Annotated in this window: 103 protein-coding genes, 2 tRNA genes and 3 rRNA genes (2 of these 108 only partly in view); 68 read left to right on the forward strand and 40 right to left on the reverse strand. The window is 59.2% G+C overall.

The annotated features are described in order from the left end of the window. The 11 genes from I6L47_RS14625 to I6L47_RS14675 all read left to right on the forward strand — a co-directional run. Positions 1 to 2224, forward strand: a 23S ribosomal RNA gene (locus I6L47_RS14625); it begins 666 nt to the left of the window's first position. A 120-nt stretch (positions 2225 to 2344) separates the two neighbouring features. Next, a 5S ribosomal RNA gene (gene rrf, locus I6L47_RS14630) occupies positions 2345 to 2459 on the forward strand. Between the two features lie 46 nt (positions 2460 to 2505). Continuing rightward, positions 2506 to 2581, forward strand: a tRNA-Thr gene (locus tag I6L47_RS14635). A gap of 27 nt (positions 2582 to 2608) precedes the next feature. After that, positions 2609 to 2723: ribosomal RNA gene (rrf, locus tag I6L47_RS14640) — 5S ribosomal RNA — on the forward strand. A 165-nt stretch (positions 2724 to 2888) separates the two neighbouring features. Continuing rightward, the gene (gene ebgR / locus I6L47_RS14645) at positions 2889 to 3854 is read left to right on the forward strand and encodes a transcriptional regulator EbgR (RefSeq protein ID WP_216947689.1); all 966 of its coding nucleotides are present in this window, start codon (positions 2889 to 2891) and stop codon (positions 3852 to 3854) included. Positions 3855 to 4175: 321 nt separating this feature from the next. Continuing rightward, the gene (ebgA, locus tag I6L47_RS14650) at positions 4176 to 7250 is read left to right on the forward strand and encodes a beta-galactosidase subunit alpha (RefSeq protein ID WP_216947690.1); all 3075 of its coding nucleotides are present in this window, start codon (positions 4176 to 4178) and stop codon (positions 7248 to 7250) included. Further along, complete coding sequence (locus I6L47_RS14655) at positions 7247 to 7702, forward strand: beta-galactosidase subunit beta (protein ID WP_149153830.1); 456 nt, start codon at positions 7247 to 7249, stop codon at positions 7700 to 7702. Before ebgA ends, I6L47_RS14655 begins: the two co-directional genes overlap by 4 nt. 103 nt (positions 7703 to 7805) lie before the next feature. Further along, positions 7806 to 9251 (forward strand): amino acid permease, encoded by a 1446-nt coding sequence (locus tag I6L47_RS14660; RefSeq protein ID WP_216947691.1) that lies wholly within the window; start codon positions 7806 to 7808, stop codon positions 9249 to 9251. A gap of 76 nt (positions 9252 to 9327) precedes the next feature. After that, on the forward strand, positions 9328 to 9666 hold the full coding sequence (locus I6L47_RS14665) for a tRNA-binding protein (protein ID WP_005342042.1): 339 nt from the start codon (positions 9328 to 9330) through the stop codon (positions 9664 to 9666). 166 nt (positions 9667 to 9832) lie between these two features. After that, on the forward strand, positions 9833 to 11278 hold the full coding sequence (locus I6L47_RS14670; protein WP_216947692.1) for an amino acid permease: 1446 nt from the start codon (positions 9833 to 9835) through the stop codon (positions 11276 to 11278). Between the two features lie 293 nt (positions 11279 to 11571). Next, a complete protein-coding gene (locus I6L47_RS14675) occupies positions 11572 to 12522 on the forward strand; it encodes a bile acid:sodium symporter family protein (RefSeq protein ID WP_216947693.1) in 951 nt (316 codons plus the stop codon). Positions 12523 to 12601: 79 nt separating this feature from the next. Here the strand turns inward: I6L47_RS14675 and ovoA are convergent, their stop codons facing one another. Next, a complete protein-coding gene (ovoA, locus tag I6L47_RS14680; RefSeq protein ID WP_216947694.1) occupies positions 12602 to 14752 on the reverse strand; it encodes a 5-histidylcysteine sulfoxide synthase in 2151 nt (716 codons plus the stop codon). Positions 14753 to 15146: 394 nt separating this feature from the next. On the opposite strand from ovoA, the gene I6L47_RS14685 reads away from it, so the two are divergent. Continuing rightward, positions 15147 to 15869, forward strand: a complete 723-nt coding sequence (locus tag I6L47_RS14685) for a head GIN domain-containing protein (RefSeq protein WP_115522876.1) — start codon at positions 15147 to 15149, stop codon at positions 15867 to 15869. 49 nt (positions 15870 to 15918) lie between these two features. On the opposite strand, the gene fghA is transcribed toward I6L47_RS14685, so the two are convergent. After that, complete coding sequence (fghA, locus tag I6L47_RS14690) at positions 15919 to 16755, reverse strand: S-formylglutathione hydrolase (RefSeq protein ID WP_216947695.1); 837 nt, start codon at positions 16753 to 16755, stop codon at positions 15919 to 15921. A 48-nt stretch (positions 16756 to 16803) separates the two neighbouring features. Continuing rightward, positions 16804 to 17931 (reverse strand): S-(hydroxymethyl)glutathione dehydrogenase/class III alcohol dehydrogenase, encoded by a 1128-nt coding sequence (locus tag I6L47_RS14695; protein WP_216947696.1) that lies wholly within the window; start codon positions 17929 to 17931, stop codon positions 16804 to 16806. Between the two features lie 120 nt (positions 17932 to 18051). Here I6L47_RS14695 and I6L47_RS14700 point away from each other — a divergent pair, with 120 nt between their 5' ends. Next, positions 18052 to 18957 carry a LysR substrate-binding domain-containing protein gene (locus tag I6L47_RS14700; protein WP_216947697.1) on the forward strand — a complete coding sequence of 302 codons (906 nt, stop codon included), beginning with the start codon at positions 18052 to 18054 and terminating at the stop codon, positions 18955 to 18957. A gap of 119 nt (positions 18958 to 19076) precedes the next feature. On the opposite strand, the gene I6L47_RS14705 is transcribed toward I6L47_RS14700, so the two are convergent. After that, a complete protein-coding gene (locus I6L47_RS14705) occupies positions 19077 to 19940 on the reverse strand; it encodes a YicC/YloC family endoribonuclease (RefSeq protein ID WP_005342032.1) in 864 nt (287 codons plus the stop codon). Positions 19941 to 20087: 147 nt separating this feature from the next. On the opposite strand from I6L47_RS14705, the gene rph reads away from it, so the two are divergent. From rph to I6L47_RS14750, 9 genes are all read left to right on the forward strand, one after another. Then, positions 20088 to 20804, forward strand: a complete 717-nt coding sequence (gene rph, locus I6L47_RS14710) for a ribonuclease PH (RefSeq protein WP_005339589.1) — start codon at positions 20088 to 20090, stop codon at positions 20802 to 20804. 75 nt (positions 20805 to 20879) lie between these two features. Then, entirely contained in the window at positions 20880 to 21533 is a 654-nt protein-coding gene (gene pyrE, locus I6L47_RS14715; RefSeq protein ID WP_010676102.1) for an orotate phosphoribosyltransferase, read from the forward strand. Between the two features lie 178 nt (positions 21534 to 21711). Continuing rightward, entirely contained in the window at positions 21712 to 24141 is a 2430-nt protein-coding gene (locus tag I6L47_RS14720) for a heavy metal translocating P-type ATPase (protein ID WP_216947698.1), read from the forward strand. Then, on the forward strand, positions 24142 to 24531 hold the full coding sequence (gene cueR, locus I6L47_RS14725) for a Cu(I)-responsive transcriptional regulator (protein ID WP_005356117.1): 390 nt from the start codon (positions 24142 to 24144) through the stop codon (positions 24529 to 24531). 127 nt (positions 24532 to 24658) lie between these two features. Continuing rightward, the gene (locus tag I6L47_RS14730) at positions 24659 to 25813 is read left to right on the forward strand and encodes a GGDEF domain-containing protein (protein ID WP_005339596.1); all 1155 of its coding nucleotides are present in this window, start codon (positions 24659 to 24661) and stop codon (positions 25811 to 25813) included. A 30-nt stretch (positions 25814 to 25843) separates the two neighbouring features. Beyond that, positions 25844 to 26107, forward strand: a complete 264-nt coding sequence (locus I6L47_RS14735) for a YihD family protein (RefSeq protein WP_005339598.1) — start codon at positions 25844 to 25846, stop codon at positions 26105 to 26107. Positions 26108 to 26262: 155 nt separating this feature from the next. Continuing rightward, positions 26263 to 27714 carry a cytochrome c oxidase accessory protein CcoG gene (ccoG, locus tag I6L47_RS14740; RefSeq protein ID WP_005357450.1) on the forward strand — a complete coding sequence of 484 codons (1452 nt, stop codon included), beginning with the start codon at positions 26263 to 26265 and terminating at the stop codon, positions 27712 to 27714. Positions 27715 to 27818: 104 nt separating this feature from the next. Then, the gene (locus tag I6L47_RS14745) at positions 27819 to 28808 is read left to right on the forward strand and encodes a serine/threonine protein kinase (RefSeq protein ID WP_216949364.1); all 990 of its coding nucleotides are present in this window, start codon (positions 27819 to 27821) and stop codon (positions 28806 to 28808) included. A gap of 137 nt (positions 28809 to 28945) precedes the next feature. Beyond that, a complete protein-coding gene (locus tag I6L47_RS14750) occupies positions 28946 to 29554 on the forward strand; it encodes a thiol:disulfide interchange protein DsbA/DsbL (RefSeq protein ID WP_216947699.1) in 609 nt (202 codons plus the stop codon). Positions 29555 to 29626: 72 nt separating this feature from the next. Here I6L47_RS14750 and pncB read toward each other — a convergent pair whose 3' ends face one another. Together pncB and I6L47_RS14760 are read right to left on the reverse strand one after the other, a co-directional pair. After that, on the reverse strand, positions 29627 to 30805 hold the full coding sequence (gene pncB / locus I6L47_RS14755; protein WP_005342020.1) for a nicotinate phosphoribosyltransferase: 1179 nt from the start codon (positions 30803 to 30805) through the stop codon (positions 29627 to 29629). A 101-nt stretch (positions 30806 to 30906) separates the two neighbouring features. Further along, entirely contained in the window at positions 30907 to 31542 is a 636-nt protein-coding gene (locus tag I6L47_RS14760) for a nicotinamidase (RefSeq protein ID WP_042055347.1), read from the reverse strand. A 74-nt stretch (positions 31543 to 31616) separates the two neighbouring features. Here I6L47_RS14760 and I6L47_RS14765 point away from each other — a divergent pair, with 74 nt between their 5' ends. Both I6L47_RS14765 and I6L47_RS14770 read left to right on the forward strand, forming a co-directional pair. Further along, on the forward strand, positions 31617 to 32267 hold the full coding sequence (locus I6L47_RS14765) for a DNA mismatch repair protein MutT (protein WP_005339607.1): 651 nt from the start codon (positions 31617 to 31619) through the stop codon (positions 32265 to 32267). After that, positions 32264 to 32770 carry a DUF523 domain-containing protein gene (locus I6L47_RS14770; protein WP_216947700.1) on the forward strand — a complete coding sequence of 169 codons (507 nt, stop codon included), beginning with the start codon at positions 32264 to 32266 and terminating at the stop codon, positions 32768 to 32770. The genes I6L47_RS14765 and I6L47_RS14770 overlap by 4 nt, the downstream gene beginning before the upstream one ends. Here the strand turns inward: I6L47_RS14770 and I6L47_RS14775 are convergent. The 3 genes from I6L47_RS14775 to I6L47_RS14785 all read right to left on the reverse strand — a co-directional run bounded on the left by I6L47_RS14775 (position 32695) and on the right by I6L47_RS14785 (position 36207). Then, positions 32695 to 33660: an acyltransferase gene (locus I6L47_RS14775; RefSeq protein WP_216947701.1), complete on the reverse strand. Its 966-nt coding sequence runs from the start codon at positions 33658 to 33660 to the stop codon at positions 32695 to 32697. The genes I6L47_RS14770 and I6L47_RS14775 overlap by 76 nt on opposite strands. Before the next feature lie 6 nt (positions 33661 to 33666). Then, positions 33667 to 34566: an acyltransferase gene (locus tag I6L47_RS14780; protein WP_043823224.1), complete on the reverse strand. Its 900-nt coding sequence runs from the start codon at positions 34564 to 34566 to the stop codon at positions 33667 to 33669. A gap of 126 nt (positions 34567 to 34692) precedes the next feature. Beyond that, entirely contained in the window at positions 34693 to 36207 is a 1515-nt protein-coding gene (locus I6L47_RS14785) for a YifB family Mg chelatase-like AAA ATPase (RefSeq protein ID WP_216947702.1), read from the reverse strand. 384 nt (positions 36208 to 36591) lie between these two features. On the opposite strand from I6L47_RS14785, the gene ilvG reads away from it, so the two are divergent. The 8 genes from ilvG to I6L47_RS14825 all read left to right on the forward strand — a co-directional run bounded on the left by ilvG (position 36592) and on the right by I6L47_RS14825 (position 45196). After that, on the forward strand, positions 36592 to 38238 hold the full coding sequence (gene ilvG, locus I6L47_RS14790) for an acetolactate synthase 2 catalytic subunit (protein ID WP_216947703.1): 1647 nt from the start codon (positions 36592 to 36594) through the stop codon (positions 38236 to 38238). Then, entirely contained in the window at positions 38235 to 38513 is a 279-nt protein-coding gene (gene ilvM, locus I6L47_RS14795; RefSeq protein ID WP_201992665.1) for an acetolactate synthase 2 small subunit, read from the forward strand. The genes ilvG and ilvM overlap by 4 nt, the downstream gene beginning before the upstream one ends. A 12-nt stretch (positions 38514 to 38525) precedes the next feature. Next, positions 38526 to 39470: a branched-chain amino acid transaminase gene (locus I6L47_RS14800; RefSeq protein WP_216947704.1), complete on the forward strand. Its 945-nt coding sequence runs from the start codon at positions 38526 to 38528 to the stop codon at positions 39468 to 39470. Between the two features lie 143 nt (positions 39471 to 39613). Next, entirely contained in the window at positions 39614 to 41455 is a 1842-nt protein-coding gene (gene ilvD / locus I6L47_RS14805) for a dihydroxy-acid dehydratase (RefSeq protein WP_216947705.1), read from the forward strand. Between the two features lie 3 nt (positions 41456 to 41458). After that, positions 41459 to 42979 carry a threonine ammonia-lyase, biosynthetic gene (gene ilvA / locus I6L47_RS14810; protein WP_011707857.1) on the forward strand — a complete coding sequence of 507 codons (1521 nt, stop codon included), beginning with the start codon at positions 41459 to 41461 and terminating at the stop codon, positions 42977 to 42979. Between the two features lie 175 nt (positions 42980 to 43154). Further along, positions 43155 to 43784: a hypothetical protein gene (locus I6L47_RS14815; RefSeq protein ID WP_216947706.1), complete on the forward strand. Its 630-nt coding sequence runs from the start codon at positions 43155 to 43157 to the stop codon at positions 43782 to 43784. A 134-nt stretch (positions 43785 to 43918) separates the two neighbouring features. Next, on the forward strand, positions 43919 to 44494 hold the full coding sequence (locus tag I6L47_RS14820; RefSeq protein WP_216947707.1) for a hypothetical protein: 576 nt from the start codon (positions 43919 to 43921) through the stop codon (positions 44492 to 44494). Positions 44495 to 44668: 174 nt separating this feature from the next. Continuing rightward, positions 44669 to 45196: an McrC family protein gene (locus tag I6L47_RS14825; protein WP_254204752.1), complete on the forward strand. Its 528-nt coding sequence runs from the start codon at positions 44669 to 44671 to the stop codon at positions 45194 to 45196. On the opposite strand, the gene I6L47_RS14830 is transcribed toward I6L47_RS14825, so the two are convergent. Beyond that, positions 45193 to 46185 (reverse strand): YafY family protein, encoded by a 993-nt coding sequence (locus I6L47_RS14830; RefSeq protein WP_216947708.1) that lies wholly within the window; start codon positions 46183 to 46185, stop codon positions 45193 to 45195. The two genes, I6L47_RS14825 and I6L47_RS14830, sit on opposite strands and share 4 nt — an antisense overlap. 439 nt (positions 46186 to 46624) lie before the next feature. Between I6L47_RS14830 and I6L47_RS14835 the strand changes: the two genes are divergently transcribed. Both I6L47_RS14835 and I6L47_RS14840 read left to right on the forward strand, forming a co-directional pair. After that, positions 46625 to 47215 carry a hypothetical protein gene (locus I6L47_RS14835; protein WP_216947709.1) on the forward strand — a complete coding sequence of 197 codons (591 nt, stop codon included), beginning with the start codon at positions 46625 to 46627 and terminating at the stop codon, positions 47213 to 47215. After that, positions 47202 to 48110, forward strand: a complete 909-nt coding sequence (locus tag I6L47_RS14840; RefSeq protein ID WP_216947710.1) for a tetratricopeptide repeat protein — start codon at positions 47202 to 47204, stop codon at positions 48108 to 48110. Before I6L47_RS14835 ends, I6L47_RS14840 begins: the two co-directional genes overlap by 14 nt. A gap of 132 nt (positions 48111 to 48242) precedes the next feature. On the opposite strand, the gene I6L47_RS14845 is transcribed toward I6L47_RS14840, so the two are convergent. Then, positions 48243 to 48695: an HPP family protein gene (locus I6L47_RS14845; RefSeq protein WP_149153812.1), complete on the reverse strand. Its 453-nt coding sequence runs from the start codon at positions 48693 to 48695 to the stop codon at positions 48243 to 48245. A gap of 76 nt (positions 48696 to 48771) precedes the next feature. Here I6L47_RS14845 and I6L47_RS14850 point away from each other — a divergent pair, with 76 nt between their 5' ends. Continuing rightward, positions 48772 to 49338 (forward strand): TetR/AcrR family transcriptional regulator, encoded by a 567-nt coding sequence (locus I6L47_RS14850; RefSeq protein ID WP_040067639.1) that lies wholly within the window; start codon positions 48772 to 48774, stop codon positions 49336 to 49338. Between the two features lie 125 nt (positions 49339 to 49463). Continuing rightward, positions 49464 to 50570 carry a porin OmpA gene (gene ompA / locus I6L47_RS14855; RefSeq protein WP_216947711.1) on the forward strand — a complete coding sequence of 369 codons (1107 nt, stop codon included), beginning with the start codon at positions 49464 to 49466 and terminating at the stop codon, positions 50568 to 50570. 79 nt (positions 50571 to 50649) lie between these two features. Here ompA and I6L47_RS14860 read toward each other — a convergent pair whose 3' ends face one another. The 6 genes from I6L47_RS14860 to I6L47_RS14885 all read right to left on the reverse strand — a co-directional run bounded on the left by I6L47_RS14860 (position 50650) and on the right by I6L47_RS14885 (position 57165). Beyond that, positions 50650 to 51759: a YeeE/YedE thiosulfate transporter family protein gene (locus I6L47_RS14860; RefSeq protein WP_216947712.1), complete on the reverse strand. Its 1110-nt coding sequence runs from the start codon at positions 51757 to 51759 to the stop codon at positions 50650 to 50652. Between the two features lie 122 nt (positions 51760 to 51881). Next, positions 51882 to 53501, reverse strand: a complete 1620-nt coding sequence (locus tag I6L47_RS14865; RefSeq protein ID WP_216947713.1) for a methyl-accepting chemotaxis protein — start codon at positions 53499 to 53501, stop codon at positions 51882 to 51884. Positions 53502 to 53682: 181 nt separating this feature from the next. After that, positions 53683 to 54579 carry an EamA family transporter RarD gene (gene rarD / locus I6L47_RS14870; protein ID WP_042079771.1) on the reverse strand — a complete coding sequence of 299 codons (897 nt, stop codon included), beginning with the start codon at positions 54577 to 54579 and terminating at the stop codon, positions 53683 to 53685. A gap of 125 nt (positions 54580 to 54704) precedes the next feature. Further along, complete coding sequence (locus I6L47_RS14875; RefSeq protein ID WP_005341999.1) at positions 54705 to 54875, reverse strand: hypothetical protein; 171 nt, start codon at positions 54873 to 54875, stop codon at positions 54705 to 54707. A 126-nt stretch (positions 54876 to 55001) separates the two neighbouring features. After that, positions 55002 to 56498, reverse strand: a complete 1497-nt coding sequence (locus I6L47_RS14880) for an aldehyde dehydrogenase (protein WP_216947714.1) — start codon at positions 56496 to 56498, stop codon at positions 55002 to 55004. Between the two features lie 124 nt (positions 56499 to 56622). Beyond that, positions 56623 to 57165, reverse strand: a complete 543-nt coding sequence (locus I6L47_RS14885; RefSeq protein WP_005339643.1) for a cupin domain-containing protein — start codon at positions 57163 to 57165, stop codon at positions 56623 to 56625. Positions 57166 to 57351: 186 nt separating this feature from the next. On the opposite strand from I6L47_RS14885, the gene I6L47_RS14890 reads away from it, so the two are divergent. The 6 genes from I6L47_RS14890 to I6L47_RS14915 all read left to right on the forward strand — a co-directional run bounded on the left by I6L47_RS14890 (position 57352) and on the right by I6L47_RS14915 (position 63970). Next, a complete protein-coding gene (locus tag I6L47_RS14890; RefSeq protein ID WP_064338975.1) occupies positions 57352 to 58683 on the forward strand; it encodes an aspartate aminotransferase family protein in 1332 nt (443 codons plus the stop codon). Between the two features lie 80 nt (positions 58684 to 58763). Further along, positions 58764 to 60260 carry a CoA-acylating methylmalonate-semialdehyde dehydrogenase gene (locus I6L47_RS14895; RefSeq protein WP_216947715.1) on the forward strand — a complete coding sequence of 499 codons (1497 nt, stop codon included), beginning with the start codon at positions 58764 to 58766 and terminating at the stop codon, positions 60258 to 60260. Positions 60261 to 60343: 83 nt separating this feature from the next. Next, a complete protein-coding gene (locus tag I6L47_RS14900) occupies positions 60344 to 61072 on the forward strand; it encodes a glutamine amidotransferase (RefSeq protein ID WP_005357481.1) in 729 nt (242 codons plus the stop codon). A 183-nt stretch (positions 61073 to 61255) separates the two neighbouring features. Beyond that, on the forward strand, positions 61256 to 62227 hold the full coding sequence (locus I6L47_RS14905; protein WP_005356189.1) for a LysR substrate-binding domain-containing protein: 972 nt from the start codon (positions 61256 to 61258) through the stop codon (positions 62225 to 62227). Between the two features lie 106 nt (positions 62228 to 62333). Beyond that, the gene (locus I6L47_RS14910; protein ID WP_042079777.1) at positions 62334 to 63173 is read left to right on the forward strand and encodes a PfkB family carbohydrate kinase; all 840 of its coding nucleotides are present in this window, start codon (positions 62334 to 62336) and stop codon (positions 63171 to 63173) included. Positions 63174 to 63517: 344 nt separating this feature from the next. Then, a complete protein-coding gene (locus I6L47_RS14915; RefSeq protein ID WP_005339654.1) occupies positions 63518 to 63970 on the forward strand; it encodes an Rrf2 family transcriptional regulator in 453 nt (150 codons plus the stop codon). Positions 63971 to 64042: 72 nt separating this feature from the next. Here the strand turns inward: I6L47_RS14915 and I6L47_RS14920 are convergent, their stop codons facing one another. Continuing rightward, on the reverse strand, positions 64043 to 64564 hold the full coding sequence (locus I6L47_RS14920; protein ID WP_216947716.1) for a ferredoxin-type protein NapF: 522 nt from the start codon (positions 64562 to 64564) through the stop codon (positions 64043 to 64045). Between the two features lie 140 nt (positions 64565 to 64704). Between I6L47_RS14920 and I6L47_RS14925 the strand changes: the two genes are divergently transcribed. Next, on the forward strand, positions 64705 to 64920 hold the full coding sequence (locus tag I6L47_RS14925) for a hypothetical protein (protein WP_021231493.1): 216 nt from the start codon (positions 64705 to 64707) through the stop codon (positions 64918 to 64920). Further along, positions 64917 to 66257: a DNA recombination protein RmuC gene (gene rmuC / locus I6L47_RS14930; protein WP_216947717.1), complete on the forward strand. Its 1341-nt coding sequence runs from the start codon at positions 64917 to 64919 to the stop codon at positions 66255 to 66257. Before I6L47_RS14925 ends, rmuC begins: the two co-directional genes overlap by 4 nt. 150 nt (positions 66258 to 66407) lie before the next feature. Here the strand turns inward: rmuC and add are convergent, their stop codons facing one another. From add to glnA, 5 genes are all read right to left on the reverse strand, one after another. Continuing rightward, complete coding sequence (gene add / locus I6L47_RS14935; RefSeq protein WP_216947718.1) at positions 66408 to 67409, reverse strand: adenosine deaminase; 1002 nt, start codon at positions 67407 to 67409, stop codon at positions 66408 to 66410. Between the two features lie 141 nt (positions 67410 to 67550). Further along, entirely contained in the window at positions 67551 to 68969 is a 1419-nt protein-coding gene (glnG, locus tag I6L47_RS14940; protein WP_216947719.1) for a nitrogen regulation protein NR(I), read from the reverse strand. A 9-nt stretch (positions 68970 to 68978) separates the two neighbouring features. Continuing rightward, positions 68979 to 70034, reverse strand: coding sequence for a nitrogen regulation protein NR(II) (gene glnL / locus I6L47_RS14945; protein WP_005356202.1), 1056 nt, complete (start codon positions 70032 to 70034; stop codon positions 68979 to 68981). Positions 70035 to 70120: 86 nt separating this feature from the next. Then, entirely contained in the window at positions 70121 to 70699 is a 579-nt protein-coding gene (locus I6L47_RS14950; RefSeq protein ID WP_216947720.1) for a DUF4124 domain-containing protein, read from the reverse strand. Positions 70700 to 70814: 115 nt separating this feature from the next. Continuing rightward, positions 70815 to 72224: a glutamate--ammonia ligase gene (gene glnA, locus I6L47_RS14955; RefSeq protein WP_005339672.1), complete on the reverse strand. Its 1410-nt coding sequence runs from the start codon at positions 72222 to 72224 to the stop codon at positions 70815 to 70817. 351 nt (positions 72225 to 72575) lie between these two features. On the opposite strand from glnA, the gene typA reads away from it, so the two are divergent. Next, entirely contained in the window at positions 72576 to 74387 is a 1812-nt protein-coding gene (gene typA, locus I6L47_RS14960) for a translational GTPase TypA (protein ID WP_005339679.1), read from the forward strand. Positions 74388 to 74637: 250 nt separating this feature from the next. Here the strand turns inward: typA and I6L47_RS14965 are convergent, their stop codons facing one another. From I6L47_RS14965 to def, 5 genes are all read right to left on the reverse strand, one after another. Next, on the reverse strand, positions 74638 to 76080 hold the full coding sequence (locus I6L47_RS14965; protein ID WP_005341967.1) for a TrkH family potassium uptake protein: 1443 nt from the start codon (positions 76078 to 76080) through the stop codon (positions 74638 to 74640). A gap of 96 nt (positions 76081 to 76176) precedes the next feature. Further along, complete coding sequence (gene trkA, locus I6L47_RS14970) at positions 76177 to 77553, reverse strand: Trk system potassium transporter TrkA (protein WP_005339689.1); 1377 nt, start codon at positions 77551 to 77553, stop codon at positions 76177 to 76179. Between the two features lie 87 nt (positions 77554 to 77640). Continuing rightward, entirely contained in the window at positions 77641 to 78933 is a 1293-nt protein-coding gene (rsmB, locus tag I6L47_RS14975) for a 16S rRNA (cytosine(967)-C(5))-methyltransferase RsmB (protein ID WP_005356215.1), read from the reverse strand. A 60-nt stretch (positions 78934 to 78993) separates the two neighbouring features. Beyond that, positions 78994 to 79938, reverse strand: a complete 945-nt coding sequence (gene fmt / locus I6L47_RS14980) for a methionyl-tRNA formyltransferase (protein ID WP_005357507.1) — start codon at positions 79936 to 79938, stop codon at positions 78994 to 78996. A gap of 12 nt (positions 79939 to 79950) precedes the next feature. Further along, the gene (gene def, locus I6L47_RS14985; RefSeq protein WP_005357510.1) at positions 79951 to 80463 is read right to left on the reverse strand and encodes a peptide deformylase; all 513 of its coding nucleotides are present in this window, start codon (positions 80461 to 80463) and stop codon (positions 79951 to 79953) included. Between the two features lie 108 nt (positions 80464 to 80571). Between def and I6L47_RS14990 the strand changes: the two genes are divergently transcribed. The 9 genes from I6L47_RS14990 to I6L47_RS15030 all read left to right on the forward strand — a co-directional run bounded on the left by I6L47_RS14990 (position 80572) and on the right by I6L47_RS15030 (position 87336). Further along, a complete protein-coding gene (locus I6L47_RS14990; protein WP_005339696.1) occupies positions 80572 to 81663 on the forward strand; it encodes a LysM peptidoglycan-binding domain-containing protein in 1092 nt (363 codons plus the stop codon). A 1-nt stretch (position 81664) separates the two neighbouring features. Continuing rightward, positions 81665 to 82780 carry a DNA-processing protein DprA gene (gene dprA, locus I6L47_RS14995; protein ID WP_216947722.1) on the forward strand — a complete coding sequence of 372 codons (1116 nt, stop codon included), beginning with the start codon at positions 81665 to 81667 and terminating at the stop codon, positions 82778 to 82780. Further along, a complete protein-coding gene (locus I6L47_RS15000; RefSeq protein ID WP_005339699.1) occupies positions 82773 to 83246 on the forward strand; it encodes a DUF494 family protein in 474 nt (157 codons plus the stop codon). The genes dprA and I6L47_RS15000 overlap by 8 nt, the downstream gene beginning before the upstream one ends. Positions 83247 to 83301: 55 nt before the next feature. Further along, the gene (locus I6L47_RS15005) at positions 83302 to 83859 is read left to right on the forward strand and encodes a type I DNA topoisomerase (RefSeq protein WP_005339702.1); all 558 of its coding nucleotides are present in this window, start codon (positions 83302 to 83304) and stop codon (positions 83857 to 83859) included. Positions 83860 to 83933: 74 nt separating this feature from the next. After that, positions 83934 to 84437: a 5-(carboxyamino)imidazole ribonucleotide mutase gene (gene purE / locus I6L47_RS15010; RefSeq protein WP_005339704.1), complete on the forward strand. Its 504-nt coding sequence runs from the start codon at positions 83934 to 83936 to the stop codon at positions 84435 to 84437. A 135-nt stretch (positions 84438 to 84572) separates the two neighbouring features. Then, on the forward strand, positions 84573 to 85133 hold the full coding sequence (locus I6L47_RS15015; RefSeq protein WP_216947723.1) for a Sua5/YciO/YrdC/YwlC family protein: 561 nt from the start codon (positions 84573 to 84575) through the stop codon (positions 85131 to 85133). Positions 85134 to 85245: 112 nt separating this feature from the next. Further along, positions 85246 to 86154 carry an oxygen-dependent coproporphyrinogen oxidase gene (gene hemF / locus I6L47_RS15020; RefSeq protein WP_216947724.1) on the forward strand — a complete coding sequence of 303 codons (909 nt, stop codon included), beginning with the start codon at positions 85246 to 85248 and terminating at the stop codon, positions 86152 to 86154. Between the two features lie 103 nt (positions 86155 to 86257). Then, a complete protein-coding gene (gene aroE / locus I6L47_RS15025) occupies positions 86258 to 87079 on the forward strand; it encodes a shikimate dehydrogenase (protein ID WP_216947725.1) in 822 nt (273 codons plus the stop codon). Then, entirely contained in the window at positions 87076 to 87336 is a 261-nt protein-coding gene (locus I6L47_RS15030; protein WP_019445781.1) for a DUF1488 domain-containing protein, read from the forward strand. The genes aroE and I6L47_RS15030 overlap by 4 nt, the downstream gene beginning before the upstream one ends. Before the next feature lie 777 nt (positions 87337 to 88113). Here the strand turns inward: I6L47_RS15030 and yihA are convergent. Continuing rightward, positions 88114 to 88770: a ribosome biogenesis GTP-binding protein YihA/YsxC gene (gene yihA, locus I6L47_RS15035; RefSeq protein WP_026034975.1), complete on the reverse strand. Its 657-nt coding sequence runs from the start codon at positions 88768 to 88770 to the stop codon at positions 88114 to 88116. 142 nt (positions 88771 to 88912) lie between these two features. On the opposite strand from yihA, the gene I6L47_RS15040 reads away from it, so the two are divergent. The 4 genes from I6L47_RS15040 to hemN all read left to right on the forward strand — a co-directional run bounded on the left by I6L47_RS15040 (position 88913) and on the right by hemN (position 92811). Next, positions 88913 to 89530, forward strand: a complete 618-nt coding sequence (locus I6L47_RS15040; RefSeq protein WP_216947726.1) for a cytochrome c — start codon at positions 88913 to 88915, stop codon at positions 89528 to 89530. An 836-nt stretch (positions 89531 to 90366) separates the two neighbouring features. Next, on the forward strand, positions 90367 to 90954 hold the full coding sequence (gene yihI, locus I6L47_RS15045; protein WP_216947728.1) for a Der GTPase-activating protein YihI: 588 nt from the start codon (positions 90367 to 90369) through the stop codon (positions 90952 to 90954). 11 nt (positions 90955 to 90965) lie between these two features. Beyond that, on the forward strand, positions 90966 to 91406 hold the full coding sequence (locus I6L47_RS15050) for a DUF2489 domain-containing protein (RefSeq protein ID WP_216949365.1): 441 nt from the start codon (positions 90966 to 90968) through the stop codon (positions 91404 to 91406). 31 nt (positions 91407 to 91437) lie between these two features. After that, positions 91438 to 92811 carry an oxygen-independent coproporphyrinogen III oxidase gene (gene hemN / locus I6L47_RS15055; RefSeq protein ID WP_216947733.1) on the forward strand — a complete coding sequence of 458 codons (1374 nt, stop codon included), beginning with the start codon at positions 91438 to 91440 and terminating at the stop codon, positions 92809 to 92811. A 738-nt stretch (positions 92812 to 93549) separates the two neighbouring features. Here hemN and I6L47_RS15060 read toward each other — a convergent pair. The 3 genes from I6L47_RS15060 to I6L47_RS15070 all read right to left on the reverse strand — a co-directional run bounded on the left by I6L47_RS15060 (position 93550) and on the right by I6L47_RS15070 (position 94841). Beyond that, positions 93550 to 93918, reverse strand: a complete 369-nt coding sequence (locus I6L47_RS15060) for a CopG family transcriptional regulator (RefSeq protein WP_216947734.1) — start codon at positions 93916 to 93918, stop codon at positions 93550 to 93552. Position 93919: 1 nt separating this feature from the next. Next, positions 93920 to 94567, reverse strand: a complete 648-nt coding sequence (locus tag I6L47_RS15065) for an AAA family ATPase (RefSeq protein ID WP_216947735.1) — start codon at positions 94565 to 94567, stop codon at positions 93920 to 93922. Positions 94568 to 94664: 97 nt separating this feature from the next. Then, positions 94665 to 94841 carry a hypothetical protein gene (locus tag I6L47_RS15070; protein ID WP_005339717.1) on the reverse strand — a complete coding sequence of 59 codons (177 nt, stop codon included), beginning with the start codon at positions 94839 to 94841 and terminating at the stop codon, positions 94665 to 94667. 747 nt (positions 94842 to 95588) lie between these two features. Here I6L47_RS15070 and arcA point away from each other — a divergent pair. The 4 genes from arcA to I6L47_RS15090 all read left to right on the forward strand — a co-directional run bounded on the left by arcA (position 95589) and on the right by I6L47_RS15090 (position 100412). Next, a complete protein-coding gene (gene arcA, locus I6L47_RS15075) occupies positions 95589 to 96809 on the forward strand; it encodes an arginine deiminase (RefSeq protein WP_005339718.1) in 1221 nt (406 codons plus the stop codon). A 62-nt stretch (positions 96810 to 96871) separates the two neighbouring features. Then, positions 96872 to 97798 carry a carbamate kinase gene (gene arcC / locus I6L47_RS15080; RefSeq protein ID WP_005339719.1) on the forward strand — a complete coding sequence of 309 codons (927 nt, stop codon included), beginning with the start codon at positions 96872 to 96874 and terminating at the stop codon, positions 97796 to 97798. A 79-nt stretch (positions 97799 to 97877) separates the two neighbouring features. Continuing rightward, the gene (gene argF / locus I6L47_RS15085) at positions 97878 to 98882 is read left to right on the forward strand and encodes an ornithine carbamoyltransferase (RefSeq protein WP_005339721.1); all 1005 of its coding nucleotides are present in this window, start codon (positions 97878 to 97880) and stop codon (positions 98880 to 98882) included. A gap of 123 nt (positions 98883 to 99005) precedes the next feature. Continuing rightward, a complete protein-coding gene (locus tag I6L47_RS15090) occupies positions 99006 to 100412 on the forward strand; it encodes a YfcC family protein (RefSeq protein WP_005339725.1) in 1407 nt (468 codons plus the stop codon). A 132-nt stretch (positions 100413 to 100544) separates the two neighbouring features. On the opposite strand, the gene I6L47_RS15095 is transcribed toward I6L47_RS15090, so the two are convergent. The 5 genes from I6L47_RS15095 to I6L47_RS15115 all read right to left on the reverse strand — a co-directional run bounded on the left by I6L47_RS15095 (position 100545) and on the right by I6L47_RS15115 (position 103454). Next, positions 100545 to 101036, reverse strand: coding sequence for an arginine repressor (locus I6L47_RS15095; RefSeq protein WP_005339728.1), 492 nt, complete (start codon positions 101034 to 101036; stop codon positions 100545 to 100547). A gap of 200 nt (positions 101037 to 101236) precedes the next feature. After that, positions 101237 to 101701: an aspartate carbamoyltransferase regulatory subunit gene (gene pyrI / locus I6L47_RS15100; protein WP_216947736.1), complete on the reverse strand. Its 465-nt coding sequence runs from the start codon at positions 101699 to 101701 to the stop codon at positions 101237 to 101239. Positions 101702 to 101716: 15 nt separating this feature from the next. Then, positions 101717 to 102637, reverse strand: coding sequence for an aspartate carbamoyltransferase (gene pyrB, locus I6L47_RS15105; RefSeq protein ID WP_005339735.1), 921 nt, complete (start codon positions 102635 to 102637; stop codon positions 101717 to 101719). Then, positions 102618 to 102812, reverse strand: coding sequence for a hypothetical protein (locus tag I6L47_RS15110; RefSeq protein ID WP_133249581.1), 195 nt, complete (start codon positions 102810 to 102812; stop codon positions 102618 to 102620). Before I6L47_RS15110 ends, pyrB begins: the two co-directional genes overlap by 20 nt. Before the next feature lie 99 nt (positions 102813 to 102911). Next, positions 102912 to 103454, reverse strand: a complete 543-nt coding sequence (locus tag I6L47_RS15115) for a hypothetical protein (RefSeq protein WP_139741289.1) — start codon at positions 103452 to 103454, stop codon at positions 102912 to 102914. 201 nt (positions 103455 to 103655) lie between these two features. On the opposite strand from I6L47_RS15115, the gene I6L47_RS15120 reads away from it, so the two are divergent. After that, positions 103656 to 103732 (forward strand) — tRNA-Trp (locus I6L47_RS15120). A gap of 145 nt (positions 103733 to 103877) precedes the next feature. Here the strand turns inward: I6L47_RS15120 and I6L47_RS15125 are convergent. Further along, the gene (locus tag I6L47_RS15125) at positions 103878 to 104750 is read right to left on the reverse strand and encodes a LysR family transcriptional regulator (RefSeq protein ID WP_216947738.1); all 873 of its coding nucleotides are present in this window, start codon (positions 104748 to 104750) and stop codon (positions 103878 to 103880) included. Positions 104751 to 104850: 100 nt separating this feature from the next. Here I6L47_RS15125 and I6L47_RS15130 point away from each other — a divergent pair, with 100 nt between their 5' ends. Together I6L47_RS15130 and I6L47_RS15135 are read left to right on the forward strand one after the other, a co-directional pair. Further along, positions 104851 to 105348 carry a lactoylglutathione lyase family protein gene (locus I6L47_RS15130; protein ID WP_005357546.1) on the forward strand — a complete coding sequence of 166 codons (498 nt, stop codon included), beginning with the start codon at positions 104851 to 104853 and terminating at the stop codon, positions 105346 to 105348. Positions 105349 to 105555: 207 nt separating this feature from the next. Then, positions 105556 to 107448: a methyl-accepting chemotaxis protein gene (locus I6L47_RS15135; RefSeq protein ID WP_216947739.1), complete on the forward strand. Its 1893-nt coding sequence runs from the start codon at positions 105556 to 105558 to the stop codon at positions 107446 to 107448. Positions 107449 to 107513: 65 nt separating this feature from the next. Here the strand turns inward: I6L47_RS15135 and I6L47_RS15140 are convergent, their stop codons facing one another. Together I6L47_RS15140 and I6L47_RS15145 are read right to left on the reverse strand one after the other, a co-directional pair. After that, complete coding sequence (locus I6L47_RS15140) at positions 107514 to 108026, reverse strand: lipocalin family protein (protein ID WP_005341930.1); 513 nt, start codon at positions 108024 to 108026, stop codon at positions 107514 to 107516. Between the two features lie 17 nt (positions 108027 to 108043). After that, entirely contained in the window at positions 108044 to 108946 is a 903-nt protein-coding gene (locus I6L47_RS15145) for an AraC family transcriptional regulator (protein WP_005339751.1), read from the reverse strand. Positions 108947 to 109103: 157 nt separating this feature from the next. Between I6L47_RS15145 and yqhD the strand changes: the two genes are divergently transcribed. The 3 genes from yqhD to pntB form a co-directional block, all read left to right on the forward strand. Beyond that, complete coding sequence (gene yqhD, locus I6L47_RS15150; RefSeq protein ID WP_216947740.1) at positions 109104 to 110267, forward strand: alcohol dehydrogenase; 1164 nt, start codon at positions 109104 to 109106, stop codon at positions 110265 to 110267. A 507-nt stretch (positions 110268 to 110774) separates the two neighbouring features. After that, entirely contained in the window at positions 110775 to 112301 is a 1527-nt protein-coding gene (gene pntA, locus I6L47_RS15155; protein WP_040070064.1) for a Re/Si-specific NAD(P)(+) transhydrogenase subunit alpha, read from the forward strand. A gap of 11 nt (positions 112302 to 112312) precedes the next feature. Further along, positions 112313 to 113617 carry the 5' portion of a Re/Si-specific NAD(P)(+) transhydrogenase subunit beta gene (gene pntB / locus I6L47_RS15160; RefSeq protein WP_005339759.1) on the forward strand. It continues 180 nt past the right edge of the window, so the window shows 1305 of its 1485 coding nt (coding positions 1-1305); it begins with the start codon at positions 112313 to 112315; its stop codon lies beyond the right edge, outside the window.

Genomic DNA, 113617 nt, shown 5'->3' on the forward strand with positions numbered 1-113617 from the left:
CCGGGTGATCTAGCCATGGGCAGGTTGAAGGTTGAGTAACATCAACTGGAGGACCGAACCCACTAACGTTGCAAAGTTAGGGGATGACCTGTGGCTGGGGGTGAAAGGCCAATCAAACTCGGAGATAGCTGGTTCTCCCCGAAAGCTATTTAGGTAGCGCCTCGGACGAATACTACTGGGGGTAGAGCACTGTTTGGGCTAGGGGGTCATCCCGACTTACCAACCCCATGCAAACTCCGAATACCAGTAAGTAATATCCGGGAGACACACGGCGGGTGCTAACGTCCGTCGTGAAGAGGGAAACAACCCAGACCGCCGGCTAAGGTCCCAAAGTTCTGGTTAAGTGGGAAACGATGTGGGAAGGCTCAGACAGCTAGGATGTTGGCTTAGAAGCAGCCATCATTTAAAGAAAGCGTAATAGCTCACTAGTCGAGTCGGCCTGCGCGGAAGATGTAACGGGGCTCAAACCAGGCACCGAAGCCGCGGATTCACACTTATGTGTGAGTGGTAGGGGAGCGTTCTGTAAGTCTGCGAAGGTGTATCGAGAGGTATGCTGGAGATATCAGAAGTGCGAATGCTGACGTAAGTAACGATAAAGGGGGTGAAAAGCCTCCTCGCCGGAAGACCAAGGGTTCCTGTCCAACGTTAATCGGGGCAGGGTGAGTCGACCCCTAAGGCGAGGCCGAAAGGCGTAGTCGATGGGAAGCAGGTTAATATTCCTGCACGACTTGTAATTGCGATGGGGGGACGGAGAAGGCTAGGTGGGCCAGGCGACGGTTGTCCTGGTGAAAGTGCGTAGGTGGTGTTTCTAGGCAAATCCGGAGACACAACACTGAGACACGAGACGAACACACTACGGTGTGGAAGCCATTGATGCCCTGCTTCCAGGAAAAGCCTCTAAGCTTCAGATTACAAGTCATCGTACCCCAAACCGACACAGGTGGTCGGGTAGAGAATACCAAGGCGCTTGAGAGAACTCGGGTGAAGGAACTAGGCAAAATAGAACCGTAACTTCGGGAGAAGGTTCGCTCTTGACAGTGAAGTCCCTTGCGGATGGAGCAGTTGGGAGTCGCAGTGACCAGATGGCTGGGACTGTTTATCAAAAACACAGCACTCTGCAAACACGAAAGTGGACGTATAGGGTGTGACACCTGCCCGGTGCCGGAAGGTTAATTGATGGGGTTAGCGCAAGCGAAGCTCTTGATCGAAGCCCCGGTAAACGGCGGCCGTAACTATAACGGTCCTAAGGTAGCGAAATTCCTTGTCGGGTAAGTTCCGACCTGCACGAATGGTGTAACCATGGCCATGCTGTCTCCACCCGAGACTCAGTGAAATCGAATTCGCCGTGAAGATGCGGTGTACCCGCGGCTAGACGGAAAGACCCCGTGAACCTTTACTACAGCTTGGCACTGAACATTGAACCTACATGTGTAGGATAGGTGGGAGGCTTTGAAGGCGTGACGCCAGTTGCGCTGGAGCCGTCCTTGAAATACCACCCTTGTATGTTTGATGTTCTAACGCAGGGCCCTGAATCGGGCTCGCGGACAGTGCCTGGTGGGTAGTTTGACTGGGGCGGTCTCCTCCCAAAGAGTAACGGAGGAGCACGAAGGTTGGCTAATCCTGGTCGGACATCAGGAGGTTAGTGCAATGGCATAAGCCAGCTTAACTGCGAGACGGACAGGTCGAGCAGGTACGAAAGTAGGTCATAGTGATCCGGTGGTTCTGAATGGAAGGGCCATCGCTCAACGGATAAAAGGTACTCCGGGGATAACAGGCTGATACCGCCCAAGAGTTCATATCGACGGCGGTGTTTGGCACCTCGATGTCGGCTCATCACATCCTGGGGCTGAAGTCGGTCCCAAGGGTATGGCTGTTCGCCATTTAAAGTGGTACGCGAGCTGGGTTCAGAACGTCGTGAGACAGTTCGGTCCCTATCTGCCGTGGGCGTTGGATGATTGAAGGGAGTTGCTCCTAGTACGAGAGGACCGGAGTGAACGAACCTCTGGTGTTCGGGTTGTCACGCCAGTGGCACTGCCCGGTAGCTAAGTTCGGAATCGATAACCGCTGAAAGCATCTAAGCGGGAAGCGAGCCCTGAGATGAGTCATCCCTGACCCCTTGAGGGTCCTAAAGGGCCGTTGGAGACCACAACGTTGATAGGTGGGGTGTGTAAGCGCGGCGACGTGTTGAGCTAACCCATACTAATTACCCGTGAGGCTTAACCATACAACACCCAAGAAGTGTTCTAAGGCTTGTAGCAAATAGAACGAACTACTCAAATTCAGTGATAGTGACAAGCCAAGCGCAACATCACTACTCACGTCAGCTTTCTAGATTAAGAATTTGCCTGGCGGCCATAGCGCCGTGGAACCACCTGATCCCATGCCGAACTCAGAAGTGAAACGCGGTAGCGCCGATGGTAGTGTGGCATTCGCCATGCGAGAGTAGGACACTGCCAGGCACCCAATTTCAAGATTACGCCCAGCGTGGTCTTTACCGGTTAGTGTGCTGATATGGCTCAGTCGGTAGAGCGCATCCTTGGTAAGGATGAGGTCCCCAGTTCGATTCTGGGTATCAGCACCATTTTCAAGTTAGTTTTAAAAGCTTTTGCCTGACGGCAATAGCGCCGTGGAACCACCTGATCCCATGCCGAACTCAGAAGTGAAACGCGGTAGCGCCGATGGTAGTGTGGCATTCGCCATGCGAGAGTAGGACACTGTCAGGCACCTATTTAGAAGAGGCCTCCCATTCGGGAGGCCTTTTTGCATTTCTGTAATTCAAAAATCTGCCATGCCGCCGGCATTTTAGTAAAAGTGCTGGGCTATCAAGGGATTGCCCGTTACTCTTTAGCCGTTACCGATTAACACGTGATGCTGCCAGCGAGGTATTGATGGCTACGTTGAAGGAAATTGCACAGGAAGCGGGGGTTTCTCTCGCGACGGTATCCCGGGTACTGAACGAGGATCCCAGCCTGAGCGTCAAGGAAGAGACCAAGCAGCGGATCTTCGAGATCGCCGAACGGCTGGAGTACAAGACCAGCAGCGCCCGCAAGGGGGTACACAAGAGCAAGCTGCACTTTCTGGTGGTCTATGCCTATCCCCAGAGTACCGAGGTCAACGATCCTTACTATCTCGCCATCCGTTATGGTATCGAGACCCAGAGTGCCCGCCTCAATATTGAGCTGACCCATCTCTACAACTGCGGTGAAGGGCGTGAGCTGAGCCCTGTAGATGGCATTCTGGTGGTCGGTACCCTCACAGCCGAGCGTCTCGTCCAGCTAAGGGCTTGTTCCAGCCAGCTGGTGTTTGTCGACTGCCGTTCACAGGGAGAGTTCGACTCGGTCGATGTGGATCTCGCCCTGATCAGCCAGCAGGTAGTCGATTACTTCATCGCGCAGGGGCACCAGCGTATCGGTTATATCGGTGGCCAGGATGAGAATCCGGATCTGCGCGAACTGGCCTTCCGGGATTATGGCCAGCGGCTGGGGGTGGTGCAGGAGAGCGACCTCTATCGTGGAGATTTCTCCAGCGCTTCCGGCTACCAGTTGGCGAAGGAGATGCTGGCAGGGGATTGGCCCAAGGCGCTGTTCGTTGCCTCCGACTCCATCGCCATCGGTGTGCTGCGTGCCATTCATGAGAAGGGATTGGCGATTCCCCAGCAGATCGAGCTTATCAGCGTCAACGATATTCCGACCGCCAAGTTCACCTTCCCGCCACTCTCTACAGTGCGGATCCACTCCGAGTTGATGGGTACCCAGGGGGTCAATTTGCTGGTTGAGCGGCTGCGAGACGAGCGGGATATTCCACTCCGGGTGCTGGTACCGAGCAAGTTGACCCTGCGCGGCACCACTCGCTGATTTTAGTAAAACGCTCTGCTTTTTAGTCGCACCATCTTGCGGTGGTGCGACACCTCTCCCAAGCAAACCTCTTTTCCATATCATCCAGTAACTTCATATCATATTGTTTTATAGTTGATTTTATTGCTAATCAGCCAACTCTTATCAACATCCATGCCACTCATCCATATCTTGCCTTCCTTTATCTCCAGCTTCTGATCTCGCTCACAAAACCATCTGTTCATTGTGATCAGGTTAAAACTTTACCAATCCAAAGCTGATATTTAGTAAATGTTTATCTAGAGTTTACCCAGTTAACGTTGCCTTGTTCCGGGAGGACATGTGAATAACTGGGAAAACGTCCAATTCGTAGGTGAAAACAGGCTGGCCCCGCGTGCCTACTTCTTCTCTTATGCCGACCACGCGCTGGCGGCTACCATGCAGCGCGAGCTGAGCCGCCGTTTTCTGGGCCTTAGCGGTCAGTGGCAGTTCCATTACTTCGATCACCCCCTGCAGGTGCCGGAGGCCTTCTATCACAGCCCCATGAGCGAGTGGGGCCAGATCACCGTGCCCAACATGTGGCAGATGGAAGGACATGGCCAGTTGCGGTACACCGACGAAGGTTTTCCCTTCCCCATCGATGTGCCCTTCGTGCCGACCAACAACCCCACCGGCGCCTATCAGCGCAGCTTCACGCTGAGCCCGGCCTGGGACGGCGAGCAGGTGAGCATCAAGTTTGACGGGGTGGAGACCTACTTCGAGGTCTATGTGAACGGCCACTACGTCGGCTTCAGCAAGGGCAGTCGTCTCACCGCCGAGTTCGATATCAGCGCCTACGCCAAGGTTGGCGAGAACCTGCTGTCAGTACGGGTGATGCAGTGGGCTGACTCCACCTATATCGAAGATCAGGACATGTGGTGGATGGCGGGGATCTTCCGCGACGTCTATCTGGTGGGCAAACCGGCCGCCCATGTGCAGGACTTCTTCATCCGCACCGCGCTGGCCGATGACAATCAGAGCGCTACCCTGAGCTGTGATATCCAGCTCGAGAACCTGGGGGCGGCCGCCCGTGATCACCGTCTGGTCTGGTCCCTGCTGGATCAAGGCAGCGAGATCGCCAGCGGCTCCCTCGACCATCTCGCCATCGACGGCAAGTGTGATTGCCGCTTCACGCTGGATCTGGCCAATCCCCATCTGTGGAGCGCCGAAGATCCTTACCTCTACCAGCTGCAACTCTCCCTCTACAACGGTCGGGGTGAGCTGCTGGAAGTGATCCCGCAGCGGGTTGGGGTGCGTGAAATCAAGGTCAAGGATGGCCTCTTCTACGTCAACGGCCACTACCTCAAGCTGCACGGGGTGAACCGTCACGACAACGATCACCTCAAGAGTCGCGCAGTCGGCATGGACCGTGTTGAACGCGATATCGTGCTGATGAAGCAGCACAACCTCAACTCGGTACGCACCGCCCACTACCCGAACGACCCGCGCTTCTACGAGCTGTGCGACCAGTACGGTCTGTTCGTGATGGCGGAGACCGACGTGGAGACCCACGGTTTTGCCAACGTCGGCGATCTCAGCCGCATCACCGACGACCCCTTCTGGGAGCCGGTGTTCGTGGATCGCATCGAGCGCCACGTGCACGCCCAGAAGAACCACCCCTCCATCATCATCTGGTCGCTCGGCAACGAGTCCGGCTACGGCTGCAACATCAGAGCCATGTACCAGCGCTGCAAGGCGATCGACCCGACCCGGCTGGTGCACTACGAAGAGGATCGCGATGCCGAGGTGGTGGATGTGGTGAGCACCATGTATTCCCGCGTATCCCAGATGAACTGCTTCGGCGAGTTCCCGATGGCGAAGCCGCGCATTCTCTGCGAATACGCCCACGCCATGGGCAACGGCCCGGGTGGCCTCAGCGAATACCAGCAGGTGTTTGACCGCCATCCCCACATTCAGGGTCACTACATCTGGGAGTGGTGCGATCACGGCATTCTGGATCAGGACGAGCAGGGGCGTGCCGTTTACAAATACGGCGGCGACTACGGCGACTACCCCAACAACTACAACTTCTGCATGGATGGCCTCATCTATCCGGATCAGACCCCGGGGCCTGGCCTGCGCGAATACAAGCAGGTGATCTGCCCGGTCAAGGTGCGGGCGCTGGACCTGGCGAGCGGCAAGCTGGCGGTGGAAAACCGCTACTGGTTCTCCTCTCTCGACGACATCCGCCTGCTGGTCGAAGTGAAGGCAGAGGGTGAACTGCTGGCCAGCCAGCAAATCCGGTTGGAAGGGATTGCTCCCGGTGCCACCACAGAGCTGCAACTCGAACTGCCATCCCTCGATGGGCGGGAAACCTTCGTCCAGCTGCGGGTCATCAAGGCCACCGCCACCCGTTACAGCGCGGCGGAGCACCAGCTGGGCCAGTACCAGTTCCAGCTGAAAGAGTCGACTCGCCAGCTGCAGCCCTTTGCCAATCCCAACGCCACCCCGTTGCAGATTGCCGACGAACAGCTTGATCTGACCTTGAGCGGCAGCGGCTTCGCCCTGCGCTTCTCGCGCCTTGACGGCAAGCTGGTGAGCTGGCAGCAGGACGGTATCGAGCTCATCGAGCGCTCGCCGCGCCTCACCTTCTTCAAGCCGATGATCGACAACCACAAGCAGGAGTACGAGAGCCTGTGGCACCCGAACCACCTGCAGATCATGCAGGAGCACTTCCGCACTCTGAGCTGGCGTCAGCTGGGTGACGCGGTCGAGGTGACGGTGGAGAGCCTGATCGCGCCGCCGGTGTTCGACTTCGGCATGCGCTGCCGCTACGTCTACACCCTGAGCCCGAACGGTCAGCTGCATGTGGCGCTGTCCGGTCAGCCCTACGGCGGTTATGACGACATCATCCCCAAGATCGGCTTCGAGCTGGGCATTCGTCAGGATCTCGACCGGGTGCACTACTACGGCATGGGGCCGGGCGAAAACTATCAGGACAGCCGCCAGAGCAACTGGATCGACAGTTTCCAGAGCACAGTCGGCGAGATGTGGGAGCACTACCCGTTCCCGCAGGACAACGGCAACCGCCAGCAGGTGCGCTGGGCGACCCTGACCAACCGTCACGGCGCCGGTCTCTACGTGCGCCCCGATGCCCCCATCAACCTGAGCGTCTGGCCCTATAGCTGGGAGCATATCCACGCGGCGCAGCACATCAATGAGCTGGAACCGAGCGGTTATCTCACCCTCAATCTGGATCACAAGGTGCTGGGGCTCGGCTCCAACTCCTGGGGCTCCGAGGTGCTGGACTCCTGGCGGGTGCGCTTCGAGCCGTTCAGCTTCGGCCTGACTCTGCTGCCCATCGCCCGTGGCAACCTCAATCCGGCTGCGCTGGCCGGGTTCGATCTCACCATCAACGGCGGGAGGAACCTCGCATGATCACCCTGGACAACCTGACCCTGTTCAAAAACATCTACCGGGAGGGCAAAAAGTGGGGCCGCTGCGTGGAGGCCATCAACAACCTGCCGAACCTCAAGCCCGGCATCTGCCACTCCATCGGTGACTCCCTCACCTACCGCTTGCAGGAGGGGGCCAGCCCGGCCACCTCCCTGTTCGAGGGGCAGCGCCGCTACTTCGACGTCCACTACTACCTGGAAGGGGAAGAGACGGTGGAGTGGGCTGCCAAGCCGGATCTGCGGGTCGAGCAGGCCTATGACGACACCACCGACCGCGAGTGGCTGGCCGGCGAGGTGCGTGAGCGCCAGAAAGTCGGCAACGGTCAGGTGGTGATCTTCGAGAACGATGAAGCCTACCGGTTCGTCGGCGACGGGCCGGTGCGCAAAGTGATCATCAAGGTCACCGTCGAAGGCGGCTACTTCAAGAACAAATAACAAGCCGCTGGTTCTGCACTGATAAAAGCCGGAAGGGCGGGGCTCACCCTACAACCCATGCCTCGCCCTTTCGCGGCAATAACTACAGGTCTGGAGATGCACCATGTCTGATTCCAAACGCAATACGATAGGCAAGTTTGGTCTGCTGTCGCTCACCTTCGCGGCGGTATTCAGCTTCAACAACGTCATCAACAACAACATCGAGATCGGTCTGGCCTCGGCCCCGATGTTCTTTCTGGCCACCATTTTCTACTTCATTCCGTTTTGCCTGATCATTGCGGAATTTGTGTCACTGAACAAAAACTCCGAAGCGGGGGTTTACGCCTGGGTGAAGAGCTCCCTCGGCGGTCGCTGGGCCTTTATCTCCGCCTACACCTACTGGTTCGTGAACCTCTTCTTCTTCACCTCGCTGCTGCCGCGGGTTATCGCCTACGCCTCCTATGCCTTTCTCGGCTACGAGTACATTCTCACCCCGGTGGCGACCACGGCATTGAGCATGGTGCTGTTCGCCTTTGCCACCTACGTCTCCACCAACGGCGCCAAGATGCTCGGCCCCATCACCTCGGTGACCTCGTCCCTGATGCTGCTGCTGACCCTCTCCTACATTCTGCTGGCAGGTGCGGCACTGGTGGGCGGCGTGCAGCCGGCTGACCCCATCACGGTAGAGGCCATGATCCCCGATTTCAGCTGGGCGTTTCTGGGCATCACCACCTGGATCTTTATGGCAGCCGGTGGCGCCGAGTCGGTGGCGGTCTACGTCAATGACGTGAAGGGCGGCTCCAAATCCTTCGTCAAGGTGATCATCGTCGCCGGGATCTTTATCGGCGTGCTCTACTCCATCGCCTCGCTGTTGATCAACGTGTTCGTGCCGAGCGGTACCCTGAAATATACCGGCGGCTCGGTGCAGGTGTTTGAAGGGCTGGCGGCCTACTTCGGCCTGCCGGAGATCCTGATGAACCGCTTCGTCGGGCTGGTCTCCTTTACCGCCATGTTCGGCTCCCTGCTGATGTGGACGGCGACGCCGGTGAAGATCTTCTTCTCCGAGATCCCGGCCGGCATCTTCGGCAAGAAAACCGTCGAGCTGAACGAGAACGGCGTGCCCGCCCGCGCAGCCTGGATCCAGTACCTCATCGTGCTGCCGCTGATGGTGATCCCGACTCTGGGCTCCAACACTGCGCAGGATCTAATGAACACCGTCATCAACATGACCGCCGCCGCTTCCATGCTGCCGCCGCTGTTCATCATGCTGGCCTACCTCAATCTGCGTCTGAAGCTCGATCACCTGCCGCGGGATTTCAGGATGGGTTCGCGCACCACCGGCATCGCCGTGGTCTCGGTGCTGATCGCCATCTTCTCGGTGGGCTTCCTCGCCTCCACCTTCCCGACCGGCGCCGACATCATGACCATCATCTTCTACAACGTCGGCGGGATCGTGATCTTCCTTGGCTTCGCCTGGTGGAAATACAACAGATACGAGGCGTCCCTCAGTGCCGAAGCGCGTGCCAAAGAGGCCCAGCCGACGGCGCAGGTTGCCATGCAGACGCCATAGCCACTGCATTGAATCCCAATCAAACCGGGTGGCCGTTGGCCACCCGCAAACCGTTGAACCAGAAAAGGAAAAGAGAATGAGCGAGACGATCGAGTTTGCCGAATTCAAACGGGTCGAGATGAAGGTGGGCAAGGTGCTGGAGGTGGTGCGTCACCCCGGGGCCGACAAACTCTACATCGTCCAGATCGACGTGGGGGGCGAGCGGCCGCTGCAGACCGTCACCAGTCTGGTGCCTTACTACAGCGAAGAGGAGCTGATGGGCAGCGAGGTGGTGGTACTGACCAACCTCAAGCCCACCAAGATGCGCGGCGAGCGATCCGAGTGCATGTTGCTCTGCGCCGAGACCCCGGACGAGAGCCAGAGCGTGCTGTTGCAACCGCGGGTGCCGATGGCGCCGGGCACTCCGATCGTCTGAATGGTATTGCGAGCCGGTGCGGGAGACGGTACCGGTTCAGCAACGAGGCCGTGCACGCGGCCCGATCATAACAAGAGAGTAAAGCGCGGGGCCGACAGACCCTTGCCGAACACATCACTGAGTCACTGCGCTCCCCGCAGGGAGCGCAAGTCCACTGGAGGACACCATGTCTGAATCCGTACGCGGCACCATAGGCAAGTTTGCCCTGTTGTCGATGACCTTTGCCGCCGTGTTCAACGTGCGCAACATCGTCAACAACAACATCGAGCTGGGGCTCAGCTCCGCCCCGATCTTCCTGCTGGCGACCATCGTCTACTTCATCCCGTTCGTCTTCATCATCGCCGAGTTCGTCTCGGCCAATAAAAACTCCGAGTCGGGGATGTACGACTGGCTGAAAAAACCGCTCGGCACCCGGATGGCCTATCTGGGCTCGTTTCTCTACTGGTTCGTGAACCTGTTCTGGTTTGTCTCCCTGCTGCCCAACGTCATCGCCTACGCCTCCTACGCCATGCTGGGCTATGAGTACAGCTTCTCGCCCATGGTCACCTCGATCATCTCCATCGTGCTGTTTGCGGCGGCGACCCACATCTCCACCAAGGGGGCGAGCTGGCTTGGCAAGATTGCCGAAATAGTGGCCTACGGTGTGTTTGCCCTGTTCGCCATCTATGTGCTGGGCGCCCTGATGGCTTTGAGTGGCGATCATGTGCCGGCCCAGCCCATCACCCTGGAGGCGATGACTCCCACCGTCAACTGGGCGACCCTCGGCATCATGTGCTGGATCTTCCAGGCGGCGGGTGGTGCCGAGACCGCGGCGGCCTACCTCAATGACGTGAAGGGCGGTCAGAAGTCCTTCATCAAGGTGATCATCAGTGCGGGTATCGTTATCGGTGCCATGTATGCGGTCGGTTCCCTTTTGGTGAACGTGTTCGTGCCGCGCGAGAGCCTCACCTATGCCGGCGGCATGGTAGAGATCTTCACCGGTATGGCCCAGTACTTCGGGCTCTCCGAGGCGTTGGTGGGCCGCTTCGTCGGCGTGGTGCTGTTTATCGCCATGTTCGGCTCCATGATGATGTGGACCTCGGCGCCGGTGAAGATCCACTTCTCCGAGATCCCGCAGGGGGTTTACGGCGAGAAGACCACCCAGCTCAACGAGCACGGCGTGCCGGTGCGCGCCGCCTGGTGGCAGTTTGTCTTCGTGTTCGCGATGCTGGTGGTCAACGGCTTCGGTTCCGAGTCGGTGCAGCAGATGATGAACACTGCCATCAACCTCACCGCCGGTACCGCCATGCTGCCGCCGATCTTCATCATGGTGGCCTACTTCGTGTTCCGCTGGAAACATGACGACACACCCCGCGACTTCCGCATGGGGTCGCGCACCTTCGGGATGGGGGTGGTGTCTGTATTGATCGCCATCTTCGTGGTGAGCATGAGCGCCTCCGCCTTCCCGGCCGGGGTGGATCTGGTGCGCGCCTTCTTCATCAACGTCTTTATGACCGCGGTCTTCTCGGCACTGGCCTACTGGTGGATCTCCCGCTTCGAGAAGCGGCAGGCTCGCAAGCTTGCCGGCAATGCGAAGAAAACGGGCAACGGCAAGCTGGCCAGCCAGCGCTGATCGGCAGAGCGAAAAAGCGAGACGGGCGGCTTGGGTCGCCCGTTTTTTTATCCATTTCGCGCCGGTTTGGCGCTATCTGGCCGCGGGTCATCAACTTCCGCTATTCGACAAAGCAAAGGCGTTAAGCATTGATGAACAATTAACCGCTGCACAACGTTGCGCCTCTCCGTTATCGGGGTAAGCTGGAGGTTCGTTTTAGCGGGAGGTGCCAGACATCTCCCGCTCTGTTTCTTGTCCTCCCCAATCCTGACTGCCGCCATGGCAGCAGGATGCCCTTCTGATGGAGACCTTTCGTGCGTCTGGATCCCTTTACTGTTGTGCTGATTGCGGTGGTCACCCTGGCCTCCCTCTTTCCCTGCGAGGGGCAGGTGGCCGTCTGGTTCGGTCTGCTGACCAAGCTGACGGTGGCGCTCTTGTTCTTCATGCATGGCGCCAAGCTGTCGCGCCAGAACCTGCTGGCGGGCCTCGGTCACTGGCGGCTCCATCTGGTGGTGATGCTCAGCACTTTCGTGCTGTTTCCGCTGCTGGGGCTGCTGCTCACCCCGCTGGTGCCGGGCTGGCTGAGCCCGGCTATCTACCTCGGCTTCCTCTATCTCTGCGCCCTGCCTGCCACCGTGCAGTCAGCCATCGCCTTTACCTCCATGGCTGGCGGCAATGTGTCGGCGGCGGTGTGCAGCGCCTCGGCCTCCAGCATCCTCGGCATCTTCCTCTCGCCGGTGCTGGTGGGGATGATGATCCACGTGCAGGGGGAAGGGATCGACACCTGGCACTCCATCCAGTCCATCATGATGCAGCTGATGCTGCCTTTTGTGGTGGGCCACCTGTCGCGTCCGCTCATTGGCCGCTGGGTCGACAGCCACCGGCCGCTCATCGGCAAGCTGGATCAGAGCTCCATCCTGCTGGTGGTCTATGTCGCCTTCAGCGAGGCGGTGGTGCAGGGGATTTGGCATCAAGTAGGCTGGTACGATCTGGCCAGTATCGTGCTGCTGAGCTGCATCTTGCTGGCGCTGGTGCTCTGCTGGAACGTCTGGATCAGCCGTCGCCTCGGGTTCGACAAGGCGGACGAGATAACCATCGTCTTCTGCGGCTCCAAGAAGAGTCTGGCCAACGGGGTGCCGATGGCCAACGTCATGTTCCCGGCCGCCAGCGTCGGGGTGATGGTGCTGCCGCTGATGATCTTCCACCAGATCCAGCTGATGGTGTGCGCCGTGCTGGCCCGCCGCTACCACGAGCAGGGAGAGTGATACTCGCGCTGTTTTTATTGCCATAACAAGAGGGAGGCCCGTTGGCCTCCCTCTTTTCATCTGCATGCAGATCGGCGGATTAGCGTTTGCGCCAGACGGTCAGCTGCGCCACCGTGTGCTGGTATTTGCGGGCGGTCTCGCGGATGACGAAAGGCACATCCCGGGGCGGGCAGTGCTCCTCGAACTCCGCCGCCAGCAGCCGTTGCAGCGCCTGATAGGTGGTGAGCGCCTCGCCGTTTTCGCGAATGCCGCCGAGCCAGTTGGCGGGCGGGGTATATTCCGCCAGCCAGGTATAGGGGCTGGTGAGCACCAGCAGGCCACCGCTGCGCAGTCGGGGAGCTATGTCACGCAGGAAGCGGGCGGGCTCCCGCAGCCGGTCGATCAGGTTGGAGGCGAGCACCAGATCGTAGTGGTCATATTTGGGCTTGAGGTTGCAGGCATCCCCCTGACTGAAGTGGATGCGCTCAGCCTGACTCGCCCCCAGCCCGTGGCTCGACAGGCGTGCCTCGCAATACTCCACCAGTTCACCCTCCAGTGGAATGGCATAGCGGAAGCTGTCCTGGCTGGCGAGGGCCAGCGCCACATCGATGAAGCGGGCCGAGTAGTCGACCCCGTCCACATGCTGGAAGTGGCGAGCCAGTTCGAAGCTGGCGCGGCCGGTGGCACAGCCGATATCCAGCGCCCGCTGGTGGTTGCTGCACAGCTCGCCAGCAAGATCAGCAAGCGTTTTGGCGTAGTTGGCTACCCCGAAGTGGCTCGGACCGTACTGGAAGTCGAGGTACTGAGCGACGAGCGTGTCGGTTTCATAGGGATTCACGATAACGGGTTCCTGATAACGGGAGACCAGATAGCGGAAACCCGCATGCTGGAAGAAGTGACGCCGGAAGGCGTAACGGGATGATTTGAGCGCTTCGTTGCCCGTGCTGATCCAGCTGCCCCCCTTGATCAGGGTGTGCTTGCCATCAAAGGTGGGGGTAGAGAAGTCGTCGTAGAGCGGGTGGATTTTAAAGCCGTCGAAGCCATCGATGGCGGTGCTGGTCCACTGCCAGACATTGCCCACCAGATCGAAGAACTCCCCTTGCGGGCAGGCATCCACCGGGCAGGAGGAGGCAAAACGGGCCAGATTGATATTGCCGGGGGCCTGTGTCCAGTCCGGCTGATCGCCGGGTAGCTGCTCGCGCAGCAGCATCCACTCCGCCTCGCTCGGCAGCTGGATTGGCAGACCGGTGCGAGCTGCCTGCCAGCGACAGAAGGCAGCCGCTTCCAGCTGATTCACCTCGACCGGCCAGTCCCAGGGCATGGCGACTTGCTCGGTCATCAGCCGCAGCTGCAATTGTTCGGGCTCGGCGGGGTCACCCACCCAGAAGGTGGGCATTTGCGCCTTGGCGTACTGGCACCAGCCCCATCCCTCCTCATCCCACCACTGTTGCTGGCCGTAGCCGCCCGCCTGGACGAAGGCGAGGTACTCGGCATTGCTCACCAGCATGCGGCTGGCCTGAAACGGGGTCAGCTTTATATGGCGCTCGCCATATTCGTTGTCCCAGCCGTAGGTGGCGTCCTGCTTGCCAAGGCGCACCTTGCCGCCGGCCACTGGCAGCAGGCTGTTGGCGGGCACCTGGTCAATGCGGTGGCGGGCTTCGGTACAGGCGGGCCAATAAGGCTGCGGTCGCACCCAGGCGAGCGGCAACTGGCGGATCAACACGCTGGAGGTCTCGAGGTGGATGCGCTCGTGCTCTATCCCCATCAGGATCACCCAGGCCGGGCTTTGCCAGTCGATGGGCAGGGTGAGCGGCATCTGGCGAATGAAATCGCACACCAGCGAACGGACTTTGGCCCGATAGCTGCGCAGCTCGCTGACCTTGGGCCAGTCGTAGTGGGTCTCGTCCAGATCGTCCCAGCTCATCTCGTCCACCCCGATGGCGACCATGGCCTCGATGCGGGCATCCAGCCGCTGGTCGATCAGGCGTGCCGCCAGCAGCTTGTTGATAAAGAAGGCGGCGGTGTGGCCGTAGTAGAAGATGAGCGGGTGGCGCAGCGGGATCGCCTTGTTGAACCAGGCCCGCTCATCGGCCAGACAGTCGAACAGCGAGTCGTAGAGATCGAAGGTCTGGCAGAAGTAGGCGAGCAGCTCGCGCCGTTTCTGCTCGGGATCGCTGCCGGTCAGCAGCGGGGTGCGAGTCGGTTCCGGCAGACCGGTGGCGGTGGCATAGAGAGGGCTTGCTTGGGTCACGCTCTGGCTCCTTGTTGGCAGTGAAGACTGACAAGACAGTGGTAATGACATTACCGCAATGGAGAGCTTGGTACGCACGAAGTACCACTATTGGCTCAACAGACCGGCAGGGCAATTAAAAACTTCCACGGGCTGTCAGCATAGTGACCGGCAGGACGACCCGCCAGCCAGCTCTCCACCTGCCTGTTAGGGGGTGGTCAAATTCGCCAAATGGTGGTCTAAATGGATCTTTTTGTGCGTATCACATCTTACTGTTGATTTTATTTTTATTGAAAATCATATAGTTATGGTCTGGCATGGCCATTGCTAACTGTGGTTTCATACGGCCTCTATTTTTGTGGTTTCGAACAGGGCCAGTCAGGTGGCTTATCAATAAATAAAAAGGAGAACAGTTATGCGGTGGATGATTGGCGTCTTGGTGGCGTTGGTGATGGGAGGTTGCAACGTCTTTGCCGACACCGAGATCAAGGGGGAAGGTGTCCCGGTCGAGCGCCAGCAGGCGCTGGGCGAGCGGGTGACCCGAGTGCTGGCGGGAACTCCAGCTACCCTCCATCTGGTGGCAGGGGAGCAGCGCGGCATCCTCATCAAGGGGCAGGCAAATCTCTTGCCCTATCTGGAGCTGACCGAGCGCGGCAGCAAGCTGGAGATCGAGGTAAAGGAGGGTTACCAGCTGCGGCCTACCGAACCGCTGGAGATCACCATCACCCTGCCAGAGCTCAGTGAAATGGCGCTGGCAGGTACCGGCAACGGCGATCTGAGCGGTTTCAAGGGTGAGGCGCTGGAGCTGTCAGTGGCGGGAACAGGTGGTATCGTCGCCAGCCAGCTGGAGGTACAGCGATTGAAAGGCAATATCGCTGGTGCAGGCAGCCTGGATCTGGGGAGCGGCTCTGCCGCCAGCATCGAGCTGAACATTGCCGGTGCTGGCGATGTGCTGGGCAGCGAAATGCGTGGCAACGAGGTCGAGGTCAATATCGCCGGCAGCGGTGATGTGGAGGTGCGGGCCCAGCAGACGCTCAAGATCGGCATCGCAGGCACTGGCAACATCACCTACTGGGGTGACCCCGAGGTGGAGCAGCAGATCGTGGGCTCCGGCGGAGTGACCCGAGCGGGCAGCTGAAGCCAACCGATCACCACAACTGAAACAGGCCCGTTACGGGCCTGTTTGATCAGAGGTGGTTGGCGTGAAAGCGCAGGTGCGCCTCGATAAAGCTCGCCACGAAGTAGTAGCTGTGGTCATAGCCCTCGTGGCGGTTGAGCTCCAGTGGCCACTCCTTGCTGGCAGCAACTTCGGCCAGCGCCTCGATATGCAGCTGTTCGGCGAGGAAGGGATCATCCAGCCCCACATCTACCAAGGTCGGTAGCGGTGTAACCGGCTGGTGGCGCAGCAGCTGGCAGGCATCCCACTCCTGCCACAGCAGAGGATTGCTGCCGAGGTAGGCGCCGAGCGCCTTCTGACCCCAGGGGCAGCGGCTAGGGTGGCAGATCGGACTGAACGCCGAGACCGAGCGGTAGCGACCGGGCTCCCGCAGCGCGGCTATGAGCGCACCGTGACCGCCCATGGAGTGGCCACTGATGGCGCGGCGGGTCGAGACCGGGAAGTGGGTCTCTATCAAGTCAGGCAGTTCGCGGGTGATGTAGTCATACATCTGGTAGTGCGCCTGCCAGGGGCTCTGGCTGGCATTGACGTAAAAGCCCGCGCCCATGCCGAGGTCATAACCGGGATCGTCCGCTACGCCGTCACCGCGGGGGCTGGTGTCCGGCGCCACCAAGGCGATGCCGAGCTCGGCGGCGATGCGCTGGGCACCCGCCTTCTGCATGAAGTTCTCATCGGTGCAGGTGAGGCCGCTGAGCCAGTAGAGTACGGGCACCTTCTGGCCGGTGAGGGCCTGAGGCGGCAGATAGATGGCAAAATTCATCTCGCAGCCGAGCACGCTGGCGTGGTGGCGATAGCGCTTGTGCCAGCCGCCGAAGCTCTTGTTGCTGCTGATAATCTCCAGATTCATCGAAGGACTCCTGTACCCCGCCCACGATGGCGGGCGGGGCGATCATGCTCAGTAGTGGATGACGGTGCGGATGCTCTTGCCTTGGTGCATCAGATCGAACGCCTCGTTGATCTGCTCCAGCGCCATGGTGTGGGTGATGAAGTCATCGAGGCGGAACTCACCCTGCATATAGCGCTGTACATAGCTCGGCAGTTCGCTGCGACCGCGAACCCCGCCGAAGGCACTGCCGCGCCAGACCCGACCGGTGACCAGCTGGAACGGACGGGTGCTGATCTCCTGACCCGCTCCGGCCACGCCGATGATGACCGACTCGCCCCAACCCTTGTGGCAGCACTCCAGCGCCGCACGCATCACCTTGACGTTGCCGATGCACTCGAAGGAGAAGTCGACGCCGCCATCGGTCAGCTCGACGATCACCTCCTGAATCGGTTTGTCGTAATCGTTCGGGTTGATGCAGTCGGTGGCACCCAGCTTGCGGGCCAGTTCGAACTTGCTCTCGTTGATGTCGATGGCGATGATGCGACCGGCCTTGGCCAGACGAGCACCGATCACCGCCGAGAGGCCGATGCCCCCCAGACCGAAGATGGCGACGCTCTCACCCTCTTTCACCTTGGCGGTGTTCATCACGGCGCCGATGCCGGTGGTGACGCCGCAGCCGAGCAGGCAGACCTCTTCCAGCGGGGCGGCCGGATCCACCTTGGCGATGGAGATCTCCGGCAGTACCGTGTATTCGCTGAAGGTGGAGGTGCCCATGTAGTGATAGATGGGCTGGCCATCTTTCGAGAAGCGGGTGGTGCCGTCCGGCATCAGCCCCTTGCCCTGGGTGGCGCGGATCTTCTGGCAGAGGTTGGTCTTGCCGGACTTGCAGAATTTGCACTCGCCGCACTCGGGGGTGTAGAGCGGGATCACGTGATCCCCCACCTTGACGCTGGTGACCCCTTCGCCGACCGATTCGACGATGCCGCCCCCCTCGTGACCGAGAATGCAGGGGAAGACCCCTTCCGGATCCTCACCGGAGAGAGTGAAGGCATCGGTGTGGCAGACGCCGGTCGCGACGATGCGCACCCGCACCTCTCCCGCTTGTGGCGGCATGACCTCGATCTCTTCGATGGAGAGGGGCTGACCCGGGCCCCAGGCGATGGCGGCTTTACACTTGATGCTTTGAACCTGTGCCATGAATGACATCCTTCTTGTTGAGCAGGGTGAACAGAGATGAGTTCGGACGTTCAGTGTAGTTTCCCGCCGATTTGGTGATAATGAGGGCAAATCTCAAATCACTTTTACACACAGGTAATAATGTTCGGCTGGGAAGGGATCTGTGAATTTGTCAGCGTGGCGGAGCAGGGGGGCTTTACCCCGGCGGCGCGCAAGCTGGGGGTGTCGGTGGCGCAAGTGAGCCGTCAGGTGGCACAGCTGGAGGACAGGCTGCAGGCCAAGCTGCTGCTGCGCACCACCCGTCAGGTGCGGCTCACCGAGCTTGGCGAGATCTACTATCGCCACTGCCGTCAGCTGCTGGACAACCTCTACGAGGCGGAGCTGGCGGTGGGGCGTCATCAGGCGGTGCCGCAAGGGTCGCTGCGCATCACGGCCCCCGTCTCCTACGGCGAGAGCCGCATCGCCCCGCTGGTGAATGACTTTATGGTGCGCTTCCCCCAGCTGGAGGTGACCCTCAACCTCACCAACCAGCTGCTGGATCTGGTGCATGAAGGCTACGATCTGGCGCTGCGGCTCGGCCATCTCAAGGATTCGACGCTGGTGGCGCGCAAGCTGGCACAGCGGGTGCCCTATGTCTGCGCCTCACCGGCTTACACCGCCCGCCAGGGCATGCCCAACAGCCTCTCCGAGCTGACCCGCCACACCTGTCTGGTGGGCAATAGCGACGAGTGGCACTTCACCCTGGATGGCCGCCCCCACAGCGTGCGGGTGCGCGGATTGTTGCAGTGCAACAGTGGCCACGCCCTGCTGGATGCGGCTCTCAAGGGGATCGGCATCATCCAGCTGCCGGACTACTACGTGAGCGACCATCTGGCCCAGGGGGAGCTGATCGAGCTGCTGCCCGAACTGCGAGCGCCGGCGGAGGGGATCTGGGCCCTCTATCCCCACAACCGCCACCTCTCCCCCAAGGTGCGGCTGCTGGTGGACTATCTGGCCGAACGGCTGAGCGACCCTCACCAACCGGCGCTGGTGATGCCGATAGGCTAGGGGCTCCCCAGCCGTTGACTCACCGGCGGCGGGCGACAGGTGCGATGGCCTGAAAATAAAAGAGCCCTTGAGGAATCAAGGGCTCTTTTGCAGGCAACAACCGGATAGTCAGCGACTCATCACTCGATGTTCTGAATTTGCTCGCGCATCTGCTCGATGAGGACTTTCAGCTCGACGGCGGACTGGGTCACTTCGGCATTGATGGACTTGGAGCCCAAGGTGTTCGACTCGCGGTTGAACTCCTGCATCATAAAGTCGAGACGACGACCGCAGGCGCCACCCTTCTTCATGATCTTGTTGGTCTCGCTGATGTGCATCTCCAGACGATCCAGCTCTTCGGCCACGTCGATCTTCTGGGCCAGCAGTACGATCTCCTGCTCGATGCGGGCCGGATCCAGCTCAACCTTGGCTTCGGCCAGACGGTCGGTGAGCTTCTGGCGCTGCCACTCGATGATCTGCGGCAGGTGGACGCGCACCTTCTTCACTTCCACCTGAATACCGGCCAGACGCTGTTCGATCAGCGCCTTGAGGTTGGCCCCCTCGCTGGCGCGGGAGGCGAGGAAATCTTCCATGGTCTGGTCAAAACCGCCGAGCAGCTCGGTGGCGACCGCGTCCATGTCCTGTTCGGCGGCAGCCATGACACCCGGCCAACGCAGTACGTCGACCGGATTGAGTTGGCCCTGACCCGCCTCTTTCATTACCCAGCTGGCGCTGTCGATGATGAGCTTGGCCAGCTCTTCATTGATGTGCAGCTGGCTGGCTGCGGCCTGAGCAGCCTCGAAACGCAGGTTGCACTCCACCTTGCCGCGCTGCAGTTTGGCGCGGAAACGCTCACGCAGTACCGGTTCCAGGCTGCGCAGTTGCTCCGGCAGACGAATGTAGGTCTCCAGATAGCGCTGGTTTACCGAACGAATTTCCCAAACGGCTGTGCCCCAGTCGCCCTTGAATTCCTTGCGGGCGTAGGCGGTCATGCTGTGAATCATTGATTGTTCCGGGCTTGATGAAGTGTGCGGCCAGTATACTCAGCCCGGCCCTGTTCGTCAGCCGATGCCGTGGTTTTAGCGGCTGATATTTGGGGCAGGATCACTTATAATCCCCCGCCAATTTGAGCCAGCCCAGAGGTCCGTTCCATGTCACGTCCAAGCGATCGCAGTGCCGCGCAACTTCGCCCGGTTACCATTACCCGCAATTTCACCAAACATGCAGAAGGCTCAGTGCTGGTGGAGTTCGGTAACACTCGCGTGCTCTGCACCGCCAGCGTCGACACCAGCGTTCCGCGCTTCCTGAAAGGGAAGAACCAGGGCTGGGTGACTGCCGAATACGGCATGCTGCCGCGCTCCACCCACTCCCGGATGAACCGCGAAGCGGCCTCCGGCAAGCAGAGTGGCCGTACTCTGGAGATCTCCCGTCTTATCGCCCGCTCCCTGCGCGCGGCGGTAGACCTGACTGCGCTGGGCGAGCACTCCATCACAGTTGACTGTGATGTGCTGCAAGCCGATGGCGGCACTCGTACCGCCTCCATTACCGGTGCCTGCGTGGCGCTGGTGGATGCGCTGAACTGGATGGTCGAGAAGGGCATGATCAAGCAGAGCCCGCTCAAGCAGATGATCGCCGCCGTCTCCGTCGGCATGTATCAGGGCGAAGCCATCTGCGATCTGGAGTACATCGAAGACTCCGCCGCCGAGACCGACATGAACGTGGTGATGACCGAAGATGGTCGCATCATCGAGGTGCAGGGCACCGCGGAGGCCGAGCCCTTCACCCATGAAGAGCTGCTGGAGATGCTGGCGCTCGCCAAGGGCGGCATTGCCGACATCATTGCGCTGCAGAAGCAGTCGCTCTCCTGATTTTAAAAACGCGGCATTGACCGCGTTTTTTTATACCCCCACACAAGACAACGACAAGCCAAGCAAGGAGCCAGAATGAAAGCCTACCAGCGTCAATTTATCGAGTTCGCCCTGGAGAAGCAGGTCCTCAAATTCGGTGAATTTACCCTGAAATCCGGTCGTAAAAGCCCCTACTTCTTCAACGCCGGTCTGTTCAACAGCGGCCGCGATCTGGCCCGTCTCGGCCGCTTCTATGCCGCAGCCTTGATGGATGCCGGCATCGAGTTCGATGTGCTGTTTGGCCCGGCCTACAAGGGGATCCCCATCGCCTCCGCCACTGCCGTACAGCTGGTGGAGCAGCACGATGTGGACGTGCCCTGGTGCTTCAACCGCAAGGAGGCCAAGGATCACGGCGAGGGCGGCAATCTGGTGGGCAGCCCGCTCAAAGGTCGCATCATGCTGGTGGACGATGTCATCACCGCCGGTACCGCCATCCGCGAATCCATGGATCTGATCCAGGCCAACGGCGCCTCGCTGGCGGGCGTGCTGATCGCGCTGGACCGTCAGGAGAAGGGCAAGGGCGAACTCTCCGCCATTCAGGAAGTGGAGCGTGACTACGGCGCCCACATCATCGCCATCATCCAGATGAGCGACTTGATCCAGTATCTGGAGGAGAAGCAGGCCGAGCAGCCGGAGCTGGCGGCGCAATTGGCTGCCATGAAGGCTTACCGCGCCCAGTACGGTATCTGAGCTCCGCTCACACCGCGCAATAGCTGAATGCGGCGCCCGTTTGCTCTCTGGCAGCAAACGGGTGCCGTTTTTTCATCTGCAAAAAGTGGATCATGTGGCTTGAGCTTACCCTTACAGTAAAGGTTAGGGTTTGCCAGTCGGCGTTTTGTGGTGCCGACGGGTTCCGGGGAGGAACAACATGACCACTCATCTTCAATCACCCATTCATCTGCAGTTGCCGCTCAGCGGCATGAGCTGCGCCAACTGCGCAGGCCGCATCACGACCGCCCTCAACAAACTCGACGGGGTATCAGCCACCGTCAACTTCGCGCTGGAGCAGGCGGCCATCGAGCTGGCCAGCCCCGATCGCCTGCCTGCGGTGCTCGACAGCATCAAGAGTCAGGGTTACGACTACGGCAGCGAGACAATCCTGTTTCAGATTACCGGCATGACTTGTGCCGGTTGTTCTGCCCGCCTGAACAAGATGCTGGCGGCGCTGCCCGGCGTTATCTCGGCCGAGGTCAACTTCTCCATCGAACAGGCCCGGATCGTGCTGGTCCCCGGGATGCAAACCCCGGCAGCTTTGCGCGAGCAGATCGAAGCGCTCGGCTTTGGCGCCCAGTTGGCACAAGGCTCGGCCAGCGGCCGCCGCCAGCAGTTGCTGGAGCGGGAAGCGCAGGAGGTCGCCACTGCCCGTCAGGCGCAGACCCGGGTCATCGTCTCGGCTTTGCTGACCTTGCCGCTGCTGGTGGGGATGCTGGCCATGGCCGGACTGTTCCCTTGGCATCTGCCCGCCTGGCTGGAGCTGCTGCTCGCCACCCCGGTACAGTTCTGGATCGGAGCCCGTTTCTATCGCGGCGCCTGGCTCGCCATCAAGAACCGCGCAGCCAATATGGATGTGCTGGTGGCCACCGGTACCAGCGCCGCCTACTTCTACAGCCTCTATCTGTTGTTTACGCTGGGGATGGCCGCCAGCGGCAAGCTCTATTTCGAGGCGAGCGCCATCATCATCACCCTGATTTCTCTCGGCAAGTTGCTGGAGGCACGGGCCAGACGCAGCACCCAGTCCGCCATTCGCGAACTGATGGCGCTGCGACCGGAAACCGCCACCGTCTGGCGTGGCGAGAGCTGGCAGAGCGTCGCCATCGACGAGGTGCTGCGTGGCGATCGGCTGCGGGTGCTGGTGGGTGAGCGGGTGCCGGTGGACGGCAAAATCGTGAGCGGCGCCAGCGAACTGGACGAGTCGATCCTCACCGGCGAGAGCCTGCCGGTGCCGCGCAGTGCGGGCGACAAGGTGCTGGGCGGCGTCATCAACCGCTCCGGCGTGCTGGAAATTGAAGCCACTACCGTAGGGGAGGACTCCAGCCTCAGCAAGATCATCGCACTGGTGGAGAGTGCCCAGATGGGCAAGGCCCCGCTGCAACAGCTGGTGGACAAGGTCTCTGCCGTGTTTGTACCTGTGGTGATGGCCATAGCCCTGTTTACCCTGCTGGTGTGGTACGCCATCAGCAACGACTTCGGTCAGGCGCTGCTGGCAGCGGTGGCGGTGCTGGTTATCGCCTGCCCCTGTGCGCTGGGGCTGGCGACCCCGGCGGCCATCGTCACCGGTACCGGCGTCGCGGCGCGCCACGGCATTCTGATCAAGGATGTGGATACCCTGCAGAAGGCCCACGCCATCAAGGCGCTTATCTTCGACAAGACAGGCACTTTGACCCAAGGCAAGCCCGTGCTGGCGAGCTGGAGCGGCAATGACGAGCAACTGCGCCTCGCTGCCGCCCTGCAGCAGGCGAGCGAACACCCGCTGGCGCTGGCCATGCGCGAGGCAGTCGGCAGCGGGGTGGCACTGCCTCAGCCCGATGAGGTAGAGGTGCGGGTCGGTGCCGGTATAGTCGGTCAGGTGGAGGGTCACAGGGTCGCTATCGGTAATGGTTCCCTGCTGGCCCAGCTCGGCATTGAATTGCCGCAACAGGATGAACAAGCCGCCGATGGGGCGACCCGGGTTTGGGTGGCCATCGACGGCGTGGTGGCCGGCATCGGGGCGCTGGCCGATACCCTGCGCCCCGAGAGTCCGGAAGCCATCGCCAATCTGCGTCAGCGCGGCATTGCCAGCTGGTTGGTGAGCGGCGACGCGCCGGCCCCCGTGGCCCATATCGCTGCCAAGCTGGGACTGGACGGAGCCTTTGACTCCGTTCTGCCAGCGGGCAAGGTGGAGAAAGTGGAGGCGCTGCGGGCGCAAACCCGCGGGCTGGTGGCCATGGTGGGGGACGGGGTGAATGACGCCCCGGCACTGGCGGCGGCGGACGTCGGCATCGCCATGGGCTCCGGCTCCGATGTGGCGATGGAGACAGCTTCCATCACCCTGATGCGCTCCGACCCGCGGCTGGTGGCTGATGCCATCGATATCTCGGCGGCGACCTGGCGCACCATACAGCAGAATCTGTTCTGGGCCTTCGTGTTCAATATCATCGGTATTCCGCTGGCGGCGCTGGGCTACCTCAGCCCCGAGCTGGCGGGGGCGGCCATGGCCCTGAGCAGCATCACCGTTTTGAGCAATTCCCTGTTATTGAAACGCTGGCAGCCCAGGGCGGCGCACGGGCCAGCATCCAACCCGATCAGTAAGGAGGCATAAATGAACATCAGCAAGGTTGCCAAGGCCACTGGGCTGACCGCCAAGACCATCCGTTATTACGAGAGCATTGGCCTCATCACAGCCCCGGTACGCAGTGACAACGGTTATCGCAGTTACACCGAGGGGGCGTTGCGGGAGTTGCGTTTCGTCAAGCGGGCGCGGGAGACCGGCTTCAATCTGGAGGAGTGTCAGGAGCTGCTGGCGCTCTACCGTGACGAACACAGAACCAGTGCCCAGGTGAAGAAGCTGGCGCAGGAGAAGATCGTCGATCTGCGCGCCCGCATCGCCGGGCTGCAGGCCATGCTTACCTCCCTGGAAGGGCTGGTCTGCTGCTGCCACGGGGATGAAAATCCCGAGTGCCCGATCCTCGACGAATTGGAGAAAGGGTGAGCAAGGACTCACCTGCCAGCGCAGAAGAAATCGTTATTGATTGATTAACTTCTTAATAAGCGGCGCTTTATTGTTGCGGGTCAGGGGGTAATGGTAGACTGCTCGGCTCTTGTACAGGAGTACTCAGTTGACCCAGAGTGTGACACGCCAGGTTAAGCAGGCCATTATGGCCCAGCTCTATACCCATGCATCGTTCAGTCTCCCCTGTTTGGGCGTGTTGGCATTTGGCTGGAGTCTGCTGTTTCACGACTATCTACCCGCCATCGAAGCGCTCGGTTGGCTGGCAGGCACTTTTCTGTGGCTGCTGGGTCGGGGCTGGCACTTGCGCTGGCGCCGAGCCCGCCTGCACCAGACTCCGTTGCCGGTGCTGGAGCGGGAGCTCTTTATCGGAGCCACCATCACCTCAATCATCTGGGCCCTCGGGGTGCTGCTCTACATGGACAAGCTGCCCGATACCTACCGGGCCGCCATGATGATGCTCTCCAGCCTCATTCTTACCGGCAGCGCCATCATGCTGTTTGGCAGCCGCCGTACCCTCTATGGTTCCGCCCTGCCGCTGGGCATGGCGATGCTGTTCGAGCTGGGCAATGGCAACGAGCAGGAGCGGATCGTCTCCTGCATGCTGGCGGGTTATCTGTTTGTCTTTCTGCCGACCCTGCTGCGCCGGATGCGGCGGGATCAGATCGCCTCGCTCCACCACCGTTTCTCCAACGCCGAGCTGGTTGCCGAACTGAAGGCGGTCTCCGAGCATTTGCGTCTCACCTCCCGCCTCGACGGCCTGACCGGCATCGCCAACCGCGCCCATCTCGACGACTCTCTGGAGCGGGCTTGGCGGCGCTGCCATCGCGCCCGGGCGCCGTTGTCGCTGGTGCTGGTGGATGTGGATTACTTCAAGCAGTTCAACGATCTTTACGGCCATCAGCTGGGGGATGACTGCCTGCAACAGGTGGCGGGGCTGCTGGCCGAGGTGGAGCGGCGCGAGGACGATCTGGCGGCTCGTTACGGGGGCGAAGAGTTCGCCTTGCTGCTGCCCTGCACCGGCATGCAGGGGGCATTGCAGGTGGCGGACAATGTGCGGCAGGCGCTCAAGGAGCTGGCCATCCCGCACCAGAAGTCACTGGTCTCCGGTCGGGTCACATGTAGTTTTGGTGTTGCGACACTGATACCGGACAACAGCATGAAAATCGCCGATTTGATCCAAAAAGCGGATGCGGCACTCTATCAGGCCAAGCATAATGGGCGGGATCGAATCGAAGTAGCCTTGATGGGTAAGGTTGCCTGAATTTAACGTGACAGATTAAAGAGGTTGTCTATGCAATGTCATCGTATCGAAGAGCTGCTGGAGTTGTTGCAGCCTGCCTGGATCAAGGAACAGGATCTCAGCCTGGTGCAGTTTGTTGCCAAACTGGCCCAAGAAGCGGGATTTGAAGGGCCTCTGTCCGAGCTGACCGACGACATGCTGATCTATCACCTCAAGATGCGGGAATCCGACAAGCAGGCGATGATCCCCGGTCTGGCCAAGGATCATGTGCCCGATTTCAAAGAGGCACTGCTCAAGGCGCGCGGAATCAAGTGAATCTTTAGCGGAAGCGCATCACCTCGGGGTGATGCGCTTTTTTGTTGCCGAAAATTGAGATCCAACCCCAATATTAGATACATCTAATCCACACAATTAGCATGCTGTTTAAGATATAATCCGCTCCATAACAAATAAGGGAGCGATGTCTTGCAATGGCCGACCACGATAAAATCGATATCAAGGACGTCACCGACAAGGGCGTAACCGGGACCTTCAACCCCAATACGTTCAAAGCCAGCGACGACAGATTCAACCCGGGCAACCGCATCTATGTGCGGGCCCAGAAAGGGTATTGGCAGCGGATGCGCAAGGCCATGGGCTGGTTCTTTGTGGCGCTGTTCGTGCTGCTGCCCTGGCTGCGTTACGACGGGCGACAGGCGGTGCTGTTCGACCTCGGTCACCAGCAGTTCCATATCTTTGGCGCCACCATCTGGCCGCAGGATCTGACCCTGCTCGCTTGGCTCTTCATGATCGCCGCCTTCGGACTCTTCTTTATTACCACCTTCCTTGGCCGGGTCTGGTGTGGCTATCTCTGCCCGCAGACGGTCTGGACCTTCATGTTCATCTGGTTTGAAGAGAAGCTGGAAGGGCCCGCCAACAAGCGGCGCAAGCTGGACGAGGCGCCCTGGAGCGGCGAGAAGCTGGCCCGCAAGGGAGCCAAGCATCTGGCCTGGCTGGCGATCTCGCTGGTTACCGGCCTGACCTTCGTCGCCTACTTCCAGGATGTGACTGAACTGGTGCCGGACCTCTTCACCCTGCAGGCCAGCGGATGGGTGCTGTTCTGGGTGATCTTCTTCACCATCATTACCTACGGCAACGCTGGCTGGATGCGTGCCATCATGTGTATCCACATGTGCCCCTATGCCCGCTTCCAGTCCGCCATGTTCGACAAGGACACCTTCATCGTCGGCTATGACACCAAGCGTGGCGAGACCCGTGGCGCCCGCTCCCGCAAGGCGGATCCCAAGGCGATGGGGTTGGGTGACTGTATCGACTGCGATCTCTGCGTGCAGGTCTGTCCGACCGGTATCGATATCCGCGATGGCCTGCAGTATGAGTGCATCAACTGCGGTGCCTGCGTCGATGCCTGCGACCAGACCATGGAGCGGATGGGCTACCCGAAAGGGCTCATCAGCTACACCACAGAGCACAAGCTGGCCAACGACTCCACCCATGTGGCGCGGCCCAAGCTGATAGGTTACGGCTTGGTAATGGCAGTGATGCTGGGGGTATTTGTCTACAACGCCATGTCCATCATGCCGATGGGGCTCGATATCCTGCGGGATCGCAACCAGCTGTTCCGCGAAAACAGCGAGGGGCTTATCGAGAACACCTACACCCTCAAGATCCTCAACAAGACCCTGCAGTCCCAGACCTACCAGCTGGATGTTGAGGGCTTGCCCGAGTATCAGTGGTTCGGCCCCCGTGAAGTGACCCTGAAGGCGGGCGAGATCTACACCCTGCCGGTCAGTCTGGCGGTCGATCCCTACAACCTGAAACGGCCGGCGCTGGATATCCAGTTCGTGCTGAAACGGGAGGGGGCGGCGCCCGATGACAGCAAGGGCAACCTGCGCCAGGGCAGCAAGTTTATCAGCCGGTTGTAACTGCGTGTGGCTGCGGGCCGGGCGTGACACCAGTCCGGTCACCAGCGAGCACGGCAATGGCGGGCAGTGGTGATAGAATGGGGCGCAACGGCGCCCCTTTCTTTATGGTGGATGACATGCGTTTCAACTATTCCGACCTCAATCCCGACCTCATCATGGATGCGCTCGATCTCAGTGGCCTGCGGCTCGACTCCGGCCTTATCGAGCTCAACAGCTACGAAAACCGGGTCTACCAGTTTCAGGATGAGGATCGTCGCCGCTATGTGGTGAAGTTCTACCGTCCCGGCCGCTGGAGCCGGGCCCAGATCCTCGAGGAGCACAAGTTTGCCACCCGCCTTGCAGAGGCTGAGATCCCGGTTGCCGCGCCGCTCGCCTTCGCGGACGAGACCCTGCTGGAGCACGAGGGTTACCCCTTTGCCATCTGGCAGAGCGTCGGTGGCCGCCAGTTCGAGGTGGATAATCTCGACCAGCTTGAGTGGGTGGGGCGTTTCCTCGGCCGCATTCATCAGATCGGCGCCAGCAAGCCGTTCCACCATCGGGTACGGCTCGATGTGGAGAGCATGCTGCACGAACCACGTCAGCTGCTGGCGTCTGGCGAGTGGCTGCCAAGCGGGCTGGCGAAGCAATTCTTCGGGGTGCTCGACGAGCTGATCAAACATGTCAGCGACGCCATGACCCTGGATGTGGCGCAGATCTCCCTGCATGGCGACTGCCACCCGGGCAACATCCTCTGGCGCGATGGCCCCATGTTTGTCGACCTCGATGATTGCCGTACCGGCCCCGCGATTCAGGATCTCTGGATGATGCTCAGCGGCGAGCGCCACGAGCAGCAGATCCAGCTCGACACCCTGCTGGCGGGCTACGAGGAGTTTATGGAGTTCGACTCGCGGGAGCTGGCGCTGATCGAGCCGCTGCGGGCGATGCGCATCGTTCACTACATGGCGTGGCTGGCGCGGCGCTGGGAAGATCCCGCCTTCCCCCGTCACTTCCCCTGGTTCAATACCGATCATTACTGGCGTCAACAGATAGCGACACTGCACGATCAGCTGGAGGCACTCAAGGCGCCACCGTTGAGCCTGATGCCAAACTGGTGAAATAGAAGGGATCTTGCGCGGCAAGGGGGACTCGATCTCCGGCCCTGACCATTGACGTCAGCATGGCGAAACAATAGGCTTGGCACTGCTTCGGTTCGCCGGGCGTGCCTCACAGTGATCCCTTAACAGGAAACATCATGAAAAAAGTTCTATTTTTCCTTGCTGCCATGCTGATGATCCCCATGGTTCACGCCGCCCCCGAGTTCAAGGAAGGCGTCAACTACGATGTGGTCAAACAGACTGGCAGTGCCCAGCCGGAAGTGATGGAGTTTTTCTCCTACTACTGCCCGCACTGCGCTACCTTCGAACCGATCGTTGAACAGTTGAAGGCCGGGTTGCCAGAGGGTGTGCCCCTCAAGAAGAACCCGGTTGCTTTCCTCGGTCGCGAGATGGGCCCCGAGATGCAGCGTGCCTACGCTGTTGCCAGCCTGCTCAATGCCGAAGCCAAGCTGACTCCGACCATCTTCACCAAGATCCACACCCAGCGTCAGCCGCCGATGAGCCGTGACGATGTGAAGAAGATCTTCGTGGACAACGGCGTACCGGCTGAAGAGTTCGACGGTGCCGTCGACAGCTTCGCCGTCTCCGGCATGGTCTCCCAGTTCGATCGCAACACCGAGAGCTACAACATTCGTGGTGTACCGGCCTTCCTGGTGAACGGCAAGTACATGGTGAAGATTGAATCCATCACCTCTCAAGAGCAGTTCAACAAGCTGGTGCAGTTCCTGCTGGCCAAGAAAGACTGATACCCCTTGAGTCGATAAAAAAGCCCGCCGGTGCGAACCGGCGGGCTTTTTGTTTTCTGGTGATCGGGAAGATCAGACCCCGACGTGGAACGCCTGTTTGAGGTTGCGGATAAACTCCGCATCCCGACAGAGGGTCTTGCCCGGACTGTCGGAGATCTTGGCGACTGGGCCGCCATTGCACTCGATCAGCTTGAAGACGATGTTCATCGGGCTGACACCGGGCAGATCGCAGGTGAGCTTGGTGCCGATGCCGAAACTGGTGTTGATGCGGCCACGGAAGTGACGGAACAGCTGCACCGCCTTGTCGAGGTTGAGCCCGTCGGAGAAGACCAGAGTCTTGTCGGTGGGGTCGATGCCGAGGCGCTGATAGTGGCTAATCGCCTTCTCGCCCCACACTACGGGATCGCCGGAGTCGTGGCGCAAGCCCTGGTAGCTGCTGGCCAGCTCGAAGTCGAAGTCCCGCAGGAAGGCATCCATGGTGATGCAGTCGGTCAGGGCGATGCCAAGATGGTCGGTGAACTCGTCCAGCCAGCTGGTGAGGGCGGCGCGCTGGCTGTGTTCCAGCGGGAAGCCGAGCTGCTGGTGCGCCTGGAACCACTCATGGGCCTGGGTGCCGACCGCGGGCAGCTTGTACTTCTGGGCCAGCATGTAGTTGCTGGTGCCGCGAAACGCCGGCAGCCGCTCCTTGAGGCGACCCACTACCGCATCCTGTACCGCGTGAGAGAAGCGGCGGCGGGTGCCGAAGTCGATGAGGTTAAACTCGCTCATCTCGTCGCTGCTCAGCTCCTTCTCCAGCTTGTCGATCTTCTGATCGAGCCGCTCCAGCGCGTGGCTGACGCCGAACTGGGGGTAGCGGAAGCGGTTGCGCATCTCGCTGATGATGGCGAGCACCGGGATCTCCCACAGGATCACATCCTGCCAGGGGCCCTCGACCCGCACATTGATGCGGCCATCCTGCTCGAACACTTTGAGTAGCGAGGCGTCGAGCGGCTTGCGGCGCAGGTGGTCGAGGTAGTCAGGGGTGAAGAAGGGACGCTCGGCCAGAAAATCGAGCTCTGGCCTGGTCAGTCGCAGGGATCCGGCGAGGCGCAGTTGCTCCTCGATCTGCCCCATCATGGGCAGCAGATCCTCTTCATTGCGGCTGTGAAACTCGGCCACCACCTCGGCATCCGGATAGCGATGGAACACCGCCTGCTGCATATGCAGCTTGTAGGCGTCGGTGTCGAGCAGGCTGGTGAGGATTGGGGGCATATCAGGCTCCTCGCAGACTGGTGAGCACGATGGAGCTCCCCTGCCGCATATGTAACGTGCAGGCGTCGGTGTCGAGCAGGCTGGTAAGAATCGGTGGCATATCAGGCGTCCAGCAGGCGTTGTACATCGATCAGGGTCTGGGCCAGTTCGGCGCCAGCCTCGATCATCTGGGTGTGGGCGCTGGCAACCGTCTCGGGGGCGATGCCACGGCAGGCATCGAGATGGACGATCACCCGGAAACCGGCGCGACGCAGTTGCAGCACGCTGGTTTTGACACAGTAGTCGGTGGCGAGGCCGCCGACCAGTACGGTATCGACCTTGCGGGCTTGCAGGAATTCGATGAGTCCGGTGCTGCGCCGTTCTGCCAGGTCGTGGAAGCAGGTGCCGTAGGGATGGAGATCCGGTTCGACCCCCTTCCAGACGAAGAAGTCATAGTCGATGGGGGCGGGCAGGCCGTCGAGCAGTTCGAAGCCTTTGCTACCCGGTACGCAGTGCACCGGCCAAGTGAGGTCGGCGTTGGGCAGGTCCAGCGGCAACAGCATGCCTGCGGGGTCAGAAACGGCCCAGTCGGCATTGGCGGGGTGAGAGTCCTTGCTGCCGATCCGCAGCGTGGCGAGGGTGGCCTGAGCGTTGAGCGCAGCCACAATATCATCACCGCCCGCGACGGGCAGTTCGTTCGGGCAGAGGGGGGTAAAGCCCTTCTGCGCATCAATATCCAGGCTGGCGACGGTTCCCATGATTGGCTCCTGCACATACTATTCGTGTGATATTATCTACCAAACATTAATGGAAGGCGAGCAGGGCGATCGGCATGCTGAGAATGAGTCTGGATATGGTGGTGCTGCGGTTGCATGAGGAGCGGCTCGAGCTGCTGCTTGAGACCCGCGATCGCCCCCCCTTTGCCCACTGTTGGCAACTGCCTGCGCTGCGCATCGACGAGACCCGGGATCGGGATCTGGATGCCGCCCAGCGCCGTCTGCTGGCGGAGTGGGGGCTCGGTCACTGCTATAGCGAGCAGGTCTGCACCCTCGGCAATCTGGAGCGGGACCCCCGCGGCTGGTCCACGACCCTGGTCTATCTCTGTCTGGTGGATCCGGAAGTGGAAGCGATCCACGGCTGCTGGCATCCGCTCGCCAACCTGCCGGGGCTGAGCCTCGCCTTCGACCATGTCCAGCTTATCGCCAAGGGGCTGGAGCGGCTGCGGATCAAGAGCCGCTACAGCACCCTGCCGCTGCAACTGCTGGGGCCCGAGTTCACCCTATCCGAGGTGCAGCGCGCCTTCGAAATCATCCTGCAAACACCCATGAATACGGCGGCATTTCGCAAGCGGATCCATCGCGCCGACATTCTGGTGGATACCGGCCGCAAGCGCACCGGCAAACAGCGCCCCGCCATTCTCTATCGGCTGGAGAGCCCCTGCTGCGTGATGTTCGATCAGGTGATGCATGGAGCGGAAGCATGAGTGAGACCGGCGTGCACAAGGTGCTGGTGAGTGCCTGCTTGCTTGGTCAGCCGGTGCGTTACGACGGTCAGAGCAAGGGGATTGTCAGCGACTGGCTGAGTGAGCTGGGTGCCGAGGGGCGGGTGCTGGCCTTCTGCCCCGAAGTGGCTGGCGGTTTGCCGACCCCACGCCCCCCTGCCGAGCGACAGGGCGAGCTGGTAGTGACGGCGAGCGGGCTGGATGTGACTGAAGAGTTTGATCGCGGCGCCGAGCTGGCGTTGGCTATTTGTCAGGCGCAGGGCATTCGCTTCGCCCTGCTGAAAGAGGGGAGCCCCTCATGTGGTAGCGGCCGTATCTATAACGGCCGCTTCGAAGGTGTTTCTGTGGCGGGCGAGGGCAAGACCACTGCCCTGCTGCGCCGCCACGGGATTACAGTCTTTTCCGAAGATCAGTTGGCCGAGTTGGCCTCGGCACTCTCTTTGGATTCCTCCCCGGATTTGGCGGCAACTGGCAGCGGTGACTGACCGCTCTGCCACCCCTCCAGCACCTCGTCCTTCTCCTGCCAGCGCTGGTTTAGCCACTCCTGAAAACCGCGCTTGAACTGCTTGTCGTTGAAGTAATCTCCAATCAGCTGCTCATTCACCGGCAGCTCCTCAATCCGCACCTGAATGCGTTTTACCCGCCCCATCAGGAAGTCCTTGAACGGGGTCTCGGCGTTCTCCGGATAGCGGATGGTGACGTTGATCAGGCTGTCGAACTGCTCGCCCATGGCTGCCAGCGTAAAGGCCAGCCCCGCCGCCTTGGGCGGCATCAGATGGCGGTAGCGGGAGCGTGATGCGTCCCGTTTCTGCTCGGTGAAGCGGGTCCCTTCCACGAAGTTGATGACGGTAGTGGGGATGTGGCGAAACTTCTCGCAGGCGTTGCGGGTGGTCTCGATATCCTTGCCGCGCAGATGGGGATTTCTTAACAGAAACTCTCGCGAATAGCGGCGCATAAAGGGCATATCGAGCCCCCAGCAGGCGAGCCCCAACAGCGGGATGTAGATCAGCTCGTGCTTCATAAAGAACTTGGGCACCGGCAGCCGATCCCGGAACAGGTGGCCGAGCACCACGATATCGGTCCAGCTCATATGGTTGCTGATGATGAGATACCAGCCATCCTTGCGCAGCTTGGTATTGTCCTCCACCTGCCATTCAATACGGGTGGTGAGGCGGATCACCAGCGCATTGCAGGCCAGCCACAGTCTCATGAAGCGGTTGTTGAGGCGGCTGCAGGCGCGACCAAAGGCCGGGATCGGCAGCAGCAGTTTGGCCAGCGACACCAGCAGGATCAAGCTGGCGCACAAGGCGGTGAAAAGGATGGTCAGGCCCGCGCTGATGATCAGCACCAGGGGGCCGGGAAGCAGGGATAGCATGAATGTTTACTGCGCCTTGGTTGCCAGTAGTTGGCTCAGGGTCTGGTCCTTTTCGTGCCAGATCCCGTTCAACCACTGTTGAAACTCTTGTTGGAACTCGGGGTCATTGAAGTAATCCCCCACCAGCTTGCGGTCGATCGGCAAATAGCGGACCTGAACCTTGATTTGCCCGACCCGGCCACACATGAAGTCCCAGTAGCTGGGAATGCCGTCCGGATAGGCGATGGTGACATCCACCAGTTGATGCAACTGATCACCCATGGCGGCCAGGGTAAAGGCGATGCCCCCCGCTTTCGGGAGCAGCAGATGACGATAGGGTGAGCCCTGCTTCTGATGCTTGCTGCCGGTGAAGCGGGTGCCTTCGACGAAGTTCATCACACTCACCGGAATGTGGCGGAACCTGGCGCAGGCCTTACGGGTCGTTTCAATGTCTTTTCCCTTCAGATGGGGATGTTTTTCCAGAAATTTCCTGGAATATCGCCGCATGAAGGGGAAGTCGAGCGCCCACCATGCCAGACCGAGAAAAGGTACCCAAATCAGCTCTTTCTTCAGAAAAAACTTCAGGAAGGGGATTTTTTGGTTAAAAACCCGCTGCAGTACCAGTATGTCGACCCAGGATTGATGGTTGGCAATCACCATATACCACTCATTCCGGCGCCCTTTGTCCACTCCGACCACCTCGAAAGGGGTTTTGATGATGGTTTTCTGGATCAGATTGTTGAAACCGATCCAGCAGCTGGCACAGCCATCCAGCAGCCAGTTGCAGAGGGTGCGCCACCCCTTGAGGGGGAGCAGGAGCTTGAGCAGACCCAGCGAGAAGATGGGGACAAACCAGAAGAGGGTGTTGAAAAAATAGAGCAGGGTGGAGAGGCTGCCGCGCAGTCGCTCTGTCAGCTTGTTGGGCATGAGTCGGGTCCGTCTTGCTGTCGATAAAGGGCCATCAAGTGGTCAGATCTGTGGCCATAATATCAGCCGATTGCCCGTGAGACCATTCAGAGCCGTTACGGGGTCGGACTCACCCTTTCCCTTCTGTCAGCTGCTGCGCAGTCGCGACAGCAGCCGGTCCATGGCGCGATAACCGAGCGCCTCGATAAGATGCTCCTTGCCGATGGCGGATTGCCCGGCCAGATCGGCGATGGTGCGTGACACACGCAAAATGCGGTGCCAGGCCCGGATGCTGAGCCCCAGCTTCTGGATGGCATTCTCCAAAAATTCGGCATCTTGCGGTGATAGTCGGCAAATATCCTCTATCTCGCGGCTATCAAGCAGGTTGTTGAGCTTGCCGTTACGGCTCAGCATGCGCTCTCGCGCCGCCAGTACCCGATCGCGGATCTGCTGGCTCGACTCCCCCCGCTCCGCCTTGCCGGTCAGGCTCCCCTTGGGCAGCAGCGGCACCTCAACTGTCAGGTCGAAGCGGTCGAGAAAGGGGCCGGAGAGTTTGCCGAGGTAGCGCAAGATCTGATCCGGGCTGGAGCGGGTCTGGCCGTCACCATAGTGGCCGCAGGGGCTGGGGTTCATGGCGCCGACCAGCTGGAAGCGGGCGGGAAAATCGACCTGACGGGCGGCCCGGCTGATGGTGATGTGGCCCGTCTCCAGCGGCTCGCGCAGGGAGTCTAGCACCTTGCGCTCGAACTCCGGCAGTTCATCCAGAAACAGCACTCCGTTGTGGGCCAGGGATATTTCGCCGGGCCGCGGGTGGCTGCCACCCCCCACCAGCGCTACTGCGGAGGCACTGTGGTGCGGCGTGCGATAGGGTCTATGGTGCCAGTGGCCGGCGCGCGGAGTGAGGCCGCCGATGGAGTGGATGGCGGCGGTCTGCTGCGCCTCCTGCTCGCTCAGCGGCGGCAAGATGCCGGGCAATCGGCTCGCCAGCATGCTCTTGCCGGTGCCGGGCGGGCCGATGAACAGCAGGTTGTGGCTGCCGGCGGCGGCGATCTCCAGCGCCCGCTTGGCCTGTGATTGGCCGATCACATCCTGCAGGTCCGGCACATCGGGCAGGCTCTCCGCGCTTTGGGGATCCGGCAGCGGCAGTTCGTACTGGCCTGCCAGCCAGGCGGTGACGGCCAGCAGTTGGTGGGCGGTGCGCACCTCGGCATCCTGAATGAGAGAGGCTTCCGGGCCGTTCTCTCGCGGTACCAGCAGGGTGCGTCCCGCATCCCGGCAGGCGAGTACGGCAGGCAGTACCCCGAGTACGGGACGAATTTCGCCGGTCAGAGCCAACTCACCTAAAAATTCGTGATCGAGCAGGTATTTTGCCGGTATCTGCTTGGAAGCGGCGAGAATGCCGATAGCGATAGCCAGATCGAAGCGGCCTCCCTCCTTGGGCAGATCGGCGGGGGCCAGATTGACGGTGATGTGTTTACTCGGGAACTCGAAATTGCCGTTGAGCAGGGCGCTGCGCACCCGATCTCGCGACTCTTTCACCGAGGTTTCCGGCAGGCCGACCATGTTGAAGGCGGGCAGGCCGTTGGAGAGGTGAACTTCCACCGTAACTTGCGGGGCCGCGATCCCGAGGCTGGCACGGCTATAAACCACAGCTAATGACATAAATCCCGTCCTTGAGTTGATATATGTTCTGACTAACTGCTTGTTGTTGGTTTTTTATTCCAGAGTTCCGGCTGAGGAATAGCCAAAATCAGTGGGTTGTCACAGAAAAAAGGCTTGCCCAATAAAAATCACCGTGCTAGTTCTAATAGCCATTCGCGGTAGAAACCGCCCCAATTTCACAGGATTTCCGGTTGTAACTATGAACATGGCCTCCCGTTTCGTCAGCATTATTGTGGTCCTAGTGGTGATTATTATCTCACCGCTCGGGGCTCGTTTAGCTGCACGGAACAAGGGATAGACCCACTACCGGACAGAACGAAACAAGCGACCCCCGAGCCTCACAGCTCGGGGGTTTTTTTTCGACCAAAGGACAGGATTTTCCACATGAACGGCGCGCAGTTTTTGGTACAGGCTCTCAAGAAACAGGGTGTGACCCAGGTGTTTGGTTACCCGGGCGGGGCCATCATGCCGGTCTACGATGCCCTGTATGACGGTGGTCTGGCCCATCAGCTTTGCCGCCATGAGCAGGGCGCCGCCATGGCTGCGGTCGGTTATGCCCGCGCCTCTGGTCAGGTGGGAGTCTGCATTGCCACCTCCGGCCCCGGCGCCACCAATCTGATAACCGGTCTGGCGGAGGCGCTGCTCGACTCGGTGCCGTTGGTGGCCATCAGCGGTCAGGTGCCTTGTGCCGCTATCGGCACCGATGCGTTTCAGGAGGTCGACGTGCTCGGCATGTCCCTCTCCTGCACCAAGCACTCCTTCATGGTGACTGATGCCGCCGATCTGGGACGCGTGTTGGCAGAGGCTTTCGCCATCGCCACCGAAGGGCGCCCCGGTCCTGTGCTGATCGATCTCCCCAAGGATGTGCAACTTGCTGCAGTGCCGCCCCAGAGCCCGCTGTTTGCAGTGGAGGAGCCGGAGGCGCTCAACCCCTCGGAGTTGACTGCTGCCCGCACCCTGCTGGCCGCCGCCAAGTGCCCGGTGCTCTACGTTGGCGGTGGGGTGGGCATGGCCAATGCCGAGCAGCAGTTGCGTGACTTTGCCGCCGCCACCGGCATGCCAGCGGTCACCACCCTCAAGGGGATTGGCGCGCTCGATCCCGACAGCCCTGTTTATCTGGGCATGCTCGGCATGCACGGCACCAAGGCGGCCAACTACGCGGTGCAGCAGTGCGATCTACTGCTGGTGGTAGGGGCTCGTTTCGATGATCGGGTGACCGGCAAGCTGGAGGAGTTTGCTCCCGAGGCCAAGGTGATCCATCTCGATGTGGATGCTGCCGAGTTCGGCAAGCGCCGCGCTGCCGAGGTGGGTATCACCACGGATCTCAAACAGGTGCTGCCGCGCCTCGCCATGACTCTCGACATTGCCCCCTGGCGTGAACACTGTGCCGCCATGGCCCGCGAATATGCGTTTCGCTACGACCATCCCGGTCAGGCCATCTATGCCCCGGCTCTGCTCAAACAGCTATCTGTCAAGTTGCCGGAGACCTGCGTGGTCGCCTGCGACGTGGGTCAGCACCAGATGTGGGTGGCCCAACACATGCGCTTCACCAGCCCGCGCAACCACCTCTCCAGCGCCGGTCTCGGCACCATGGGTTTCGGCCTGCCTGCCGCCATCGGCGCCAAGATGTCTCGCCCGGAGGATGAAGTGGTGCTGGTGAGCGGTGACGGCTCTTTCATGATGAACGTGCAGGAGCTCGGCACCATCCGCCGCGCCCAGCTCAAGGTGAAGATGGTGCTGCTGGATAACCAGCGCCTCGGCATGGTGCGCCAGTGGCAGGAGCTGTTCTTCGACGGCCGCTACAGCGAAACCATCCTCTCCGATAACCCCGATTTCGTCGCCTTGGCTGCCGCTTTCGGCATTCCGGGCGAGACCATCACATGCAAGGAGCAGATAGCCGGCGCCCTCGATCGCCTGTTGACAAGCGAGAGTGCCTATCTGCTGCATGTGGCTATTTCAGAGGAAGAAAACGTCTGGCCCCTGGTTCCGCCGGGAGTCGCCAACCACAAGATGATGGAGCAACGCCCATGAACCCGCACACCCTTGCCCAGCCAGCATTTGCACAGCACACCCTGTATATCCATGCCCAACCCAGACCCGAAGTGATGGAGAGGGTGCTGCGGGTGGTCCGTCACCGTGGCTTCAATCTCTGCGCCTTGAATATGGAGCAGGATTGCCAACAGCTGCGGATCACGGTTACTGTCGAGTCGGTGCGTCCCATCCAGCAGTTGTGGAGCCAGCTGGTGAAGCTGGTGGACGTCTCCCGGGTCGATGCACTGGAACAGCAACCCCGGATCAGAGCTTAAGGAGCAAAGCCAATGTCACAGCCTTCCCAATCAGCCTCTCAACCCAAGTACATCTGGTTCAACGGCAAACTGGTGCCCTGGCAGGATGCCCAGGTGCACGTGATGAGCCACGCCCTGCACTACGGCTCCTCGGTGTTCGAGGGGGTGCGTGCCTACGATACCCCCAAAGGCACCTGCATTTTCCGTCTGCAGGAGCACACCCGCCGCCTGTTCGACTCCGCCAAGATCTACTGGATGGACGTCCCCTACAGCGAGTCCGACGTGAATGAAGCCTGTCGCACCGTGGTGCGCGAGAACGGCCTGAAGAGCGGCTATCTGCGCCCGCTGGCCTTTGTCGGCAACGTGGGGCTGGGGCTGCATCCGCCGCTGGATGCCAAGGCCGACCTGATGGTGGCGGCCCTGCCGTGGGGCGCCTATCTGGGGGAAGAGGGACTGAAAAACGGGGTGGATGTCTGCGTCACCTCCTGGAACCGGCTCGCCCCCAACACCATTCCCACCGGCGCCAAGGCCGGGGGCAACTATTTGTCATCCCAGCTGATCAGCCGCGAGGCCAAACGCAACGGCTTCGCCGAGGGGCTGGCGCTGGATGTGAACGGTTACCTGAGTGAAGGGGCGGGGGAGAACCTGTTTCTGGTGAAGAATGGCGTGCTGTTCACCCCGCCCGCTACCGCTGCCATCCTGCCCGGCATCACCCGCGACACCATCATGACGCTGGCCCGTGATCTGGGTTACGAGGTGCGCGAGCAGGCACTGCCCCGTGAGGCGCTCTATGTGGCGGACGAGATCTTTATGACCGGCACCGCCGCCGAGGTGACCCCGGTGCGCTCAGTCGATCGGATGAAGGTGGGCGCTGGCAGCCGTGGCCCGGTGACAGAGCAGCTGCAGAATGCCTTCTTCGGCCTGTTCAATGGCCAGACCGAAGACAAGTGGGGCTGGCTGACGCCCGTCAACGACTGATGAGAGAGGGGAGGTGTCATGCCTCCCCGAGTCGCTTCCGGTGAGCGCTTCCCAGAGGAGTCTTCACCAAGATCGATTCCGATCCACTTGTATCATCACCGTATAACGCATCTAGCCCATATGGGCATTCAGGGAGTAGAGACATGCCGAAGTTGAGATCCGCCACCACCACCCACGGACGTAACATGGCCGGGGCACGCGCCCTGTGGCGTGCCACCGGAATGACCGATCAGGATTTCGGCAAGCCCATCATCGCCGTGGTCAACTCCTTCACCCAGTTCGTGCCGGGCCACGTTCACCTCAAGGATCTGGGCCAGCTGGTGGCGCGCGAAATCGAAGCAGCGGGTGGTGTTGCCAAGGAGTTCAACACCATCGCCGTGGACGACGGCATCGCCATGGGCCACGGCGGCATGCTCTATTCCCTGCCATCCCGGGAGCTGATCGCCGACTCGGTGGAGTACATGGTCAACGCCCACTGCGCCGACGCCATGGTCTGCATCTCCAACTGCGACAAGATTACCCCGGGGATGTTGATGGCCGCCCTGCGCATCAACATTCCGGTGATCTTCGTCTCCGGCGGCCCGATGGAAGCGGGCAAGACCAAGCTCTCCGACCAGATCATCAAGCTGGATCTGGTGGACGCCATGATCCAGGGCGCCGATCCCAAGGTCTCCGATGCCCAGAGCGAACAGGTGGAGCGCAGTGCCTGCCCCACCTGCGGCTCCTGCTCCGGCATGTTCACCGCCAACTCCATGAACTGCCTGACCGAAGCGCTCGGCCTCTCCCAGCCGGGCAACGGCTCCATGCTGGCAACCCACAGCGATCGCGAGCAGCTGTTCAAGCTGGCGGGCCAGCGCATCGTGACTCTGGCCAAGCGCTGGTATGAGCAGGACGATGCCTCGGCACTGCCGCGCAATATCGCCACCAAGGCGGCGTTCGAGAACGCCATGGCGCTCGATATCGCCATGGGCGGCTCCACCAATACCGTGCTGCACCTGCTGGCGGCGGCGCAGGAGGCGGGCGTCGACTTCACCATGGCCGATATCGACCGCATGTCCCGCAAGGTGCCCCAGCTGTGCAAGGTGGCGCCCTCCACCCAGAAATACCATATGGAAGATGTGCACCGTGCCGGTGGCGTAGTGGCCATTCTGGGCCAGCTGGAAAAAGCGGGTCTGGTGCATGGGGATACCCGTACCGTGCTGGGTTGCTCCCTCGTCGAACAGCTCGATGAATATGATGTCAGCCGCCAGCCGAGTCAGGAGGTGGTGGACTTCTACCGCGCTGGCCCGGCCGGGATCCGCACCACCAAAGCGTTCAGTCAGGATTGCCGCTGGCCGGAGCTGGATCTGGACAGAGCCGAAGGGTGCATCCGCTCGCTGGATAACGCCTACAGCCAGGAGGGCGGTCTGGCGGTGCTCTCTGGCAACCTCGCGGTCAATGGCGCCATCGTCAAGACTGCCGGTGTGGATGAGGAGAACCTCACCTTCCGTGGCCCGGCACGGGTGTTCGAGAGCCAGGAGAGCGCGGTGAACGGCATTCTGGATGGCACAGTGAAAGCGGGCGAGGTGGTGGTGATCCGCTACGAAGGGCCGAAAGGGGGCCCAGGCATGCAGGAGATGCTCTACCCCACTACCTATTTGAAATCCATGGGATTGGGCAAGGCGTGTGCCCTGATCACCGACGGCCGCTTCTCCGGCGGCACCTCGGGTCTCTCCATTGGCCACGTCTCGCCGGAGGCCGCTTCCGGCGGCACCATAGGTCTGGTGGAGGATGGCGACATCATCAGCATCAACATCCCGGCCCGCAGCATGGTGCTGGAGGTGGCCGATAGCGTGCTGGCTGCCCGCCGCGTCGCCGTCGAGGCTCGGGGCTGGAAGCCGCTCGATCGTCAGCGTCAGGTCTCCTTTGCCCTGCGCGCCTACGCCATGTTCGCCACCAGCGCCGACAAGGGCGCGGTGCGCGATCGCACCCTGTTGGGGGAATAAATCATGGTCTCTGCGGCTGATTATCTACGCAAGGTGTTGCTCTCTCCCGTCTATGAGGCGGCGCGGGTCACCCCCTTGCAAACCCTGAAGAAACTCTCCGAGCGACTCGGCAACCATGTCAGCCTGAAGCGGGAGGATCTGCAACCGGTCCACTCCTTCAAGCTGCGCGGCGCCTACCACAAGATCGCTACCCTGACCGAGGAGCAGAAGGCGCGCGGCGTTATCGCCGCCTCTGCTGGCAACCACGCGCAGGGGGTCGCCCTGTCGGCCGCCAAGCTCGGTATTAAAGCGATCATAGTGATGCCCAAGACCACGCCGGACATCAAGATCGACGCGGTGCGCCGTCAGGGCGGCAACGTCATGCTGTTCGGCAACAGTTTCGACGAGGCCTACGGCGAGAGTCGCCGCCTCGCTGAATTGGAGGGTTACACCCTGATCCCGCCGTTTGACGACGTCGAGGTGATCGCCGGGCAGGGCACCATCGGCAAGGAGCTGCTGGAGCAGGATACCCACCTCACTCACGTCTTTGTGCCGGTGGGCGGTGGCGGGTTGGCCGCCGGGGTGGCGGTCTATATCAAGCAGCTGCTGCCGGATGTGAAGGTGATCGGGGTGGAGGCGGAGGGCTCCGCCTGCCTCAAGGCCGCGCTGGCGGCCGGCGAGCCGGTCAATCTGGAGCGGGTCTCGCTGTTTGCGGACGGGGTGGCGGTCAAGCGCATCGGCGAAGAGACCTTCCGCCTGTGCAACCAGTATCTGGACGAGGTGGTGACCGTCTCCAACGACCAGATCTGCGCTGCGCTGAAAGATATCTTCGATGACTGCCGCGCCATTGCCGAGCCGTCGGGCGCCCTGTCGTTGGCTGGCCTCAAGGCCTACAGCGAGCGGGAGCAGGTCAAAGGGGGGCGGATGGCGGCCATTTTGTCCGGCGCCAACGTCAACTTCCACAGCCTGCGCTACGTGTCGGAGCGCTGCGAGATCGGCGAGAAGCGCGAGGGCATGCTGGCGGTGACCATCCCCGAGCGCAAGGGGGCCTTCCTCGACTTCTGCCGTCAGCTGGGACCCCGCATGGTGACCGAGTTCAACTATCGCTACGCCGATGCCGAGCAGGCGTCGCTGTTCGTCTCGGTGCGCCTCACCGGCGGTGACGAGGAGCTGGGCCAGATCATCGATCAACTCGGCGGCAACGGCTATCCGGTGGTCAACATGACCGAGAGCGAGCTGGCCAAGAACCACGTGCGTTACATGATTGGCGGCCGCCCGGCCCGACCCCTCGGTGAACGTCTCTACAGCTTCAAGTTTCCGGAGCAGCCTGGCGCCCTGATGCGCTTCCTCGAGACCCTCGGCTGTCGCTGGAACATCAGCCTGTTCCACTACCGCAACCACGGCGCCGACTATGGCCGGGTGCTCTGCGCCTTCGAGCTGCCAGACGAAGACGTGGCCGCCTTCCACGACTACCTGCACGAGATTGGCTACGGCTGGAAAGAGGTGAGCGACGACCCCGCCTACCGGCTGTTCCTGGCCAGTTGAGCAAGGGGGGCTTCAACAACTCATCAGGAGGGAGGCGTTATGCCCAGCTTGTTTTTAAATTGAGCAATAAATATTGTTTTCATCAAAACAATCAAGCGTCATGAAATGACGCTTGATTGCAGATAATGCCTCTAGCAAGAGTTAGGAATTTCAATCTTTTCGCTTAGAGGTCATTATGTTGCAGTTGCTGGATAATCGTGTTGTATTTCCCGTTTCCTCTATTTTCCCCAAAGGGGCCTCTTTTCATATTGATCAGATGCCGCAACTTCTCAATACATTCAATCACTCTGTCGATACTGAAACAGCAAAACAGAGCGTCTCTCTCTGGATAGAGAGTGGCTTCGAGGCAGAGATGATGGAGCCATTATTGCATGCTGTCATTGTGACCTTTGGGGGCGGCTATCGGATCTGGGGCCGTAGCTCGACACACTTCATCGATAACCAGCGCGATTATAATCTGATACTTAAACAAGCTTATGTATTAGCCAGTCGACTAGATTTTGGGTGCTTGAAAGAGATAAAAAAAATCAAAGGTATTGGCGATACTTATGCAACCAAGTTCGTCCGATTCTTTAATGATAACTTTCCTGTGCTCGATTCCCGTATCCGCGAAGCGGGTGACTATGGCTGTAGTGATGAGCAATACAAGCACTATCATCATTTTTGCACCATCTTGGCTAGAGCTACATCTATGAGTTTAGCTGATGTTGAATCGTGCATTTTTTGCTTTATTCAAGTCAGTACAAGCAATAAAAAAATTTGGACTCAACATCATCAACTAAAACGAGAGTTATTTGTTCAGTGACATTGACCTGACCTGTATTGGCATACTTGTGGAAAGATGACATCAATATGTCAAGTAGCACTGATACACAAACGCCAGTTCCGATTTTCTACATACTACATAAAAATGAAAAGCATTCCCAAAAGGAATATTAAATGCATGAGTTATTAAAAGAAAGTAATAATGGTGTCGCGCTCTATGATGCTTTCTCTCATTATATAAATACACTAATGGAAAATGACCTGTGGAAGTCAGGAAGTGTAACCAATAAAAGGGTTTTTTGGGAAGATGGCAAGTTGGCAAGAGAGCAAGACAAGGAAATTTTTAATTCACCAGGTATATATATATGGGGCGGAGACCATTCCCCTGTTTACATAGGTAAAACGACGACAAGCTTCAAGAAGCGATTTGGGCGATACATATGGGGAAGCAAATCCCAGTGTAATTTGGCAAAAAAATATGCCCCACTTCTCCTTGAGTGCGGACTCGCCGGCTTTCCCATTGAGATCCGTGACTGGTATCGAAAAAACCATGGAAATAGTCTTGTGCGACTCAATGGTTCTCTGAGATTTGCTCAGGAGGGTATCGATAAAATTTGGTTCGCCTTGTTACCCGTAAATAACATTGATGAAATTGATTTTCTTGAAAAACAGCTAATAAAAATTGCACAGGAGTGGAATTCAAATAATGAAAGGCAACCACTTATAAACGTAAACTTTAACGCAAGTTAAATTCAAGTGAATATCCTGTTGTACAGATCTAGTTATCGCCTGACACCGGCATCAAACCGGTGTTTTGTTTACGCTACTTTAGTGCGCACTTCCTTCGGTATCAATTTCAGACCCTTCTTGAACATGTTGTAGGGGATTTGACCCTCCATCATCATTTTGCATCGACAGGTGCCGATGGCGCTCCACGGGCAGTGGCGAGGGCTCAGCCTGCTCTATCCTATGGAGCGACTATTTGAGGCTTATGTTGCTCGCCAACTGAGGCGTCAGCTCCCCTCAGGTCTTGGCCTGAAAACTCAATCGAGCGCTGAATATCTTTGCCACTATGGTCAGCTGGGTCATGCTGAGGGAGCCATGTTTCAGCTAAAGCCGGATTTGCTGCTGGAAGGGCACGCCAGCCTGCGGGTCATGGATACCAAGTGGAAACGGCTCGAGCAGGATAATCGTCGAGACAAGTTCGGCCTTTGCCAGCAAGATTTTTATCAAATGCTGGCCTATGGGCAGACCTATCAGAAGGGGGTGGGGGATATGCTCCTTATTTACCCCAAATGGCGTGGGCTGAACCGGGTCATTGGACTATTCTTGTTGGCTAATGCGGCCAGGCAGCCTTTGCGGCTCTGGGCCGTACCGTTTGACCTGGATTCCGGGCAGATGCACCTTCCCGATGAGATACGTTCGTCGTCACGGCAGCCCGTGGCCAGCTAGCGGACAGCATAATTGGCCAGCCCTTTACGCAGTCTGGCCAGCATGGTGTCGCGCAAGTCGGGCGGAGATATCACCTCGCTGATATCTGCAATAGACATCAGCCACCAACACAACTCCTCCGTGTCATTGACGGTGGCATGGATGATGAAATGGTATGAGCCGTCTGGTTCGATGCGCTGATTTTCACTTAGCCAGCTCTCTTGCAGGTGATACCCCTTGATATAATCCACTCGCAATGCCAGCTCAATGCTGCGGTGTCGGGCGAAGGCCAGGTTCCCCTTGGCCAGATAGTCGGTAAGACTAAATCCCGGGGGCGTGGTGGCTGGCTTATCAATGATTTCGATCTGGGTTGCTCTATGGAGGGCAAAGTTTCGATATTCCCCGTTATCTACAAGCGTTGCGATGAGATAGAGGGTTGACCCCTTGGTTACCAGGGCAAGAGGATTAACCAGATAATGCTTGGCCACGTTTGGCGGGCGGGGGGTATATTCGATATCGATAACCCGTTTTTCCAGCAGCGCCTGTTCGACACCTTCCAGTACCAGCGTATTCACTTTGGGTGGACATAACTGAAAACCTGCCGGATGGGAGGCAATGCAGTTGGGCCACATCGCCAGCTTTTCGTGGGAATTGGCGAGCCGCTGCTCCGCTTGGGCAAAGAAATCGGCCAGATTACCTTGTAACTGGCGTGGCAACAGCCCCTGAAGGTGTTGCTTGGCCATACAAAGTGCCAAGGCTGTACTGGGCGTCATATCCAGCCAACCTTTACTGCCTTGTTTGCGTGACCAGCGATACGGACGCACTGTCTCATCGCTGAGGATGCTATGACGGCAGCTCAGGCTCTCCAGATCGCGCTGCACTTTGCGCAGTGTGACATCAAAGCCATCGCGCTCCAGTTTGAGTACGATTTCTGTCGTAGAAATTGATTGGGGTTCGTAAGGCAAATAGCTAAGGATGGCGAAATGGCGTTGGGTTTGGGTATCGGACATGGCAATGGAGTCAGAGCCTATTGAAGAGGGGGCATACTAGCCCCCGGTTTTAGTCTGACTCAAGTGACGCGTTGATATTTTCTGAACCAGAGCCAAGTTTGTTGCCAGAACAAGCTGTTGTTAGGTCTGATGTCATTTAACTCTTACGATTCCACCACGATGATCGACCTGAATACGCACCAATTTTCGGCAATTGCGACACTGGCCGACACCGGTACCATTACGTGCTACGGCGGTGGAAACTGTGGTTGTCGTACCACAATGTGGACAGAGGATGGTGAAGTAATGACTCATTGAACTCTCCTGCTAACTTGGTTGCTGTGATGTGTGCAACGTTATAAACGGGAGTTGCGTCACTCAGAGTTGTTGCGGCAAGCGTCACCGGATGACGTCAGTGTGTTATTCAATAACTGCCAGCCGATTAACCCGGAATGTTCCCATGCTGATGTTGATTACCGAGTCGCCGCCAATAGGTGTTGAGCCTGAAGGCATCCTTTATCGCACCCCGGATGAGTTGGCACATACAGATGCCAATACCCCTGTTGCTGTAGTGATTGACCTGGCGCCTCCCTCTCTCGCCTTTTTGGAATGGGTGGCAAACCGCACCAGGATTACTATCTGGTTATCCCCCTCGTTTCTGACCCCGGAACACCAGTCACAGCTACATGCTCCTGGGGTTGATGGGGTGGCTGTTATCAATTGGTTGTATGGCTGGATGGCACCGGATGATTATTTGCAACCAGGTCAATGTCATGAGGTTCAGACATTATTGCAGTCTCATCGTTATGGTTGGTTGTTGGCGCAGAATGATTTGCCGCGCCATGCCGCGTCTCTGCAAGGAATTGATTACTCACTGAGGATTGCTTCAGAGGAGGAATGCATGGGGATGACGTTAGAGGATTTTGAGAACCAGTATCAGGAACTTAAAGCATTGCTGGCACCCAAGGTGTTACACAATGCCCTGTTTAACTACTTACCGCAGGAAAGTTGCTTATTGCTGTCGAGGCATCCACGTCATGTCTTGCTCTGATAAAGCTAAAAAGCGGCGATTGGCGCGACTATGCAATCTCGGGATTGAATTCTATTACGGGGTCGGGTTGTCATGTGAGCGTAAACAGATCGATAAAAACCACGCTCGCCAATTGTGGCTACAGGGGGCGAGCGAAGGCTGTGCCGATGCCATGAATATGTTGGCGGGCACCAGTGAACACCCGATGGAAGGCCGCCACTGGTATGAGGCCGTTGCGCAGCCGGGAAGCGCAATCGCTATGTGTGCCCTGGGCGATATCCACTCTCTGGCAGGAGAGTGGGAGCAGGCAAACGCCTGTTTTCTGCAGGCAGCACAATCCGGGTCAGATAGTGCGATGTATTCTCTGGCTTTCAACATCCAGCATGGGCGGGGGGACCGTCAGGATGAGAGGTTGGCGATGTATTGGTATCGCCGGGCGGCAACCAGGGGGCATACATGGGCTATTTACTGCCTTGCCAGATTGCTTGAGTCCGGATCGCCGGCAGAGCAGAAGGCATCTCGTGAATGGCTCAAGAAAGGTGTCAGTTTGCGGCATAAGGCGAGTGTCATGTGTTTTGCTTTACTGGAAGCCAAGAAGGGTAAGCGGGGGATTCAATGGTTAGAGATGGCATGTGTGATGCGGCATGTAACGGCAATTTCCTGGCTGGTTCGAGAAGTTGAGCAGGGAAGGCTTGCCCTAAGGGGGGACGTGACTTGCTGCCAGCTACTTACCTTGATTAGCGAGCTGTCATCCTTGCCTGATGACCTGTTGCCTGAAGAGCGATGTTTCTTGCCCTCAGATTATTGGGCCGAGATCACCCCCATGATTGATCAACAGTTGCCAGCTTGGCCGTTGGTACAAAACAGACCACTTTCCATACACCTGCCTCTCTCAAGCTGCTGGATGAAGATATAGCCAGCCGCTACGACTACCTGTGCGAGATTGGCTACGGCTGGAAAGAGGTGAGCGACGACCCCGCCTACCGGTTGTTCCTGGCTAGTTGATGCTGCGATGAGGAAAGAGGGAGGCGTTGGCCTCCCTCAGTTTTTAGGCTGCAACTGGCCATTTTTGTCTTAGCCATTGAAATCCATGAGCCAGCACCATCAGTAGCAGGGTTCCGGGTAGTACCGTTTGCCACAGGAAGGCTGGCTCTTGTCCTGTCATCAGGATCAGTAAGGGATTGGCGCCCGCTGGAGGGTGGAGGATATTCAGTCCCTGCATCAGGGCGATGGCCAGCCCGGTTGCCAGCGCCATCTGCACTTCTGCGGGGAGGGGAAGCATGCCGATCACCAGTCCGACGCAGGCCGTCAGCAGGTGACCGCCCAGCACGTTTTTGGGGCGCGCCAGCGGACTATCTGGCAGGGAAAACAACAACACACAGCTGGCCCCGAAAGGTGCCATGACTAGCGCGACATGCCAGCTCAGATTGAGCCATCCCAATATGCCGATGGTGAGTGCGGCGCCCACGCCTGCCCATAACGGGCCATACCATTTTGTCATCATGCTTTCCTCTTGGTTTGCCAGAACTGATTAGGCACATTAGGTAGACAGATCGGTGTACTTCAAGAGGCAAATCATGAGTGAGAAGCGTCAACAACTGGTGGCGACGGCCTACCGTCTGTTCAACCGTCATGGCTTTCATGCCACCGGCATAGATCGTATCTGGGCCGAGGCGGGGAGTACCAAGCGCACCCTCTATCGCCACTTCCCGACCAAGGATGCCTTGATTGAGGAGGTGCTGCTCGCTCGTGACCGGGAGTTTTTCGCCTTGCTTGACCAGCGGCTGGCCGGTGTGAGCGGACGTGAAGCTCGTCTGCAGGCGCTGTTTGACGGCTTTGCAGAGTGGTTTGGCCGCTCTGATTTCTATGGCTGCAACTTTATCAACGCCAGTGCCGAGTTTGCCGACCCGCGCCATCCGGTGCGCAAGCTGGTGATGGCCCACAAGCAGGCGTTACTGGGCTGGGTGATAAACCAGCTCAACTGTTCTCTGGCACAGGCCACCGAGCTTTGCCTGTTGCTGGAGGGGGCGATCGTGATGGCTCACAGCTATCAGCAGCCACTGGCGCTGGAGCAGGCCAGAATGCTGGCAAAGACCATTTTGACCGACGATACCGCGATAATGCAGGCCGCTTCACACTCCTGAACTGCTGGTCATTTGAGGCTGCGTTCGGATGGGATACCCTGAATAGCGGAGAGGCCGCCTGACGGCTTCACACAGGGAAAGTGCGCACTCAGGCGCCCATAACGACTTATTGCAGAGGCGAAAATATGAATAAATCCATGCTTGCCGTATTGGTCAGTGGTTTGCTGGCGGCCGGAGCCGTGCAGGCCGCCGCTCAGGACAATACCTGGTATGTCGGTGGCAAGGCCGGTTGGTCAAAGTATTTTGACGTCGATCAGAAGCAGGTGGTTTCCAGCACCTTGGGAGCGCTCGGCAACACAGGTACTAGCCAAGATGCTCTTGGATTGGGGGCGTTTGCCGGGTACCAGGTTAACCCTAATCTGGCGTTTGAGCTGGGTTATGACTGGTTTGGCAAGTACACCTCATCCGGTGAGATGAGTGGGGTCAAGATCGAAGGTGAAGCTAAGAGCCAGATGATTCAGGCCACCATGAAGATCAGCTTCCCGGTTAACGATGTGTTCGATCTGTATAGCCGGATTGGTGGTGGCTATGCCTGGACCAATAGTGAGCTATCAGCCCGCACTGCTACCGATTTCATCAAGGAAAGTGGTAACAAGCATGGCGCCGCCTTCGTTGGTGCGCTGGGTGCCGAATATGCCATCGATCGTGACTGGGCCGCCCGTCTGGAGTACCAGTACACTACGCCGTTGGGTGATGCGTCTCTCGATCGCTCCGGTATCGAGATGGATAACGGCCTGATTTCGTTCGGGATGCTCTATCGCTTCGGTCAGCAAGGTGGCGAGGTCGTAACACCGGCGCCCGCTCCGGCCGCCGAACCGGCACCTGTAGCCGTGGTGGAGCCCAAAACCTTCAGCCTGAGTTCCGATGTGCTGTTCGAGTTCAACAAGGCGACCCTGAAGCCGGCTGCCAATCAGGCGCTCGATGCCCTGTTCAGTCAGATTGTGGCGGCCAATCCGAAAGATGGCGTCGCAACCGTCATCGGTTATACCGACCGCATCGGCTCAGACAACTACAACCTGGCCCTTTCCGAGAAGCGGGCTCAGAGCGTGGCCAGCTATCTGGTATCCAAAGGCTTGTATGCCGACAAGGTACGGGTCGAGGGGCGTGGCAAGGCCAATCCGGTCACTGGCAACAGCTGTGCCAGCCGCTCCAAGCAAGAGCTGATCGCCTGTCTGGCACCGGATCGCCGGGTGGAAATTCATCTGGAAGGGGTTTCCCAGCCTGTCCAATAAGCAGAGCGACGGGAGCAATAAATGTAAAAACGGGAGGCTTGGCCTCCCGTTTCTTATGGGGTGTTTACGATATCGAGCCTCAGAGCCCGAACAGCGGGCGCAGGCGAATGCCGATGAGGCTGCCCGCGAGGGCCATCAGCATCCAGACCCAGCCGTGCAGGCTGCCAGAGGCTGTGCCATCGAAGAAGCCGCCGAGGTTGCAGGCGGCGTACATGGCGCCCATCCCCATCAGCAGACCGCCGATGATTGAGGCCAGACTGTTGCCGAGTCGCATCGGGGCGAAGTTACCACCACCGCTCAAACAGCGCGCCAGCATGGCCCCCAGAATGCCGAGCCAGAACATGCCGACCATGGGATTGATGAAGAGTGGCTGGGCCAGCTTGGGGTTCCCCTCGAACAGGCCAAACAGGGAGGCTCCGCGCAGCGCCATGTCATAGACGGCGCCGGTGATGGTCCAGGCCGAGCCGTGCAGAGCGACCACGGACGAGTTAAGCAGGGCGATGATGATGCCGCCGGTCAGCACGGTGAAGCGGCCATCGCGCCAGAACAGATTGCTGCCGCTGAAGAGGGGCTTGAGCTCGCCGGTGCGCTTGAGTTCGCTCTTGCGAAACAGCAGGAACAGCGCAGCGACCAGCGCCAGGTTGAGCAGCATGCCGCTCCAGATATTGCCGGTCAGATCCCGGGCCAATACCACATGGCTGGAGAAGGTGGCCTCCAGTTCGGGGCGGAACTGGTTGCTGATAAGGGTGCCGATGCCGTAGCAGATCAGCACCAGCCAGAAGCGGGGTTGTCCCTCGCCGCAGCAGTAAAGAGTGCCGGTGGCGCAGACGCCAGCCAGCTGCATGCCGATGCCGAACAGGAAGGCACCGACGATGAAAGGAATGCCGATAGCCATCACGTTACCCACCATGGCATCGCCAAACAGGGCGTGGCTAAAGGAGAGGAAGGTGGTGAACAGCAGAATTTCGATGGCGATGGTGAGCAGGTGAACCCGCACGTAGTAGCTGTTGCGCTTGGTCAGCATTTCGCGCCAACCGAATACGATGCCGAAGCGACTGAAGGAGAGGGTGAAGCCGAAGCCGAATCCGATCAGGGCCATCAGAGCCCATTTCATACCAAAGGTGTTGCCAAGCCAGAGTAACGCTCCCCCCGCGATTACCACGATGGGGAGCGACCATTTTCGAGTCATGTCAGTTGATCCTTGAAGTTGGTTTTTAGAGGGGCGGATCCTATTCCCTCACGGAGTCTAATGCTACCCATTTAACCAGTGCAGAGAAAAAGGGGGGCGCTGACTCCCGTCAGCGCCGGGGATCAATGGCGAGTGGTGTCGAGATGGAAGTGGTGAGTCTGCCTGGTCAGGATGCGGGCGTGCTGGGCGACCATGGTCGCCTCTTCGGCGGCCTGACTGGCGCTCTGGTTGGCCTCGGCCGCCAACCGCGACATCTCCCCGACCTGATGGTGGATCCCCTGCACCAGCCGGGTCTCATCGCTCATCAACTGATCGACCTGAGCGATGCGCTGATTGATCTCCTCGCAGCTCTGCGCGATCCGGGCGACGCTCTGGCGCGCTGTCATCGTGTGAGTGACCGCTTGTTCGACCCGTGCCAGTTCGGTATCCATCTCGCTGGCGGCGCGCAGGCTGACATCCTGGATCTTGCCGATGATGGTGTTGATCTCGGTGGTGGCGCTGCCGGTGCGGGTCGCCAGCGAGCGCACTTCATCGGCTACCACGGCAAAACCGCGCCCTTGTTCACCTGCCCGCGCCGCTTCAATGGCCGCGTTCAGCGCCAGCAGATTGGTCTGCTCCGCAATATCGTGAATGGCGCCCGCCAGCCCGGCAATCTGCTGCGAGAGGCCAGCCAGATCCGAAATGGTCTGGGAGACCTGCTTCACTCCCGTGACTTGTTCCCCGATCACCTGTTCCACGGTGTGGATGGCGAGTGTCGCCTCTTGTGCCCGCTCTGCTGACTGCAGGGTTTGCTCCCCCACCTGATGCAGCTGGCTACCCGCCTGTTCAATGGAGTGGGTGAGCTGTTCGATGGCCTGTTCGATATGGTGGGCCGCCCCGACCTGCGCCTGACTGTCATCGGTGTGCCGTTGTGCCATGGTGGTCAGGCTGGTGGCGCGATCATCCAGCGTACTGGCGCTGCGTTGCAGCGATTCCACCAGGGTTGCCAGCTGGTCACGCATGGCCCCGATCTGGCGGATCAGCTCGCCGATGGCATCAAGGCCCGGCTCTGGCATGGGGCGGTTCAACTCCCCTTCGGCGATGGCGGCGGTGGCCTTGCCTGCGGCCAGCAGTCGCTGTTGGGTGGGGCGTCCCAGCCAGAAGATGAGTCCGGCCCCCAGCAGTGCAGCGCACAACAGCAGGCCGTAGCAGAGTCGAGTGGTGTTGGCGAGATGGGCCATTTGCTCGGCGGCATACTCGTTGCCGCGGATGACGGTGGCGTCCACCCCTAGCCGGTGGGCGTTATAGAGGGTGTGCAGGCGTGCTGCAAGCGCGCCCGCCTGCGCCAGATCCCCCGCCTTGATGGCGGGGACAAACTTGTCGTTGAGCAACTGCCAGAACAGTTCCCCCTGCACTTTTTGCTCTCCCAGCAGCAGCTCCCTGAGGGGCTCGTTCAGGCTGCTCTCTTGCCAGAAGCGGTTACGGCTCTCGAACTCTTGCTGCAGTCGGGCGAGGGTTTGCAGCAGGGCCTCCCGCTCCTCCGGTTTGGCATGGAGCAGGGTGTAGACCTGCAACTGGGATTCGATGAGGTAGAGAGGCGGCGGCAGAATATCGGCTACCACATCCTTCCCCTGTCCCATCTGGTCGGCTGCGCTCCGGACCGAATAAAGCCCGAAAAAGCTGATGGAGATCAGCGTGATAATGACCATGATCCCCAGAACCTGACCAAAAAGCAGGGATCTGTCGTGAATGTGCTTGAGCATGTTGCCTCCATTCGGCTCCGTTCATGGATAGCATAGCTCTCTGGCGGGATAGTGAGACTCGGATGTGGTCTGTTGATGGCGAGTCGGCTCTGGAGAAGGGGGAAGTCGCAGTCTGAAGGCCGCTGGTGGCACGAAAAAGAACCCCGGCTGATGAGCCGGGGTCGCTGGTGGTGAGGCGGTGTCAGGTCCGGCTTGGCGTGGCTTTGCCGCTGCGCAGCCCATCCAGACTGAACAGTACCAGCGCGCTCCAGATGCAGGCAAAGGTGAGCAGTTTGTCCATCGCCAGCGCTTCCCCATAGAGGGTAACGGCGAGGATGAACATCAGGCTGGGGCCTATGTACTGGAAGAAGCCCAGGGTGGAGAGCTTGAGCCGTGTCGCGGCGGCGGTGAAGCAGAGCAGGGGGGCCGTGGTGACGGCGCCTGCGGCGATCAGCAGCAGGTTGAGGTGCCAGTCGTTCTGGGTGAGATGGCTGGTGGGACTGTCGGCAAAGCCCCACAGATAGATGGCCGCAGGCGGCAGCATGATCATGGTTTCGATCAGCAGACCGGTGAGGGCATCGAGGGCCAGTTTTTTGCGCACCAGCCCATAGATGGCAAAGCTCGACGCCAGCACCAGCGCAATCCAGGGCAAGGAGCCAAAGGCGATAAGCTGGATGGCCACGCCGGCAAAGGCCAGCGCCACCGCCCACCACTGCAGGCGGCGCAGCTTCTCGCTCAGAAACACCATTCCCAACAGTACGTTGAACAGCGGGTTGATGTAGTAGCCGAGGCTGGCATCCAGCATATGGCCGTTGTTGATGGCCCAGATGAACAGCAGCCAGTTGCCGCCGACGGTAACTGAGGTAAACGCAAGGGTGAGCAGCACTTTTGGCTGGCGCAGCACCGCCTGCACCTTGTGCCACTGACGGCCTGCCAGGGTGAGTACCATCAGCAGCACGCAGGACCAGATCATCCGGTGGGTCAGGATCTCGGCGGCCGGGACGGCAGAGATGGTCTTGAAATAGATGGGGGCTATGCCCCAAAGGGTATAGGCGCACAGGGCGTAGATGACGCCCTGACGCTGGATCTGTTGCGGCATGCGGATGACCTTTACTGAAGCGTTGGATGCGGGAAAACATCGCAAAAAATCAGTGTAGCGATCCTTCTGCGGGGAAAGAAGCGAATAAACGAAGTTTGAGGGAAAGGAGGTGTGTTGCTGGCCGGTCAGCCTTTACCACGGCGGATCTTGTCGACGTCCATCAACAGCCACAACATCAGGGCGATGGCGGAGATCCAGGGGCCCCAGGTCACGTAGGCCTCGCCGTGCCCCAGCACGAAGAACAGCAGGGGCAAACCGATCACCAGAAAAAGTACGCTTCCCAGAAAAAATAGCATTTTTGTCTTTATATTTAACATGTTGGCTTTTTTATCATTATAAGGATTGAGCCCGGTGATGGAAGGCCAAAAATGCAAAAGGGGGATTTCTCCCCCTTTTTGATCCGATAGTGCTGCTTTGTCGTGTTATTCCAGCTGAATCCAGGTGCTTTTCAGCTCGGTGTACTTCTCCAGCGCATGAAGTGACTTGTCGCGACCGTTACCGGACTGTTTGAAGCCGCCAAATGGCATGGTCATGTCACCGCCGTCCCAGTTGTTGACGAACACGGTGCCAGCGCGCAGGGCGCGGGAGCCCTTCACCGCCTTGTTGAGATCCGCCGTCCAGATCGCCGCGGCTAGGCCGTAGTCGGTGTCATTGCCCAGCGCAATGGCCTCTTCCAGCGTATCGAAGCCGGTCACCGCCAGCACAGGGCCGAAGATCTCCTCGCGGAAGATGCGCATCTGCGGGGTTACGTCGTCGAAAATAGTGGGTTCGATATAGAATCCGCCACTCTCCATATTGGTGCGGTTGCCCCCCAGCAGCAGCTTGGCCCCCTCTTGCTTGCCAATCTCGATATAGCGCAGCACCTGCTCCATCTGGATGTGATCCACCATGGCGCCGATACGGGTCGCAGGGTCAAGCGGGTTGGCCGAGATCCACTCGCGGGCATGGGCCAGCAGTCGCTCCATAAATTGCGGTTTGATGCTGTTTTGCACCAGCAGGCGAGAGGCGGCGGTGCACACCTCGCCCTGGTTGTAGAAGATGGCGCCAGCGGCGCTCTTGGCCGCGGCGTCCAGATCCGGCGCATCCGCCAGTATGATGTTGGGGCTCTTGCCGCCGCACTCCATAAAGGCGCGCTTGAGGTTGGACTTGCCGGAGCACTCCACCAGATGTTTGCCGATCTTGGTGGAGCCGGTGAAGGTGATGCAGTCCACATCCATATGCATGGCCAGCGCCGCGCCCACGGTATGACCAAAGCCCGGCAGCACGTTGAACACGCCGTCCGGAATACCCGCCTCCTTGGCCAGACCGGCGATACGCAGGGCGGTCAGGGGCGATTTTTCGGAAGGTTTGAGAATGACCGAGTTGCCGGTAGCGAGCGCCGGGCCCAGCTTCCAGCAGGCCATCACCAGCGGGAAGTTCCACGGTACTATGGCGGCAACCACCCCGAGCGCTTCGCGGGTCACCAGCGCCAGTGCTGACTCCTCCACCGGGGCGACCTGATCGTAAATCTTGTCGATCGCTTCGGCGTTCCAGGCGATACAGTTGGCGGCGGCGGGGGCGTCATAGCCCATGGCATCGCCGATGGGTTTGCCCATATCCAGCGACTCCAGCAGCGCCAGCTCAACCTTGTTGAGGCGCATCAGCTCGGCGAAACGCTGCATGATCTGCTTGCGCTGTTTCGGCGGCAGGCCGCTCCAACGCTTGTCGTTGAAGGCGTCACGCGCAGCCTGTATCGCCAGTTCGGCATCGGCGGCATCGCAGGCCGCCACCTTGGTCAGCAGTTTGCCATTGGCCGGGTTGATGCAATCGAAGGTGGCGCCATTGACGGCATCCCGATAGCTGCCGTTGATAAAGGCTTGCGAGGGCAGGGTCAGATGGGCGGCCTTGTGTTGCCACTGGGCCAGGGTCAGGTCACTCATGTTCACTCCTTGAACCGGCAAAAGTCAGTTTCCGCGTATCAATATGCTAAACATCCTGCCGCTTGTAAATCCATCTTGTAACAATTCATTAAACATTGCCCCCCTGCCGATGCGCCTCTGAATGTCAGAAACTGGCGGGGGTGTTGGCCGAAATCAGCACGCACTCCTGCTCGCCGCTATTGCGAAAACGGTGGGGGGTGCGGCTGTCGAAGTAGTAGCCATCCCCGGCACCCAGCAGGTAGATCTGCTCGCCCACGGTCACTTCAACTTCGCCCTTGATGACGATGCCGCACTCTTCACCCTCGTGGCTCAGCATGTCGTCGCCGGTGTCGGCGCCCGGTGGCAGCACCTCCTGCAACATGCCGATGGCACGGTTGGCACGGCTGTGCCCGACCAGCCGGTAGCTGATGGGATGCGTGCCGAGATCAGGCATATCGGCGGCGCGGAAGATCACTTCGGTGCCCATTTCGGTCTCTTCGGTGAAGAAGCTGGCCAGCGACATGGGGATCCCTTCCAGCACCTTGCGCAGGGAGGCGACAGAGGGGCTCACCTGATTTTTCTCGATCTGGGAGATAAATCCATTGGTCACACCGGAGCGCTTGGCCAGCTCGCGCTGGGAGAGGGCCGCCTTGGTGCGAACCGCCTTGAGGCGGTGACCGATATCCATCTATAGACACTCCTTGACTGTTTACTATTATTAAAATTGTGTTAAATATCTTATACCACCCTGCTGATGCGTCTAGCTAGGGGTGGCACCAGACAGGGCGATAACGGGCCCTTTTTTATGGATTCAGGTGTTTAATTTAATAGGCATTGGCCGACAGTTGCTAAACACCTTAAGGATGAGGTGACCATGAAACCGATCAGCGACATCAATACGCCCTCCGACATGTCCGCCTTCTGGATGCCGTTCACCGCCAACCAGCAGTTCAAGGCGGCGCCGCGTATCCTGAAGTCGGCAGAGGGGATGTATTATCACTCAGAGGATGGCCGCAAGATACTGGATGGCACAGCCGGACTCTGGTGTTGCAACGCGGGCCATGGTCGGCGCGAGATTGCCGAGGCGGTCTCCCAGCAGATTTCCCACCTCGATTTCGCTCCCACATTCCAGATGGGCCACCCCCTGCCGTTCGAGCTGGCCAACAAGCTGGTGGAGATCGCCCCCAAGGGCTTTGGCCACGTCTTCTACACCAACTCCGGTTCCGAGTCGGTCGATACCGCGCTCAAAATCGCGCTGGCCTGGCAGCGGGCTCGCGGTCAGGGCACCCGCACCCGGCTGATTGGCCGCGAGCGTGGCTATCACGGGGTCGGCTTTGGCGGCATCTCGGTGGGGGGGATTCCTGGCAACCGCAAGTGGTTCGGCTCCCTGCTGACCGGGGTTGATCATCTGCCACACACCCTCAACATCGCCAAAAACGCCTTCACCAAAGGGTTGCCCGAGGAGGATGTGGCGCTGGCCGACGAGCTGGAGAAGATCGTCTTTCTGCACGATGCCAGCAATATCGCGGCGGTGATCGTCGAGCCCATCGCTGGCAGTACCGGCGTGCTGATGCCCCCCAAAGGCTACCTCAAGCGGCTGCGGGAGATCTGCACCAAGCACGGCATCCTGCTGATTTTTGACGAGGTGATCACCGGTTTCGGTCGCCTCGGCTCCCCCTTCGCCGCACAGGAGTTCGATGTCATCCCCGACATGATCACTTGCGCCAAGGGGCTGACCAACGGCGCTATCCCCATGGGGGCGGTGCTGGTGCAGAAGCACATTTATGACGACATGATGGCGGCAGGCAAGGGGGCTATCGAGCTGTTCCACGGCTACACCTACTCCGGCCATCCGGTGGCTGCTGCTGCAGGGCTCGCGACCCTGGAGATCTATCGCAACGAGAACCTGCTCAGCCGTGCTGCCGATCTGGCGGGCTACTGGGAGGAGGCGGCCCATTCGCTGAAGGGCTGCAAGCATGTGAAGGATGTGCGCAACTACGGGCTGGTGGCGGGTATCGAGCTGGAATCCATGCCGGATGCGCCGGGCAAGCGCGCCTATGAGGTGTTCGTGCGCTGCTTCGAGAAGGGGGCATTGATCCGGGTGACCGGCGATATCATCGCTCTGTCGCCGCCCCTCATCATCGAGCGCAGCCAGATCGACGATCTCTTCACCTTGCTGCAGGATGCCCTGCAGGTACAACCTTAATCCATTTGATGGCCCCGCACTGCGGGGCCTTGCGTTGGTTTGCTCAGCGCATTTACCACATCAGTTATCACGGAGGATACATGACATACAGGGTCAGCAACTTCATCAACGGCCAGCCGCAGGAGAGTCGCAGCGAGCGCCAGGGGGCCATCTTCAATCCCGCCTGCGGCAAGCAGCAGGGGAGTGTGGGGCTTTCCAGCGCCGCCGAGTGTCAGGAGGCGATCGCCATCGCCGAACGCGCCTTTGCCGACTGGTCGCAAACCCCGCCGCTGGTGCGGGCCCGGGTCTTTTTCCGCTTCAAGGAGTTGATGGAGCAGCACAGGGACGAGTTGGCCCAGCTCATCAGCCGTGAACACGGCAAGGTCTTCTCCGATGCGCAGGGTGAGCTGACCCGCGGGCTGGAGGTGGTGGAGTTTGCCTGCGGCATTCCCCATCTGCTCAAGGGGGAACACTCTCTCAACGTCGGCCGCGGTGTGGACAGCTACTCCATGATGCAGCCGGTGGGGGTTTGCGCCGGTATCACCCCGTTCAACTTCCCGGCCATGGTGCCGCTCTGGATGTTCCCGGTCGCCATCGCCTGCGGCAACACCTTTATTCTCAAACCCTCCGAGAAGGATCCCTCCCTCTCGTTGCGGATGGCCGAGCTGCTCAAGGAGGCCGGTCTGCCGGACGGCGTGCTCAACGTGGTGAACGGTGACAAGGAGGTGGTGGATGTGCTGCTGACCGACCCGCGAGTGGGTGCCGTGTCGTTTGTCGGTTCCACCCCCATCGCCCAGTACATCTATGCCACCGCCTCGGCCCACGGCAAACGGGTACAGGCGCTGGGCGGCGCCAAGAACCACATGGTGGTGATGCCGGATGCGGATCTCGATCAGGCGGTCTCCGCCCTGATGGGGGCTGCTTATGGGGCAGCGGGCGAGCGCTGCATGGCCATTTCGGTGGCCGTGGTGGTGGGTGACGAGACCGCCGATGCGCTGGTGGCCAAGCTGACACCGCTGGTTGAAACACTGCGGGTGGGCCCGGGGCTGGGTCAGAGCCCGGAGAACGAGATGGGGCCGCTCATCAGCAAGGAACATCTGGCCAAGGTGCGTGGCTACGTGGATCAGGGGGTGACCGAAGGGGCCGCGCTGCGGGTCGATGGTCGCACCCTGAGCCACGACGAGGGTTACTTTATCGGCGGCTGCCTGTTTGACGAGGTGACCCCCGAGATGCGCATCTACCGCGAGGAGATCTTTGGCCCTGTGCTCTCCATCGTACGGGTACCGGACTACGAGACGGCGCTGCGACTCATCAATGAACATGAGTACGGCAATGGCACCGCCATCTTTACCTGCGACGGCGACACCGCGCGGGACTTCACGGCGCGGGTGCAGGTCGGTATGGTAGGGGTGAACGTTCCCATTCCGGTGCCGATGGCGTTTCACAGCTTTGGCGGCTGGAAGCGCTCCATCTTCGGGCCGCTCAACATGCACGGGCCGGACGGGGTTCGCTTCTATACCCGGATGAAGACGGTGACGGCGCGCTGGCCCCAGAGCCTGCGCAGTGGTGCCGAGTTCTCCATGCCGACCATGAAGTGACGTGCTGGCACGTGCTCATGGCCTAACCTCTTGCCCCCGCCGGTCGATGATTGGCGGGGGCGAACTCTGTAAAGGAACAACAGATGCGATTGGGAATTCTCGATTGTGACCGGCTCGATCCCGATCTGGCGGATCGTTTTGGCCCCGTTTACTCCGAGATGTTTATCAGGGGCTTTGCGGCCCTGGCCCCCGAGCTGGAATTTCGGGTCTGGTCGGCTCTCGATGGGGAGCTGCCGGAGGATCTGCATGAGTGCGATGCCTGGCTCATCACAGGCTCGCGCCACGATGCTTACAGCGATATTCCCTGGATTCAGGCACTGCGGGCGTGGATCCGTCAGGCGCACGATGCCGACGTCAAGCTGGCCGGTGTCTGCTTCGGTCATCAGGTGATCGCCCAGGCGCTGGGCGGAGAGGTGGTGAAGTCCACCAAGGGATGGGGGCTGGGAGTGTCGGTGCACCCCATGCTGGCAGATGAGCCCTGGATGGCGCCTGCGCGGGATCAGATCCGCATTCTGGCCAGTCATCAGGATCAGGTGGCCCTGCTGCCGCCGGGGGCGACCCGGTTGGCAGGCAATGATTTTTGTCCCAACTTCATGTTTTTGCAGGGGGATCACATCGTTGCCATTCAGGGGCATCCGGAGTTCTCGGTGGAGTACAACCGGGCGCTGATCGAGCGGCGCCGCGGCCTGTTGCCCGACGAGCGCTACCAGAGCAGCCTCTCCTCGCTGGAGGGAGAGGTGGATTCGGCGACCATGATGCAGTGGCTGCTGCAGTTTCTGGGGATCCTGCCGCTGCGGGCTGGCGCGGCCTGAGCCCGGTTTGTCAGCCACCCCTTCGGATGCTAGATTTTGTAGCAAAATGAAGGATCAAGCGCTGAGATGTCGGGATCGGATGGTACACTGGCCGCCCATGTGGCGGCCTGTTTGTCTGGCTTGATTGCCGTCCCGGCCTGAGCCAAACCTGTCTGAGCCAAACCAGTGTGAGAGTGTGACGCCTTGAAACTACAGCAATTGAAGTATTTGATCGCGATCCGGGACCACAACCTCAATGTGTCCGTGGCTTCCGATGCGCTCTTCACCAGTCAGCCGGGGGTCAGCAAACAGATTGGCCTGCTGGAGAGCGAGCTGGGGGTGCGGATCTTCGAGCGCCGTGGCAAGCACCTGCACCGCATTACGCCGGTGGGGGAAGAGATCATCAAGTGTGCCGAGGCGATGCTCAATATCGAGAGCAAGATCAAGGCGATCTCCCGCGAGTATCTGGACCCGACCGTGGGCACCCTCAATATTCACACCACCCACACCATCGCCCGCTACCTGCTGCCCAAGTCGGTCACCTACTTCACCAAGAAGTATCCCAAGATCTCGTTCCACCTCCATCCGGTAATGTCGGCGAGCAAGGAGCAGATCAGCAAGGGTTACTCCGATTTCTCCATCGTTGCCCACGAGATTGGCTTCGACAAGGAGCTGATTGCGCTGCCCGCCTACCTCTGGACTCTCTCGCTGGTGGTGCCGCAGGATCACCCGCTGGCCAAGGTGAAGAAGCCGACCCTGGAGCAGCTCTGTCACTACCCCATCCTCAGCTACGAGAGTGGCGCCACTGGCCGTCAGGTGCAGGACGAGGTATTCCATGCCGCCGGTCTCACCCCGAGCTACTACATGACGGTAATGGATGCCGGAGTGATCAAGCGCTACGTGGAGCTGGGTTTTGGCATCGGCATCATCTCCTCGCTGGTGGCCAACGACACCGACAGCCCCGGACTGGTCTCCATCAATCTGGAGCACCTGTTCAAGCCCTGCCCGGCGCAGATCTGTTTCAGCAAGAGCATCCTGCTGCAGAACTACATGTATGACTTCATCAGCTCCTTCTCGCCCCACCTCACCAAGGAGGTGATCCAGAGTGTGATGCAGCAGCCGAGTCAGGCGCGCATCGACGAGCTGCTGGCCGGGGTAGAGCTGCCCATCTATTGATCCCGATCGGATTCCCGATCGCTGCCGGTTGTCTCTTCTGTCAGGCTGGGCTCTACTCGGGGTTCAGCCTGTCTCTTTTGGGCTATCTCCATCGTCCGAGGTCTCTATGTCCCGCATTCTGCTGCTTGCCAATCTCAACTGTGATCATGTGCTCTCCCTCTCCGAACCGCTGGTGGCGGGGGCCCGGCTGCAATATGTGGATCAGGGGCGCAGGCTCGGCGGTGGCGCGGCCAACACCGGCATCGGGCTGGTGTGGGCGGGCCACGAGGTGACCATTGCTTCCCGTATCGGGCTGGACGAGACCGGCGACTGGCTGCTGGAGCAGGCGGCCGGTTACGGGCTGGATTGCAGCCATGTGGAGCGCTTTGGCGGCGAGACTGGCGAGCTGCTCATTTTGGTGGACTCCACCGGCGAGCGCACCATACTGCGCCGCCCGCGGCGCCCCGATCTGCCCGGCGATCTGCCGCTGGAGGGGATCGATTGCCTCTATGTGAACTATCCCGGCACCGCCATCATCAGCTACATGCGCCAGATGCTCGGCAAGAGCTTCGTGGTGGCCCAGTATCCCAAGGGCGGCCAAGCGCGCCGCCCCTGCCATGTGCTGGTGGCCTCCCGCTCCGATCTCGGCGAGGTGAGCGACCCCTGGCAACATGCCCGCCAGCTGGCGGGGGAGCAGCTCGAATGGCTGGTGCTGACCGAAGGCAAGGCAGGCGCCGTGGCCATCCACGGCGATGAGCAGATTAGGGTTGCCGCCCGGCCAGTATCTGTGGTCGATACCACGGGGGCGGGGGATGCCTTCGCTGGCGGATTGATCCATGGTCTGGCGCGAGGCATGGCGATCAAGGATGCGCTACAGTGCGCGGTGGACTGGGGGGCGTTTGCCGTCGCCTCCGAGAGCTCCATCCCCTCGGTTGCCCTGAAAAACTGGCTGAAACAGCCTCACTGAACCACCTTGCTGGCGGTCGATTCAGGGGCGGTTCGCGGGCCATATGGCTGCTGGTCGAAGGGGCTTGGTAAGGGGAACTATTCGGGAGATTTACCCGCCATAAAGCGGGCAAACGCCGGGCTAACCCGGCAAGTTTGCGATCAATCAAAGAAAGTGTCGATTTATGTGCATCTTCATCGACACCCGGTTGTGCTGCTCTTAACCTGTCACTCCGCAACTCAGATTAAGAGACAGGCCCCCTCTGGCGAACCAATGGGCAAACAGAGGCGAACCGGTTGTCTCCTGCCTCTTAGCTCAATGTTGTCGTCCTGATTCCTGGCTTGTAGTAAGAGGCAAGTGCGACCATGCAACTGACACGATTTACCGACTACGCCCTGCGTACCCTGACCTTCCTGGCGGTTCAGCCGGGGGATCGTCTGTCGACCATTACCGAAGTGGCCGATACCTTCGGCATCTCTCGCAACCACGTGGTCAAAATTGTGCACCAGCTTGGCATCAAGGGGTATATCGAGACGGTGCGTGGCAAGCACGGTGGCATCCGCCTCGGTCGCTCGGCGGTCTCCATCAATTTGCGGGATGTGGTGATGGACATGGAGCATGTGCTCTGTCCGGTCGATTGCAAGCGCGAGAACTGCCGTCTCTCCGGTGGCTGCCGTATTCAGGGCATTCTGCGCCGCGCCATGAACGCCTTCCTCGAAGTGCTGGGTGAGTACACTCTGGCTGATGCGGTGCGCGATCCCAATCGTCTCTGCCACCTGCTGGGTATCGAGCAAGAGACTATTGTGACCATGGCCTGACGGGGCGTGGAATATCGAACAAGATGTGAAAGGGGCCTGATGGCCCCTTTTGCTTTTGTACGCAGGTGGTTTTTAACGACTGCCTGGCTGGCGGATCAGGGTGATGGCGCCGTGCAGGCAGGCGAGGCCGCAGGCACCGCAGCCATTGCAGGCATCCATATTGACGTTGATGCCGTCGGCCGTGGCCTTGATCGCCTGCTGGGGACAGGCATCTTCACAGAGCAGGCAGTAGAAGCCCTGCCGTGCCTGACAACTCTCTTCAATCTGTACCCGGGTCTGCACCTGACGGCCCAGTTGCAGGTCGAGGGCGCCGGTGGGACAGGCTCTGGCGCAGCTGCCGCAGTAGCTGCACTGGCCGCAGGCGAGATCGAGCACTGGCGTACCGGCGATGGGGCTCCCCTCGTACTCCTCCTGGGTGGCCGGTTTGAGCAGACCGCGTGGGCAGGCCTTGAAACATTCGCCACAGCGGGAGCAGAGGGAGAGGTATTGGGACTCCTCGATGGCCCATGGCGGGCGCGCTTCATGGCAAACCACGGCGGGCTTGCGGGAAGCTTGCCAACCTTGTGTCAGCCAACGGAGGAAATAGTGAGTCATGCTCGCCCCTGATACCTATTAGGGGTTAATTTTATCGAAGTTTCGGGAAGCAGGCCAGAGAATAGCGGCCGTCAGGATCGCAAGCGCAGTTGCCCTTGTGTAAGCTAGGCGGGTCTTTTTACGTGGTTGAATGAAATCATATGTGGCTATTTCTCTGGCGTGCGTCCCTGCTCTATGTCTTTCCCCTGCTGATGTGGGCCTACTGCCGCATCAAGGATATCGAGTTCGCCGAGCTCGATACCGGCGTCAACACCCACAAGTGGGTGGTGCTGGCCGCTTACCTTATCTACGTGGTGATCTGGATTTTGGTTAACCGCTATCTCGAACTCTTCCTGCGCCAGCGGAGCCGCAAATGATTGACCCCGGACTATGGGGGATCTTGTTGCCCGCCGCCGTGCTGGCCCTCGGGTTTGGCTGGCTGATCGGGCGACGGGCCGCCACGGCGCAGGCTCAGGAGCTGATGCTGGTGCAGGAGCGCCATCAGGCGCTACAGGATCGCTTCGACGAGTTGCAGGATGAGCGGATGCAGGGCCAGCAGAAGCTTGATCAGCAACAGACCCTGCTGATCAAGCTCACCGCCCGCCTCAAGGATGCGGAAGCGACCTTGCGCAGCGAGCGGCTTGCCGCCGCCGAGAAGCTGCAGCTGCAACAGGAGGCGGAGCAGCGCCTCAGCCAGCAGTTCGAGAATCTCGCCAACCGGATCTTCGAGCAAAACTCCGGCAACTTCCGCGAATTGAACCAGAACAGCCTCGATCTGCTGCTCACGCCACTCAAGGAGCAGCTCGAGGGCTTTCGTCGTCAGGTGGGGGAGACCCACGCCCAAGAGACGGCTCAGCGCCACAGCCTCAAGTTCGAGCTGGAGCGCCTTGCCGAGCTCAATGCCCGCATGACCGAAGAGGCGGCGGCGCTGACTCGCGCCCTCAAGGGTGACAGCAAGCAGCAGGGCAATTGGGGGGAAGTGGTGCTGGCACGGATCCTCAGCGAGTGCGGCTTGCGCGAGGGTCACGAGTACCACACCCAGGTCAATATCGAAGTGGAGAAGGGCAAGCGCTACCAGCCCGACGTGATTGTCCACCTGCCACAAGAGAAAGACATCATCATCGACGCCAAGGTGTCGCTGACCGCCTACGAACGCTGGTACAACGCCGATGACGAGCTGGAGAAGGCGGTGGCGCTCAAGGAGCACGTCGCCTCGGTGCGCAACCACATCCGCGAGCTGGGCCGCAAGGATTACCAGCAGCTGCCCGGGGTACGCACCCTCGACTATGTGCTGATGTTCGTGGCGGTGGAGCCCGCCTTCCTCACCGCGATGGAGGCCGATCCCTCGCTAGTGCGTTACGGTCTCGACAACAACATCCTGCTGGTGAGCCCCACCAATCTCATGGTGGCGCTGCGCACCATCGAGAACCTGTGGCGCTACGAGCGGCAGAACCAGAATGCTCGCCAGATTGCCGAACGGGCCGGTCGCCTCTACGAAAAGCTGCGGCTGTTTGTCGAGGAGATGCAGCAGATGGGCGGCAGCCTGCACAAGGCGCAGGAGAGCTACGACAAGGCGATGGGACGGCTGGTCAACGGCCGTGGCAACCTGATTGCGCAGGTCGAGCGTTTCCGCGAGTTGGGGGTGGAGGTGACCAAGAGCCTGCCCGAGCCGCTAGTGGAACGGGCGCTGGAGCGCGACAAGGAGCAGGAGTAGTTTTTACCTGCACCGTCATCAGCCAAGGCCCAAACCCGGTTTGGGCCTTTTGCTATCTGCCTGCTGGCCCAGTGCTTACCCATCATCAGCAATCCGTAAAGCAAACGGCCCACCGAAGTGGGCCGTTTCTATTTGCAGTGCCGGTGTGGATCAGCGGCTGGCTGCGCGAGCGCTCAGTTCGGCCTTCTCGCTATCGCTCAGGAAGGCCAGGGTCAGGCCGTTCTGCTGGGCGGAGCGGATCTCGCTGGCGGTCATGCCAGCGGCCGGAGCCGCCACCTCATATTCGTGGGGCAGGTCGATGCCCTCTACTGCCGGGTCGTCGGTGTTGAGGCAGGCCAGTACACCGGCAGCCAGGAACTGGCGGATCGGGTGTTCGGTCAGGCTCGCTACCGTGGTGGTCTGGACGTTGGAGGTGAGGCAGGACTCGATGCCGATGCGGTGCTCGGCCAGATAGGCCATCAGAGCCGGATCCTGAATCGCTTTGACGCCGTGGCCGATACGCTCGGCACCCAGCTCGCGAATGGCTTGCCACATGCTCTCGGGGCCAGCGGCTTCACCGGCGTGTACGGTGACGCGCATGCCTGCATCGCGCACCTTGCGGAAGTGGTCGACAAAGAGTTCCCCCGGGAAGCCCAGCTCGTCACCGGCCAGATCGATGGCGACCAGCTTGTCGCGGTGGGCCAGACAGGCGGCCAGCTCCTGATTGCACTGCTCGGTGCCGAAGGTGCGGCTCATGATGCCGATCAGGTTGGTCTTGATGCCGAAGTCGCGGCTGCCCGCGGCCACGCCGTCGATGATGGCTTCCACCACACCCTGCGGGTGCAGCTTGTGGGTCATCGCCATATAGGCCGGGCTGAAGCGCAGCTCGGCATAGTCGATACCGGCGCGCAGCAGATCTTCCACGTTCTCGTAGGCGACCCGGCGGCAGGCGTCATAGTCAGCCAGCACGGCCACGCCCCAATCCAGCTTCTTCAAAAAGGCAACCAGACTCGGCTCGTTCTCGACGATCTGCACGTGGGGACGCAGTGCTTCCAGCTCGAAGGCGGGCAGCGGGATATTGTGTTGGCGACCCAGCTCGAGGATGGTTTGCGGGCGGATGTTGCCGTCCAGATGGCGGTGCAGGTCGGTCAGGGGGAGAGATCTGTCAATCATGGGGGCGCCCTCGTCGAGTCAGGTTTGAAAGCCTGCCATTCTAGGCGGGGCTTTCAAAAAAGATACCCCGTTTATGGTTAAACGGGGTTCTGGCGGGCGGTGATTTGTCAGGGCGTGATGGGAATCGTTTTTCCCCGGGACTCAGGAGAGATCGAGTTCCTTCAGCTTGCGGGTCAGGGTGTTGCGACCCCAGCCAAGCAGGCGGGCGGCCTCCTGCTTGTGGCCGTGAGTGTGTTCCAGCGCGGTTTCCAGCATGATCCGCTCGAACTGGGGCATGGCATCGGCCAGGATGTCTGTCTCTCCCAGCGCCAACTTGCTGGCCACCCACTCCTGCAACTGTTGCTGCCAGCAACCGGGCAACGCCGGTTGGCCCGGTTCGGCGTTGTGGGTGATGGGGGTGAGCAGCTCGGCAGGCAGGTCGCCGACCAGCACTTCTTGCCCCGAGGCCATCACGGTGAGCCAGCGGCAGACGTTCTCCAGCTGGCGCACGTTGCCCGGCCAGGGCAGGCGGCTGATATAGGCCTGGGTATCCGGGTGCAGGCTCTTGGCCTCCACATTCAGCTCTTTGGCGGCGCGCAGCAGAAAGTGACGGGCCAGCTGGGGGATGTCCTCACGGCGCTCCTTGAGGGCGGGGATGTGGATGCGGATGACGTTGAGACGGTGGAACAGGTCTTCCCGAAACTCGCCATCGGCGACCCGTTTCTCCAGATTCTGGTGGGTGGCGGCGATGATCCGTACATCCACCTGCACCGGCTGGTGGCCACCGACCCGGTAGAACTGGCCGTCGGCCAATACCCGCAGCAGCCGGGTCTGCACATCCAGCGGCATGTCGCCGATCTCGTCGAGAAACAGGGTGCCGCCGTCGGCCTGCTCGAAGCGGCCGTGGCGGATGTTGTTGGCGCCGGTAAAGGCCCCCTTCTCGTGACCGAACAGCTCGGATTCGATGAGGTCTTTCGGAATGGCAGCCATGTTGAGGGCGATGAAGTTCTTGTGGGCGCGCGGGCTGTGCTTGTGCAGCGCATGGGCGACCAGCTCCTTGCCGGTACCGCTCTGGCCGTTGATCAGTACCGAGATGCTGGAGCGTGACAGGCGACCGATGGCGCGAAACACCTCCTGCATCGCTGGCGCCTCACCGATGATCTCCGGCGTAGCTGTGGCTTCTTGCTGGCGAGACTTGCGCTTGGTGCGCTGCTCCTTGAGGTGATTCTCGGCGCGCCGCACCAGGGTCACCGCTTCGTCGATGTCGAACGGCTTGGGCAGGTACTCGAAGGCGCCACGCTGGTAGGCGTTGACCGCGCTGTCGAGATCCGAGTGGGCGGTCATGATGATGATGGGCAGATCGGCCTGACGGCGGTGGATCTGCTCCAGCAGGCTCAAACCATCGATGCCGGGCATCCGGATATCGGAGAGGATCACATCGGGCGAGCGCAGCTCAAGGGCGTGCAGCAGGGCTTCGCCATCGGCAAAGCTCTCGCAGCTGAAGCCTTCGCTACCGAGAGTGCGCTCCAGCACCCAGCGGATAGAACTGTCGTCATCGACGATCCACACTTTGGCGGTCATGGGGTTCCCTTACTTGCGAAGCGGTAGAAAAATGGTGAATTCGGTGTGACCCGGCCAGCTGATGCAGTCAATTCGCCCCTTGTGCTGGTCGATCAGGTTCTGGGCGATGGAGAGGCCGAGCCCGGTTCCCCCCTCCTTGCCGGTGATCATGGGGTAGAACAGGGTGTCGCGAATGGCATCGGGAATGCCGGGGCCGTTGTCGATGATCTTGATCTCCGCTGCCAGCCGGTAACGCTGGCCGTGTATGGTGATCTGGAACGCGGTGCGGGTCTTGATACGGATAAGCCCGGTCTGATCCCCCAGTGCTTCGGCGGCATTGCGCACTATGTTGAGAAACGCCTGCTGCAGCTGATCCGGCTCCATCTCGAATTCGGGGATGCTGGGATCGTAATCCCGCTCGATGCGAACAGAGGGAGGGAGTTCGAGCTCCACCAGTCGGCGTACCTGCTCCAGCACCGAATGGACATTGTGCATCTGGTGACGGCCGGGGCGCTGGGGGCCGAGCAGCCGATCGACCAGTACCCGCAGCCTGTCAGCCTGTTCGATGATGATGCCGGTATATTCGCGCAGCGCCGGATCCGGCAGCTCTTTTTGCAGCAGCTGGGCTGCGCCGCGCAGGCCGCCGAGGGGATTCTTGATTTCGTGGGCCAGCCCGCGCACCAGCTCCTTGGCCGCCAGCTGCTGGGCATGTTGCTGCTGCTCCTGGCTGATCTTCTTCTGCTGGTCGATCTTGCGCAGCTCCACCACCAGCAGACGCTGTTCGTGGTCGGCCATCGGGGTGGCGCTCAGCTCCACCAGTCGCGGTTCTCCCTCTACCACCAGAGTCACTTCGCTATCGGTAAAGCCTTGCCCTGACACGAGGCACTGCTTGAGCCGCTGCAAATCGAGGGAGATATGTTCCAGTAGATGGGGCAGTTCGATGCCGATCAGCCGGCGTTCACTGAGAGAGAGCAGCTGTTCAGCCGCCGGGTTGACGAACTGGATGCAGAGCCGCTCATCCATCAGGATCACGGCGGTCAGCAAATTATCCAAGAGTGTTTTGGCGTTGTCCGAGCGGGTTGGCACAGGTTTCTCCCTAAAACGGTGCTACACACCTGTCATGCACCGATATGGTGCATAGAGTTTACCCGCATCGGTGCGCTATATCACCCCTAGTCGGCTTTGGGGGTGGGTTTGGGAGCCGGCGTCACGCTCGCTCTATGCAGGTAAAAGGTGACTGCACTGGATTTAGCAAGGATCGTACCGTCTTTGGCGAGCAGCTCGAGTTGAGCCTCGTGGGCGCCGCGATCGACGTTTTCGACGCGGACAGAGAGGCTGTTGCTGACGATGGGGGCGGCTTTGCCATCCAGGGTCAGGCGCACATCATACTGGGTTGGCGGTTTGGGGCTGATTTGACCCTGAAAGACGATATTGCCTGTGTTGTCGCGCAGGGTGCTGCCCTGTTCCGGGGAGAGCAGTTCGATGGTCAGCTTGGCAGCCTCTTTCTCTTTCTTGGCATCGGCGCCGGTCAGGCTGTTGAAGTTATCCACTTGCACCGATCTGGGCGCGCTGCTGCCCAGCAGCGGGGCGACCCGCAGATCGACCTCTTTGGCGTTTTTGCCGGGTGGTGGCGCATCCGAGTAGTGGGTGATGCCATTGCCATCGACCCAGGAGTAGACCTTGGCCGCGTCCGCAGCGAACGAGGTCAGCAACAGGAGGCTGAGCACCCCTATGCCATGCTTGTTGTTCATCCATCTCTCCTTGACGGTATTTTGCTTAATCCTATCAGAGAAAAAACCCGCCAGATGGCGGGTTTTGTCACGATTAAGCAAGCTGACCTGATTTAAACGGCCAGTCTGCTGAGACTTAGACGGAGTAGTACAGCTCGAACTCCAGCGGGTGCGGGGTCATGCGCACACGGTCAACATCCTGCTGTTTCAGTTCCAGGTAGGAGTTGATGAAATCATCGCTGAACACGCCGCCACGGGTCAGGAACTCGCGGTCAGCATCCAGAGCAGCCAGTGCTTCGTCCAGAGAGCCGGCAACGGTCGGTACTTCTGCAGCCTCTTCCGGCGGCAGGTCGTACAGGTTCTTGTCCATGGCATCGCCCGGATGGATCTTGTTGATGATACCGTCCAGACCAGCCATCAGCTGAGCTGCGAAGGCCAGGTACGGGTTGGCTGCCGGATCCGGGAAGCGCACTTCGATACGACGGGCTTTCGGGCTCGGAACCACCGGAATACGGATGGAGGCAGAGCGGTTGCGGGCAGAGTAGGCCAGCATGACCGGTGCTTCATAACCCGGAACCAGACGCTTGTAGGAGTTGGTGGTCGGGTTGGCGAAGGCGTTGATGGCCTTGGCGTGCTTGATGATACCGCCGATGTAGTGCAGCGCCATCTCGGACAGACCGCCATACAGGTCGCCGGCGAACAGGTTGACGCCGTTCTTGGCCAGAGACTGGTGGCAGTGCATGCCGGAGCCGTTGTCACCGAACATGGGTTTCGGCATGAAGGTGACGGTCTTGTTGTAGGCGTGAGCCACGTTGTGGATCACGTACTTCAGTACCTGTACTTCGTCAGCTTTCAGCGTAAGAGTGTTGAAGCGGGTAGCGATCTCGTTCTGACCGGCAGTGGCCACTTCGTGGTGGTGAGCTTCAACGACCTGGCCCATCTCTTCCAGCACCAGACACATGGCGGCGCGGATATCCTGGGAAGAGTCGACCGGTGCAACCGGGAAGTAACCGCCTTTCACGAACGGACGGTGACCCTTGTTGCCATGCTCATAGGCAGTGCCGGAGTTCCATGCGGCTTCTTCAGATTCGATTTTCACGAAGCTGTGGCCCATGGTGTTGGAGAAAGTAATGTTGTCGAACATGAAGAATTCCGGCTCCGGCCCGAACAGCACGGTGTCAGCGATGCCGCTGGACTTCAGGAAATCTTCTGCACGTTTGGCGATGGAGCGCGGATCGCGATCGTAGCCCTGCATGGTGGCAGGCTCCAGCACGTCACAAACGATGTTCAGGGTGGTCTCTTCGGTGAACGGGTCCAGCTTGGCGGAGGCTGCGTCCGGCATCAGCACCATGTCGGATTCGTTGATGCCCTTCCAGCCGCCGATGGAGGAACCATCGAACATCTTGCCGTCTTCGAAGAAATCTTCATCAACCTGGTGAGCAGGGATGGATACATGCTGCTCTTTACCCTTGGTGTCGGTAAAGCGCAGATCAACAAACTTGACTTCGTGTTCCTGGATCAGGGCCAAAACGTTCTGGGCTGACATGCTAAGTAACCTCCGGTGTTAAAACTCTCTGGGTGAATGCGTCGTCGTATTCACATAAGCCAGTATCGTGCCAAGTTTGTGACAGCTTGATTTCAGGGCAATCTTGCTGAAGAGGCTCCCCAAAATCAGGCGATCTCGACTCGCGTTGCATCAATTTAGTGCGATGGTGGATCGTTTTGGTGCACTGTAATGGTGCGCGAAATACGGTCACCGCCCATCTAAGCAGGGTTTGTCAGAGAGGTCTATGATCCAGATCTGTTGTTATGCGCGAATGTACTGCAATTCTGCTAGGCAGATCACAAAGGCAAGAGTACAATTAGCGCCCAATTTTACCCGGTGATTGAGGCGAGAATGTTAGAGAATTTACGCAATATTGCGATTATTGCGCACGTTGACCACGGCAAAACGACTCTGGTTGATAAGCTGCTGCAGCAGTCCGGCACCCTGGACCGCTCCACGGAAGGCCAGGAACGGATCATGGACTCCAATGATCTGGAACGGGAACGTGGCATCACCATTCTCGCCAAGAACACTGCGATCCGCTGGAATGACTACCGCATCAACATCGTTGATACCCCGGGTCACGCCGACTTCGGTGGTGAAGTAGAGCGCGTACTGTCCATGGTTGACTCCGTGCTGCTGCTGGTTGACGCCGTTGACGGCCCGATGCCGCAAACCCGTTTCGTGACCCAGAAAGCGTTCGCTCAGGGTCTGAAGCCGATCGTGGTCATCAACAAGGTTGACCGTCCGGGTGCTCGTCCTGACTGGGTAATGGATCAGGTATTCGACCTGTTCGACAACCTGGGCGCGACTGATGAACAGCTGGATTTCAAAGTTGTTTACGCCTCTGCACTGAACGGTTGGGCCACCATGGATCAGGACGTCGAGTCCGAGAACATGGAGCCGCTGTTCCAGGCTATCGTTGACAACGTTGAAGCGCCGAAGGCTGATGCCGAAGGTGGTTTCCAGATGCAGATCTCCCAGCTGGACTACAACTCCTACGTGGGCGTTATCGGTATCGGCCGTATCACCCGTGGTCGCGTCAAGACCAACCAGCAGGTCACCATCGTTGGTGCTGACGGCAAGACCCGTAACGGTAAAGTCGGTCAGGTGCTGGGTTACCTGGGTCTGTCCCGTACTGAAGTTACCGACGCGCAAGCGGGTGACATCATCGCTATCACCGGTCTGGGCGAGCTGAAAATCTCCGACACCATCTGTGACAACGGTGCTGTTGAAGCGCTGCCGCCGCTCTCCGTTGACGAGCCGACCGTGAACATGACCTTCCAGGTCAACACCTCACCGTTCGCCGGTAAAGAGGGCAAGTTCGTGACCTCCCGTAACATTCTGGAGCGTCTGAACCAGGAGCTGGTCCACAACGTGGCTCTGCGTGTGGAAGAGACTGATGATCCGGACAAGTTCCGTGTATCCGGTCGTGGTGAACTGCACCTCTCCATCCTGATCGAAAACATGCGTCGCGAAGGTTACGAACTGGCTGTGTCCCGTCCGGAAGTAATCCTGCGTACCGTTGATGGCGTTCTGCAAGAACCGTTCGAAACCGTAACGGTGGACGTTGAAGAAGCGCACCAGGGTTCCGTGATGGAGCAACTGGGTCTGCGTAAAGGCGAAATGACCAACATGACTCCGGATGGTAAGGGTCGTGTCCGTCTGGACTTCATGATCCCGAGCCGTGGCCTGATCGGTTTCCAGACCGAGTTCATGACCATGACCTCAGGTACCGGTCTGCTGTACCACACCTTCGACCACTACGGTCCGCACAAGGGTGGCAGCATCGGCGAGCGTCAGAACGGCGTGCTGATCTCCAACGCAACCGGTAAGGCTCTGACCTACGCCCTGTTCGGTCTGCAAGACCGTGGTCGTCTGTTCATCGGTCACGCGACCGAAGTGTACGAAGGCCAGGTGATCGGTATTCACTCCCGTTCCAACGACCTGACTGTTAACTGCCTGAAAGGCAAACAGCTGACCAACATGCGTGCCTCCGGTACTGACGAAGCTCAAGTGCTGACTCCGCCGATCCGCATGACTCTGGAACAGGCTCTCGAGTTCATCGACAACGACGAACTGGTAGAAGTGACTCCGAAGAACATCCGTATCCGCAAGAAATTGCTGACCGAGCTGGATCGCAAGCGCTCTGGCCGTGGTTAATGCCATGTGCTGAGTCTCGGCAGCCCTTGCGGCCGCTGACGGTTCACTGATAAACGGACCCAAACCTCTGGTTTGGGTCCGTTTTTTTATGCTTGTGATCCGCTCTGGCCATCCTGATGAGCTCGTTCAGGCCATCAGCAATGGATGATGAGTGGGCTGATAAGCGGCGAACGAAAGTCGTGGGGATGGGTGAGATAAAAAAGCCGCAGCGGGTGAACGTTGCGGCTTTTTGCTGGCTTGCAGTGAGGGATTACTGGCGCCAGAAGGAGGGGAAGAAGAGAACGGCGACCGTCAGGATCTCCAGTCGTCCCAGCAGCATGCCGAATGACAGCAGCCATTTGGCCGATTCCGGCAGGCTGGCAAAGTTGGTGCTGGGGCCGACCACCGGGCCCATACCCGGGCCGACGTTGGCAACGGCGGTGATGGAGCTGGAGATGGCCGTCAGAGGATCAAGCCCGATAGCGCCCAGCAGCGCGGCTATCACCAGAATGATGGCGAAGTAGGCCAGCACGAAGGAGATCATCGAGCGGATGATGGCGTCATTGACCGTCCGGCCGTTGTACTTCTGGGGGAAGACGGCAGAGGGGTGCATCAGCTGGCGCATCTGCTTTCTGAACAGGGCGAATGCCACCTGTACCCGGAAGATCTTGAGACCACCTGCAGTGGAGCCCGAGCAGGCGCCAAGCGCCAGCAGCACGATGAAGACGATGCTGGCGAGCGGCCCCCAGGTGCCGAAGTCACCAAGGCCGTAGCCGGTGGTAGTGAGCACCGAGACGATGTTGAAGCAGCTGATGCGCAGGGCATCCCAGAAGCCGAACAGGTCTCTCTCCCACAGATAGAAGGTCATGATGACGGTGACCCACACCACCAGCCAGAAGAAGCCGCGCACCTGGGCATCCTTGAACAGGCTGTTGTCCCTGTGGTTGAGGCTCTGCACATAGAGCAGGAAGGGCAGGCCACCGAGGAACATGAACAGGGTGCCAATCCAGTGTGCCGAGTTGGAGAAGTGGGACATGGATTGATCGGAGGTGGAGTAGCCGCCGGTACTGAGAGTGGTCATGGCGTGGTTGATCGCCTCGAACATGTTCATGCCGCTGGCCCAGTAGGCCATGAAGCAGAGCATGGAGAGCACCAGATAGACCACGACGATGTTGTTGGCGACTGTCTTGGCACGCGGGGCGCTTTTGTCCGACCAGTCCGAGCTCTCGGTCTGGAACAGCTTCATGCCGCCGACGTTGAGGTAGGGCAGCACGGCTACCGCCATCACGATAAAGCCGACCCCGCCCAGCCACTGCAGGATGGAACGCCACAACAGGATGCTGTGGGCCATGTTGTCGAGGCCGGAGAGCACGGTAGAGCCCGTGGTCGTTACCCCCGACATAGTCTCGAAGTAGGCGTCGGTAAAGTTGATGTGGGTGATGAAGACAAAGGGCAGGGCGCCGAAGGCGCAGGCCACCACCCAGACCGAGGTGGTGAGCAGGAACATCTCCCGCACCCCCAGATGAAACTCCGCCTTGCGACCGTAGTGGAGGCAGAGCAGGGCAGCGCCGTGGGTGATCAGCACGGACTTGAGAAACTCGACAAATCCCTCTGACCCGGTGAGCAGTGCCAGCAAGGTGGGCAGCCACATGAAGAGCGCCAGCTTGGAGAGCACAAGCCCGAGGGTGAAGATAATGGGACGCAGCTTGATCATGTTCGATAACCTGGTCGTTGATTAACAAAAGACCCGGACCATCCCCTTGGGGGAGCTGAGCCGGGTCTGGTTTGACAGCCTGTGCGCATGAAGACGTTACAGGAAGAAGGGGCTTGGCTGGAACAGCCGCTCCACTTCCGGGATGTACTTCTTGTCCACTAGGAACATGACCACGTGGTCATCCTGCTGGATCTTGGTGCGATCGTGAGCGATCAGCACCTCATCCCCGCGCACTACGGCGCCGATAGTGGTGCCCGGCGGCAGCTTGAGCTCGCCCACCGTCTTGCCGACCACCTTGGAGGTGTTCTCATCACCGTGGGCAATCGCCTCGATCGCCTCGGCAGCGCCGCGGCGCAGGCTGTAGACGTTGGCGATATCGGCCCGGCGCACATGGGTCAGCAGGGCCGAGATGGTGGCCTGCTGGGGCGAGATGGCGATATCGATAGAGCCACCCTGCACCAGATCGACGTAGGCGCCGCGCTGGATCAGCACCATGGTCTTCTTGGCGCCCATCTTCTTGGCGAGCAGCGCCGACATGATGTTGGCCTCATCCTCGTTGGTCACGGCGATGAAGACGTCGATCTGGTCGATGTGCTCCTCGGCCAGCAGCTCCTGATCCGCCGCATCGCCGCAGAAGACGATGGTGTTCTCCAGCAGTTCGGAGAGCTGCTCAGCCCGCTTCTGGTTGCGCTCGATAAGCTTGACGCTGTAGCGCTTCTCCAGCTGACGGGCGAGGCCTGCGCCAATGTTGCCGCCACCGACGATCATGATGCGGCGGTAGGGGCTCTCGAGGCGCTGCAGCTCCGACATCACGGCACGGATATGGCCCGCGGCGGCGACGAAGAAGACCTCGTCATCCGCTTCGATGATGGTGGTACCTTGCGGGCGGATCGGGCGGCCCTGACGGAAGATGGCCGCTACCCGGGTCTCGATGTTGGGCATGTGCTCGCGCAGGGTGGAGAGGGCGTTGCCCACCAGCGGGCCACCGTAGTAGGCCTTGACCGCTACCAGACCGACGCGGCCACCTGCAAAATCAACCACTTGCAGGGCGCCCGGATATTCGATCAGGCGACGTACATAGTCGGTCACCAACTGCTCCGGCGCGATCAGGTGATCCACCGGCACCGATTCCGGCAGGAACAGGCGATCCCGCTCGGTCAGATAGGCTGGCGAGCGGATCCGTGCCACCTTGTTCGGGGTGTTGAACAGGGAGTAGGCCACCTGACAGGCGATCATGTTGGTCTCGTCACTGTTGGTGACCGCGACCAGCATGTCGGCATCCTGAGCGCCCGCTTCGCGCAGCACCTTGGGGTGGGCGCCGTGACCGTTGACCACCCGCAGGTCAAACTTGTCCTGCAGTTCGCGCAGGCGTTCGCTGTCGGTGTCGACGATGGTGATGTCGTTGTTCTCCCCGGCCAGGTTCTCGGCCAGAGTGCCGCCGACCTGGCCGGCTCCCAAAATGATGATCTTCATAGGGAACGTCTACTCACGTTGATGCTGTAAAGGGGAGCGCCAGAATGGATCTGGCAGCTCTCCCGAATGAGGTTTGTCATGCCCGGCTCAGAGCTTGACCAGTTTGGCGTAGTAGAAGCCATCCATCTCGGCTTCACCCGGCAGGAACTGGCGACCCGGGCAGTCCGGGGTGTCCTGTTCGTGCAACGGTACCAATTTGGCATCTTTGGTCGCGGCAAGGAAGGCGCGGATCTGTTCGCGGTTCTCTTCCGGCAGGACGGAGCAGGTGGCGTAGAGCAGGGTGCCGCCGCTTTTCAGCTTGCCCCAGAGGGCGTTCAGAATACGGCGCTGCAGCTCGGCCAGCTCGCGGATGTCCTGATCACGGCGCAACCACTTGATGTCGGGGTGGCGACGGATAACACCAGTGGCGGAGCAGGGGGCATCCAGCAGGATGCGGTCGAACTGGCCCTCCGGCCACCACTGTTCCGGCGCCGCGGCATCGCCATGGATCACTTTGGCGGTCAGGCCGATGCGATCCAGGTTCTCCTGCACCCGCTTGAGGCGGTTCTCGTCGGCATCAACGGCGACCACTCCGGCCAGCTTGGGCTGACGCTCCAGCAGGTGGGCGGTCTTGCCGCCGGGGGCGGCGCAGGCGTCCAGCACCCACTCACCCGGTTGCGGGTCGAGCAGTGCCGCGGCCTGTTGTGCTGCACCATCCTGTACCGAGCAGTCACCGACCTCGAAGCCGGGCAGCTTGGTCACATCGCAAGGACGCTCCAGCAGGATGCAATCCTCGCCCTCTTCACCGGCCACGGCATTGATGCCGGCTTCGGCCATGCGAGCCAGCATGGCATCGCGGCTCTGGCGCTGGCTGTTGTTGCGGATCCACATGGGGGGGCGCTGGTTGTTCGCCTCCATGATGAATTCCCACTCATCGTGATAGGCCTGACGCAGACGCTTGGTGAGCCACTCCGGATGACCGAGGCGAATGCTGGGAACGCGGTCGATGCGCAGCAGAATGACTTCGGCGCTGCGCTGGAAGTTGCGCAGCACGCCGTTGATGAGGCCACGCAGGGAGGTGCCCTTGAGCAGTTTGACGGCGTTGACGGTCTCGGCCACCGCGGCGTGAGCCGGAATGCGGGTGTAGATGAGCTGATAGAGGCCGACCAGGATGAGGTAGTGGAAAATGCGGCTCTTGTTTTTGAGCGGCTTGTCCATCATCTCGTTGACTGCCGCATCGAGGCGGGGCAGCCAGCGCAGGGTGCCATAGCAGAGTTCTTGCAGGAGAGCGCGGTCGCGAGGTGCAACCTTCTCCTGGGCAGCAGGCAGAACAGCGGAGAGGGATTGACCCTGATCCAGCACCTGTTGAATAACGAGAGCGGCCTGTGCACGTGTTTTCATAGAGTTACCTTAGATGCGCAAGTCGGGGCCTGGGCCCCGCTTGTGTCAATTCAATCCAGTTCAATTCAATTGCGTGCCGGGTTCAAACCAGTCGCGGCGAGAGTTGAGCAGATCCGAAACGGACATCGCCTTCTTGCCGGGCGGTTGCAGGGTTAGCAGGCGCAGTACCCCTTTGCCGGTAGCGATATCGATCCCCTGCTTGTCGGCCTTGAGCAGGGTGCCGGCGGGTTGGCCGTGGTCACTGTCAATGACGGCGGCTTGCCATACCTTGACGGTCTGGTCAGCCACTTCAAACCAGCTGATGGGCCAGGGGTTGAACGAGCGGATGCAGCGTTCGATGGCAACAGCCTCCATCGACCAGTCGATGCGGGCCTCTTCCTTGGAGAGCTTTTCGGCGTAGTTGGCCAGCGCATCATCTTGTGCCTCGGCAGCGGTTTCACCGGCGGCCATGGCATTGATGGTGTCGACCAGTGCCTGCGGGCCCAGCTCGGCCAGCTTGTCATAGAGGCTGGCGGAGGTCTCGTCGGCGGCGATGGGGCAGCTGACCTTGCGGATCATGGCACCGGTATCCAGCCCCACATCCATCTGCATGATGGTGACGCCAGTTTCGGCATCGCCCGCCCAGATGGAGCGCTGGATCGGTGCGGCGCCGCGCCAGCGGGGCAGCAGGGAGCCATGGACGTTGATGCAGCCCAGACGCGGGGTATCGAGCACCACCTTGGGCAGGATCAGGCCATAGGCCACCACCACCATCAGGTCGGCACCCAGTGCAGCAAGCTCGGCTTGCGCCTCTTCCTTGCGCAGAGAGGCAGGTTGGTAAACCGGCAGGTTGTGGGCCAGTGCCAGCTCTTTGACCGGGCTGGCGGTGAGCTTCTGGCCACGGCCTGCTGGCTTGTCGGGCTGGGTATAAACGGCAACGACCTCGTGGTCGGAAGACAACAACGCCGCCAGGTGACGGGCGGCGAAGTCGGGAGTACCGGCAAAAATCAGTTTCAGCTTATTCAATGGGGCAGATCCTCAGAGGACTTTGCGATCTTCACGGGCCATCTTTTCCAGCTTCTGGCGAATGCGCTGGCGCTTGAGCGGGGACAAGTAATCCACAAACAGCTTGCCGACCAGATGATCCATCTCATGCTGGATGCAGATGGCGAGCAGATCGTCGGCTTCCAGCTCGAACGGCTTGCCGTTGCGATCCAGGGCGCGGATTTTGATCTGTTCGGCGCGAGGCACCAGAGCACGGCTGCCGGGCACGGAGAGGCAACCCTCTTCAATGCCGGTGCTGCCGCACTGCTCGATGACCTCCGGATTGATCAATACCAGAGGATCTTCACGGTTTTCAGAGACATCGATCACTATGATGCGCTGGTGAATGTCGACCTGAGTCGCGGCCAGGCCAATGCCTTCCTCCGCGTACATGGTTTCGAACATATCATCTACAATCTGTTGTAACTCGGGTGTAAAGGTCTCGACAGGGGCTGCAACGGTGCGCAGGCGCTCATCGGGAAAACGCAATACATCTAGAATGGCCATAGTTTTTTCTTTAGTTTCGTATAAATGCAGTCAATATTGGCGTAATTCTAGTCATTTACGCCGACAAAAAACAGCAACACTTTGCGTACAGAAGTAACAGGGAGTGTTATGTATCTGAAGCAAACCATCCTCGCCTGCCTGCTGGTGACCGTGAGTCAGGCAGCATTGGCCGATCAGCTCAGGCTGAAAGCGGGTTACCCCGAAAGTTATGTAGTGCAAAAAGGCGACACCCTGTGGGATATCTCCGGCAAGTATCTTTCCGAACCCTGGCTCTGGCCCCGTCTCTGGAATATCAATCCGCAGATTGCCAATCCTCACTGGATCTACCCCGGTGATGTACTGCATCTGAGCTGGGTCAATGGTGAACCCCGACTCGGCAAGGCGATGCAGGGTGGCAAGCAAGTCATCCGTCTCGGCCCGAAAACCCGTTACGAGAACAAAGCCAACCCCATTCCGACCCTGCCTATCAGCGAGATCGGCCCCTTCCTGCAAACCGATCATATTCTGGCTGACAGCCAGCAGCAGAAAACCCTGCCCTATCTGCTGGGGTCGGATCAGAAACATATCGGCATGCTGGAGGGGGACACCCTCTATGTGCAGGGCTCCCTGACGCCGGGGCAGGTTTATGGCATTTATCACCCCGGAGTGGTCTACAAGGATCGCGAAACCGGTGAACTGCTGGGCCAGGAGGCGATCTTTGCCGGTGTGGTGCGTGCCGTGGCGCGTCTTGATGGCGATCGGACCGAGGTGACTCTGACTCATAACCAGCGCGAAGTGCTGCAGGGCGACAAGGTGATGCCGCTGCCGGCTCAGGAAAACATGCCCGCCGTCTTCACACCGAAAGCGGCACCTGCCATCACGCCGGGCTATATCATCGATTTGCCGAACAAGACCCGGGGCGGTGGCAAGTTTGATGTGGTGCTGATCAACCGGGGTGGCCGTGATCAACTGGTCGCCGGGGATGTGTTGGATGTCAGACGGCCCGGTGCTGCTCTGGTCACCAAGAATGGCGATGTACAGTACAAGGAGCTCTCGTCGGTTTTTAACCGGGTGTTTTACAGCAGCAACAAGAAGGCACCACTGCCCTCTGAAGCGATTGCCCGTGTCATGTTGTTCAAGGTGTATGACAAGCTGAGTTACGGTCTCATCATGCAGAGTAACGACATGGTGAGTGCGGGCTATCAGGTCACTCACTTCTGAGGTGAACTACCCCGACGCGCGTCTGGCGCTCTGGCTAACTCTCGATGCGGTCACCGGTATTGGTCCGGTGACCGCTGCACGTCTGTTGGAACGGGCCGGGGGAAGTATTGAGGCCCTGTTTCAGAGCGATGAAGCGCAACTGCATGGTATGGGGTTGTCGTCAGAGCAGATCAAACAACTGCGCTGGCCCTCGCCGGTGGTTGAGCAGAGCCTGGCTTGGGCCGCTTTGCCTGACAATCTCCTTATTCCGCAAGATCACCCGGTTTATCCACCCTTGTTACGGGAAATTCCCGCGGCCCCCCTGTTGCTCTACTGTCGTGGAGATCTTGCTGCGCTATCGCTACCCCAGCTGGCAATGGTGGGGACACGCCATCCTACCTATGCAGGCAAAGATAATGCCTCCCGCCTTTGTAGCGAGCTGGTTGGATGCGGGTTAGCCATCACCTCGGGCCTTGCGCTCGGTATCGATGGTGTCTGCCATCAGCAGGCGCTGGCTTCTGGTGGTATTACCATTGCCGTGCTGGGCTCCGGGCTGGATTGCCTCTACCCCAAACGCCATCAGGGGCTGGCAGGCCAGATTCTGGAGAGCGGTGGTTTGCTTATTTCCGAGCTGGCGCCGGATAAAGGGCCGCTGGCTGAACATTTTCCTCGTCGCAACCGTATTATCAGTGGTCTGTCGCTGGGAACTCTGGTGGTGGAGGCGACCGAGCAGAGCGGTTCGCTGATCACAGCTCGCTATGCGCTTGAACAGGGGCGCGAAGTCTTTGCGGTACCCGGCGCCCCGCAAAATGCCCAGGCGATAGGGTGTAACAGATTAATTCAGCAGGGGGCCAAACTTGTGCTGAGTGCGGCCGATATAGTGGAAGAGTTGCCAGAGTGGGTCGCACGGCCAGATCCGTCGGTTACATCATCTGAGCAACCGCATAATAGCGAATTGCCTTATGCCGATTTGTTGGATAACGTAGATTATGAGACCACGAGCGTGGATACCGTTGCCGAGCGGGCCCAGCTTCCTGTCGAAGTGGTATTGGGCAGGTTGGTAGAGCTGGAACTGGCCGGTGCAGTGATGGCGGTAGCCGGTGGATACGTCAGAGCGAGGAGGGCGAATCATGTTTGATGTATTGATGTACCTTTTCGAGACCTACATCCACAGCGATGCAGATGTGATGGTCGAGCAGGATGAGCTCACCGACGAGTTGAGCCGGGCCGGTTTCGATAAAGAAGAGATCGACAAGGCACTCGACTGGCTGGAGCGACTGGCCAATCTGCACGATAGCGAGCGGGAGGTCTATGTCACCGCCAGCGCGCAAGGCTCGATGCGTATCTATGCTCCGCAAGAGCTGGCACGCCTCAGCACCGAGTGCCGCGGCTTCCTGCTCTTTCTGGAACAGGCCCAGGTGTTGAATGCCGAAACCCGCGAGATCTGTATCGAGCGCCTGCTCGAGCTGGACAAGCCGGATATCGAGCTGGATGACCTGAAGTGGGTCGTCATGATGGTGCTGTTCAACGTACCGGGCAGTGAAAATGCCTACCAGCAGATGGAAGAGCTGGTGTTTGATGAGTCAGACGGCGTCATTCACTGACAGTCCGGTGCCGCGCTGGTAGAATTCAGGCCATCTGGATTTCAAGGCGCGGCCCATGTCAAAAATCGATCATCACCTCTTTTCAGCCCACGAACATGCCTTCGAGCGCGAGCCGTGCCCGCAGTGCGGGGCCGAGCTGGTGATCCGCCAGGGCAAACATGGCCCCTTTCTTGGCTGTTCTGCCTATCCTGCCTGTGATTACATTCGCTCCCTGACGCCATCCGGCCGCGACATCGAAAAGGTGCTCGAAGGCTCTGCTTGTCCCGATTGTGGAGAGCCGCTGGCAATCAAGAAGGGGCGTTACGGTCTGTTTGTCGGTTGTACCCAGTATCCGGCCTGTCAGCACATCGAATCCCTGCAGGAGAGCGATGATACCCAGATACTCTGCCCCGAGTGCGGCAAGGGTCATCTGGTGAGCCGCACCTCCCGCTACGGCAAGCAGTTTTACTCTTGTGATGGCTATCCACACTGCAAATATGTGGTGAACGACAAGCCGATCCCCATGCCTTGTCCCGCGTGTGGTTGGGGCATCATGGTAGAGAAAAAAGTGAGGGGAACTCTGCGTTGGGTCTGTCCGCAAAAGAAATGCGGCCACCAAAGTGAGCAGGTATAATCCGGCCGCCGCAACCGGATTGAAACGTTTTCGGTGAACTTCAACCCCCCACTTGGAGTAAGGAAATTCCCACCATGAATAAACCCTTTGTTGCCGTATTGATGGGCTCTGATTCTGATTTCCCCGTGATGCAGACCACCCTCGAGGTGCTCAAGTCATTTGATATCGCAGTGGAAGTCAAAGTCACCTCCGCGCACCGCACGCCGGCTGCGACTCATCAGTATGTGACCGATGCCGAGGCCCGTGGCTGCAAGGTCTTTATCTGTGCTGCCGGTCTGGCGGCGCATCTGGCGGGTGCCGTAGCCGGCATCACGACTCGTCCTGTGATCGGGGTACCCATCGATGGTGGCCCGCTCAAGGGGCTGGATGCGCTGCTCTCCACCGTGCAGATGCCGGGTGGTGTACCGGTGGCGACCGTGGCGATCGGCAAAGCCGGTGCCAAGAACGCAGGTTATCTGGCAGCCCAGATGCTGGCAGTAGCCGATGATGAACTGGCGGCCAAGGTTCGGGCCGAACGCCAGAAGAATGCCGAAGAGGTGATGGCCAAGGATGCCGCCCTGCAGGCTCAACTCAAGTAAGTGAATAGGTGGCGATCCGGATGTGTCGTATTTTTCCTGTGCAACAGCAACACGTTACTTTGCCATGGTCGCCGCCATACGGATTCAACTTGCTACTAAGTGACGAGGCGGCAGCGTGGCTGCCGCATTTTTCCTATGCCAAATGAATTTGAACAGGCGGTTGCCGCCCTCCAACAGGAAGGGGTGATTGCTTATGCGACCGAGGCCGTGTTTGGTCTGGGTTGTGATCCCGACTCCGAAGTTGCGGTGCAGCGACTGCTGGCCATCAAACAGCGTCCGGTGGAGAAGGGGTTGATCCTGATTGCTGCCGACGTGGCGCAATTGCAGGATTACATCGATCTGAGCCAACTTAGCGGTGAGCAACTGGCTCGGGTTGAAGCCAGCTGGCCCGGTCCTTTTACCTGGATCATGCCTGCCCGTGCGACGACGCCGACCTGGCTGACCGGGCAGTTCGAGACCCTGGCGGTGCGCGTGACGGCTCATCCTCAGGTGCAGGCGTTGTGTCGCGCCTTTGGCAAGCCGCTGGTCTCTACCAGCGCCAACCTGACCGGTGAGGAGCCTGCCCGTCGGGTAGCCGATATCGGTGAGCGGCTGGCAAGCAAGTTAGCCTATATCCTGCCCGGTGAAGTGGGTGGTCAAGCTAACCCCTCCGAGATCAAGGACGCCCGAACCGGCGCCATTATTCGCCCCTCCTGAGCTGGCGGATACGTCATGATTTGCTATCAATCCGCTGAGCGGTGAGTTCATCGGATTGATTTAACTATAAAAATGGACAGGGCGTTCACGATCCTGCCTGACTGGAGACAAGATGAGCAAACCGGATGTGGCCCAGGTCAAGGCCTTCCTGTTGCAGTTGCAGGACGAGATCTGCCGTGGTCTGGAGCAGGCCGATGGCAGTGGACACTTTGTGGAAGATGCCTGGAGCCGTGAAGGCGGTGGCGGTGGTCGTACCCGTGTGCTGCGCCACGGTGCGGTGATCGAGCAGGGGGGCGTCAACTTCTCCCATGTCTATGGCGATGCCATGCCTGCCTCTGCTACAGCCCACCGGCCAGAGTTGGCCGGTCGCAAGTTCGAGGCAATGGGCGTGTCGCTGGTGATCCATCCGCACAACCCCTATGTGCCGACCAGCCATGCCAACGTCCGTTTCTTCATTGCCGAGAAAGAGGGTGAAGAGCCCATTTGGTGGTTTGGCGGTGGTTTCGATTTGACGCCCTTCTACCCGTTTGCCGAAGATGTGCAGCACTGGCACCAGGTCTCCCGTGATCTCTGCCGGCCCTTTGGTGATGAGATCTACCCCGAGTTCAAATCCTGGTGCGATCGTTACTTCTTCCTCAAGCACCGCAACGAGACGCGAGGGGTGGGCGGTCTCTTCTTCGACGATCTTAATCGCTGGCCTTTTGCCGACTGCTTTGCCTTTATGCAGGCGGTAGGTCGGGGATATCTTGATGCTTACCTGCCGATCATCGAACGACGCAAGGCGCTGCCCTATGGCGAGCGGGAGCGGGAGTTCCAGCTCTATCGTCGCGGCCGTTATGTGGAGTTCAATCTGGTGTATGACCGGGGCACCCTGTTCGGGTTGCAGACTGGCGGACGTACCGAGTCGATCCTGATGTCGATGCCACCGCTGGCACGTTGGGAGTATGACTGGCAGCCGGAAGCGGGCACTCCTGAAGCCTTGCTCTACACCGATTACCTCACGCCGCGAGAGTGGCGGTGACCCGAGGGGCCATGATGGCCCCTTTTTACTGGCCGATATTCGGCTTGTTCCCGAGAGTGAAAACCCGTTAAATCGGAATATTGCCCTCTGATGGAACTCTTTGATGGATCGTTATCTGGTTTTTGGCCACCCGGTGCGCCACAGCAAGTCCCCCTTCATTCACACCCTGTTTGCCAGACAAACCCAGCAAGAGCTGGAGTATGGGCTGGCTGAATCCGCTGTCGACGAGTTTGCCCAAGCCCTGCGCACCTTCTTTGACCAAGGGGGCAAGGGATGCAATGTCACCGTTCCCTTCAAGGAGCAGGCATTCACTCTGGTCGATCGCTTGAGCCCGAGGGCCAAGCGGGCGGGCGCGGTCAATACCATCAAGCTGACCGATGATGGCGTGTTGCTGGGGGATAATACCGATGGTGCCGGATTGGTCGCCGATCTCAAGTCCCATGGTGTGACGCTGGCGGATAGCCGGATCCTGCTGCTGGGTGCCGGTGGCGCTGCTCGCGGTGCATTGGCGCCGCTGCTGGCTGAGTTGCCGAGCGAGCTGGTGATCGCCAACCGTACCCACACAAAAGCGCAACAGTTGGCTGCCGAATTCCACGATCTGGGGCCTGTGACTGCTCAGACCTATGAGCAGTTGGCAGGGCCATTCGATCTCGTCATCAACTCTACCTCCGCCAGCCTGCAAGGAGAGCTGCCGCCGTTGGCCCCTGCCCTGATCCACACTGATATTGCCATCTACGACATGATGTATGGCGCCTCGGATACGGCGTTTATCACTTGGGCCAAGCAGCATGGGGCCCGTCAATCCATGGATGGACTCGGCATGCTGGTGGAACAGGCCGCCGAAGCGTTTACCGTGTGGCGCGGAATTCGTCCCGGGACTAAACAGGTATTGAGAGAGTTGAAGCGTAACTTGGGGGTGATATGAACCAGGGTATTCTGTTTCCCGACCTGATGGAGTGGCAGGCTGACGAACAGCGGGTGCGTTTTCCTGCCCAGCAGATGGGGGCGCTGATAGATTGTTACATTAGCCAGCGGCGACTGGAGAGAATGACAGGTCTGGCGCTGACGAGGGAGGATGACATCGTCAGAGCCTTCGAAAGTGTACGTTTTGATATTGAGGACATGGCTGAAAAACTCATTGAAGAACAAGAGTTTGCTGAAGATGGCGCTATCTATCTCTGATTTTTCAAAGTTTTTTTGTTTTGTAGCGGAACTACTTTGAAATGGCGCTGACTAACTAGATAGTTGAGGAAGTGCTAGCTAGTCACCTTTATAACTCCCCGGTATTCGTACTGGGGATTTTTTTATCTACATGAAAGTAAAGGGTTTTTTATTAATCTGTAAGTTGTGAAACTAAATTACATAAATTACTTTCACTTTCTGCTGCTTTGCTGTACAGTTGTCTGCGTAGGGTACAGAGGTAAGATGTTCTATCTTTCAGACCTTTTATTTCACGTAATTGAATGTGGCTGAATAGCTGCCCCGATGAGGTTCTCGTCGGGGTGTTTTTTTATGTGTGTCATTTAGAGTAAATGCTTTAAATTGGCGATGCATTTGATAGAATGAGGCTGCTTCTTGAGGAATACCTGTCGTCTGGTACTCAAGATTCAGCTTCTTCCCAATTTTTTGAACTTATTATTTCAGGCTGGATGGCATCACTGTCGTCCGGCCTCATTTTTATCCCTTTCGGTTATACCTTGTAATTAAATTTCATTTTTGTCTCTTTTTGTGATTCTTGTTCGTTTTGAAAGAACGAATTTGAAAACGCTATCAACGCCTACTTAAGTTAATTATTCGTGTGAATTAACTGCCTATCTATATGAACTTTAAGCAGTATTGGATATAGCAGGGGGAGGCGAATGCGGGGTATTTGTCGTGAGGCAGGTGAAAGCGGCAATCTGAAACCCTTTCAATCAGCGGAGGAGTGCTCCGCCAATTGCAAGGAGAGCGAGGAGTAGATTACTCCTCGGCAGGTTGCTGTTCATCAGCGTCCAGCAGGTCGGTATCGTCACCACTGACGTACCATTCGGTCAGGGTTTGCGCCAGCTTCTCCACACCGATATTGGTGAGGGAGGAGAACGCTTCGACCTGGATCTGGGAACCGAGGTTGGCAACGGCCTGGCGCACCTTGATCACCTGGTTGTTGCGCGGGCCGGGGCTCAGTTTGTCAGCCTTGGTCAGCAGTAGCATGACGGGCAGCTGGCGGTGCGAGCTCCACTCCAGCATGTTCATGTCGGTATCTTTGAGCGGATGGCGGATGTCCATCAGGATCACCAGACCTTTCAATGACTCACGGCGCTGCAGATACTCTGCCAGTGACTTTTGCCACTTGAGCTTCATTTCCAGCGGAACTTGCGCATAACCATAACCCGGCAAGTCGACCAGACGCTTGCCCGGTTCCAGCTCAAACAGGTTGATCAGCTGGGTACGTCCGGGTGTCTTACTGGTGCGCGCCAGGTTCTTGTGTTTGGTTAAGGTGTTCAATGCAGATGACTTACCGGCGTTGGAACGGCCGGCAAACGCGATCTCGACACCCCCATCATTTGGCAGGTGACGGATGTCGGGTGCGCTGGTCACAAAATGCACCTTATTGAAATTCAGAGTTTGTGTATCCAACGTAAATTCCCCATGGAGATAGAGGGTTATAGAGTTACTTTTTTGTAAAATGGTGTAAAATAGCGTCGCTTAAACGCGTTTATTTTAACATGCCTTCAGCGGCATGGGATCTGGAAGCCTAATAACGAAAAGTTGGAACGCCATGAAGAACCTAGTCATTACTCTTGCTCTGATGGTTGGCGTAACGGGGATGGCACAAGCCAAGGGCGATGCCGCTGCGGGACAGACCAAGGCTGCCGTTTGTGCGGCTTGTCATGGACCGGACGGAAACAGCCTGGTTGATATGTACCCCAAAATTGCTGGTCAGCACGCATCATATATCAAAAAGCAGTTAGTTGAACTGAAGGCTGCCGCTTCTGGTCAAATTGGCCGGGTTGCGCCAGTGATGGGGCCGATGGCGTTACCTTTGTCGGAACAGGACATGGATGACCTGGCGGCTTATTTCTCCAGCCTGAAGGTTACCCCTATCGCTGTCCCTGACGACGTGGTCGACGCGGGCAAGGCACTCTATATGGGTGGTGACATGAGTCGCGGTCTGGCAGCTTGTACGGCTTGCCATGGTCCCCGTGGCTCGGGTGTCGAACAGGCGAAGTATCCCAACCTGTCCGGCCAGCATCCTGCCTATATCAAGGCTCAGCTCACCGCATTCCGTGCCGGCACGCGTGACAACGATCCGAATGGCATGATGCGGGACGTTGCCAAGAAACTGACTGATCAGGATATCGAAGCCCTCTCCAAATATGTGGCGGGTCTGCACTGATATAGTCGATACGGTCGATTTGAGTTGAAACGGGGAGCCTGGGCTCCCCGTTGTTTTTATAGCTTTCAGATAATTCTCGGTTTAATCCCCCCGTTCTGTAAGAGATCTCCCATTCTCAAGGCAGGCCAAGGCTCATAAAATTGCATAAAATATTAAATAATCATTATTTATCAATAAATTATATGAATATTAATATTTTTCGACATGTTGAGAATGTTTTGAGTGGATTGAGCCGCTTTATAGAGTTGGTACAGTAGGCTTAATGGATTCACCCATGGATTGGGTGGCGGTTTCACGACAGGGTGTTGTGAGCAGAGGATGGCTGGCGTGGCGGGATGTCATGGGCTCGGATGAGCTGGCAAAGGATTGAAGGATCAGGATGGTGACCATCTCCGGAGCGGGATGGGGTTGCGGGATGCAGACTCCCCGGCACGATGGCAGGATGCGGTCGAGACGGGTCAAACAAGCACACGCACATTCAGGAACGACCAATATAAGGTCAGGATGACCACACAACGATATGATGCGGCGACAAGTTGTCATGGAGAGGACGAAACAGACTGTTTTGCCATTCAGGATGGCGCACGCATGAACATATCAAGGCAGCTTCGGCTGCCTTTTTTCTTTTGGGTCATTAACCCGATTAGCCATTCTGTGTCAAAATACCAGCAACATGCCCAGAGGATACCGATCCTGCGGTGTTCAGTGGCCTGATTGGGCCTGATTGGTGCGGGATCCTGCTCTTGTTCCAGCCTTACTGTTCCTCGCATCGTATCCCACCGGGTGAGATCATCCCGGGTACGGGTCAAACCAGTTTTTTTCGGAGTTAGCCATTCATGTCTGCCAAACAACTCACTCGCAAGCCTACTGGCAAGCGCAAAGAATCTGATGTCAGTGCTCAGGAAGGCCGTGAGCGTAAACGGGCTGCCAAGCGCAAGGGCCTGAAGGCTGGTTCTCGTCAGCAAGTTGAACAGCCGAAGAACAAGTCTGGCAACAGCCAGTCCAAAGATCCGCGTATCGGTTCCCGCAAGCCGGTAGTTCTGGTGGTGGATGACAAACAGAAGAAGCCGGCAGCACCCAAGGCGGTGAAAGAGAAGAAGCTGGTGATGACGCCCGAGCAAGAGCTGGCTTCTATCGAAAACGATGACCGCTTGAATGATCTGCTGGATCGTCTTGATGCCGGTGAAACCCTGGAAGCGGCCGAGCAGGCCTGGGTTGATCAGCGTGTCGACCGTTATCAGGAGCTGATGGATGAGCTGGGCATCATCGACAACGACGATGATGAAGATGATGAGCTGCAGTTTGATGATGGCGATGACGCCGAGTTCGACGAGCAGAAACCAGCCTCCGAAGAGGAGTTGTGGGACCGTTTCAACCAGGTCGATTTCAAGCCGGAACCCAAGCCTGAGCCAAAGAAAAAGTGATGAGTGGATGGATGCTGGCCGCCCTGTTGGGCGGCCTGATTTTGTCAGGATTGGCCATCTATGCAGGCATGCTGCTGGCCAGGCTGAGACGGCAGCAAGCGATGCAGTGGCAGGCGATTACCGATCGCAATGAACGAATTCTGGATAGCGTACGGGTCATTGCTCATGCGGTGGAGGAGGGGCAGTGTGATTACTCCGAAGGCGCCATTCGGCTGACCAATCTGCTGGATGCGTTACAGATCAAGGGGGGGCGAGCATTCGTTGCCGAGTTCCCGGGTCTGTACGGGCTGTATGAGAAGGTGAAAGATATGCCGACTCATGAGGCCAGACGTGCCCTCAAGCGCAATGAAGTGATGAAGATGGATCTCGAACGCAGCGGCTACGAGGCCGAGCTGGAGGCCCAGATCCTCAAGGATGTGGCCCAGCTGAAGGATTTTCAGTTAGGTCGGTGAGCCAACAATAACAACAAGAGAGGAAGCGAGCGTGCAAGCAGAACAGATTGTGTGGGATCAGGCCCTGATCGAAAAATATAACTACAGTGGCCCGCGATACACCTCTTATCCCACTGCGCTGGAGTTCAACGAGAGCTTCGGCTATCCGGATTTTGTCCGCGCTGCCGGCCAGTATCCCGAGCGCAATCTGTCGCTCTACGTGCACATCCCTTTCTGTCACAAGCTCTGCTACTACTGCGGCTGCAACAAGGTCATTACCCGCCATCAGCACAAGGCTGACGAGTACCTCGACTACCTGGAGCAGGAGATCAAGGCGCAAGCCCCGCTCTTCAAGCACCGTATGGTCACCCAGCTGCACTGGGGTGGCGGTACACCCACCTATCTGGATGAAGCGCAAACGCGCCGCCTGATGGCCATGCTGCGTGAGCATTTCCATTTCGCCGAAGAGGGGGAGTTCAGTATCGAGGTCGATCCGCGCGAGATTGCCATAACCATGCTGGATGTGCTGCGAGATGTCGGCTTCAACCGCATCAGCCTTGGGGTGCAGGACTTCAACAAGGATGTGCAGGTCGCCGTCAACCGCGAGCAGGACAACGATTTTATTAAAGCCATGTTGGAGCGGGCCCGTGAACTTGGCTTCCGCTCGACCAACCTCGACCTTATCTATGGCCTGCCGCATCAGGATCGTACCAGCTTCCACCATACGCTGGAAGAGGTGCTCAAGACGGATCCGGCGCGCCTCTCCATCTTCAACTATGCCCATCTGCCGAGCCGCTTTGCCGCCCAGCGCAAGTTGAAAGAGGTGGATATGCCTGCGCCGCAGGAGAAACTGGCCATGCTGCAGGACACCATCGCCTTCCTCACCGGTCAGGGTTACCAGTTCATCGGTATGGACCATTTTGCCAAACCCGATGACGAGCTGGCAGTGGCGCAGCGCGAGGGCAAGTTGCACCGCAACTTCCAGGGCTATACCACCCAGGGAGATTGTGATCTGCTGGGGCTGGGGGTCTCCTCCATCAGCATGATCGGTGATGCCTATTCCCAGAACCAGAAAGAGCTCAAGGCTTATTACGCACAGGTTGCAGAGCTGGGTCATGCCCAGTGGAAAGGCTGCTCGCTCAATCAGGATGATCTGATCCGCCGTGAGGTGATCAAGCGGCTCATCTGTGATTTCCGCCTGAACTTTGCCGCTGTCGAACAGGCGCACGGGCTCAATTTCAGAGAGTATTTTGCCGACGATCTCAAGCTGCTGCAGACCTTCATCAACGATGGATTGGTGCGTATGACGGAGGATGGTCTGGAGGTTTCCTCCACGGGGCAGCTGCTGATCCGCAATATCTGCATGTGCTTCGATGTCTATCTGCGCAACAAGGCGCGCCAGCAGCAGTTCTCTCGCGTGATATAAGCTTGTTTGCCGATTAGAAAACAGAAAAGGGCGCCATCGTGGCGCCCTTCTCATCTGTATTTTTGCTTAAGCAGCGGGTCGGGAAGGTTCTGGTAAGATGTCTCTGCGCTGAGGCAAGCAATTGGGAATCAAGCAATGGTCGCGGTGAAACGCAGATAAAAAGATGGGGGCGACTTGCGTCGCCCCCGGTAGTCGTATCGCTCAGATCCTTGAACGAAGTTGCTCCCTGCAATCCCTGACTGTTTACCTCTTCCTTTAGGTTTCCCCTTCCCAATCCTTTGGGGTGTCCTTTAGCCATCTTGGCCTGACGAGTCATCCTGTCCCGTCGCACTTTCTCCGTCCCGGGAGGTGTCCTTTACCACATCCTGTGGAGAGTCCATTTGCCCAACCCTGGCAGCCAGTCTTCCTGACCGACTTCATTGCGTCCGTGCATGAGTAACTATAAGGATTTTCTAACCGGCTACAACGTCAGATTGGAAAACGTTTTTGTCATTAGCTATTTCGAAAGTGGTGAGTTTCGATTTATTCATTTATAAACAGCTAGTTAAGTTGCTCATCTTCATGTTTTAAGATCTTATCTTCCGATTATCTCGGGGATCTTTTCGGCTGTTGGCTTACATATGGAATGGCAGATCTCTTACACGGCGTTTTGGTTGCTTCAGAAACAGATTTTGCAGTCTGATGATGGTCATTCGGGGTGAGTTGGTGAGGCACACAAAGAGCGGCTGAAAGGAGAAATTATGAGCGCTGGTTGAGCCGCTCATAGATGGTCTGGCGCTCTTCAGGAGTCAGCGAAGAGAAGTAGTGGGTAAAGAGGCGCAGCAACAGGGACTTGTTCATGCCATCTTGCTGGGTCAGATTACCCAGCTCGTCGATTGCCACCGTGCTCATGGAGAAAGTGGCTTTTTTGTAGCTGGGCTTCAGGTGCTCGCCACTCTCGATAAAGGCCAGCGCCGACAAGGCTTCGTCACGATGCTGGCCCAGTTCAAGGCTGACCACCTTGGGTTTGCCCTTGGCGTAGAACTCCGCATCTTCGATAAATTCGTCGACGGTGAACTTCTTCTGGTGATGCAACTGGTGCTTTTTCTTCAGATCGGCCAGACCCATTTCACACCCCCACTTGCAGGAACTCTTTGGCGATGGCCCGGATCTCTTCGGCGGATTTGCCATCCGGCTCGATCTCCATCACCGACAGTCCCTTCTCTTCGCTGTCGTCATAGATGTTGCGGCCATAGGTGATGGCGTTCAGGACGTCGACACCGAACGAGGAGCAAACCTCTTTCGCCTCCAGAATGCGTTTTACCTGATTGGGCAGGGCGGGGCACTGGGTCAGCACTACGGCTGCATTGAGGGTCGGATTGACCATCTTGCAGGTAGTGATGAGATCTTCCATGTGGGGCAGGGTCTTGAGGTCGCGACGTTTCGGGCGCAAGGGGATAAGGGCGTGGGTGGCGACAGCCATGGTGGAGCGCAGAGCCCGGTTGTCTTGCCCGCCACAATCGACGATGACGTAGTCGTAGCGGTTTTTCAGGCTGAGCAGGTCGTTGCGAATATTGCCATAGAGCTGCACGCAGTTGATTTGTGGTAGCTCAGGGTTGTCATTGCGCTCCTGAATCCAGTCAGAGGTGGTGCGCTGCGGGTCGCAGTCGACCAGTAACACCTCCCCCTGAAATTGGGATCTGAGGTAGACCGCCAGATTTTGTGCCAGGCAGCTCTTGCCACTCCCCCCCTTCTCTCCACCGACCAACAAGATCATGACGTTCCCCTATCCATGAGAAAACCGCTGATTTCAGTATAGGAGGGGCCAGTCTCATCACAAGGCGAGAGGAGTGATGCTCCTCTCGTTGTTTCGACTAGTAATGAACGCTGCCTCCCTGCCAGCGGCAGACATAGTCAGGCACCAGCATCTGGGGGGCCTTGTCAACATGGCATACCACCATGGGCATGGCAGGGGCTCCTTCAGCCTGACTGAGGGTGGGGAGCGCAGAGAGCAGCAAAGTCGCGAGCAACAGCATGGGTTTCATCTTCATAACAACTCCTTGGTAGTGCCATTCCTGTGTGATCTGGATCACTTTCTGAGTTAAGTCGAGGTTGGCGCCAGCGCAAGGTGAGACGAATAAATTCAATTAATGAAAAAAGTATCAAAAGGCGTTGTGGTGACCGACGAGGATGGTTGCCCACCTTGATGCGGACTTTGTGCATATTAAGTTGAAGCGCACAAAGAGGTGGTGACTTATGGGGCCGAGCCTGATGGGGTTGGCATCAATGCCATGATCTGGAACAAGAAAAGATTTATGCAGTGAATGTGGTCGATGTGAGTATTTATTTCTCCCGTGTTCATCCCGTCACGGCGATGTATTCAATACCTAGGGAATAATATTCAAATTATATTTGTAAAGTTATTTATAGTAATGATTTTTAACGGTTTTTGTTATTTTCATTTAATCACTCCAGTGAACTGGCATGAATAAAAAATGAATCAATCTGAAATATAGCAGGGTGGTTTTGCATGGTTATTCGGTGCGCTTTGTGTGGAAAATGCGCAATTTGCTACCGGGGTCATAGATTGGATGGTGAATATATTCAGTTCTGAGTGAATGTGATCAATGTCTAAGTTTGTCGTGATTCGCAGGGCTAACCTCGGTCTCGAAAGGCAAGGGCAGGATAGAACATAAGCCGGTTACCCTACATAAAGAATATCCCGCCTTAGCCACGAGCATGAATAGAAGGAATCTATTCAATCACTCGCAGGGACCATTGCTAGACGGAATATAATCATGAGCAAATTTTATGTAGGTTCTGAAGTTGGCCAATTGCGCCGTGTCATGTTGCACCGCCCCAACCTCAGTCTGAAGCGTCTGACTCCTTCCAACTGCCAGGATCTGCTGTTCGATGACGTCCTGTCAGTTGAACGCGCCGGTCAGGAGCACGACAAATTCGCTCAGGTACTGCGCGATCAGAATGTCGAAGTTTTCCTGCTGACCAATCTGCTGGCGGAAACCCTGGATGTGCCGGAAGCCAAAACCTGGCTGCTGCAACATCAGGTCTCCGACTACCGCCTCGGCTCTTCTTTTGCCAACGATGTGCGCTGCTTCCTGGCTGACATGCCGCACCGCGAACTGGCCCGCATTCTCTCCGGCGGTCTGACTTACTCCGAGATGCCCTACAGCGGCGTCAACATGGTAGTTGGCATGCACGCTCCGACCGATTTCATCATCGAACCGCTGCCCAACCACCTCTTCACCCGTGACACCTCCTGCTGGGTTTATGGCGGCGTCTCCATCAACCCGATGGCCAAGCCGGCTCGTCGCCGCGAGACCAACCATGTGAAGGCCATCTACCGCTGGCACCCGATGTTTGCCGGTCAGGACTTCATCAAGTACTTCGGTGACGAGGAGCGTGACTACGACAACTCCACCATCGAGGGTGGCGACGTACTGGTTATCGGCCGCGGTGCCGTGCTGATCGGCATGTCCGAGCGCACCACCCCGCAAGGTGTCGAGCACCTGGCTCGCAGCCTGTTCAAACACGGTCAGGCCAAACAGGTCATCGCCATGGAGCTGCCGAAGCACCGCAGCTGTATGCACCTGGATACCGTCATGACCCACATGGATATCGACACCTTCTCCGTCTATCCGGAAGTGATCCGCAAGGATGTGCAGTGCTGGAGCCTGACTCCGGGCGGCGCCACTGGCATGAACATCAAGGAAGAGGGTTACTTCGTCACCGCTATCGAGAAAGCACTGGGCGTCGATCAGCTGAAGATCATCACCACTGGCGGTGACAGCTTCGAAGCCGAACGCGAGCAGTGGAACGACGCCAACAACGTACTGACAGTACGTCCCGGCGTGGTGGTGGGTTACGAGCGCAATACCTACACCAATGAGAAATATGACAAAGCCGGTATCACAGTCCTCTCCATCCCAGGTGATGAACTGGGCCGTGGCCGCGGTGGCGCCCGCTGCATGAGCTGCCCGATGGAACGCGACAGCATCTGATGAGACGGCGTGGCGCTGGCAGAAGCTGGTGCCACACAGAACCAAACTCGAGATTAACCACTATGAAAAAACCAACTGTCGTCGTCGCTCTGGGTGGCAATGCACTGCTCCGTCGTGGTGAGCCACTGGAAGCGGATATCCAGCGCAAGAACATCGCCACAGCCGCCAAGACTATCGCCCTGATTGCTCAGGAGTACAACGTGGTGCTGGTGCATGGCAACGGTCCGCAAGTCGGTCTGCTGGCCCTGCAAAACAGCGCCTACACCAAGGTATCCCCCTATCCGCTGGATGTGCTGGGTGCCGAGTCCCAAGGCATGATCGGCTACATGCTGATCCAGGAGCTGAAAAACCTGATGCCGAGCCGCAACGTCACCGCGCTGCTGACTCAGGTGCAGGTCGATCCCAAGGATCCGGCATTTGCCAACCCGACCAAATTTATCGGCCCCGTCTACGAAGAGGCTGAAGCCCGCACCCTGGCAGAAGAGAAGCACTGGGTGGTCAAGGCTGACGGCAAGTTCTTCCGCCGTGTAGTGCCGTCCCCGCTGCCCCAGCGCATCGTTGAAGGCGACGCCATCGAAACCCTGATTGCCCAGGGCCACCTCATCATCTGTACCGGTGGTGGTGGCATCCCTGTGACCTGGGATGGCCAGAGCCTGACCGGTATCGAAGCCGTCATCGACAAGGACATGTCTGCCGCTTATCTGGCCAAGCAGATCAAGGCCGACGCCCTGCTGATCCTGACCGACGCCGATGCCGTCTATCTGGATTGGGGCAAGCCGACCCAGCGTCCGCTGCGAGTCACCAGCCCGGACGAGCTGGCCGGGGTCAAGTTCGATGCAGGTTCCATGGGACCGAAAGTCGAAGCCTCTTGTGAATTTGTCAAAGCGACCGGCGGCATGGTCGGCATCGGCTCGCTGGAAGATGGCCTCGCCATCCTCAAGGGTGAAGCCGGCACCAATATCGTCGCCACCCGCACCGTACATGCGTAATTACCGATATCTGTACTGAGAATGCGTAGTCAACACTACTGCCCGAACTGGTCTGAAACATATATAGAGAGAACTCATCATGGCTTTTAATCTGCGTAACCGTAACTTCCTGAAACTGCTGGACTTCACCCCGCGCGAAATCCAATACATGATCGACCTGGCCATCGACCTGAAAAAAGCCAAATACGGTGGCTACGAGCGCAAGCATCTGGTCGGCAAGAACATCGCCCTGATTTTCGAGAAGACCTCCACCCGTACCCGCTGTGCGTTTGAAGTGGCGGCCTTCGACCAGGGCGCGCAAGTCTCCTACCTTGGCCCGAGCGGTTCCCAAATCGGTCACAAGGAGTCCATGAAGGACACCGCCCGTGTACTGGGTCGCATGTATGACGGTATCGAATACCGCGGCTACGGTCAGGAGATCGTGGAAGAGCTTGGCGCCTACGCCGGAGTCCCGGTCTGGAACGGCCTGACCAACGAATTCCACCCGACCCAGATCCTGGCCGACTTCATGACCATGCTGGAGCACGGCAAGGGCAAGCGTCTGGATCAAATCAAGTTCGCCTACCTGGGTGATGCCCGCAACAACATGGGTAACTCCCTGATGGTCGGCGCCGCCAAAATGGGTATGGATATCCGTCTGGTCGCTCCGAAAGCCTTCTGGCCGGAAGAGGAGCTGGTTGCCAAGTGCCGCCTGATCGCCGAAGAGACCGGCGCACGCATCACCCTGACCGAAGATGTGAAAGAGGGTGTACTGGGTGCTGACTTCCTCTACACCGACGTCTGGGTATCCATGGGTGAAGCGAAAGAAGCCTGGGATCAGCGCGTCAAACTGATGACTCCGTATCAGGTCAACATGGATGTCATCAACGCCACCAAGAACCCGGATGTGAAGTTCATGCACTGCCTGCCCGCGTTCCACAACGACGAGACCACCATGGGCAAGGAAGTGGCTGACAAATATGGCATGAAAGGCCTGGAAGTGACCGAGGACGTGTTCGAATCCGAGCACAGCATCGTGTTCGACGAGGCCGAAAACCGGATGCACACCATCAAGGCAGTGATGGTTGCTACGCTGGGCGACTAAGGTCGCAGTAGTGGTGCCGGGGGGCGACCCCCGGCTTTTCGACCATGTGACAGCGGCATAATACCTCTAACCCTACAACCCGCAGCCTGCATGGATACCACACCCACAGAAGGAAGCTGGACCATGACCAAATTCAAGTTCCCGTCAGCCTACACGATACTGTTTGTGCTGATCGCCCTGGTGGCCGCCCTGAGCTGGATAGTGCCGGCCGGCAAATATGAGATGACCATGAACGAAGCCCTCGGCAAAGAAGTGCCGGTGGCGGGTACCTACAAACTGGTGGAGGGGAATCCCCAGGGGATCGTCGATGTGCTGCTGGCACCTATCGATGGCCTCTACAACCACGACACCTATGAGGCTGGCGCCATCGACGTCTCCCTCTTTATCCTGATCATCGGTGGTTTTCTTGGCATTGTGACCAAGACAGGTGCCATCGATGCCGGTATTGAACGTGTGACCGACCGTCTGCGTGGCCGGGAAGAGTGGATGATCCCGATCCTGATGGCGCTGTTCGCCGCAGGCGGCACCATCTACGGGATGGCCGAAGAGTCGCTGCCGTTCTACACCCTGCTGGTGCCGGTGATGATGGCCGCCCGCTTCGACCCTGTGGTGGCTGCAGCAACCGTATTGCTGGGTGCCGGTATCGGTACTCTGGGTTCCACCATCAACCCGTTTGCCACCGTTATTGCCGCCAACGCCGCGGGTATCTCCTTCACCGACGGTATCTGGCTGCGCGTTGCCATGCTGGTCGCCGGTTGGCTGCTCTGCGTTGCCTACGTCATGCGTTACGCCAAGATGGTGCGCAGCGACCCGAGCAAATCCCTGGTGGCTGACAAGTGGGAAGAGAACCGTGCCCACTTCCTTGGCAACAAGAGCGACCAGATGCTGGAGTTCACCCTGACCCGTAAAATCGTGCTGGGTATCTTCGTCGCCGCCTTCGCCGTGATGATCTACGGTGTGGCCGTGCTGGGCTGGTGGATGGCGCAGATCTCCGGCGTGTTCCTGGCTGCCGCCATCATCGTCGGTCTCATCTCCCGCATGAGCGAAGAGGAGCTGACCTCCAACTTTATCGACGGTGCCCGCGACCTGCTGGGGGTGGCGCTGATCATCGGTATCGCCCGCGGTATCGTGGTGGTAATGGATAACGGCATGATCACTCACACCATTTTGCACAGTGCAGAAGGGATCGTGACCGGCCTCTCCACCATCGTCTTTATCAACGTGATGTTCGTGCTGGAAGTGGTGCTCTCCTTCCTGGTGCCGTCCTCCTCCGGTCTGGCCGTACTGACCATGCCGATCATGGCGCCGCTGGCCGACTTCGCCAACGTGGGCCGCGATCTGGTGGTGACTGCTTACCAGTCAGCCTCCGGTCTGGTGAACCTGGTGACCCCGACCTCCGCCGTGGTCATGGGTGGCCTAGCAATTGCCAAGGTGCCTTATGTGCGCTGGCTGAAGTGGGTGGCTCCGCTGCTCGGTATCCTGACCGTGCTGATCGTGGTCTGCCTGAGCCTGGGCGCCGTGCTCTCCTGAGGGATAACAAGCAAGATGAAACGGGAGCCTGCGGGCTCCCGTTTTTTATGGGCGCAAGAAGTGATGGACACAAAATAGCAGGCAACAAAAAGGCGACCCGCGGGTCGCCTCAGTGCATTTGGGGGAGAGAGCTTAGCGGGCCTGCGCCAGCGTGCGCACCACGGCGGCGTGGGCCTGACGGGTGCGGCTGATATGGCGCGGCGCGACCAGCACCACGTCATTGCCCGCAACGGCGCCCATGATCTCGGGATTGGCGTTGCGATCCAGCAGGCGAGCCACCACGGTGGCGGCCCCCGGAGTGGTGTGGATCAGCACCATCTGCTGGTTGTGCACCACTTCGCGTACCATGTCGTGGATCGAGCGGGTGCTTCCAGCGGGTTCCAGCTGCTCATCGACCAGGGTGTAGACCTTCTTGCCGTTGGCATTCTGCGCCTTGGCCACGCCGAGACGGCGCAGCAGGCGGGAGATGGTAGATTGGCTGATGTCGGCAAAGCCGCGCTCCGACAGCTCGCGACGGATCTCTTCCTGGGTGCTGTAGCAGTGCTGACCGATGATCTGGCGACAGGCATCCAGCTGGGCCAGGTCGGGCTCTTGGGCAACGGGACGACTGAGGGTTTTGACCACGGCGACTTCCTTTGATGATGACCGGAGGTAAACGCGCGATATCTGCCATAGCAGTCAGTTATCAGGCAAAAACACTGATAATCCATCTATATGCAGGGAATGAGCGGGCATTACCATCTTGCGATGGCAAATTATAGCTGACTGGAAATTCGGTGATGTGACAGGGTTCAAAAATGGGCCCCGCGGGGCCCAATCAGATATCAGTAACGCTCGCTGACGATGTCCTGAGTGAAGGACTTCTCGCAATATTTGCACTTCATCCGTACCACGCCTTTCACTTCGCGCACCCGGAAGTAGCTGTCTACCGGCTCGTTGTGGGTGATGCAGTTGGAGTTGGGACAGTGGAACACCCCGGCGATGAACTCCGGCAGCTCCAGCTGGTGCTTCTTCACCACATTGAAGTCTTCGATGATGTTGACGGTCGCTTTCGGGGCGAACAGCGCCAGCTGGTTGGCCTGTTGCTCGGTCAGACGGGTGTTCTCAATCTTGATGAGATCCTTCTTGCCCAGAGCGCCGGATTTCAGGTTGAAGCCGACGGTGATCCGCTCCTGGGTTTCAACCAGCTGGAACAGCTTGAGGATCTTGATGCCCTGGCCAGCGGGGATGTGATCGATGACGGAGCCGTGACGGATGGCTTCGACTTGCAGTTGGTTCTTGTCAGACATGATATTCCCCTAAGCTCAGACAGTTTCGTTCAGTACCAGTGCCAGCAGCGCCTGGCGTGCATAGACCCCGTTCTCCGCCTGCTGGAAGTAGCAAGCGTGGGGAGTCTTGTCGACCGCCACATCGATCTCGTCGACGCGGGGCAGGGGATGCAGGATCTTCATGGTGGGCTTGGCCCCTTCTAGGGTTGCCAGCTCCAGAATGAACTTGGCGGCCATGTGCTTGTATTCGGTCTCGTCGAAGCGCTCTTTCTGGACGCGGGTCATGTAGAGAATGTCCAGCTCCGGCATCACCTCTTCCATGGTCTGGTGGACGCTGAACTGGATGCCCTTCTCTTCCAGCTCTTCGCAGATGTAGTCCGGCATCGCCAGCGCTTCCGGGGAGATGAAGAAGAAGCGGCAGTTGAACAGGCTGAGGGCCTGAGCCAGCGAGTGCACGGTGCGGCCATATTTCAGGTCACCGACGAAGGCGACGTTGAGGTTGTCCAGACGACCCTGGGTCTCATGGATGGTGAACAGGTCGAGCAGGGTCTGGCTCGGATGCTGGTTGGAGCCGTCGCCGCCGTTGATGACCGGCACGCGGGAGAACTCGGAGGCCAGACGGGCCGCGCCCTCTTTCGGGTGGCGCATCACCACCGCATCCGAGTAGGAGCCGATGATCTTGATGGAGTCAGCCAGCGTCTCGCCCTTCTTGGCGCTGGTGTTGCCACCGTCGGCGAAGCCGATGATGTTGCCGCCAAGGCGCTGTACCGCGGTCTCGAACGAGAGGCGGGTGCGGGTGGAGGCTTCGAAGAAGCAGCTGGCAACCAGCTTGTCTTTCAACAGGCTGGTGTCAGGTTCAGCCTTCAACCGTTGTGCGGTTGAGACTACCAGTTCCATTTCTGACCGGGTCAGGTCCGAAATGGAGATGACATGTTTCTTATAGAGTGGATTGGTCATCGTCTGCATTCCCTTTGACATCATTGGAGGTTTTTCGGGCACAAAAAAAAGCCCCTGAAACAGGGGCTTTTTTTAAAAATAACTGGGGATCTTTGGGGTGGGAACCGGAAACAACGGGGCCGCTCTGGTGCGCACCACCCGTCTGCAAGGCTGTTTTCTGAATCAAAAACTGCATCGTTTCGTCCCGACCTTTTTCAAAACCGGACAGATTATAGGGCCGCTTTTTTAATTGTCAAAATTTTATTTCTGATGCCAATTTCAGCATGAAAAACGTTTAAGTGGCGGAAATATGACGACAAATCCACACTCTGTGCGTCTCTTGCAGCGATTCCCCATCGCGGACCATGGCGCGCAAATAACCGAGTCTGTGGTGCCCTTCCAGCAGGCAGTAGGGGCGGGGCAGGGGATGGCCGTTCGGGTAGCTGGCTCCCTCCTCCGGCGCCAGTACGATGACAGGTTCGGGCCAGGTGCCGTCGCTCAGCATCTTCTCGCCGAGCCAGGAGCGGCGGACATAACGGTTGCTGCGCAGCATCTCCCCCCAGCGCTCGATCACCTCCATATGGCGGGAGTCCACCTGATCCACCAGCTGCGCGGTGGGCCAGCTTTCACAGGTGAACTGATGGCTGGCGAGATCGATAAAGCTCCAATTGGACTCAAAACCGCGCCAATGGCGGTAAATCCACTGGGAAAGCACATTTTCAGGAATAAAGGGCACCAGCGGCGCGACCCGTTCAAGATAGGCGGGCAGGGCCTCTGTCTTGCGTTCATCCCTGAAATTGAGGGGCGCCAGTTGTTGGAGCAATCGGTAATTGAGCATAAGTGGCCTCCCGGTACCTGATTTCACCCTACCCCCATTTATGTCCCATTCCTACCCCGGTAGGGCTGCAAATACAGCAAGTTATCCCGCTTTGCTGCACAAACAAGCGCGACTTGTTCGGGATTTGTGCAATCGCATCGAAAGCGTAAAAAAAGCCTTTACCTTTGATCTCCACTTTGTATACTACGCCTCGTTTGTTGCAGGGGCGTAGTTCCAATTGGTAGAACAGCGGTCTCCAAAACCGATGGTTGCGGGTTCGAGTCCTGCCGCCCCTGCCATTTTCAGAAAGGCCAGCTCATTGAGCTGGCCTTTCGCATTTCCGGCGTTCGCCAATTTATCCCTCTCTCCTTTCTCTTCTCCTTCTTGCCGTTAGCAGTCCGGTGACTGTGGCCAGATTGATCTCGATGTCTGCCGCAAGAGCGTTCAATGTGCAGCAACCCGCTGTTTCAGGACGGTGACCAGCCTCTGGTGGCGGGCGGGGAGCGGCCACTCGGCGCGGTAGATCAGCCAGAGGGTGTCGATCACTTCAATGCTGCTCTGGATCACCCGGATCTTCTCCTGCTGGGCAAAGGCGGTGACGGCGAAGCGGGGCAGCACGGTAAAGCCGAGGCCACGGGCGACCGGCTCCAGGATCAGGCCGATCTGGTTGGTAAAGCCGCGCAGGGGGATCTCGTCAACGCGCTGGCCGGGGTAGCGTCGTCCCAACAGGCGTTGTGCCATGCTGCGGCCATCCGGGTGGTCGATAAAGCCGAGCTGACAGAGGTGCTGCCAGCTCTGCTCCTCGCCGTCGTTGGGCACCACCAGGCAGAGGGGTTCGCGGGCGAAGGGCTCGGCGGCGATGCTGGGGTGTTCAGGCGCTTGATCCACCAGTCCCAGATCGCTGCGCCCTGCCAGTACCGCCTGCACTATGTCGGGGGTGGGGGCAAAGCGGTGCTGGATGGTGAGTCCGGGGTGCTCCTGTTGCTGGTCGAGCAGCAGGGGATAGAGCAGCAGACCGATGCTACCCGGGGTGGACAGGGTGATGGCGCCGTGGTGAGGGTCATCGTCAGAGAGGCGTGCCCGCAGCTGTTCGGCGGCCTGCGCCTGCTGGCGGGCGAAGTCGAGCAGCATCAGCCCGCGCGGAGTGAGCTCCAGCTGACGGGGCTTGCGCAGCAGCAGGGGGCCAAATTCGGCCTCGAGACGCGAGATATGCTGGCTGACGGCGGCCTGGGTGAGATCCAGCCGCTCGGCGGCGCGGGTAAAGCTGCCGGTTTCATGCACCACCACCAGGGTGTGGAGCCAGAGTGGATTAACCATAAATTTAATTTATGCCTTCCATTAGTTTGACCTTATTTTTCATTATGTCGCCCCTTCCTATCATGTCACCTGTTTCCCACACACAATTTCAAGGTGACGTATGACTTACCCGCGCAACTTCTCCCACATCGGCATCACGGTGACTGACCTCGACAAGGCAGTCGAGTTCTATACCAAGGTGATGGGCTGGTATCTCATCATGCCGGCGACCACCATCAGCGAGGATGATTCCGCCATCGGCGTGATGTGCAACGACGTGTTTGGCCCGGGCTGGGGCTCCTTCCGCATCGCTCATCTCTCCACCGGCGACAAGATCGGCATCGAGCTGTTCGAGTTCCCCAACAGCGAGCGCCGTGAGAACAACTTCGAATTCTGGAAGACCGGGGTGTTCCACTTCAGCGTGCAGGATCCGGATGTCGAGGGGCTGGCGGCGCGCATCGTCGCGGCGGGCGGCAAGCAGCGGATGCCGGTGCGCGAGTACTACCCGGGCGAGAAGCCCTACCGCATGGTCTACATGGAAGATCCCTTCGGCAATATCGTCGAGATCTACAGCCACAGCTATGAGCTGACCTACTCCGCCGGTGCATATCAGGGGTAAGTGACAGGCCGCCTTCGGGCGGCCTGCCGCTTTGTTGTTACAACAGTCAGTAGCATGGAATAGCGATCTGGTTCACACGAATAGCGCGTTCTGTTGTTGATAGATGGGAAAATATACAGATTCACTAAAGTCTGTTCATATTGCGGCCGATAGCCTTTGATACATCAGGGTTTTCCCTGCCTGACACAACAACAAGGATTCGTCGTCATGACCCTCTCTCTGCGCGGCAAGCTGCTGGCCACCAGTCTTGGTGTGGTGCTGCTGATGGCATCACTGCTCGGCATCGTTGCCTTTCACACCCTAAAATCCCGCACCATGAGCGCCATCCAGAGCGAGGCGGTCAACTATGGCCACGCCTACTCGGTCGCCATCGGCGACTGGATGACGGATCGCAAGAACACCGTCCATGCGCTGGTCAACCTGATCAGCGATAACCCCCAAGCCGAGCTGGTGCCGCACCTGAAGCAGGCCTACACCTCCGGTGGGTTCGGCCTCACCTATTTTGGCTCCGCGCAGGGGGTGATGACCCGGCAGGATCCCTCCCTCAACACCGGTAACTATGACCCGCGCGAGCGCCCCTGGTATCAGGATGCGGTGAAAGCGGGTCAGCTCATCGTCACTGCCCCCTATGTCAGCGTCACCATGCAGAAGCTGGTGGTCACCCTCTCCGAGCCGGTGCGCCATCAGGGCGAGCTGGTCGGTGCCGTGGGGGCCAACCTGGCGCTCGACAAACTGATCGACGAAGTGCTGGCGATGAAGGTGCAGGGTGAAGGCTATGCCATGCTGCTCGATAGCAGTGGCCTCATCGTCGGCCATCCGCAGAAGGATCTGGCACTCAAGCCCATCGCCGAGCTGGCGCCGGGACTCTCTGCCGCCACCTTCCAGCAGTGGGGCCGCGAAAACAGCGAGCTGCACGCCGCCACCCTCGACGGGCGGGATGTGCTGCTGGCGGTACAACCGGTACCGGGCACCGACTGGCTGCTGGCCATGGTGATGTATCGCGATGTGCTGGAGGCGCCGCTCAGCAGTCTGCTGTGGGAGCTGGTGGGGCTGACCCTGGTGCTGATGCTGGTGTTCAGTGCCCTGCTCACCGCTACCTTCAAATACCTGTTCGCCGATCTCGGTCGGGTCGCGCACGCCCTGCACGACATTGCCCACGGCGAGGGGGATCTCACCGTTCACATCAATACCCACAGCAAGGATGAGGTGGGTCAGCTGGCCCAGAACTTCAACCAGTTTGTGGCGCGGTTGCACGGTATCGTCAGCCGGCTGCGGGATGTGACCGTCGAGCTGGCGGCACAGTCCCGTGTCCAGGCGGCCGGGGCGCAGGCCCGTAGTCAGCGGGTGCGCCAGCAGCAGGACGAGATCGTAATGGTGGCGACCGCGGTGACCGAGATGGCTTCCGCTACCCAGGAGATCGCCGGCAACGCCGAGTTTGCCGCCACTACCGCCACCGATGCGGTCGCACTGGCGGTCGCCGGTCAATCCCAGGTTGGCCAGAGTCAGCGCAGCATTACCGGTCTGGCGGACGAAGTGGCCGATGCCAGCCAGATCATCAACGAGCTCGACAGCCATGCCCAGAAGATCAGCGGCATTCTGGCGACCATCAGCGGCATCGCCGAGCAGACCAACCTGCTGGCGCTCAACGCCGCCATCGAGGCGGCGAGGGCCGGTGAGCAGGGCCGCGGTTTTGCGGTAGTCGCGGACGAGGTGCGGGTGCTGTCGCGCCGTACCCACGACTCCACCGATGAGATCCAGCAGATGATCGAGACCCTGCAGCAGACCACCCGTCGCGCCGTGGGTGGCATGGAGACCAGCCGTCAGCTGGCGGGTACCAGCGTCGAGGATGCGGAAGCGGCCAACCAGAGCCTTGCCCGGATCAACGAAGCGATCGGCTCCATCAGCGACATGGCGACCCAGATCGCGGCGGCGGCCGAGGAGCAGACCTCGGTGACCGGCGAGATCAGCCGCAATACCGAGAATATCCGCCACGTCTCGCAAGAGCTGGCCGAGCAGGCGGGCAACGAGGCGGTGCAGGCGGCCGAACTCAAGTCGCTGACCGAGCGGCTGGAGCAGGAGATCGGCCGCTTCCGGCTCTGATCCTCCGCCAACTCTCCATGAAAAAGGGCAGCCCGCGGGCTGCCCTTTGTTATTTCACGACTGGCTTAAGGGGTCTGTTTGACCCAGATAAGCTGGTCGGTGGCAAAGCCCAGCGACTTCGCCTTGGCGACCAGCGCATCCACCTTCGCCTTGGGTGGGTTGGGTGAGCGGGAGAGGATCCAGAGGTAGTCGTGGTTGTAGCTGGTCACCAGCGAGAGCTGATAATCGGGGTCGAGGTCGATGACGTTGTAGCCGCCGTAGAAGGGGCCGAAGAAGCTCACCTTGAGCCGCGCCTCGTCAGGACTATCGACGAAGTAGGCCTTGCCCTCGGCTTCGCGCCAGCTGCCATCGCTCTGCTTGCCGCGGTTGAGCACCTTGACGCCGCCATCGTCCCGCAGGCTGTAGGTGGCGCTCACCTGCTCCAGCCCCCGTTCGAAGCTGTGGTCGAGGCGGGCGATTTCGTACCAGGTGCCAAGATAACGGTCGAGCTGGAAGCCGGTAACGGGGCGAATGCCGTCGGCAATCCCGGTACAGGCCGTCAGCAGTAAAGCGGTGAACAGGCAAAGCAGTGAACGCATAAGTAATCCCTCTCTTGTTATCCCTCAATGATGCGCAGCTGGCCATCCCGGAAGCGGGAGGCCTGATCCGTCGGCGTGCTGCCGAAGAAGCGCTTGTACTCCCGGCTGAACTGGGAGTTGCTCTCGTAACCGACTCTGGCCGCCGCGGTGCCCGCCTTGATGCCATCGTGCAGCATCATCATCCGCGCCTTGTGCAGGCGAAACGACTTGATGTACTGCAGCGGCGAGGTGGCAGTGACCGCTTTGAAGTGGTGGTGAAAGGCGGAGACGCTCATGTTCACCTCCCGCGCCAGCTCCTCCATGGTGAGGTTGTCGGCATAACGGGACTCTATCATACGCAGCACCCGGGCGATCTGGCCCACATGGTTGTGGCGATTGGCGAGCGCTTGCAGCGCCGGGCCGCCCCCCTCGGTGAGGGCGTGGAACAGCATCTCCCGCACCGTCTGCGGCCCCAGCACCCTGGCGTGCAGCGGGTTGTCCATCAGCTCGATCAGTCGCTCGGCGGCGCAAAACATGGTTTCCGACAGGGGGACCGAGTGGACGCCGCTCTTTTGCGGTGCGGGGGCGGGCAGGGCATCGCCCAGCTCCAGCAGCAGCTCTTGCAGGGTGACCAGATCGATCTCGATGGTAAAACCGATAAGCGGCTGCTCGGGGGAGGCGAAGCACTCGCACTCGCAGGGGAGCGGCAGGGTCATCAGCAGATAGTGGTTGGGGTCGTAGCGAAACACCTGATCCGCCAGATAACCCACCTTGTGTCCCTGCAGGATAACGATCATCCGCGGTTGGTAGAGCACCGGGGTGCGGCCATGATGCTCGGTGGTATAGATGAGGTTGACCTGTTTCACCGGTGATGGGGTGATGCCGGGTGCGGTGACGTGGCGGGTCAATCTGGTTGCGAGGTCGCTGTAACGGTTTTGCATGGGCGCTCTTTGATTCGACAGTTCCGGTTTTCGCTGCTTTGTAGAAATAGGCAAGAATCAAGCAGGATGTTGTCTTGATGGTAGGGTGGTTCTGGAGAAAAATGCAATCACGATTTCGCGGCCTGGCCGCCCTGACTATCAGAAGAAGGCAATGTCGATGAACAACTTTACTCTCCATACCCCGACCAAAATCCTGTTCGGCCAAGGGCAGATCGCCCAGTTGCGCGAGCAGCTCCCGAGCGATGCCCGCGTCATGATCACCTATGGCGGCGGCAGCGTGGTACGCAGCGGCTTGCTGGAGCAGATCCGCAACGAGCTGGCCGGTATGACCCTGTTTGAATTTGGCGGCATCGAACCGAACCCGGCCTACGAGACCCTGATGGGCGCCGTGGAGCTGGCCCGTGCCGAGCGGGTCGACTTCCTGCTCGCCGTTGGCGGTGGTTCCGTGCTCGATGGCACCAAGTTTATCGCCGCTGCCGCGCACTACGATCTGGCCAAAGATCCCTGGCACATTCTCGAGACCTTCGGCAGCGAAGTGCGTTCCGCCATCCCGCTCGGTTCCGTGTTGACCCTGCCGGCGACCGGTTCCGAAATGAACATGGGCGCCGTCATCACCCGTCGCAGCAGTGGCGACAAGGTGCACTTCTTCTCGCCGTTCGTGATGCCGCGCTTCGCCGTGCTGGATCCGGTGCTCACCTACACCCTGCCCGAGCGTCAGGTGGCGAACGGGGTAGTGGATGCTTTCGTCCACATCGTGGAGCAGTACCTCACCTATCCGGTCAACGCCAAGGTGCAGGATCGCTTCGCCGAAGGCTTGCTGCTGACCCTGATCGAAGAGGGCCCCAAGGCGCTGGCCGAGCCGCACAACTACGAGGTGCGCGCCAACATCATGTGGAGCGCCACCATGGCGTTGAACGGCCTGATCGGTGCCGGTGTACCACAGGACTGGGCCACCCACATGCTGGGTCACGAGCTGACTGCCCTGCACGGCCTCGACCACGCCCAGACTCTGGCGGTGGTGCTGCCTGCCCTGCTGCAGGCCAAGCGCAAACAGAAACATGCCAAGCTGCTGCAATACGCAGAGCGGGTGTGGGGTCTGAACAGCGGCAGCGAAGCGGAGCGCATCGACGATGCCATCGCCGCGACCCGCGACTTCTTCGAGCGGATGGGGGTCAAGACCCGACTGCGCGAGTACGGTCTGAAAGATCTGGGTATCGACACCCTGATCGGCAAGCTGGGTGAGCACGGCATGACCCGTCTGGGCGAGCACAGCGATATCGATCTGGTGCAGAGCCAGCATATTTATGAAGCGGCCTGGTAAGGGCCGCCAATCGGTGCCAGACGGGCGAAACGATTGAATTGCCGGGGCCCTCTCCCGCCTTCTGGCGGCTGAGTGGCCCCGCTTTTGTTGGGAAAATGTTACTTTTCGGCGTTTCGCTGCGAGAAGTGAGACGAAAGCGGATTTCGTAAGAACAAAAAACGCTAAGATAGAGGGCCGGTAAAACATTTTTTTTGACTGGTTGGATCACTTTTTTCAGCCGTTTTTACTGGTATAAGCCTCTAATTTGGTTTGTTTTTTTTAATCGTAGCTAGGGATGGGCTGAATTCTGTACGAGTGCCGTCGGGACTGCGGTTGTAATAAAACTCCAAAATTTGATACTAATCACCTTCGCGCCTGAAAAGCGGGGGCCTGACCATGACAGGAGGTTGAGGTAAAGCCTACTGATTTTCATAACAAAGAGCCCTGGACCTGCACTTTGGTCATGTCTTGTTTCGTCAGAAGTGAGACACTGGGCAGCGATTGTTTATTAACCATCAGGGAATAGTCATGCAGATTGGAATACCGAGAGAGAGTCTCGCCGGTGAGACCCGGGTCGCAGCGACCCCGGCTACCGTCGAGCAGCTGAAAAAGCTCGGCTTCGAGGTCGCCATCGAGACCGGCGCAGGCCTGTCGGCCAGCTTCGATGATGCCGCCTTCGAGGCTGCCGGTGCCAGCGTGGTGCCGAATGTCTGGCAAGCCGACCTTATCTTCAAGGTCAATGCGCCGACCGATGCCGAGATCGCACAAATTAAAGATGGCGCCACTCTGGTGAGCTTCATCTGGCCTGCCCAGAACCCTGAGCTGGTCAAGAAGCTGTCCGAGCGCAACATCAATGTGATGGCGATGGATATGGTGCCGCGGATCTCCCGTGCCCAGTCCCTCGATGCCCTCTCCTCCATGGCCAACATCGGTGGCTATCGCGCCGTGGTTGAAGCTGCGCACCAGTTCGGTCGCTTCTTCACCGGTCAAATCACCGCAGCCGGTAAAGTGCCGCCTGCCAAGGTACTGGTGATCGGTGCCGGTGTGGCCGGTCTGGCTGCCATCGGTACTGCCGGTTCCCTCGGTGCCATCGTGCGTGCGTTCGATACCCGTCTGGAAGTGGCCGAGCAGATCGAATCCATGGGTGGGGAATTCCTCAAGCTGGACTTCGGTGGCGAAGATGGCGCATCCAGCGATGGTTACGCCAAAGTCATGTCCGATGAGTTCATCAAGGCAGAGATGGAGCTGTTCGCCCAGCAGGCCAAAGAGGTGGACATCATCATCACCACCGCCCTGATCCCGGGCAAGCCGGCTCCCAAGCTGATCACCAAAGAGATGGTCGACAGCATGAAGCCGGGCTCCGTCATCGTGGACATGGCCGCTCAGGCTGGCGGCAACTGTGAATACACAGTGCCGGGCGAACTGCATGTCACTGCCAACGGCGTCAAGGTGATTGGTTACACCGATCTGCCGGGTCGTCTGCCAGCCCAATCCTCCCAGCTCTACGGTACCAACCTGGTCAACCTGATGAAGCTGATGTGCAAGGAGAAGGACGGCAACGTTGCCATCGACTTCGAAGACGTGGTTCAGCGCAACATGACGGTGATCCAGGCCGGTGAAGTGACCTTCCCGCCGCCCGCCATCTCCGTCTCTGCTGCCCCGCAGAAACCGGCCGCCGCCAAACCGGCAGCCAAGAAGGAAGAGGCCAAGCCTTCCAACAAGAAGTTCGTGTTCGGTGCCCTCGGCATCGCCGCCTTCGGCTGGATCGCCTCCGTTGCCCCGGCAGCCTTCCTCTCCCACTTCACCGTATTCATCCTGGCCTGTGTGGTCGGTTACTACGTGGTGTGGAACGTCTCTCACGCCCTGCACACGCCGCTGATGTCGGTCACCAATGCCATCTCCGGCATTATCGTGGTCGGTGCCCTGCTGCAGATCGGGCAAGGGTCGACCCTGGTCACCGCGCTGGCGTTCATCGCCGTGCTGATTGCCAGTATCAACATCTTCGGCGGCTTCACCGTCACTCAGCGCATGCTGAAGATGTTCCGTAAGGATTAAGGGGGTTTAACGTGTCTCAAGGACTGGTAACAGCATCCTATATCGTTGCCGCCGTGCTCTTCATCCTCAGTCTCGCGGGACTGTCGAAGCAAGAAACGGCCAAGCATGGCAACCTGTTCGGTATCGCGGGTATGGCTATCGCCCTGCTCGCCACCGTATTCAACCCGGAGACCAGTGGTGTTCACTGGATCATCCTGGCCATGGTGATCGGCGGTGCCATCGGCGTGCGTCTGGCGCTCAAGGTCGAGATGACCGAGATGCCCGAGCTGGTGGCCGTGCTGCACAGCTTCGTCGGTATGGCAGCGGTGCTGGTGGGCTTCAACAGCTTCATCGATCTGCACCCTTCTGCCCCTGCTGAGGTGGTCGTCTCCGTCGGTTCCAACCTGGATGCCACTCTGGCAGCCGCCCGTGCGGCGTTCGAGCAGGCCAACAGCGTTGCCCAGGTCGAGCACCTGACCGGTGCCATGCTGAACATCCACTTGGTCGAGATCTTCCTGGGCGTCTTCATCGGTGCCGTGACCTTCACCGGTTCCGTGGTTGCCTTCGGCAAACTGCGTGGTCTGATCTCCTCCAAGCCGCTGATGCTGCCGCACCGCCACAAGCTGAACCTGCTGGCCGTGGTCGCCTCGCTGGCGCTGATGGTCTACTTCGTCAACGCGGGCGGCTCTACCTTCGCCCTGCTGGTGATGACCCTGATCGCCTTCGCCTTCGGCTGGCATCTGGTTGCCTCCATCGGTGGCGCAGACATGCCGGTTGTGGTCTCCATGCTCAACTCCTACTCCGGTTGGGCGGCAGCGGCGGCGGGCTTCATGCTCTCCAACGACCTGCTGATCGTCACCGGTGCTCTGGTAGGTTCCTCCGGTGCGATCCTCTCTTACATCATGTGCAAGGCGATGAACCGCTCCTTCATCTCCGTGATCGCCGGTGGCTTCGGCTCCGATGGCGTGGCCTCCACGGCTGATCAGGAGATGGGCGAATACCGCGAAACCAGCGCCGAGGAAGTGGCTGACCTGCTGAAGAACTCCAGCTCCGTCATCATCACCCCGGGCTACGGCATGGCGGTGGCGCAGGCCCAGTATCCGGTGGCTGAAATCACCCAGAAGCTGCGTGACCGCGGCGTCAAGGTGCGTTTCGGTATCCACCCGGTTGCCGGTCGTCTGCCTGGCCACATGAACGTGCTGCTGGCGGAAGCGAAAGTCCCGTATGACATCGTGCTGGAAATGGACGAGATCAACGACGACTTCGCCGATACCGATACCGTGCTGGTGATCGGTGCCAACGACACCGTCAACCCGGCCGCGATGGAAGATCCGGGC

It is taken from the genome of Aeromonas sp. FDAARGOS 1417, from assembly GCF_019046985.1.
In the GTDB taxonomy this organism is placed as follows: Bacteria; Pseudomonadota; Gammaproteobacteria; order Enterobacterales; family Aeromonadaceae; genus Aeromonas; species Aeromonas veronii.

What these genes read in the sequence shown, in the direction of transcription:
- ebgR (WP_216947689.1), top strand. Translation starts at nt 2,889, where the DNA reads ATGGCTACGTTGAAGGAAATTGCACAGGAAGCGGGGGTTTCTCTCGCG.
- I6L47_RS14655 (WP_149153830.1), top strand. Translation starts at nt 7,247, where the DNA reads ATGATCACCCTGGACAACCTGACCCTGTTCAAAAACATCTACCGGGAG.
- I6L47_RS14660 (WP_216947691.1), top strand. Translation starts at nt 7,806, where the DNA reads ATGTCTGATTCCAAACGCAATACGATAGGCAAGTTTGGTCTGCTGTCG.
- I6L47_RS14665 (WP_005342042.1), top strand. Translation starts at nt 9,328, where the DNA reads ATGAGCGAGACGATCGAGTTTGCCGAATTCAAACGGGTCGAGATGAAG.
- I6L47_RS14670 (WP_216947692.1), top strand. Translation starts at nt 9,833, where the DNA reads ATGTCTGAATCCGTACGCGGCACCATAGGCAAGTTTGCCCTGTTGTCG.
- I6L47_RS14685 (WP_115522876.1), top strand. Translation starts at nt 15,147, where the DNA reads ATGCGGTGGATGATTGGCGTCTTGGTGGCGTTGGTGATGGGAGGTTGC.
- fghA (WP_216947695.1), bottom strand. Translation starts at nt 16,755, where the DNA reads ATGAATCTGGAGATTATCAGCAGCAACAAGAGCTTCGGCGGCTGGCAC.
- I6L47_RS14695 (WP_216947696.1), bottom strand. Translation starts at nt 17,931, where the DNA reads ATGGCACAGGTTCAAAGCATCAAGTGTAAAGCCGCCATCGCCTGGGGC.
- I6L47_RS14700 (WP_216947697.1), top strand. Translation starts at nt 18,052, where the DNA reads ATGTTCGGCTGGGAAGGGATCTGTGAATTTGTCAGCGTGGCGGAGCAG.
- I6L47_RS14705 (WP_005342032.1), bottom strand. Translation starts at nt 19,940, where the DNA reads ATGATTCACAGCATGACCGCCTACGCCCGCAAGGAATTCAAGGGCGAC.
- rph (WP_005339589.1), top strand. Translation starts at nt 20,088, where the DNA reads ATGTCACGTCCAAGCGATCGCAGTGCCGCGCAACTTCGCCCGGTTACC.
- pyrE (WP_010676102.1), top strand. Translation starts at nt 20,880, where the DNA reads ATGAAAGCCTACCAGCGTCAATTTATCGAGTTCGCCCTGGAGAAGCAG.
- I6L47_RS14720 (WP_216947698.1), top strand. Translation starts at nt 21,712, where the DNA reads ATGACCACTCATCTTCAATCACCCATTCATCTGCAGTTGCCGCTCAGC.
- cueR (WP_005356117.1), top strand. Translation starts at nt 24,142, where the DNA reads ATGAACATCAGCAAGGTTGCCAAGGCCACTGGGCTGACCGCCAAGACC.
- I6L47_RS14735 (WP_005339598.1), top strand. Translation starts at nt 25,844, where the DNA reads ATGCAATGTCATCGTATCGAAGAGCTGCTGGAGTTGTTGCAGCCTGCC.
- ccoG (WP_005357450.1), top strand. Translation starts at nt 26,263, where the DNA reads ATGGCCGACCACGATAAAATCGATATCAAGGACGTCACCGACAAGGGC.
- I6L47_RS14745 (WP_216949364.1), top strand. Translation starts at nt 27,819, where the DNA reads ATGGTGGATGACATGCGTTTCAACTATTCCGACCTCAATCCCGACCTC.
- I6L47_RS14750 (WP_216947699.1), top strand. Translation starts at nt 28,946, where the DNA reads ATGAAAAAAGTTCTATTTTTCCTTGCTGCCATGCTGATGATCCCCATG.
- pncB (WP_005342020.1), bottom strand. Translation starts at nt 30,805, where the DNA reads ATGCCCCCAATCCTCACCAGCCTGCTCGACACCGACGCCTACAAGCTG.
- I6L47_RS14760 (WP_042055347.1), bottom strand. Translation starts at nt 31,542, where the DNA reads ATGGGAACCGTCGCCAGCCTGGATATTGATGCGCAGAAGGGCTTTACC.
- I6L47_RS14765 (WP_005339607.1), top strand. Translation starts at nt 31,617, where the DNA reads ATGCTGAGAATGAGTCTGGATATGGTGGTGCTGCGGTTGCATGAGGAG.
- I6L47_RS14770 (WP_216947700.1), top strand. Translation starts at nt 32,264, where the DNA reads ATGAGTGAGACCGGCGTGCACAAGGTGCTGGTGAGTGCCTGCTTGCTT.
- I6L47_RS14775 (WP_216947701.1), bottom strand. Translation starts at nt 33,660, where the DNA reads ATGCTATCCCTGCTTCCCGGCCCCCTGGTGCTGATCATCAGCGCGGGC.
- I6L47_RS14780 (WP_043823224.1), bottom strand. Translation starts at nt 34,566, where the DNA reads ATGCCCAACAAGCTGACAGAGCGACTGCGCGGCAGCCTCTCCACCCTG.
- I6L47_RS14785 (WP_216947702.1), bottom strand. Translation starts at nt 36,207, where the DNA reads ATGTCATTAGCTGTGGTTTATAGCCGTGCCAGCCTCGGGATCGCGGCC.
- ilvG (WP_216947703.1), top strand. Translation starts at nt 36,592, where the DNA reads ATGAACGGCGCGCAGTTTTTGGTACAGGCTCTCAAGAAACAGGGTGTG.
- ilvM (WP_201992665.1), top strand. Translation starts at nt 38,235, where the DNA reads ATGAACCCGCACACCCTTGCCCAGCCAGCATTTGCACAGCACACCCTG.
- I6L47_RS14800 (WP_216947704.1), top strand. Translation starts at nt 38,526, where the DNA reads ATGTCACAGCCTTCCCAATCAGCCTCTCAACCCAAGTACATCTGGTTC.
- ilvD (WP_216947705.1), top strand. Translation starts at nt 39,614, where the DNA reads ATGCCGAAGTTGAGATCCGCCACCACCACCCACGGACGTAACATGGCC.
- ilvA (WP_011707857.1), top strand. Translation starts at nt 41,459, where the DNA reads ATGGTCTCTGCGGCTGATTATCTACGCAAGGTGTTGCTCTCTCCCGTC.
- I6L47_RS14815 (WP_216947706.1), top strand. Translation starts at nt 43,155, where the DNA reads ATGTTGCAGTTGCTGGATAATCGTGTTGTATTTCCCGTTTCCTCTATT.
- I6L47_RS14820 (WP_216947707.1), top strand. Translation starts at nt 43,919, where the DNA reads ATGCATGAGTTATTAAAAGAAAGTAATAATGGTGTCGCGCTCTATGAT.
- I6L47_RS14825 (WP_254204752.1), top strand. Translation starts at nt 44,669, where the DNA reads ATGGCGCTCCACGGGCAGTGGCGAGGGCTCAGCCTGCTCTATCCTATG.
- I6L47_RS14830 (WP_216947708.1), bottom strand. Translation starts at nt 46,185, where the DNA reads ATGTCCGATACCCAAACCCAACGCCATTTCGCCATCCTTAGCTATTTG.
- I6L47_RS14835 (WP_216947709.1), top strand. Translation starts at nt 46,625, where the DNA reads ATGCTGATGTTGATTACCGAGTCGCCGCCAATAGGTGTTGAGCCTGAA.
- I6L47_RS14840 (WP_216947710.1), top strand. Translation starts at nt 47,202, where the DNA reads ATGTCTTGCTCTGATAAAGCTAAAAAGCGGCGATTGGCGCGACTATGC.
- I6L47_RS14845 (WP_149153812.1), bottom strand. Translation starts at nt 48,695, where the DNA reads ATGACAAAATGGTATGGCCCGTTATGGGCAGGCGTGGGCGCCGCACTC.
- I6L47_RS14850 (WP_040067639.1), top strand. Translation starts at nt 48,772, where the DNA reads ATGAGTGAGAAGCGTCAACAACTGGTGGCGACGGCCTACCGTCTGTTC.
- ompA (WP_216947711.1), top strand. Translation starts at nt 49,464, where the DNA reads ATGAATAAATCCATGCTTGCCGTATTGGTCAGTGGTTTGCTGGCGGCC.
- I6L47_RS14860 (WP_216947712.1), bottom strand. Translation starts at nt 51,759, where the DNA reads ATGACTCGAAAATGGTCGCTCCCCATCGTGGTAATCGCGGGGGGAGCG.
- I6L47_RS14865 (WP_216947713.1), bottom strand. Translation starts at nt 53,501, where the DNA reads ATGCTCAAGCACATTCACGACAGATCCCTGCTTTTTGGTCAGGTTCTG.
- rarD (WP_042079771.1), bottom strand. Translation starts at nt 54,579, where the DNA reads ATGCCGCAACAGATCCAGCGTCAGGGCGTCATCTACGCCCTGTGCGCC.
- I6L47_RS14875 (WP_005341999.1), bottom strand. Translation starts at nt 54,875, where the DNA reads ATGCTATTTTTTCTGGGAAGCGTACTTTTTCTGGTGATCGGTTTGCCC.
- I6L47_RS14880 (WP_216947714.1), bottom strand. Translation starts at nt 56,498, where the DNA reads ATGAGTGACCTGACCCTGGCCCAGTGGCAACACAAGGCCGCCCATCTG.
- I6L47_RS14885 (WP_005339643.1), bottom strand. Translation starts at nt 57,165, where the DNA reads ATGGATATCGGTCACCGCCTCAAGGCGGTTCGCACCAAGGCGGCCCTC.
- I6L47_RS14890 (WP_064338975.1), top strand. Translation starts at nt 57,352, where the DNA reads ATGAAACCGATCAGCGACATCAATACGCCCTCCGACATGTCCGCCTTC.
- I6L47_RS14895 (WP_216947715.1), top strand. Translation starts at nt 58,764, where the DNA reads ATGACATACAGGGTCAGCAACTTCATCAACGGCCAGCCGCAGGAGAGT.
- I6L47_RS14900 (WP_005357481.1), top strand. Translation starts at nt 60,344, where the DNA reads ATGCGATTGGGAATTCTCGATTGTGACCGGCTCGATCCCGATCTGGCG.
- I6L47_RS14910 (WP_042079777.1), top strand. Translation starts at nt 62,334, where the DNA reads ATGTCCCGCATTCTGCTGCTTGCCAATCTCAACTGTGATCATGTGCTC.
- I6L47_RS14915 (WP_005339654.1), top strand. Translation starts at nt 63,518, where the DNA reads ATGCAACTGACACGATTTACCGACTACGCCCTGCGTACCCTGACCTTC.
- I6L47_RS14920 (WP_216947716.1), bottom strand. Translation starts at nt 64,564, where the DNA reads ATGACTCACTATTTCCTCCGTTGGCTGACACAAGGTTGGCAAGCTTCC.
- I6L47_RS14925 (WP_021231493.1), top strand. Translation starts at nt 64,705, where the DNA reads ATGTGGCTATTTCTCTGGCGTGCGTCCCTGCTCTATGTCTTTCCCCTG.
- rmuC (WP_216947717.1), top strand. Translation starts at nt 64,917, where the DNA reads ATGATTGACCCCGGACTATGGGGGATCTTGTTGCCCGCCGCCGTGCTG.
- add (WP_216947718.1), bottom strand. Translation starts at nt 67,409, where the DNA reads ATGATTGACAGATCTCTCCCCCTGACCGACCTGCACCGCCATCTGGAC.
- glnG (WP_216947719.1), bottom strand. Translation starts at nt 68,969, where the DNA reads ATGACCGCCAAAGTGTGGATCGTCGATGACGACAGTTCTATCCGCTGG.
- I6L47_RS14950 (WP_216947720.1), bottom strand. Translation starts at nt 70,699, where the DNA reads ATGAACAACAAGCATGGCATAGGGGTGCTCAGCCTCCTGTTGCTGACC.
- glnA (WP_005339672.1), bottom strand. Translation starts at nt 72,224, where the DNA reads ATGTCAGCCCAGAACGTTTTGGCCCTGATCCAGGAACACGAAGTCAAG.
- typA (WP_005339679.1), top strand. Translation starts at nt 72,576, where the DNA reads ATGTTAGAGAATTTACGCAATATTGCGATTATTGCGCACGTTGACCAC.
- I6L47_RS14965 (WP_005341967.1), bottom strand. Translation starts at nt 76,080, where the DNA reads ATGATCAAGCTGCGTCCCATTATCTTCACCCTCGGGCTTGTGCTCTCC.
- trkA (WP_005339689.1), bottom strand. Translation starts at nt 77,553, where the DNA reads ATGAAGATCATCATTTTGGGAGCCGGCCAGGTCGGCGGCACTCTGGCC.
- rsmB (WP_005356215.1), bottom strand. Translation starts at nt 78,933, where the DNA reads ATGAAAACACGTGCACAGGCCGCTCTCGTTATTCAACAGGTGCTGGAT.
- def (WP_005357510.1), bottom strand. Translation starts at nt 80,463, where the DNA reads ATGGCCATTCTAGATGTATTGCGTTTTCCCGATGAGCGCCTGCGCACC.
- I6L47_RS14990 (WP_005339696.1), top strand. Translation starts at nt 80,572, where the DNA reads ATGTATCTGAAGCAAACCATCCTCGCCTGCCTGCTGGTGACCGTGAGT.
- I6L47_RS15000 (WP_005339699.1), top strand. Translation starts at nt 82,773, where the DNA reads ATGTTTGATGTATTGATGTACCTTTTCGAGACCTACATCCACAGCGAT.
- I6L47_RS15005 (WP_005339702.1), top strand. Translation starts at nt 83,302, where the DNA reads ATGTCAAAAATCGATCATCACCTCTTTTCAGCCCACGAACATGCCTTC.
- purE (WP_005339704.1), top strand. Translation starts at nt 83,934, where the DNA reads ATGAATAAACCCTTTGTTGCCGTATTGATGGGCTCTGATTCTGATTTC.
- I6L47_RS15015 (WP_216947723.1), top strand. Translation starts at nt 84,573, where the DNA reads ATGCCAAATGAATTTGAACAGGCGGTTGCCGCCCTCCAACAGGAAGGG.
- hemF (WP_216947724.1), top strand. Translation starts at nt 85,246, where the DNA reads ATGAGCAAACCGGATGTGGCCCAGGTCAAGGCCTTCCTGTTGCAGTTG.
- aroE (WP_216947725.1), top strand. Translation starts at nt 86,258, where the DNA reads ATGGATCGTTATCTGGTTTTTGGCCACCCGGTGCGCCACAGCAAGTCC.
- I6L47_RS15030 (WP_019445781.1), top strand. Translation starts at nt 87,076, where the DNA reads ATGAACCAGGGTATTCTGTTTCCCGACCTGATGGAGTGGCAGGCTGAC.
- I6L47_RS15040 (WP_216947726.1), top strand. Translation starts at nt 88,913, where the DNA reads ATGAAGAACCTAGTCATTACTCTTGCTCTGATGGTTGGCGTAACGGGG.
- yihI (WP_216947728.1), top strand. Translation starts at nt 90,367, where the DNA reads ATGTCTGCCAAACAACTCACTCGCAAGCCTACTGGCAAGCGCAAAGAA.
- I6L47_RS15050 (WP_216949365.1), top strand. Translation starts at nt 90,966, where the DNA reads ATGCTGGCCGCCCTGTTGGGCGGCCTGATTTTGTCAGGATTGGCCATC.
- I6L47_RS15060 (WP_216947734.1), bottom strand. Translation starts at nt 93,918, where the DNA reads ATGGGTCTGGCCGATCTGAAGAAAAAGCACCAGTTGCATCACCAGAAG.
- I6L47_RS15065 (WP_216947735.1), bottom strand. Translation starts at nt 94,567, where the DNA reads ATGATCTTGTTGGTCGGTGGAGAGAAGGGGGGGAGTGGCAAGAGCTGC.
- I6L47_RS15070 (WP_005339717.1), bottom strand. Translation starts at nt 94,841, where the DNA reads ATGAAGATGAAACCCATGCTGTTGCTCGCGACTTTGCTGCTCTCTGCG.
- arcA (WP_005339718.1), top strand. Translation starts at nt 95,589, where the DNA reads ATGAGCAAATTTTATGTAGGTTCTGAAGTTGGCCAATTGCGCCGTGTC.
- arcC (WP_005339719.1), top strand. Translation starts at nt 96,872, where the DNA reads ATGAAAAAACCAACTGTCGTCGTCGCTCTGGGTGGCAATGCACTGCTC.
- argF (WP_005339721.1), top strand. Translation starts at nt 97,878, where the DNA reads ATGGCTTTTAATCTGCGTAACCGTAACTTCCTGAAACTGCTGGACTTC.
- I6L47_RS15090 (WP_005339725.1), top strand. Translation starts at nt 99,006, where the DNA reads ATGACCAAATTCAAGTTCCCGTCAGCCTACACGATACTGTTTGTGCTG.
- pyrI (WP_216947736.1), bottom strand. Translation starts at nt 101,701, where the DNA reads ATGTCTGACAAGAACCAACTGCAAGTCGAAGCCATCCGTCACGGCTCC.
- pyrB (WP_005339735.1), bottom strand. Translation starts at nt 102,637, where the DNA reads ATGACCAATCCACTCTATAAGAAACATGTCATCTCCATTTCGGACCTG.
- I6L47_RS15110 (WP_133249581.1), bottom strand. Translation starts at nt 102,812, where the DNA reads ATGCAGTTTTTGATTCAGAAAACAGCCTTGCAGACGGGTGGTGCGCAC.
- I6L47_RS15115 (WP_139741289.1), bottom strand. Translation starts at nt 103,454, where the DNA reads ATGCTCAATTACCGATTGCTCCAACAACTGGCGCCCCTCAATTTCAGG.
- I6L47_RS15125 (WP_216947738.1), bottom strand. Translation starts at nt 104,750, where the DNA reads ATGGTTAATCCACTCTGGCTCCACACCCTGGTGGTGGTGCATGAAACC.
- I6L47_RS15130 (WP_005357546.1), top strand. Translation starts at nt 104,851, where the DNA reads ATGACTTACCCGCGCAACTTCTCCCACATCGGCATCACGGTGACTGAC.
- I6L47_RS15135 (WP_216947739.1), top strand. Translation starts at nt 105,556, where the DNA reads ATGACCCTCTCTCTGCGCGGCAAGCTGCTGGCCACCAGTCTTGGTGTG.
- I6L47_RS15140 (WP_005341930.1), bottom strand. Translation starts at nt 108,026, where the DNA reads ATGCGTTCACTGCTTTGCCTGTTCACCGCTTTACTGCTGACGGCCTGT.
- I6L47_RS15145 (WP_005339751.1), bottom strand. Translation starts at nt 108,946, where the DNA reads ATGCAAAACCGTTACAGCGACCTCGCAACCAGATTGACCCGCCACGTC.
- yqhD (WP_216947740.1), top strand. Translation starts at nt 109,104, where the DNA reads ATGAACAACTTTACTCTCCATACCCCGACCAAAATCCTGTTCGGCCAA.
- pntA (WP_040070064.1), top strand. Translation starts at nt 110,775, where the DNA reads ATGCAGATTGGAATACCGAGAGAGAGTCTCGCCGGTGAGACCCGGGTC.